Origin of the sequence: Thalassospira sp. CH_XMU1420-2, from assembly GCF_037029325.1 — a bacterium.
Classification (GTDB): domain Bacteria; phylum Pseudomonadota; class Alphaproteobacteria; order Rhodospirillales; family Thalassospiraceae; genus Thalassospira; species Thalassospira povalilytica.
This window is the reverse complement of sequence record NZ_JAYMEG010000007.1, coordinates 115,343-230,685: the sequence shown is the minus strand read 5'-3', so window position 1 is coordinate 230,685 and position 115,343 is coordinate 115,343. Positions and strand designations below refer to the sequence as shown.

Below are 115,343 nucleotides of genomic sequence, written 5' to 3'. Positions count from 1 at the left end.
CGCGCCCAGGAAGCCGTTCTTGCCGCTGCCCGCACCGCGCCAGATGTCCTGCGCCTGACCCGTGCTGCGGTTGAGCAACAGGCCAGCGGTACCGGCGTTGTCTATCGTGCGCGTCTTCTTGGTTTTGATGGCGAGAATGAAGCACGGGCAGCCTGTGCGGCCCTGCGTCGTGAAAACCTTGCCTGTATCCCGGTCAATTCCGGTGACGCGGGCTAAGCTCCGACCAAATCCCTGATACGAAAAAAGGCTGTCAGATTTACCTGACAGCCTTTTTCTTTTTGATCGTAGCCCCGAACATTCAGATCAGGGCTTGGTCGCATATTTGTTTGGATCAGACACCTAGTGCCCGGCACCCGGCGCAAAGAAATCATCCGATTTCAGTCCGCTTTTTACCAGCTGGTCGGTGACCTGGGCCTTAAGCCGTGCGAGACCGGCATCATCACCCGCTTCACAGCGCGCAACAATTGCCGGCTGGGTGTTGGACGCCCGCAGCAACCACCAGCCGTCGTCAGTGCTGACACGAACGCCGTCGATACCACTGACTTCGGCACCGGTTTCGGCCAGGCGTGCACGTACTTCTTCTATCAGGGCAAATTTGCGATCATCGGGGCATTCAATACGTGTTTCGGGCGTATTGACCGCAACCGGCATTGCTTCACGCCATTCGGCCAGGCTTTTGCCGCTTTGGACCAGAATGCGATACAGACGCACGGCGGCATAAGTTGCATCATCATAGCCGTAATAACGTTCGGCAAAGAAGATATGCCCGCTCATTTCACCGGCGATCGGTGCTTTTGCCTCGATCATCTTTGTCTTGATCAATGAATGACCGGTTTTCCACATGATGGCATTTCCGCCAAGGCGGTTGACCTCGTCAAACAGGGTCTGGCTGGCTTTGACATCGGCAATGATCGCCGCACCGGGTTTACGTTCCAGCACATCAGCCGCATAGATCTGCAACAGCTGATCGCCCCAAAGAACATTGCCCTTGCCATCAATCACGCCGATCCGGTCACCGTCACCATCAAAGGCAACACCCCAGTCCGCGTTATGCTTGGCAACGGCGGCCTTCAGATCAACCAGATTGGCTTCGACTGTCGGGTCCGGATGATGATTGGGGAAAGTACCATCGACCTCGTCAAACAGCAGATGATGAGTTCCCGGCAATTGTGCGGTCAATTTGCGCACAACATCACCAGCAGCACCATTGCCGCAATCCCAGACGATCGTCATCGGGTTGGGCACATCACAATCAAGCTCCGCCAAAAGACGCGTAACAAAACGGTCTTCGACGTCGATGTCACTTACCGTACCCTGCCCGGTTTCGAAATCACCGGCCGCGGCAATTTTGCCCAGCTCCTGGATGGCGTCACCAAAAACCGACTTCCCGGCATTGAGCATCTTGAACCCGTTATAGTTTGACGGGTTGTGAGACCCGGTCACCATGATGCCTGCATCGGTTTTTTCGTCATAAACCGTAAAATACAGCATCGGGGTCGGACCGCGACCAATACGCACAACATCGCATCCGGTCGAAAGCAGCCCTTCTGTCAGGGCCTCGGCAAGTTCCGGGGAACTCAACCGTCCATCCCGTCCCAGGGCGACGCGCTTGCCACCGGAACGGCGCACCATGGTTCCAAAGGCCTTGCCCAATGCATGCGCATCGGCAGCATGAAGGGTCTGTCCGACCACACCACGCACGTCGTATTCACGCAAAACGGAACTGTCAAACTTGTATCCGGCGGAATTCGTCATAGCTTGGATTAGCCTCCAACAGTTGCACGTCCGACACAGGAATAGCTGAAACCGTTTTCTGCCATTTCGGTCGGATCATAAACATTTCGAAGATCGACAACGATCGGGTGCGCAAGCGCATCCTTGATACGATCAAGGTCCATACCGCGGAATTCGTTCCACTCGGTTAGGACAACCATCGCGTCTGCGCCGTCGATCGCGTCATAAGCACCATCGCAATATTCGATCCCGTCCAGAAGCTTCTGCGCTTCTTCCATTGCTTCGGGATCGAATGCCTTGATCCTGGCACCAGCAGCCGTCAGCGCCGGGATGATATCAAGGCTCGGCGCGTCACGCATATCATCGGTATTGGGCTTGAACGCCAGACCAAGGATGCCAATCGTCTTGCCAGCAACCGAGCCGCCACATGCTGCAATCACACGATCTGCCATCGATTTTTTGCGTTTCGCATTCACATCGACCACAGTTTCAATAATGCGCAGCGGGCTGCCATGTTCCTGAGCGGTACGCACCAGCGCCAGCGTATCTTTCGGGAAGCAGGACCCGCCATAGCCCGGACCAGGATGCAGGAACTTCTTGCCGATACGGCCATCCAGACCGATGCCGCGCGCAACGTCATGCACATCTGCACCAACTTTTTCACACAGATCGGCGATCTCGTTGATGAAGGTGATCTTGGCTGCCAGGAAGGTGTTGGCGGCATATTTGATCATTTCCGATGTTTCACGTGTGGTGAAAACAATCGGCGTTTCAATCAGATACAGCGGACGATAAAGATCGGACATGACTTCGCGCGCCCGCTCGTCACTTGTACCGATGACAACGCGGTCCGGGCGCATGAAATCGCCAATCGCTGAGCCTTCACGCAGAAATTCCGGATTGGAAACCACGGCAAAATCGGCATCCGGGCGCTTTTCACGGATAATACGTTCCACTTCACGTCCGGTCCCGACCGGCACCGTCGATTTGGTAACGATCACGGTAAAGCCGTCCATTGCCTCAGCGATTTCTTCGGCCGCGGCATAAACATAGCTCAGATCGGCATGGCCATCGCCACGACGGGTCGGAGTCCCGACGGCGATGAACACCGCATCAGCATCCTTCACACCTTCTTTAAGATCGGTGGTAAAAGTCAGGCGCCCTGCTTTTACGTTATTTTCGACCAGAACATCCAGACCGGGCTCGTAGATTGGCATGATACCGTCTTCAAGACGGGCGATTTTTTCCACATCCTTGTCGACACAAACCACGTCTGTACCGAACTCGGAGAAACAGGCACCGGAAACAAGTCCAACATATCCGGTCCCGATCATTGCTACGCGCATGGATGTTTAATCCCAATTTAGAACGAACTGACCGAAACAGTTATTACCCGTTCCGGTCAGTTCTTGTTGAAATTCAATAATTATTCTGCTGCTTCGCCTTCGGCGAATTCATGAATGAGCTCGCGAACATCGTCGCGCATATCATCACGCGCAAGCGCAAATGCCATGGTCGCCTTAAGAAAGCCGATCTTGTTGCCGCAATCAAAGCGACGGCCTTCAAAACGGTATCCATAGAACGGAACGTGACCGATCATGGCTGCCAGTGCGTCGGTAAGCTGGATTTCATTGCCAGCCCCGCGCGGGATGTTTTCGAGAACTTCGAAAATACCCGGATCAAGGATATAGCGCCCGATTGCCGACAAGGTTGACGGCGCATCTTCGGGTTTCGGTTTTTCAACCATGCCGCATGCACTGACCAGACGGCCATTGGTGCCTTCGACTTCCAGAACGCCATAGCGCTGGGTTTCTTCGCGCGGCACGTCCATTACGGCAACCATGTTGCCACCGGTCCGGCCATAACTTTCGACCATTTGCTTCATGCATGGCGTTTTGGCCTGGATAAGGTCATCTGCCAGAAGAACCACAAACGGCTCGTCCCCGACCAGAGACTTGGCACACAGAACCGCATGACCAAGACCAAGCGGATTACCCTGACGGGTATAGGTCACACGACCGTTTTCCGGGATCATGGCAAGTGCTGTTTCCAGCGCGTCGGTTTTGCCGCGTTCGGTCAGGATGGCTTCAAGTTCGGCGGAACGGTCAAAATGGTCTTCAATTGCCGTTTTGCCGCGACCGGTTACAAAGATGAATTCTTCAATGCCTGCGGCGATGGCCTCTTCAACAGCGTATTGGATAAGGGGCTTATCAACAACCGGCAGCATTTCCTTGGGCATGGCCTTGGTTGCTGGCAAAAAACGGGTTCCCATACCTGCAACCGGGAAAACAGCCTTCTTGATCTTTCTCGACATTCACAACTTCCCTTTTCAACCGCTGCACGCCCCTTCGTTCAGAAAGTGCAGGCAAATATGCTTCTGCCACATTTCAAGAACATCTATCAAGCGAGCGCACCAATAATTCACGCTAATCTTTACATAGCCGTAACAAAAGGCTTCGCGCGGTGTTGATTTGTGCAGCCAGATAGTCTGATCCCCCATGATCTGGGTGGACCGCCTTGATCTGGATCTTGTAAGCCCGATTAATTTCCGCGCGGGTAGCACTGGCCCCCACACCAAGGATTCGTCGAGCTTCATCTGCAGTCATGTCCGCCGTGCTGGCACTTTCGTTATTGCCCTGGCTTCTTTTGCCATTGTTGCGGTCGTTTCCCCTGAAATGCGCATCGTGATCGCCATGATCTCTCTGTGGCCATTCACGCCAACCCGAACAATCGGGCCGACGATCAAAATAGGCTTCCAGAACCGTCCGGCTTTGGTCCGTTGCACGACAACAGTCAACAAAAAGCAACTGCAGGTCGTCAACCCCCAAGCTGTCTAAATCTTTTCCTGCAAAGGATCCGGTCAACACCGTTCCCTTCATTTGTCCGGTTTCAAGATCAAGCAGCATATGCAAAATTTCCGTGTGAATTTCAGATATTCCACCAACACCACCGGTGCTGGCAGATCCTCCGCCCATCTGTCCCGGACGCGCCCGGCGCCGGTAATGGGCAAAGACCCGACGAAACAATGGCCATAAAAAACCGAGTTTCATCATCCGCACCAAAAATGGCATTGTTACGGCCAAAGCTGCTGACATTGCGGCAATTTTACCGGTCAAAAGTAGCCAGATTGCAAGCAAGACCAGAAGCCCTACAATCAGGAACAGACCAATTTTGCGGACATCTTTCGGCTCGGCCTCAGCCAGCCAGCGGATCAGAAACCCGACAGCAACAAAGACCGCAATACCGATTAAAACCCACTGCATCAGGAACGCTTCCGCAATTGATGGCCAAGCATCAGGACATCATCAGACCCGGTTTTCTTCTGATACAAAGACAAACCGTCGTGCCCGCCGACCGCATAGCTCGCCACCGCGCCAAGCAATTTGCGAAGCTTTGCAGCAGAATGCGCATCAAACTGCATGAAGGCGCCACCCGTAATACGGGCAATTTCACCAAAGGCGAAACTGGCATCGCGGTCATTTCCTTCCTGGAACATGAAGGCCTTTACCCCCTTTAACGCCAGACGCCCGGCAATCGGCGCCAAATGGTCCGGGTTTTCTTCGATGCAGTCACCGACATAAATCAGGGCATTTATTTTGTGGGTGTCGGCTTCACGTTCGACATGGGCAAGAACACGCTCAATCTGGGTATGACCGGCATGGCAGTTGACCTTTGAAATGTAGTTGCGCAGTGTGCCGGCATTACGACACCACCCGCTTGCCTTGCATTCAGACAGACCGCGAAAGAACACAAGCTGAATATCAAGTGCGCCGATGCCATCCACCGCGTCAAACATTTCGGCCTGAATTTCCGCCGCCCGGTCCCAGCTTGGCTGGCGACTGGCAGTTGCATCCATGGCAAAGATCAGTCGCCCCTGCGACGGACCCGACGCCGGTGCATGCGCAGCAAGATCACGTGCATTCTTAAGGAAGTCATCGACTTCCCTTCTGCTTGACGTGTCAGGGATAATATCTTTGCGGCTCACGGTGACCTGCCTGCTTTATATGTCGTTTGGACTGTGTCGGGTCCATCAAGATATAGGCCGCAGGTGGTCAGATCGGCAACTCTTCGCCCTCTGCCGGTTTGAAGCCGATCACTTCGAGCAACGATCGCACTTCCTGACGGGCAGCCATATGGGACATGCTCATCGGGATACCGACACCTTTTTCCCGCAGGTCCAGCAATGTCAGCCCCTTGAGAAACAGCTCGCGGTAAATGACACGTTCCCCGAAGCCCGGCGCCTGACGGAACCGGATACGGTCGGCAAGCTTTTCGACAATTTCGGCGATATCGCGCTTGTTACGGGCGTCAAGATGGGACAACCGGTTGCGCATGACGATCCAGTCAATGGTCCCGCCATCAATCGCCGCCCGGCGTTTGCGTGCATCCCACACCATTTCGGCATAGATGCTGGGCCCCTTGATCGCCAGGCTGTCGGGATCAATCCGCGCAAGCATATCCAAATCGATGAAGCTGTCATTGATCGGTGTAATCAATGTGTCGGCACAGGCATGGGCAAGACGCGACAGATAATTGTCACTGCCCGGGCAATCCATGACCACGAAATTGCAGCTCAGAACCATTTCGCCCAACGCGGTCGTAAAGCGTTCGCGTTCGTCAAGCTTGGCCTCGTTGGCATCAGGAAGTTCGCTGCGATAGATCGGGCGATGATCGGGCACCGGAAGCTTCAGACGCTTTTTCTCGTTGAATGCCGTGCGGTTTTCGACATAACGCGTCAGGGTCCCCTGACGGGCATCGATATCAAGTGATCCGACCTTGAAGCCCATCTTCATCAGGGAAACAATCAGATGCATCGCCGTGGTCGACTTGCCTGATCCCCCTTTTTCGTTCCCGATCACGATCACATGGGCGCGGTTGGACTGCGGTTGTTTGTCCGTCGCAGTCTGTTGGCCTGCGCTGTCCCCGTTGGCGCTGGTCTCTTGCACCGTCATGAATGTCTGCTCCGTTATTCAGGCTTATTGGTTGTGTCCCCAATGACCAATCACCCCAATGAGCCACTTTATCAGTAAAAATCAAGGTAAAAGAAACTCATCTCGACAATGTCGAACGACTGACCACTAGCCAATCCTTATGCACAAAGGTAAAGATAAGGGTAGCACAGCGCAAAAATGCGCCTGAAAACAAAATGAAAGGACGCGATGTGAGGTATCGGGCGGCGGTGTTTGGCGCCATATTTGCCAACTTGGCGATTTCTGTGCCGCATATGGCATCAGCCCAACAGGCCGGTGCATTTGAACAGATTCCCGCCGATCAAAGCCCCATTAACTTCACAACACAGCTCGATGGCCAGACAGCCTTCCTGCGCCAGTATCGCGACAACAGCACGGTTTTTGTGGGTCGATGGTTCGCACCGCGCACCCCGAAGGAGCCGCAAACAGCCGCAAGCGACCTTTATCTCGAAACCGTTTACACGACATCCGCACCCGGTTTCCGGTTCAGCACCGCCATGGCACCGGACCGTCTGCTTGACATGTTTGACGCACTAAAGGACCGCACCGCCATCAATGGCAAGGGCTTTGTCCAGGATACGCGCTATGGTCCGGTTGCCCTGACGCCGTTTGTCCGTCAGGGGTCACAATGCGTGGCCTTTGTCGGTCAGTGGGATCCGCAAACCCAAACACAGCGTGGCAGCCGTATTCTTGGCTATTACTGCACCCCCGGCCTTGTCCAGGCCCAGGCAGGCGTGGTTTCGCCGCAAAATGCATTGCCGATGATCGACGCCCAGCAATTCGCCGCCGCGTTCTTTGGCAGGCTGATGATCGAACTTCCGGAAAATTCGCCAGCCACTGCCGAAGTGGCCCCGACCGTCGATACCGATCAGCCGGCCGGCACCACGACACCGCCACCGACAGATGGCATCCGGATCACAACCAACTGGCAAGGCGTTCGTGGCACAGGCATGCTGCGTTTTGATCAGCCTTCCGGCGAAGGCACCATGATCCTTGATGACGACCAGCGCCATTGCGAAGGTATCTGGCGCCACGAAGGCGGCGCATATCAGACCGGAACTTTGCCGTTCGGCAGCTGGTATGTTTACTGCAATGACAGCAGCTTTGCCCGCGGACATTACACCAGTGAAAGTGCAGCGACCGTTACCGGTGACGGACAGGACAACCAGGGACAGGCTGTCTATTTCCGTCAGGCAAACTGACCAGACACACCATCATTACACACCATCATTCAAATTTCCGCCCCAACGAAACGACAGAATATGACCGCAGATATCCAAACAATCGTCATTGGCGCCGGCGTCGTCGGACTGGCTTGCGCCCGTTCTCTTGCCAATACCGGCCGTGAAGTTCTGATCATTGAACAGCATGATGCAATCGGCACGGAAACAAGTGCACGCAACAGCGAAGTCATCCATGCCGGGATCTATTACCCGAAGGACAGCCTGAAAGCCAAACTGTGCATTTCCGGCAAGGAAATGCTGTATCGCTACTGCGCGGAAAATGGCATCGATCACAAACGCACAGGAAAACTGATCGTCGCCACCGCCAAGGACCAGCTTGATGCGCTTGGTGGAATTGAAAAAAAGGCCCGTGAAAATGGCGTGATGGACCTTGTCTGGCTTAGTCAGGAAGAAGCCCTTGAACGTGAACCCGCCCTGAATTGCGTCGGCGCCCTTCACAGCCCGTCCACCGGCATCGTTGATTCGCATCAGCTGATGGTGACGTTGCTGGGCGAAGCGGAAAACAACGGTGCCACACTAGCCCTCAATACAAAGGTCACATCAGTTGATCACGCAAACGGGCTTTACACGGTGACGACCCGTGATGCCGATGGCGAAGAAATGAGCCTGACCTGCGCCGAACTGGTGGTGGCGGGCGGATTGCACAGCCAGACGGTTGGTCGCAGCTTTGCCGGTTTGCCATCCGACACTGTTCCGCCACAACATTATGCGCGTGGATGCTACTTTACCCTGTCGGGCAAGGCCCCCTTTTCCACCCTGATCTATCCGGCACCTGAACAGGCCGGTCTTGGTATTCATCTGACACTTGATCTGGGTGGACAGGCGCGGTTTGGTCCGGATGTCACCTGGGTTGATCAGCCAAATTACGATGTCCCCGAGGAACGCCGGTCTGCCTTTGCCGAGGCCATCCGCAAATACTATCCTGATCTCAATGAAGATGCCCTTCAGACCGGTTATGCCGGGGTTCGCCCCAAAATTCAGGCCCCCGGCGAAGCCGCCCGCGACTTCATGATCGCCGATGAAAAGGCCCATGGTCTTAATGGACTTGTAATGCTCTATGGTATTGAATCACCCGGACTGACTGCGTCACTTGCGATCGGTGCCCGGGTAACCGACCTGATGACACAAAAAGGCGACCTCCAAGCGGCATCGTGAAGCCATTTTGGGTAACCAGCGACGGGTAAAGAATGGGAAAAGCACGCCAGAAAAATTCGGTTCGCACACAGGACAGGGCATTGCTGCCAGAGGGCCGGCATCCTTCATCCACCATGTCGCGACGCCGTTTTCTTGCAAAAGGCATGTTGGGACTTGGCAGCGCCTTGATGGCGTCAAGCCCGCTTGCCCTTCATGCCCAGCAACTTGAACCATTTACCATTGCGCCGAACAGTCTGAGTTCCGGCCGCGGATCCGGGATTGATACCGGAAAGCCGAAAGTCGAATTCACCGACGAGATGCGTGACTATGTGATCGCCATCAGTCGTTGGGCAAAAAGCTATCGCAGCGACTTTTCGATTGTCGCGATGAACGGGCTTGAGCTGACCGAATATCTGGAAACCACCCTGTTTGCCGCCCGCGGCACCGCAGAACCCGCACGCGATTATTTGCGCGCCCTTGACGGCATCCTGACCGAAGCACCGTTTTTCGGTTATGACAATTACGGCGAACCGACCGAGGACGAGGAAAGCAAATATATCCTCGGCTACCTGGAACGGCTGAAATATGAAGGCCTGAAATATCTGGTCGTTGATTATACCGACAAACTCGGTGATATGCAGACCGCACGCCAACGACTTTCGGGGCTGGACGCCCTTTATTATGCTGCCCCGCCACCGGGCATGCAGCTTTCAAGTCTTGCGAAGGTCCCAAGCACTCCGATCAATTCGAACCCGCATGTGGTCGACAATCTGCGTCAGGCCAAAAACTTTGCCATGGTTCTGGACAGTTCGCCATATGGCACCAAAGACGCCTATATCAATGCGCTGGCCCAGACCAATTACGATACGCTGATCATTGATCCGTTCCATCGGGGCACCATCCCGCTGACCTATGATGACATGAAGCGCCTGCGCTACAAAAAGACCGGCACACCGCGCACCATCATGGCCTATATCAATGTCGCGACGGCGGAAACATATCGCTATTACTGGCAAAGCAACTGGCGCGCCGGTTCCCCGGACTTTGTCGGCGAAGGCAACCTTCTGGCCCGCTGGGGCCAGGAGCATCACGTCTATTACTGGAAACGTGAATGGCAAAGCCTGATTTATGGCAGCGAGAACAGTTATCTTGGCGGCATCATGAAGCTGGGCTTTGACGGCGCCCTGCTTGGGGGTCTTGATGAATATGCCTGGTGGCTTGATTACTGATCCCGTTCTACCGAAAAACGACCTTCACGCATAAATGATCGTATCGTCATGCCTTCGCGACGACTGGCATTTGACGTCCTTGGCGGGCTTGGGCACTGTAGGGCATTGATAAAATATAATCTGCCTTGCAGAAACAGGAGGCCAACTTGTCCGAACCGATCATCCATTACTTTTTCGTCCAGTCGCCCTGGTCGTTTTTCGGCTTTCGCCGCGCCGTCGACATTGCCAAAAAACATGGTGTCGACATCATTCACAAGCCCTGCCGCGCGGCAGATGTCTGGGAACATGGTGGCAGCGTGCCCTTGGCAAAACGCCCGAAACCGCGTCAGGAATACCGCCTGGTAGAGCTTAAACGCTGGTCGGAATTTCTTGATCTTCCCATCAATCTGCACCCCAAATTCTTCCCGGTCGACGAAACCTTGGCCGCGCGGACCATCATTGCAGTCCAGGAAGACGGCAAGGATGTCACAGATCTGACCGAAACCCTTATGGGCGACATCTGGCTTCGTGAACGCGACATCACCGATCCGGCTGTTATTCGCGATGCGCTTTCGGCAAGCGGACTGTCGCTGGAATATCTTGAGAATGCAGACCTTCCGGAAATTGCCCGAATTTACGATGACAATTGCCAGACCGCGCGCGATCGCAACATCTTTGGTGTTCCGACCTATTTCGTGGGCAATGAAATGTTCTGGGGACAGGACCGGCTTGATTTCGTTGACCGCGCCCTTGGCTAAGTCCCGGGCTTGATCGCCTGCGAAAACATCATCCACAAACGAACGGGGCGGGAAATTTTCCCGCCCCGTTCGTTTGGTTTTTGATCAGATCAGCAACCAGATTTCTTGCCCCCTCAGACAAGGCGTTTGACGTGATCGACAACAAATCCGTCAGAGGACGGATAGGTGTTTTCGATCATGGCAAGGGCCTTCATCTCGTCGCAGGCTGCAACTTCACGGGTTTGCACATCCGCCCAGCGGTCATCAAAGATATCGTGGGAACGGTTTTCCTTGACGCATTCGCGAACGGCCTGGTTGTGCAATTCAACTTCGAAAACGGTCTGGCGATGGTCTGTGAATGCAGACATTTCCGCCGATCTCCTTACTTTTTTGTCCGGCAGCGCCGCCCAGACGCCGTCGTGTCCTGAACCGGGAATCTCAACCACAAGATACCCAACCATCAGCTTACGTTTCGTGCCTTAACGAGCCGTAAATTGTCCGGTTAATTCGTATTTCACGGTTAATTGCTCCGGTTTCAAGTGCGATTTTGTCATAGCTGCATCTCCCTCAAACGCCCGGCCAGCGGTGATCAGCGCGCATAGCACGCAAAAAATCGCGACTGGAAAATTGATTGCCACAAATGCAGCTACAATACCGACCGGATCGCGTTTTTTATGCGCGATTTCCGATCAAAAAGAATCATATCCCGCCCCCGAATGGATCACTTCCGCGCGCCGACAACATGCTGCAGCGCACAGGTCGCGAAATAATATTTCAAAGCAAATGCGCAATGATCATAAAATTCCAAGCCACCATCACGCCCCAACCGAAACGTTCTTTTTTGGCCGTTCGATGAATTTGAAATTGATCGGATCGGCAATGCATCAAACATAAAAGAATAAGCAGGCATCAGCCTGCACCAGAACAATGATGCTGCCAGGAGGCTGCAATAGGATGAACGTCTTTTCCGATACCGCATTTGATGGCCATGAACAGGTCGTGTTTGCCAGTGACGAAACCACTGGCCTGAAAACCATCATTGCCGTCCACAATACCAATCTTGGTCCGTCGCTTGGCGGTTGCCGCATGTGGCCCTATGCCAGCGAACAGGAAGCCATTCATGATGTGCTTCGCCTGTCGCGCGGCATGACTTACAAGTCAGCCCTTGCCAACCTTCCGCTTGGCGGCGGCAAATCCGTGATCATTGGCGACCCGCGCAGCCAGAAGACACCGGAACTGTTCCGCGCCATGGGCCGCGCTGTTGAACAGGTGGGCGGGCGTTATATCGTCGCCGAAGACGTCGGCACCAGCCCCGAAGACATGGAACAGATCGCAAGCCAGACCAAACATGTCGGCGGCATCAATGACGGCTCTGACCCGGCCCGCACCGGTGATCCATCCCCGTTCACGGCCTATGGCGTGTTCATCGGCCTTAAAGAAGCCGCGCGCTTCAAATTCGGCAGCGATGATCTGACCGGATTGCGGGTTGCCGTTCAGGGTCTTGGCCATGTCGGTTATCACCTGTGTCAGATGCTCCATGATGCGGGGGCCAAGCTGATTGTCGCAGACCTGAACAATAACAGCGTCACCGCCGCAGTTAATGCCTTTGGCGCCGCCGCCGTTTCGGTCGACGATATCCTTGCCACCGAAGCCGATATTCTTGCGCCCTGTGCGCTGGGCGGGGTGATCAATGACAAGACCATCGAAAAATTGCGGGTCGGTATCATTGCCGGTGCCGCGAACAATCAGCTCGAACATGACCGCCATGGCGACATGTTGCGCGAAGCCGGCATTCTTTATGCCCCTGATTACGTCATCAATGCCGGCGGCGTGGTAGAAGTCCACTATTGCCGCGAAGGCAAGCCGGTGGCCGAAACCAACAAACATATCGAAGGCATTGCGATCACGGTGCGTGAAATCTTTGAACGCGCCAAACAGCAAAACCTGTCGACCGGCTTTGTCGCCGACCGCCTGGCAGAAGAACGTTTTGGCCTGACCCGCAAGGCAGCCTGATCGTCAGAATCAGCAATCAAAAAGGCGGGGGAATATCCCCCGCCTTTTTTGTAACCATATGGCGTCGCTGTCGGCCCGTCATGAAGGCCCATGTTACTGCCCGAACAACGCGATCAGACCATCGGCAAGCGCCCCCCGCCAAACCAGATAATCATGCCCCCCGGCATATTCCCGATAGGTCACGTCATATTCTTTGGCCAGCAACACATCACGCAGATGTCTGTTGCTTTCGAGAATGCCCGCGACATCGCCACGTCCGGTTTCAAACAGCCCCGCCATCATGAAAATACGCACCGGACGTTTGTCGGTACGGGCAAGATGGCATGACACATATTCGTTCTGATCAGCCGGTGTTCCGTCTGGCGACCACCAGAATGATCCCGACATTGATAAAACATTTCCGAACAATTCAGGATGGCGCATTGCGATGGTCATGGACGCCAATCCACCATAACTTGAACCGCCAATGACGATGCGATTTGATGCAAAGTTTGTCCCGAACCGTTCAAAGACCACCGGCATCAGGTCATTTGTCAGCACATCGGCAAAAACAGGATTTCCCGGCAACTCGCGGCCGCGCGCATCCCCGTCGGGATTGGCAATGAAAGCAACCGAAACCGGGGGCAAAACGCCCTGTTCGATCAGATTGTCAAGAATTGCCGGTGTCGGAACGGTTTCCCGATATTCACGGGAATCAAAAAGCACAAGCAGCACATTCTTTTCATTGTCCGGATCAAACCCGTAGGGACGGTAAAGCGTGATCGTCCGCTTGTTGCCCAAAACCGGGCTATCAAATTCGAAATCCCACAAGGTGCCCTTGTTTGATGCGTTTCCGGCCATGCCGGGTTGCTCTGGCGCATGATCAAGTTCGATCACCGATTTCTGATTGTAGATGTCGGGTGCATCGTCCGGCCACACATTCGGATTAAGCGGATCTGCCTGTGCCGTGGCAAGGATCGCGACCCGGCGTGCGCGCGCATCAGCATCAAATTCCGGAATGTCGCGAGCGATCTTGTAGGAAAGCCTTGTACTGTTTGGCACCACAAAGCTTTTGAACCAGATGTCACTATCCCCCAAACGTTCAAGGAATTCGTGATCATTGCTTGGCGCACCGAGGATACGACCATTACGTTCAAGGCCACGGGCAACGAATGTCAGGACAACATTGCTATCCGTGCGGGGCTCGACAAGTGGTGCGCCCTGTTGCGAAACCAGCGCCCAGAAGGCGTCCGTCCCCGTGCCTGCCGCAACCGCCTTTGCGGCATTGGCAATCATCGGGCTTTGATACTGACGGGCGGGCGGGATCTGGTCTTTGCGTTCAACCAGATGGTCGAACGTCATTGTGAATGCGGCACCGCTGGTGCTCTCGGCAGTGATCCGCACTTTGGGATGATCGGTTGGTGCCACAAAGAAAAACCGTATCTGACCAGAAGCATTACGCGCCAGTTCACGCATAATCTTTTCATCGGCATCCAAAAGTTCGACCGTGACCGGATCATGATCACTGTCAACCAGCCCGGCCACATAACCGCCCGCACCAATCCGGACGGCGATGTCAGTAGCTTCACCACGAGAAGCAAGCTGTCCGTGCACAGACAGTTGTTTTTCGTCAGGACCGGCATGAAGCGCCCCGGAAAATGCAAGGGTCATCAATCCCATCCCCATCAAAAATTCAAATATCCGCACACGAACAGCATTCTTCATCGGACTTACCAATTATAGCGCAGTGTTGCAGTAACCGTACGGCCCGGACCATACCAACATGCCCAGGCAGCTCGCGTACAGGAAGCCACATAGGTGTCATCAAGCAGATTGTTGGCATTCAATTGCAATTCCATTCCGTCGAACCGGTGCGACAAGGCACCAAGATCATAGGACAGCATTGCGTCAAACAAGGTATAGTCAGGAACTTCTACCGCGTTCACAGAGTCCGTCGAGACACCGGTGTAACGAACACCACCGCCGACGGCAAGGCCATCAAACGTTCCACCATCGAAGCTGTATTTCGACCACAGGGTCGCCTGTTCTTCGGGCATGTTGGCGACCTTAAGACCGATATTCGCGGCCTTGGCATCGTCAGTGATTTTGGTGTTGTTGCGCGAATAGCTTGCCAGCACACTCAGTTGCGGGGTGACTTCCGCCTGGACTTCAAATTCAAAGCCGCGACCCCGAATTTCACCGATCTGACGTTTGGTACTGGAATCATCATAGGTCACGATGTTTTCCTGGGTCAGCTGGTAAACCGTTGCCGTGACCGAAATCCGTCCATCATCAGGGGCATATTTGATGCCGCCTTCATATTGTTCGGCCTCGACCGGATCAAATGCATTGCCATCACTGTCCGTACCCGATGCCGGTTCAAACGATGTGCTGTAACTGGCAAATGGCGAAATGCCATTGTCAAAGTTGTAAATGACACCGGCACGCCCGGTCAGGGCATGATCGCGCTGCTCTTCGGTGGTGTTGGTTTTGCGTTTGGAAATCGCACTTTCAGCCCAGTCGTGACGCAATCCCAGTACAACATTCAGACGATCAATCTTGATCTGGTCTTGCAGGTAAAGACCGGTTTGCGACGATTCAGTTTCCTGGTTGGTGCCGTCAGAAAGCGCCACATTGCCGATATAGCGCGTCAGATTACGCCAGTCCTCGTCACCAAGATTGTAGTTCCCGTAATATTCTTCATAGAGCTGATATTTGTAATCCAGACCACCGAGCACCTTGTGTTCAACGATGCCGGTGTCGAAATTGAATTCGGCCTGGTTATCAACGACATACTGATTAAGGTTGTCATCGGAATGGGTCGCAAGACGGTTGATCTGGGTGCCGCCGGCCTTGATCGAGTTCAGGATAACCTGATCAAGCGTGCTTTCGATGTCGTTATAGCGCGCATTCTGACGCAGGGTTACGACGTCATTGACCGCATGTTCAAGGCTGTAGCCAAATGAAAACTGGGTGCGTTCGTGTTTGTCGAAATCATATGCACCGGCCCAGAAATCACGCGGGAAATAGCCATATGGCGTCGGGTAAAGGGTCCCCTGCCCGGCAAGGAACGGCCGCAACCCGCCATCGGGATCGTTTTGATAGCTGGCATTGACCACAAGCATGGTGTCTTCGTTTGGTGTCCAGCTGACCGACGGTGCGATGGCGATGCGGTTCTGTTCCATTTCACCGCCGAATTCATCCTTGGTCAGACCCTTGGCGACCACGCGGTAATCAATTCCCTTATCTGCCAAAAGCACGCCGCTGATGTCGCCACCAACCGAATAAAGGTTGTCCGTACCGACCGAAACTTCGACTTCCCGCTTTGTCTCGCCAGTCGGGCGTTTGGTCGTCAGATTGACGACACCGCCCGGGTTTGCCTGCCCGAACAGGACAGAAGACGGCCCGCGCAGAAGTTCGACACGTTCAAGCAAATATGGATCGATTTGCCCCAATGATGTCAGACCGTAATTCAAGCCATCGACATAGCGCGGCACATAGGAAAAGCCGCGTACAAACATTTCGTCATGCAGGTTCGACGTCCCGCGATATTCGGTCAGCACGCCCGGGGTATAGCGCATTGCCTCGGCAACGGACCCGGCAGCCTGGTCTTCAATCTGGTCGGCTGTGACCACACTGATCGATTGTGGAATTTCCTTAAGCGCCGTGTTGGTTTTGGTTCCACTTATCGAGCGCTTGGCGACATATCCTTCGACCGGACCGGTCGCGCTTTCGATACGGGATTCAATAACCACCGGTGCTGTTTGCGTACCGTCACTGGCCCCGGTTGCCTGATCATAGATCGTGACACTACCATCTGCGCCGCGCTGATGGGCAAGGCCGGTACCCGCCAGCAACCGGGTCAGCGCATCATCAATCAGATACGTCCCGTTAAGGCCGCTTACGGTTTTGCCAGCGGTCAGCGCGCTGGGGTAAACAATTTCAAGATTGGCCTGTCTGCCAAATGTCAGCAATGCGTTTTCCAGCGCCCCCCCGGGCACCGCAAACGTTACTTTTTCCGCGTCTTGTGTTTGCGCAGTTGCATAGCCAATTGGCGCCGCCACCATCAAGGCTGTCATCGAGACGCCTGTAATCATCAATGCCGCCAGCCCCGACCGCGCGGCAGTTCCCACCTTAGAACGATGCATTCTATTCCCCACTTCAGGATTGTTTCTGTTCAGAGCGCATCTCGTTTTGGATGCGCCTGCCCTGTAAGAGCGGGAAATCGACAACCTCCTGATGTGCGAATGAGAATATTTTTCAATTAATTTTCATCAACAATGGTCAGAAGGCCGGTTGCGCGGGTAATTTTGATCGGCAATCTGGCCTCAAGCGATCGCAGCGCCTTATCCGGATCATTCAGATCAAAGATGCCGCTTACCTTTTGTTCGCCAGCCCGCTGGCTGATCAAAACAATGCTGCCGACCTGATATTGGTCGAGTGTTTCAAGAACCTGCCGCAATGGCTGATTTGAAAAAACAAGTTTGCCGTCACGCCAGGCGGTCTCCCTTCCTGTATCAACCTTGTGAATTGCAAGGGTGCCCTGTGCCGTTACCTTGGCGGCCTCCCCGGCCTGAAGTGTCGCAATATCATTGCCATTGCGCACCTCGACGGTGCCTTCTTCGACCTGGACATCGGGTTGATGTGAATCCGGATCAGTGTGCACGCCATAACGCGTGCCAAGCGCACGCGCACTTAACCCGTCATCCTTAACGATAAATGGGCGACCGGGATCGGGTGTGACTTCAAAAAATGCTTCGCCGCGCAAAAGTTCGATTTCACGGGCATCATCCCGATAGGAAACCCTGATCGCCGTATCGCTGTTAAGCGCCACAACCGATCCGTCAGACAGCGTGATCTGCGCAGTCTTGCCAGTCGGCGTATAATAATCTGCCTGCATCCGGTCGATTGCGCCAAGCTTCTGCGCCCCGGTCAGGCCCAGCCCAAGCAACCCGACAATCGCAATCGATACACGCCGGATCGTCCGTTTTCGGGCAATCTGCCGAAGCGTATCGTCGCCCAGCGGCACATCGCGCAAATCGGACCACAATTGATCAAACTCTGCATAGGCAACCGGATGCCTGGAATCCCGTTCAAGCCATCCTTCGAACCGTTTTTGATCATCTGTGGTGGCATCGGCCGACTGCATGCGCGCAGCCCAGCGGGCGGCTTCCCTGATCATGCTTTCCGGAAGCTGTTGCAAATCTGATTGGGCGCCCAACGTCATCGTGCTGCCCGTCCATCGACCGGGCCTGACAGCAATGCGGCATCCGGTTCTTCGACAGCCAGTTTCGCACGCACCGCACGACAGGTGATAAGCGCGCGCATGATGTGCTTTTCAACCATATTGCGGCTGATCCCCAGGCGTTGCGCAATGTCACCATTGGCAAGGCCATGCAAACGGCTGAAGATGAAAACTTCCTGGCATCTTGCCGGCAGGCTTTCGATTGCCCGGGCCATGATCATCAGATATTCCCGTGCCGCGACAATGCGTTCCTGACAAGGCGCATCTTCGGCGAACTGGTCAAGTTCGTGCTCGGTTGTCATCATCTGCCGGTCCGCCTGAAGACGCGCACCATTCCGGCAAGCAACAGAATTGGCAATTTTGAAAAGATATGCCTGCGGATTTTCAATTCTGGTCTTGGGTGAAAGACCAAGCCAGCGGGCAAAGGTTTCCTGGGTTGCATCCAGCGCGTCATCCTGATTGCGCAGACGTCTTGTGAAGAAGCGCTTCAAACGCCCCTCTTCCTGACGATGCAACTCTTCAAAAAGAACCTGCCTCATTGCTGCCCCGAACCGCACTACCCCAAAGGCTGTTTGGCTTCAGCCTTGCGCTTTCACACAGCAATATCGATATTGATAATGAATTGCAATATCAAAATGGAAATCATCCCGCGTCTCGCGGCTTGATCACGACATCAGCCAAACCCCGGAAAGCAGGCATGAAAAAAGGCGATGCCCAATGGTATCGCCTTGTCAGCCGTCATTGATGTTACAGCTTAACCGAACCGGATTACTCCGCCGCGATCGGTGCGACGTTCGCGGTTACGGCTGCTGCATCATCGCAATCACAATTGCCGCATGTTTTTGCCTGCAGCAATTCGGCGCGCATGTGACAGGCGCACTTGCCGCATTGTGGGGCACAGCCATGAAAACGGAAAACTTCTGCCGGACGCGAAGCACCGCCTTCTTCGGCGGCACGGCGGACGTCTTTTTCCCTTAGCGCGTTGCAGATGCAGACATACATAAGTGCGATTGCAATCAGTTATTAATTACGTGCACTCACATCTAAGGTAACTGCGAATAGTTTTCAAACACTTTCGCAAGTTTCAACGACAAAAAAATTCCCCGCAGGGTTTAATCTCTGCGGGGAATTTTCGAAAAACTGTTTACTTACAGTAAGATCAGGCAACGCTTACATGGCTGACCACGCGCGATACACCTTTGATCCGGCGCACGATCGAAAGCACCTTGTTGAGCTCCTCATCGGTCTGCGCTTCGCCCATGATATAGACGACATTCTGCACGGCCTGCCAACGATAGTTGACCGAACTCACGCCTTTTTCGGCCAATAACAATGCCTTAATCTGGCCTTCGATCCAGACGTCTGAAACGGACTGGGTGGCCGAATCCGCCGGCACGGCATTTTTGCCATACTGGTCTTCGGCGCGGTGATAGGCATCGATGGTTTCCTGATCGGCAATCACCAGATGATCATAGACCGTCTTGATGCGGTTATCCTGTTTGACCAGCGACATCACATCGTAATATTTGCCCTTTGAATCAACCATGCCCGTGACCATGACATTCTGTTTCCAGATGTCGATATTCACATCCATCAGATAGGTGTGATCCACTTTGGAAAACTCGCCAAGGATGCCTGACTTGATCTGGGTATCAAGCCACTGGTCGTTACCCGTGCGGTCTTCAAGCGGCATTTGAAGCGGTCCACAAGCAGCAAGCGGCGCTGCCAAAACTGCACAGACCGAAAGCGTCTTCATCACACTGCGCCAGCCTCGGTTAACCTTGATCATCAATGTTCTCCTTTTCATGCCTGCCCGGCATGGGTTCAAAAATATCGGGCGATCCGAATGTGTCGCGATCCGTCATCCATTCTGAACAAACGCGACAAATCCTGATCTGTTCCTGTTTTAAAAGCCTGCTGCATCAAATCTGGTTCACCTTGCCCGGCTTCAGACGGCCGGTTTTCCAGTGGTTCACACCACCGGTCCGGCCTTATCCCTGTTGGCCTTCGTTTGATTTCGAACTGGGGCCTATATCGTGCAAAGTGGATCAGAATTAACGCAACGTGCTTTTGGCTCTTTCATCTATTGCAGTGAATTTTGACAAAAAAAAGCCCGCCGCAAATGCGCAGGGCCGCATAGTACATAAAATAAAATGAATGAAAGAAAAATGGACCGGAATTTTCATCCCGGTCCATGCATCTGCCACCGTTGCAGGTGGATCAGTTTTCATCCATCGACATCAGCGACGCATTGCCACCGGCCGCCGTGGTATTGATGGTGATGGTCTTTTCCGTGGCAAAGCGATGCAGGAAGGCTTCATCAGGAAGCGCACCGTCATCTTCGGCACCGCTATCGGAAATCAGCGACAGGATCGCGCCATCGCGCTTTGCCAGAAGCTGTTTGAAGGCCGTAACCCGATCCAGCGGCGCAACACAGGACACACCGGCAATCGCCCCGTCATACATCGCGCCAAGGCCGGTATTGGTACCAACCGACTTGACCAGCTTGTCTGGCAAGCCGGCATCGACCACCAGGGCCGGAATATCGCCAAGCCACTTCTGATCACCGGCCAGAATAACCGCGTTACCAGCGGCGAGTGCGGCACCAAGATGGCGGATCACACGGGCGGGTTCGGCATTTTTGTCGACCTGCACCAGATAGACACCGCGACCAAGGCAATAAAGGTCGTTGGTTTCACCGGTCGGGCCGGGCATCCGTTTGGGTGCGACGAAACCGTTTTCGGAAACCGCCGCGAAATTGGCGATGTGATGCGCACCGTCGACAAGTTCGGCCTTACCCGAAGCCGTCAGCTTTGCCGCAAGCTTTTCAAGAATGCGTACCCGTTCGTTACCATCAACAGCCTGCCAGCTTTCCTGGGCGCCCAGCATGGCGGCATATTCGTCAGACGGAATGACATCCTTGACGATGATCGGTGAACGGTCATCAAAACCGGTTTCCTGATCGGCATTCCCGGTGACGGCAATCGGCTTGGCAAATCGTTCGACATAGTGCGGACCACCGGCCTTGGGCCCGGTTCCGGATTTGCCCTGCCCGCCGAACGGCTGAACACCGACAACCGCGCCGATCATGTTGCGGTTCACATAGCAGTTGCCAACCCGCAATTTCTGCGAAATCTGACGCACGGTGCCGTCAATACGGGAATGGATTCCCATGGTCAGGCCATAGCCCGATGCATTGATCTGATCGAGAACCTTGTCAAGATCACGCGCCTTGTATCGGATCACATGCACGACCGGACCAAAGACTTCGCGTTCAAGAACATCAAGCGACGGAATTTCAAAGCAATGCGGGGCAAAGAACGTGCCGTCCTTGCATTCCGGCAGAACATCACAGGCATGAAGCAGCTTGGCTTCCTTTTTCATGCGTTCGGCATGCGCTTCAAGGGTCTTGCGCGATTTTTCGTCAATCACCGGACCAACATCGATATCAAGGAATTTCGGATCGCCGACCCGCAATTCCTTCATCGCGCCAACCAGCATGTGGCAAAGCTTATCTGCGATATCTTCCTGAACAAACAGGACACGCAGGGCCGAGCAACGCTGCCCCGCCGACTGGAAGCCGGAAATGATCGCGTCCTGCACCACCTGTTCGGGCAAGGCCGTCGAATCAACGATCATGGCATTCTGACCACCGGTTTCCGCAATCAGCGGCAATGGAACGCCCGGACGTTTGGCAAGTGCCTGGTTGATCACCTGTGCGGTTTCGGTCGACCCGGTAAAGGCCACACCGGCAATACGCGGATCATTGATCAGCTGGTTACCAATGACACGTCCCGGCCCGGGAAGCAGGTTGAACGCAGCACCGGGAATACCGGCCGCAAGGATCAGCTCGGCGGCACGGGCCGCAACCAATGATGTCTGTTCGGCCGGCTTGGCAATAACAGCATTCCCCGCGGCAAGGGCCGCAGTCACCTGCCCAAGGAAGATCGCAAGCGGGAAGTTCCAGGGGCTGATACAGACGAACACGCCGCGTCCTTCAAGAACCGTTCCCTCGCGGAAAGTTTCCTCGGCCCGGTTTGCGTAATAGCGGCAGAAATCAACTGCTTCGCGCACTTCGGCAACGCCATCGGAATAAAGCTTTCCTGCTTCGCGCTGACACAGGGCGATGAACTCGTCCATATTGTCTTCAAGCAGATCCCCCAAACGACGCAGCGCATTCGCCCGCTCAGATGCCGGTGTCTTGTTCCAGATTTCATAGCCCTTGACCGCCGCCGCAACGGCGGCATCAACATCGGCTTCTGTGGCCTGAACAAGGTCACCGACCTTTTCGCCAAGTTTCGCCGGATTGACGACATCAATCGGCGTACCCGCAACCAGCTTGCCATCAATCAACGGCGCAGCCGACCAGGTCTTGCGCTGGAATTCTGCAAGCTTGGCATTCAGCGGAAGCAGCTTGTTGGTATCGGTCAGATCAATACCGCGCGAATTGACGCGGCCCGCCCCATATAGATCAACCGGTGCCGGGATCTTCGGATGGGTCTTGCGCGGAAGTGCTGCCATCTTTTCGATCGGATCGGCGATCATTTCCTCGATCGGAAGCTGCTCGTCCTGGATACGGTTCACGAAGCTTGTATTTGCACCGTTTTCAAGCAGACGACGCACCAGATAGGCCAGAAGGTCTTCATGGGTGCCGACCGGGGCATAAACGCGGCACGGGACGTTTTCGCCGTCCTTGTCGACGATCTGCTCATAAAGGGCTTCGCCCATGCCATGCAGGCGCTGGAATTCAAAGGTGCGGTCATTGCCCGCCATTTCAAGGATCGAGGCAACGGTATGGGCATTGTGGCTTGCGAACTGGCAATAGAATGCATCACGACGCGACAGCATCAGCTTTGCACAGGCCAGATAGGAAACGTCGGTTGATGCCTTGCGCGTGAAGCAGGGATAACCTTCAAACCCGTTTTCCTGACTGAATTTGACTTCGGTATCCCAATAGGCGCCCTTCACCAGGCGCACCATCATTTTGCGGCCCACCTTGACCGACAGATCAGCAAGCCATTCCAGAACGTAATAGGCCCGTTTCTGATAGGCCTGCACGGCAAGACCATATCCTTCCCAGCCATCAAGTTCCGGGTCGGCAAACACCGCCCCGATCACATCAAGCGACAGATCAAGACGGTTGGCTTCCTCGGCATCGACGGTAAAGCCGATGTCATATTTCTTGGCCAGCAACGCCAGTTGTTTCAGGCGCGGCGTCAATTCATTCATGACGCGGTCATAATTGGCAAAATCATAGCGCGGGTGGATCGCCGAAAGCTTTACCGAAATTCCCGGGCTGTCGATCGGGCCGCGCCCATTGGCAACCCGACCGATATCATTGATCGCGTCTTCATATGCCTTGTAATAGCGATCGGCGTCTTCCATGGTGCGGGCCGCTTCGCCCAGCATGTCATAGGAATAGCGATAGCCCTTTTCCTCGTTCGCCTTGGCACGTTCGGCGGCCTCATCAATGGTGCGGCCCATCACGAACTGGCGGCCCATGATGCGCATGGCCTGATTAAAGGCCTTGCGAATGACCGGCTCGCCCGATCGTGCGATCATGCGCTTAAGCAACCGGCCCGGATCGGCCTTTTCCGCCTTGCCGAATTTGATGACCTTCCCGGTCAGCATCAGCCCCCAGGTCGACGCATTGACAAAGAAACTGTCGGAATGGCCCAGATGGCTTTGCCAATCCGCATCAAACAGCTTGTCCTGAATAAGCTTATCGGCGGTAACAGCATCTGGCACGCGCAGCAATGCTTCGGCCAGACACATCAGAATGACGCCTTCCTTGCTCGACAATTCATATTCATGGAGCAACGCATCAATGCCGCTTTTGCCATTGTCGGCCTTGCGAACATTGGCAACCAGCTGATAGGCGCGTGACTGAACGCGCGCGGTCTGTTCGGGGGACAGGCGCGCCTTTTCAATCAGACGTTCGACGGCGGCTTCTTCGTCCGCGCGATACGCATCACGGATCTGCTGGCGGATATCGTTGGGTTGGGGCAATTCAGCGCGGAACATGTCGTTCGACCTCTCCCTGGTATTATTGACTTTGACGGGTCGCAAAACAGCACAAAGCACTGCTTTTTGAGCCTGATGGCACCTCTATGGCCTCAGACATTAGTATTTCACCCTAAAAATGTGCTGCCATTTTTCCGTAAAATACGATATATCATCCAAACAATTCGCCTTTGCGCAGTCACAAACACTGGTAAGACATTCGATATGCAGAAGAACCAAAAGAGTCTCGACAAGATCGACAAGCAGATCCTGCGTGAACTTCAAAATGACGGACGCATGTCCAATGTCGAGCTGTCCCGTCGCGTCAATCTTAGCCCGACGCCGTGTCTTGAACGCGTGCGCCGCCTTGAACAGCACGGGTTTATCACCGGCTATATGGCAACACTTGACCCGCGCAAGCTGAACCAGTCGCTGGTTGTGTTCGTCGAAATCACCCTGGACCGCACAACCCCGGATGTTTTTGATGTCTTTGCCGCAGCCATCCGCAAGCTGCCGGAAATCGAGGAATGCCACATGGTGGCGGGCGGATTTGATTATCTTGCCAAACTTCGGGTTGAAGACATGTATGCCTATCGCGAGTTCCTTGAACGGCTATCCTCGGTTCAGGGCGTCAGCCAGACTCATACATATGTCGTGATGGAAGAAGTAAAAGTCCGCCCGGGCATCACGATCCCCTGATCTGCTGTTTTTTGGTTGCTTTGCAATAGCTTAATGCCGCACTATCGAATAAAGACAAACAGGATGAAAACCTGTTTGGGTTGGTTATTGCCCAAAACAAAGCAAACAGATCAGGTGCAGGAATATGTCCGAAGTCAGCTTCTATTTCGATTTCTCCTCACCCTATGGTTACCTCGCTGCCGAGCGGATGGAAGAATTCGAATCGCGGGTTGGCGTTACGGTCATCTGGCGCCCCTTCATGATCGGTGCTGCGTTTAAGCAAACCGGGCAAAGTCCGCTTCTGAGCCAGCCGATTCGTGGCAAATATTTCCGCCATGACATGGAACGCTGTGCACGCCTGCAAGGCACACCGTTCAACATTCCGCAAAACTTCCCCTATTCCGCGCTCGTACCGACGCGTGCGTTTTATTGGCTTGAATCACGCTCACCATCACTGGCGCGCCGCTTTGCCAAGGATATCTATCGCGGCTATTTCGCCGACGGGCTTGATATGGCCAATCCGGAAAATGTCTTTGCGGCAGCCACCCGCCATTCAATTAATCCCGGTGAAATGCGCCAGGCCGTCGAATCGCCGCGCTGGAAACAGCGCACCCGCGAAATAACCGACGAAGCCATCGCCATGGGGGCGTTCGGATCCCCGTTCTTCTTCTATGAGGACGAGCCGTTCTTCGGGAACGATCGCCTCGATCAGCTTGAACAGTGGATTTCACTGCGCCGAAGCACGAGCGACAGTTAATTCAGCCCACCCGAATTTCCCGATTTAAAATTGGCCCCGTCACCACTGGATTTTGCAAAATCCGGGGCAACATTGATATGGCGGACCAAACTTCATCATTGCAGCGCAACGTAATGACAAACCAAAAACCCGCAGAAAACTGCGGATAACCGATGCGCGCATTGTATATATACAATTCCGGTACTAAAATACCGATTTAATATTGACGCTTACGTAAACTTACCCCATAACAACCTCATGAACGCCAACCCATCGGGCGACGGATTGCCCATAACAAACGGTGCAGACGGACAATGACGGTACTGAAATCTGCGGTGAATTCCCGCTCGGAAGAATTCCGCAACAATGCCGAACACATGGAAAAACTGGTGGCCGACCTGCGTGAACAGATCGCCGCAGTCAAACTTGGCGGCGGGGAACGCGCGCGCGAACGTCATACCAGCCGCGGAAAGCTTTTGCCGCGTGAGCGTATTCGCCAGCTTCTTGATATCGGATCGCCATTTCTTGAACTTTCCCAACTTGCCGCACATGGCATGTATGGGGACGAGGATGTGCCGGCTGCCGGCATCATTACCGGCATTGGCCGGGTGTCGGGTGTTGAATGCGTCATTGTCGCCAACGATGCGACGGTCAAGGGGGGCTCCTATTACCCGATGACCGTCAAAAAGCACCTTCGCGCCCAGGAAATCGCACTCGAAAACAATCTGCCCTGCATCTATCTGGTCGATAGCGGCGGTGCCAACCTGCCCCGTCAGGATGATGTATTCCCGGATCGCGACCATTTCGGACGCATCTTCTTTAACCAGGCCACCATGTCCTCCAAGGGCATCCCGCAGATCGCCGTTGTCATGGGGTCCTGCACGGCGGGCGGTGCCTATGTCCCGGCCATGTCCGATGAAAGCATCATCGTTCGCAAACAGGGCACAATTTTCCTGGGTGGTCCGCCGCTGGTAAAGGCCGCGACCGGCGAAGTCGTTTCGGCCGAAGACCTTGGCGGTGCAGACGTTCATTGCAAAACATCGGGTGTTACCGACCATTATGCACAGGATGACAATCACGCGCTGTCGATTGCGCGCGACATTGTCAAAAACCTGAACTGGACAAAGAACCCCGGCCTGACCCTGACCGAGCCGCGCGCGCCGGCCTACGACCCGCGCGAAATTTATGGCGTGGTGCCGACCGACACCAAGAAACCCTATGACGTGCGCGAAATCATTGCCCGTATCGTGGACAGTTCGGAATTTGATGAATTCAAGGCCCAGTACGGCACCACCCTTGTGACCGGCTTTGCCCGTATCTTTGGCTATCCGGTCGGCATCATTGCCAATAACGGCATCCTGTTTTCCGAAAGCGCCCTTAAGGGTGCGCATTTCATCGAACTGTGTGCACAGCGCGGCATTCCGCTGGTGTTCCTGCAAAACATCACCGGCTTTATGATCGGCCGCAAATATGAAAGCGGCGGCATTGCCAAGGATGGGGCAAAGCTTGTGACCGCGGTTGCCACCGCCAATGTGCCGAAATTCACCGTCCTGATCGGTGGATCGTTCGGGGCTGGCAACTATGGCATGTGCGGGCGCGCCTATAGCCCGCGTTTCCTGTGGATGTGGCCAAATGCCCGCATCTCGGTGATGGGCGGCGAACAGGCGGCAAATGTTCTGACCCAAATTCGTGCCGATGCCGCCGAAAAGCGCGGTGAAACCTGGCCCGAAGCAGAACAGGAAGCCTTCAAGGCCCCGATCCGCGACCAATACGAAGAACAGGGCCACCCCTATTACGCGTCGGCGCGTCTGTGGGATGATGGCGTGATTGATCCGGCTGATACCCGCATGGTTCTTGGCCTTGGCCTGTCGGCCGCCCTTAACAAACCGGTCGAAGAAACCCGGTTTGGCGTCTTCAGAATGTGAGGCCGTCATGACCAATGTAAACAGCAATAACATGACTGATGCCGCCATCTGCGAAATTGCGCCAAACGGTGTCGCAACCATCACGTTGAACCGCCCGGACATACACAATGCGTTTGATGATGTTCTGATCGCGGATCTGACCGGCAAAATCGAAGCCCTTGATGCCGATCCGCTTGTCCGCGTCATCATTCTGACTGGGGCTGGCAAAAGCTTTTCGGCGGGTGCGGACCTGAACTGGATGAAGCGCATGGCGGGATATAGCCACGGCGAAAACCTTGCCGATTCACGGGCACTTGCCAAACTGATGAAGGTTTTGAACTTTGCGTCAAAACCAACCATCGCGCTGGTCAACGGGGCTGCCTTTGGCGGCGGGGTTGGCCTTGCCGCGTGCTGTGACATCGTGATTGCATCTGATCGGGCAAGTTTCTGCCTGTCCGAGGTCAAGCTTGGCCTGATCCCGGCGGTTATTTCACCCTATGTGGTCGAGGCCATCGGGGTTAATCAGGCCCGCCGTTATTTCCTGAGTGCCGAACGGTTCAACGCCGAAACCGCCAAACAGATCGGACTGGTGCATGAAATCGTTGCGGGTGATGAACTGGCTGCGCGCGGTGATGAAATGGCAAATATTCTGCTGGCCAATGGCCCGGCAGCCATGCATGCCGCCAAGGACCTGATCTATGCGGTTGCCAACAAGCCGATTTCGGACGCAGTCATTGACGATACCGCGCACCGCATCGCCGATCAGCGTGCCAGCGATGAAGGCCGCGAAGGTGTGGGTGCCTTTCTCGAAAAACGTCCCGCGAACTGGAGCAAGAAATAATGCCGCGTAAATTACTGATCGCCAACCGCGGTGAAATTGCCTGCCGCGTGATCAAGACCGCCCGTCGCATGGGTATTGCAACCGTTGCCGTTTATTCCGACGCGGACGCCAATGCGTTGCATGTCAAACATGCTGACGAGGCCTATCACATCGGCGCGCCGGCCCCAAAGGACAGCTATCTGCGCACCGACCGTCTGCTTGAAGTCATTGCGCAATCAGGTGCCGATGCGGTTCATCCGGGCTATGGGTTCCTGTCGGAAAATGCCGGTTTTGCTGACGCGCTTGAAAAAGCCGGTTGTGTCTTTGTCGGACCACCGGCAAGTGCGATCCGGGCGATGGGCTCCAAATCCGAAGCCAAGAAAATCATGGACAAGGCCGGTGTGCCGCTTGTCCCCGGCTATCACGGTGAAGATCAGGACCCCGACCTTTTGGCCGCCGAGGCCGACAAAATCGGTTATCCGGTTCTGATCAAGGCATCGGCCGGTGGTGGCGGCAAGGGCATGCGCGCCGTTGAAAAGGCATCCGACTTCAAGGACGCCCTGATCAGTTGCAAACGCGAAGCCGCCAGCAGCTTTGGCGATGACCATTGCCTGATTGAAAAGCTGATTGTCAAACCGCGCCATGTCGAAATTCAGGTCTTTGCCGACAGCCACGGCAACGCGGTTTACCTGTTTGAACGTGACTGTTCGCTTCAGCGTCGCCACCAGAAAGTGATCGAAGAAGCCCCTGCCCCGGGCATGAGCCAGGAACTCCGCGCCCAGATGGGACAGGCCGCCGTCGATGCCGCCAAGGCCATCGGCTATCAGGGGGCCGGTACGGTTGAATTCCTTCTTGATGCGTCGGGCAGTTTCTATTTCATGGAAATGAATACCCGCCTTCAGGTCGAACATCCGGTGACCGAAAAAATCACCGGCGAGGATCTGGTGGAATGGCAGCTTCGCGTTGCTGATGGTGAAAAATTGCCCAAGGCGCAGGAAGAACTGTCGATCAACGGCCATTCGTTCGAAGTTCGCATCTATGCCGAAGACCCGCAGAACGATTTCCTGCCGGCCACCGGCAAGCTTGTGCATATGCGCATGCCGCGTGAAACCGACCATGTGCGCGTCGATACCGGCGTGTATGAAGGTGGCGAAGTTTCGATCCATTATGACCCGATGATCGCCAAGCTGATCACTTGGGATGTCGATCGCAAATCGGCGCTGCGCCGTATGGCATCCGCCCTTGATGATGTTCAGATCGTCGGGGTCACCACCAATACCGGTTTCCTTGGCAATATTGCCCGTCATCCGGCCTTTGAACGCGGCGAAGTCGAAACCGGCTTTATCCCGCATTATCAGGATGACCTGATCCCGGCACCGGCAACACCCGATAACGAGGCCCTGGCATTTACCGCCCTTGATATCCTGTTGACCCGCGATGCAGAGGCCGCAGCACATGCAGCCCAAAGCAACGATCCCTATTCGCCCTGGAACAGCACGGCCGGTTTCCGTCTGAATGACGATAACCACCATGACCTGATCCTGCGTCACGAAGGATCGGACATCGCGGTCAAAGTCCATTACCGCGACAGCGGCTATGTCATCGATATGCCCGATGGTAGCGCTATCATCGCGTCTGCCGATTATGATGAAAACGGCGCGATTGTTGCCAAACTTGATAATGTCCGCAAACGGGCCACGGTCCTGCGCGACGGCAATCGTATGACAATATTCCGCACCGGTCGCGTTGATCGTCTTGATATCTTTGATCCGCTGGCAGCAGCCGGTGGCAACGAAGGTGCCGGTGGCGGTCTGACCGCCCCGATGCCCGGTAAAATCATCGCCGTGATGGCCGAACCCGGCCAGACCGTAACCGCCGGGGACAAGCTTGTCGTCATGGAAGCGATGAAAATGGAACACACCATTTCCGCCCCCGTTTCGGGCACGGTCAAGGAAGTGTTCTTTACCGTCGGCGATCAGGTTGATGATGGCGCCGAACTGATCGCGATTGAGGAGGCCCAGTAATGGCCGCGATTTCCGATCTGCCAAACCAGGTTAAAATCGTTGAAGTCGGTCCGCGTGACGGGCTTCAGAACGAAAAGACGATGGTTGCGACCGCCACCAAGGTGGAATTGATCAACCGGCTGAATGATGCCGGACTATCCGTGATCGAGGCCACCGCCTTTGTCAGCCCGAAATGGGTGCCGCAAATGGCCGATGCGTCCGAGGTCATGGCACAGATCACCCGCAAGCATGGCGTGACCTATCCGGTGCTGGCCCCGAACCTTAAGGGGCTGGAAGCCGCCATCGCCAGCGGCGCGACCGAGGTTGCGGTGTTTGGCGCGGCATCGGAAAGTTTCTCGCAAAAGAATATCAATTGTTCGATTGCCGAAAGCCTCGATCGTTTTCGCCCGGTAACGGATGCCGCCCGCGCGGCCGGCCTTGCCGTCCGCGGCTATGTGTCCTGCGTTTTGGGTTGCCCGTATGAAGGCGATATCGCCCCTGCAAAAGTCGCCGAGGTTTCCAAGGCCCTTTATGACATGGGGTGCTATGAAATCAGTCTGGGCGACACCATTGGAACGGGCACTCCGACCAAGGCACAGGCGATGATTGATGCAGTTGCCAAACATGTCCCGGTCGAAAAACTGGCCGCGCATTTCCATGACACCTATGGTCAGGCACTGGCAAACTTGCTGGCGGTTCTTCAGATGGGCGTTGCCACCATCGACAGTTCGGTTGCGGGTCTTGGCGGCTGCCCCTATGCCAAAGGCGCCAGTGGCAATGTCGCGACCGAGGACGTTGTCTATATGCTGAACGGCCTTGGGATTGAGACCGGTATCGATCTTGAAAAGCTTGCCGAGACAGGAAGCTGGATTTGTGATCAGATAGGAAGATCAAGTGCTTCGAAGGTCAATCTGGCCTTTGCGGCAAAGCGGCAAACTTCCGGGGAATAATGAATGGGCCCGTCAAATTACAGCTTCCGACGGGCCACCCCAAATGATCTGCCACTGATTGGACGCTGGTTGCATGTGCCCGAAGTTATCCGCTGGTGGGGCGACCCGGCCGAACAGATTGAACTGATTTCCGAAGATGTCGAACTGGCCGAAATGGCAACGCTGATTGTGTCATACCGCAACCGGCCCTTTGCCTTTGCCCAGCATTACGATGCCCATCAATGGCCCCAGGCGCATTTTGATCCCCTGCCCGCCCAGACACGCTGTATGGATGCGTTTATCGGAGTGCCTGACATGATGGGATGCGGGCATGGGCAGATGTTTTTGAAAACACTGGCCCGCATGCTGTTTGAACGCGGTGCGCCAATGATCGGCATTGACCCGGATCCCGAAAACGAACGCGCCATCCGGTGTTATGAAACCATCGGTTTCAAGGCCGGGCGGGAATATGAAACGGCGAAGGGCCCCTGTCTTTTGATGACCCTTACGCCGTCTGATCTAGCCTAGGCTGCCCGTACAGAATTCAGGAACTGCTCGACCTTGCTGCGCAGGTTTTCAGACTCCTTGGACAATTCTGCTGCGGCGCTGAGAACCTGCTCGGCCGCGGTACCGGTTGAATCGGCTGCTTCATTCACGCTGACAATATTGGTGGTGACTTCGGATGTCCCGACCGATGCTTCCTGCACGTTTCGGGTGATCTCAAGAGTCGCCGCCCCCTGTTGTTCGACCGCACTTGCAATTGCTGCTGAAATTTCGCTGATCTCGGCAATCGTCGTCGAGATCGAGGCAATCGCATTCACCGCACCATTGGTTTCATTCTGAATGCCGGTGATCTGGGCTGTGATATCCTCGGTCGCGCGCGATGTAGCGGTCGCAAGGTTTTTGACCTCTGCGGCGACAACGGCAAAACCCTTGCCCGCATCGCCGGCACGGGCGGCCTCGATCGTGGCGTTCAGGGCCAGAAGATTGGTCTGTTCCGCGATGTCGCTGATCAGACCGACAACATCGCCGATCTTCTGGGCGGCTTCGGCAAGACCGCGGACCTGTGCGTTGGTTTTTTCCGCATCCTCGACCGCGCGATGGGCCACCGCCGTGGACTGATTGACCTGCTGATTGATTTCAGCAATCGACGCGCTGAGTTCTTCGGTGGCACTGGCCACGGTCTGAACATTGGTTGATGCCTGTTCGGCAGCCGCGGCAACAATACCCGACTGGCGACTGGTTTCTTCGGCCGTGCTGCTCATGCCGGTTGCGGTTGCCTGCATTTCGGTCGCAGCCGACGCCAGCGTTTTCAGAACCACCGAGATATCCGCATCAAAGCCGGTGGTCAATTCACTGATTTTCCGGGCACGCTGTTCGCGGACCTTGACGGCCTCGGCCTCCTGGGCGGCCAGTTCATCCGCCCGGATCATGTTCTGTTTAAAGACCAGAACCGCCTTGGACATATTGCCGATTTCGTCGCTGCGATCCTGACCGGGAATTTCAACCTGCTTGTTGCCACCGGCAAGATCATTCATCGCATCGGTGATCTTGCGGATCGGACCGGAGATGCCCGCACCGATGAACCATGCCGCTGCAATCCCGAGTATGATGGCAAATCCCGAAAGGACTTCGCTGATGATGACCGACTGTTCGGCGGCCGCAGTTGCACGCGGTCCGATTTCATCCTGTTCGGCTTTGACATCAAGTTTCAGTTCTTCAAGTTCCTTGGCGACAATCGGACCAATACGGTCAAGGGTATTGGTCACGATATCTGCGCGCGCCGGATCGCCTGCCGGCAATGCCACCAGCCTGTCAAACGCTTCGGAATAGATTTCAAGGTTCTCGCCCGCCAGACGCGCATCTTCCTTGCGGTCGTCTTCTGTCAAAAGCGCCGCCAACTCATCATTGAGTGCGGAAGTCGCGGCAAGGCGGTCCTTGACCCGCTGGGCGGACTGGGCATTTCCGGTCAGCAGGTAATCTTTTACAGCAACCCGTGCTTCGAGAAGGTTGGCCTGCACACGGCCGGCCTGGTTGGATTGCAATGCGACCTGTCGATAGCGCACAAAATCATCCCCCACACTGCCAATCGACAGCACCCCGATCATGGAGACGCCCGCCAAAAGGACAAGGATGGCCCCAAAGCCACCAAACACCTTTGCCGATATTTTCAGATTGTTAAATGCCGCGATCATGAAGCGCTCCTATCGCCAAGTCGCCCGACATAGACTGGGCTTATTTAAATATAAGAAAAGCAAAGGCTTGCGTCGGATTTTGTGTGAACAATGTCACATATTACAGGTTGTATCCGCATGGCAAGCTGCAATCGAACAAATGATCCGGCCACCTAACCAACAGACATAAAAGAACAAAAAGAAAGGGCACCCGATCGGGTGCCCTTGTGCCAGAACCACACGGCCCTGTCTGTTCGGTATGATTATCAGGCCACAGGGCCCGAAATCATGATGCTTTCTGATCCAGCGCAGCGCGACGGCGTTCGCGCAGGGACTGGGCCGTGACGCGACCGTCACCGGTCGGCTGATAATAGACCGTCATTTCCTTCAATGCGGCGCGAACCTTGGTCAAGGCGGTTTCGCCATCGACATTCAGTTCATAGGAATCAAAGCCGCAACGATGCATATAAAGGATCTGGTCACGCAGGACGTCGCCAATGGCGCGCAATTCGCCCTTGAACCCCATCCGTTCGCGCAGAACGCGGCCGTATGAATAGCCGCGACCGTCGGTATAGGCCGGGAAATTGACCGTAATGATCGACAGGCGGTCAAGATCATCCGCCAGATCTTCGGGCGCGTCACCGGGATTGAGCTGTACGCCCAAACCACCATTGCGCCCCAGAAGGCTGTCGCGTTCTTCCTTGAACCGTGCCAGCGGCACGATCAGGTTTTCATCGCTGGATGGCAGATCGCCTTCGGCATCAACGGTGATCCATTCCTGTTCGATCACGCTGTCATTCTTAACGATCGCCATAAAGCACCTCCTTGAACGGGTCCATGCCGACACGACGATAGGTGTCGATGAAACGTTCGCCGCTTTCGCGGATTTCGATATATTTGGTCACCAGACTTTCGATGGCATCGACAACCTCGGCCTCGGAGAAACCGGCACCGGCGATCTTGCCGATCGATGCATCCTGGCTGGCATCGCCGCCCAGGGTGATCTGATAGAATTCCTTGCCGCGCTTATCGAGACCAAGAATACCGATATGGCCGACATGGTGATGCCCGCAGGCATTGATGCAGCCGGAAATCTTGATCTTGAGTTCGCCAATGTCATGCTGGCGTTCCAGATCACCGAAACGTTCTGAAATGCGCTGCGACAGCGGGATCGAACGTGCGGTTGCCAGCGCGCAATAATCAAGCCCCGGGCAGGAAATGATATCGGTGACATAACCAAGGTTTGCCGTCCCCAGACCCGCCGCATCAAGGGAGGTCCAAAGGGCAAACAGATCGGCCTTTTTCACATGCGGCAGAACAAGGTTCTGTTCATGGGTCACACGGACATCGCCAAAGCTGTATTTTTCCGAAAGATCGGCAACCAGTTCCATCTGGCTATCGGTTGCATCGCCTGGAATGCCGCCAATCGGTTTGAGCGACACGTTGGCAATGGCATAGCCCGGCTGCTTGTGTGCGACCACGTTCGAACGCACCCAGTTGAAGAAGCCGCGATTTTCCGCCTTGTGGCGTTCAAAATCGGCATCGTCATCAGACAGGTCTTCGAATGCAGGCGGTGCGAATTGCGCAATGTAATGTGCAATTTCTTCATCGCCGACACGCAGGGAACCGTCCTTGATCTGTTCCCATTCTTCTTCGACAAGACGGCGGACTTCCTCGACACCAAGTTCATGAACCAGGATCTTGATACGGGCCTTGTACTTGTTATCGCGACGGCCAAAACGGTTATAAACACGCAGGATGGCCTCAAGATACGAAAACAGGTCATTCTTGCCGATGAAGTCACGGACGGTTTTGCCAACAAATGGCGTACGGCCAAGACCACCACCAACGATGACTTCAAAGCCGGTTTCACCTGCGTCGTTCTGATGCATGCGAAGGCCGATATCATGCACCTTGACCGCCGCACGGTCATTGGGAGAACCGGTCACTGCGATTTTGAACTTGCGCGGCAAGTAGGTGAATTCCGGGTGGAATGTCGACCACTGGCGGATCAGTTCGCAATAGGGACGCGGATCTTCGATTTCATCGGCCGCGGCACCGGCATACTGGTCGGTCGTGGTATTACGAATGCAGTTGCCAGACGTCTGGATGGCATGCATCTCGACATTGGCAAGATCAAGCAATGCGTCGGGAATTTCATCAAGCTTCGGCCAGTTATACTGGATATTCTGGCGCGTGGTGAAATGACCATAGCCCTTGTCATATTTGCGGGCAATCATGCCAAGCTGACGCAGCTGATCAGCGCGCAGCGTGCCATAGGGAATGGCAACGCGCAGCATATAGGCGTGCAACTGAAGATACACACCATTCATCAAACGCAGCGGACGGAACTGTTCTTCGGTAATGTCACCGGCCAGACGGCGTTTTACCTGTTCGCGGAACTGCTCGGTGCGTTCCTGAACAAGCTGGCGGTCAAAATCGTCGTAACGATACATCGGGTCTCTCCTTATACCGCCTGATAGCCAAGGTCTTCACGGACACTCGGGCCTTTGGTGCGCAGAACTTCGCGGTATTTTGTCGGAACCAGTCCACCGTCCTGCTGTTCGACATCAATCAGATACGGCCCGACGATAACCACGTCGAGTTCGGGGGCGCTTGCTTCGGCAAGCATCGCCTCGGCGGCATCTTTTCCGTCGGCAACGCGGGCGTCATTGATGTTTTCGCTCCAACCGCCTTGTGCGGTCAAAAACACCACCAACCCATCACCAAGACGGTTTGCCGTGACAACTTGCAGGGACATTCGGTTCTCTCAGCCTGTAAATCTCTCGGGTTTGGCCCATTGATCGGACCTTTTCTGCACAAGAATTTGTCTGATTAATCAAAATTGGTCAAGTTTTTTTGTGAAATAGACTTAAATACACTAATTTATGTGTTTTATTAATCCGTCCTTGACCCCTGATCGTAGGGGTTCTAGGTCAGAACGCGGAACATATCCCTGCGACAAAACGCCCCAAAAGAAGATCACGAAATGCCACTGCATATCATCAAACTCAGCGTCGGCACGGAAACCCCGGAAGGACTGCGGGAATGGCAGACATGGTTTCTGGAAAACTATGGCCGGATTTTCCACACCACGCGCATGACGCCCAAACGCCGCGACGAGATTCTGGATGGTGGTTCGATCTATTGGGTGATCAAAGGGGCCATTCGCTGTCGCCAGCGCGTCATTGATCTTGAAGAATTCGTCAATGAAGAAGGCACCAAATATTGCCGTATCGTTCTTGATCCCGAACTGATCGAAACCCGCCCCTATCCGCATCGTGCCTTTCAGGGATGGCGTTACCTGACCGAAGACAAATGCCCGCCCGATGACAAACAGGGCGGCGGTACTGAAACGCTGCCCGATGACATGGCCGATGAGTTACGCGATCTTGGCTTGATCTGATCCAGGAACCGGCCGGGGCAAATGCCCCGACGGCCTGATCAATCGGGTGCCATCGCACCATCTTCGTCAATTTCACGCAACGTCTGGGCAACCTCGCCCTTTAGCCAGTTCACAAACGCCTGCACCCGCGGCCGTCTGAGATGTTCTTCCGGGTAAACCAGGTAATAGGCCCCGTTTGACGCCACGGTTTGCGGAAAGGGCCGCACCAGGTTCCCGGCCTTGAGATCAAGGGCGGCAAGACTGGTGCGCGCCATGCCAAGCCCCTGCCCCATCAGGGCCGCCTGAATGACCATATCACCGGAATTGAATCGCAAACCGCGACTGACATCGACGCCGCTGACACCGACACCATCAAGCCAGAATTCCCAGTCCGCTGCATGGGGATGATCCATGATCGCAGTTGCATCATGAAGCAACTGGTGACCGGCAATATCCCTGGGCGTGTTCAGGGCCGGGCTGTTTGCCAGATATGCCGGACTGCACACCGGAAATGATTCGTCACGCATCAGCATTTCGCAATTCAGGTTGGGATATTTGCCACTGCCGAACCGCACGGCAAGATCGATCCCCTCGGTACGCAGATCAACCATGCGGTCATCTGCATGAATGCGCACATCAATGTCGGGATAGGCTTCCCGAAAATATCCCAGACGCGGCACCAGCCATTTAACCGCAAAGCTTTGCAGAACACTGACGGTGACAACACCGGCCTCCTCGACCAGCATCAGACGTTCTATTTCATCCGATATGCGGGAAAACCCCGCAGTGGTCGCATGGGCAAGCTGCGCCCCCTCCTCGGTCAGGTAAATCTGGCGCGGGAGCCGATGAAACAGCTTGAACCCAAGGTATTCTTCGAGCTGACGCACCTGCTGACTGATCGCCCCCTGGGTAACGAAAAGTTCCTCGGCCGCCTTGGTGAAACTCAGATGTCGGGCGGCGGCATCAAAGGCGCGCAAGGATTGCAGGGGTGGCAGCCGCATCGGGTTTCTCCCATTATGGATTAGATCAACTAATCCAATTGATCAGAAATAGTCGTTTATCGATCGTCAATCATAGCCACAATATGGGTTTCACAGCAAACATTGCATTAGCAATATTAACCCATGGAGAAGATCATGGCTTACACGGCTTGCCCTGCTCCGACATCCCAGGAGCCACAACAAACCGCCCGGCACACGTTTTCGACCATCACCATCACACGGCGTTTGCACCACATCCCGGGCCTGATCAACACATTGGCAGATCGTTATGCGCGTTTCGTTGCCATTCGTCGTCAACGCCGGACACTTTTGTCCCTGACGGATGCGCAACTCCTTGATATCGGCCTGACACGTGCCGATGCCGAAGAAGAATACCGGCGCTCTTTCAATCTGCTTTGATCACATCTGATCATTAAGGAACCTGTTTTGGTGCCGCCCCCACGGCTTTCAAAGCCAAAACAGGCTCCCCCTTCGCGTCACCTGCACAACTTGCAATCCGCCTGCCCGACCGATCCCCTATCGGTCGGGCATTTTCATCATCGGGTCGAATTGATCCAGTTCATTGCAAATGATTGATTAATCTCGCACTGTTTCCAACATACCCTTCATACAGTGTGAAAGTTTGACAATGAATGCGGGCAAAAAATCATCCGGAAAGAAAAAGAACGGCACGTCTGAACTGCTGACAAAGGCCACACGCCGCACAGGCAAGAGCCGGTCGGCAGCCAACAGGTCATCGGCGTTGTCACAACTTGATACCGAGACCAAGGACAGGTTCTTGCTGGATTCCGAAAACATGACCATGGACCGTCTGGATGACCAGCCATCGGATCGTAACGGGATCGCCAATGCCATCGCCGATGATTTACCGCCTGACATCAATCCCGATCCCGCGGCACGGGCAAAAAAGATGCGCGGGAAGCAATATCTTGAACTGATCGCGCCGCTTCATATCGAACTTTTGAAATTGCAAAACTGGATCAAGGCCGAAAATCTGAAATCACTGATCATTTTTGAAGGCCGCGATGCTGCGGGCAAAGGCGGCACCATCAAACGGTTTACCGAACATCTTAATCCGCGTGGTGCACGGATTGTTGCCTTGGGCAAACCCAATGATCGCGAACTGACCCAGTGGTATTTCCAGCGTTACATCGAACATCTGCCAAGCGGCGGTGAAATCGCGCTGTTTGACCGATCCTGGTATAACCGCGCCATGGTCGAACGGGTCATGGGCTTTTGCAGCATGTTCGAAGTCAGTGAATTTCTGCAATCGGTTCCCGAACTCGAAAGAATGCTGATCCGGTCAAACATCCACATGACCAAGTTCTATTTCTCGGTCAGTAAAAAGGAACAGGCAAGACGCTTTCAACAGCGCAAGAATGATCCGCTCAAACAATGGAAACTCAGCCCGGTCGATCTGGCATCCCAAAACCTTTGGGACTCCTATACCGAAGCCAAACGCGACATGTTTTTCCATACGTCAACCACCGACAGCCCATGGGTCATTGTTAAGTCCGATGACAAGAAACGCGCGCGCATCAACGCCATGCGTTTTTATCTGTCGCAGTTTGATTATCCCGGGAAACGGCCGGAAATTCTGATTTATGACCGCCGCATCATCCACAGCGTCGCCGAAGAACTCGACGAAGACTAACCCCGTAAAATGACGCTGGTCTTCCAGATCGTGAAAACATTGTCGTGGTGACATTTGCCTTCATTGACATTGCCCGTCCCGCAACCTTTACTGGTGTCCATCTGTATCTGGGAGGCAAACAATGGCCAAATGTGCATTTATCGGTCTCGGTGTCATGGGATACCCGATGGCCGGTCACCTGCAAAAAGCAGGTCACGACGTAACTGTTTATAACCGTACGGCTGCCAAGGCGGAAAAATGGGTTTCCGAATATGGCGGATCGTCTGCCCCGACCCCGGCCGAAGCGGCCAAGGGGGCGGAATTCGTATTTTCGTGCGTTGGCAATGATGATGATCTTCGCAGTGTCATGCTTGGCGATGGCGGCATGTTTGCCGGCATGGACAAGGGTGCGGTCCTGATCGACAACACCACCGCATCGGCAGATGTCGCACGCGAACTTTATGCTGCGGCCAAGGCACAAGGCATTTCCTTTATTGATGCGCCGGTATCTGGCGGTCAGGCCGGGGCCGAAAACGGCGTTCTTACCGTCATGTGTGGCGGCGATCAGGATGCATTTGATCGCGCAGCGCCGGTGATTGATGCCTTTGCACGCTCCTGCCAGCTGATGGGCGAAAGCGGTGCCGGTCAGCTGACCAAAATGGTCAACCAGATTTGCATCGCCGGTCTGGTCCAGGGTCTTTCCGAAGGTGTCAATTTCGGCGTCAAGGCCGGCCTTGATATGGAAAAGGTTCTTGATGTCATTTCCAAGGGTGCGGCTGGCAGCTGGCAGATGGAAAACCGTGGCAGCACGATGGTTCAGAACAAGTTTGATTTCGGCTTTGCTGTTGACTGGATGCGCAAGGATCTTGGCATTTGCCTTGAAGAATCCAAACGCAATGGCGCCCGCCTGCCGGTTACCGCACTTGTCGATCAGTTCTATGCCCAGGTGCAGGAACGCGGCGGCAATCGCTGGGATACTTCAAGCCTGATTGATCTGCTTGCCCGCGGGTAAACAGCATCCGACAAAACATGAAAAAAGCGCGACCGGCACCGGTCGCGCTTTTTTTGTTTTCTATACGGTATCTGGTCCTATAGACCGGCACGCAACAGCGGTTCGACCTGATTGCGATATGCGGCAAGCGGACCTTCATTGAAATATCCAACAGCACATTCCAGAACAGAATCCCGATAAGGATTGTCAGCGTCTTCTGTCTGGTCTTCGAGATTGTCCCGGCTGCTTTTGCCAAGGCGGGTTATTGCGATATCCTGTTCACAGCTTTTGGCATCAAGTTTTGCCAGCGACTGACGCGGGTCGCGTCGGCGCGCGGGCAAGGCATTGGCCAGATCGATTTCGCGTTCGAATTCTTCGGCATCGGCACGATTGACTTCGATGTCCGGGATAACGCCATTACCCTGAACAATATGGTTTTCCGGCGTGGTGTAATAGCCGGTGGTGATTTTAAGTCCACCACCCGACGTCAACGGCATGATCCGCTGCATCGATCCCTTTCCGAATGAACGTTCCCCGATAATTACACCGCGCCCGTTTTCACGAAGGGCAGCTGCCATCAGCTCTGCACCGGAAGCCGACCCGCGATCCAGCAGAATGGCCATCGGAACCTTGTCAAAGAAGTCCGCCCGGTCTGCTTCATAGCTGCGCAATTTGCGCTCTCCACGGCCTTCGGTGGCAACGATCAGCCCATCGGTCAGGAATTGATCGGCAATGTCCGCCGCACTATCAAGCAACCCGCCCGGGTTTCGTCGCAAATCAACAATTATGCCGCGCGGCTTGGCGATCTTGTCTTCCAGTTCAGACAGGTATTCCTGTGTCTGGTCCAAGGTGGTCGCATCAAACCGCGATACCCGGATGTAACCGATATCCTGGTCAATGATCGCGGCACTGACCGACGGGACTTCGATCCGTGCACGTTTGACAGTTACATCAAAACTGTCTTCGACGCGCATGATGGTCAGTGTAACCGGATCACCAACCCGTCCGCGCATTCTGCGCACGGCCTCGGAAATCGGTTCGCCTTTCATCTGATACCCGTCGATATGAGTGATGCGGTCATCGGGGCGCAAACCGGCGCGCGCGGCCGGCGTGTCATCGATCGGGGAAACAATCCGGATACGCTTGTCATCATCAAGGGCGATCACAATGCCGACACCGGCAAAACTTCCTTCGGTGCTTTCCTGAAGACGACGGAACATGTCATCTGTCATATAGGCGCTGTGCGGATCTAGGTTGTGCAAACTGTCATCAAGAACCGCCCCGACAATGCCGGTCGGCGATTTGTCTTCGGGGTCGATTTCATCAAGCATCGCGATGCTGTTTTCGACAAAGGCAGCACGGTCGATTTTCTCGACATAGGTTTCGGAAAGAACCTGAAGTGCTTCGACATACAGTTTGTCGGCATGGGCAAATTGTTCGTCAGTCGCACCAGCAGTCACGCTGTCACGATAAGCATCAAGGAATCTGCGTTCTTCGTCACTTGGCCAGGCGGGCCCGGCACAGGCGACCAACCTTGTTCCGGCAAACGAAATCAGCACCGCAAACAAAATTGGCAATAATCCTTTACGCAGCAAAAGCCCACTCCTGTCCTGTTAACTTGTCTTCCGGATACAATTCACATGCATGTCTGGCGACTATAGGTATTCCATATTGCCAATATTGCAATGCGAATGCGTCTCGACTGGGGCAAGTCTAGCCTGCCTTTATACGCTTGGCGACCCCTCGAGACCGAATTACCCGAGGATTCAGCTCACATCCCGATCAATCACGGTCAATATAGGGTGAATTCTCATATCGGAAGCATTTTGTCCATTTGCCAGTGGCAAACACATTTCGCCCTTAAACCAATGTCGAAGTCAGAAAACAGATAGCCGTGCTGAAACAGACTCGATCTTGGTGCAATGCACCGTTATGCTGTTCCAAACAATCAAAGTCGGCAAAAAGTCGACTGTTCCGAGCGGGCGGCTCACATTTCAGGGAGACGTCTTTTTTCATGAGCGATTTTACGCCACCGGTTTCCGATTTCCGGTTTCTTATCCACGATGTCATCGGTCTTGAAACCGTTGCCGGGTTACCGGCCTTTTCCGAAACAAGTGCCGATCTTGTTGACGCCATTCTCGAAGAAGCTGCCAAATTTGCGGCATCAGTACTCGCGCCATTAAATCGCATCGGCGATCAGGAAGGTGCCAAGCTTCTTGCCAATAGCAAAGTCCAAACCGCTTCTGGCTGGACGGATGCCTATACCCAGTTCTGTGAAGGCGGATGGCAAGGCATATCTGCCCCGGAATCAGAAGGTGGTATGGGGCTTCCGATCCTGCTCGGCGCGGCTGTCGCGGAGATGTGGCAGGCATCAAATATGGCATTTGCGCTTTGCCCGATGCTGACTGCCGGTGCGATCGAGGCACTTATTACGCACGGATCGGATGCCCAGCGATCGCTTTACCTGTCACGCATGATCAGCGGCGAATGGACCGGGACGATGAACCTGACCGAACCGCAGGCGGGGTCCGATCTTTCGAAAGTGCGCAGTATCGCCGTTCCCAATGACGACGGCAGTTATGCCATTAGCGGACAAAAGATTTTTATTACCTATGGCGATCACGAGATGACGGAAAATATCGTTCATCTTGTTCTGGCGCGCACCCCCGATGCCCCCGCCGGGGTCAAGGGCATCTCGCTTTTCATTGTTCCCAAGTTTCTGGTTAGCGAGACCGGTGAAATCGGCACGCGCAATGATGTTCATTGTGTGTCCCTTGAACACAAGCTTGGCATCCATGCCAGCCCGACGGCGGTTCTGTCATTTGGCGATAATGGTGGTGCAACCGGCTATCTTGTTGGCGAAGAAGGCAAGGGTCTTGCCTATATGTTCACGATGATGAACAACGCGCGTCTGGCAGTTGGACAGCAAGGTGTCGCGATCTCGGAACGAGCCTATCAGCAGGCACTTGATTATGCCCTTACCCGCAAACAGGGGCGCGATCCGAAAACCGGCGAAGATGCACCGATTATTGTTCATGGCGATGTCCAGCGCATGCTGATGCGCATGAGATCCTCGACCGAAGCAGCACGTGCATTGTCACTTTATGCCGCTGCCCAGCTTGATCTGGCCCATCACCTTGACGACCCGACAGCCAAAGCTGCCGCGCAGGCGCGGGCAGATCTGCTGATCCCGCTGGTCAAGGCATGGTCGACGGATCTTGGGGTCGATAATGCGTCGCTCGGCGTTCAGGTTCATGGCGGCATGGGTTTTATCGAGGAAACCGGTGCAGCCCAGCATCTACGTGATGCCCGCATCGCACCGATCTATGAAGGCACCAACGGCATTCAGGCACTCGATTTCATCGGGCGCAAGGTCTTGCGCGACAACGCGGCTGCACTTGCTGCGCTGATAACCGATATCCGGAAAACCATTTCTGAAACTCGCAATTCCGGCTCCGAAGGCGATCATGACGTTCGGGATGCGGCAAAGGCCCTTGAACATGCGATCAAGGCGCTTGAGCTCAGCACCGCAACAATCATTGAACGGTGCGGCACCGATGACCGGATGATGCAGGTTCTGGCGACCCCCTATTTGCGACAGGCGGCACTTTGCGTATCGGGCTGGCTGATGCTCAGATCCATGACGACCGCGGCCAAAGCAGATGTTTCTTCCGATTTTGGCGCACGCAAGATCGCTACATGCCGGTTCTTCTTTGAACAGTTGCTTCCTGAAGCGGCATTTATGGCAACCCAGATTGAAAATAGCCGCCGGGCAGAATTGCACGAAACCCAGCCACTATTTTGACAAACTCTTTGCCGAGATTGTGCTGCGCCATCGTTGCCATAAGACGACGATGGCGCAAACATTTCTAATACACGCCCTGCCCCACAGCTTCGATACTTCTGCAAACGCCAACATTCGGAAATTCCGTACGGTTTGTCCCAATTTGGCGATAATTTCCTGTTTCGGTTTTTGATTGCTTCTCTATAATCCGCCCGATGAATCGCTTAACCCGATATATGCTTAAACAGCAGCTGATTATGATGGTGTTTGTGACACTGGGGCTTCTCTGTGTCATTTGGCTGTCGCAAAGCCTGCGTTTTGTCGAAATGATTGTGAACCGGGGTCTGTCGATCTCGGTGTTTTTGCAGCTGACATCTTTGCTGCTGCCGAGCTTTTTGACGATCATCATTCCGATTTCGTTGTTTTTCGTTATTGTCTTTACCTACAACAAACTTATCCAGGATCGCGAACTGATCATTATGCGATCGGCCGGCCTTAACCAATGGGCGCTGGCAAAGCCGGCACTGATTGTTGCGCTGCTGTCGACGGGTGTTTGTTATTTCCTGACATTGTTTTACCTTCCCTACAGCTATCAGCAGTTCAAGGAACTGCAATTCTCAATCCGAAATGACTTTTCGTCGGTGTTGTTGCAGGAGGGAAGCTTTACCGATCTTGATGGGCTGACCGTTTATGTGCGCGAAGTTGGTCGCGACAACGAGTTGCTCGGTATTCTGGTCCACGATTCCCGCGACCCCGACCAGCAGACAACAATGATGGCAAAGCACGGCGCGCTGTTGCGAACCGATGAAGGGCCGCGCATTGTGCTGCTTGATGGCAACCGGCAGGAAGTCAACGCCGAAGACGGTACGATGTCGATCCTGTATTTTGACCGCTATGCCGTTGATATCGCCCATAGTGCAGAAGACCCGACATTGCGTTATCGCGAGGCCCGTGAACGTGGTGTTTTCAACCTTCTTACCGGAACGCCACCAGACATTGCTTCGAACGATATCGGGGCCTTCCGGGCCGAAGGGCATGACAGGTTGATTTCGCCTCTTAACGCGATCGCATTTGCAAGCATTGCGCTTGCGGTTCTGGTATCAAGCAGTTTCTCGCGGCGGGGCCAGACCGGTCGTCTGTTGATTGCGATTGGTGTCATGGTTCTTTGTCAGGCGCTTGGCATTGCGATGAAAAACCTTGCGGCCAAGAATTCCGCCTTGATCCCGCTGATGTATGCCAACGCGTTTCTGCCGATTATTTTGGGCTTGTACTGGACATTCCGCGGGCCTCAGATCCGTGCCAAACGCGCGATCGCTGAAGAGGCAGAAGCATGAGACTGTCACCGACCCTTACATGGTATTTCGGAAAGCATGTGCTGTTTTCTATTCTGGCCGTTCTGGCACTCTTGATCGGTCTGATCCTGATTGGTGATACGATCGAACTTCTCAGACGGGCTGGCGGAAAACCCGATGCCACTGTCGGCATTGTTGTTCAGATGGCGACCAGCAGAATTCCCTTTATGACGGAAAAGGTTCTGCCATTTGCGGTTTTGTTCGGATCAATGTTCTCGTTCTGGAAGCTGACGGGGAATCAGGAACTGGTCGTCACGCGCGCAGCCGGGGTTTCTGCCTGGCAATTTTTGCTGCCACCCATTCTTTGCGCACTGATCCTTGGCTCTATTCAGGTTGCGGCCCTCAATCCGTTATCTTCAATCCTGTTGCAGCGATACGAAATGCTCGAAGCGCGCTATTTGCAGAACAATGTCAGCGTGATGAATTTGTCTTCAAGCGGGCTTTGGTTGCGACAGGGCACACAGGATGGGCAGGCTGTCATTTATGCACGCGCGGTGCGCAGCCAGCAGGATGACCAGATTGACCTACGCAATGTAACAATCTTCCGCTTTCAGAATTCCGATGATTTCACCACCCGGATCGACGCTGCGCGTGCCGTTCTTGAACCGGGCACCTGGCATTTTTATGATGCCTGGACCTTTACACCCGGTCAGGCCAGCCAGTTTACCGAAAGCATGAAGCTTCCGACCAACCTGACGGCGCGCAAAATCCAGGACAGCTTTGCTTCACCTGAAACCATGTCGTTCTGGGATCTCAAGCCATTCATCAATTTGCTGGAACGTGCCGGTTTCAACGCCACACGCCACCGCATTCACTTCCATAGCCTGCTGTCGCGCCCGCTTTTGCTGTGTGCGATGGTTCTCATTGCTGCGGCGTTCTGTCTTAAATTTTCTCGACGCAGACGGGCATCCCTTGTTATCGGTGGTGGGGTGACAACCGGATTCATCTTGTATTTCTGTACCGACGTCATTTCAGCTTTGGGCGTTTCTGGGGGAATTCCACCAATTTTGTCAGCCTGGGCACCCGCCGGTATTTCTTTGTTACTCGGGGTTTCAACATTGCTACATCTTGAGGATGGCTAGTCAGATGGCCATTGCGGGGGGAATGATAAAAAGACTGGCAACCGGTACCATACTGGGATGTGGCATTGTGCTTTTTGGGGGCCTGTTCGGTATTCCGTCGGCACAAGCCCAGGATGTGAATGCACAACAATCGGATCAGGACGCACCTGCTATCCTGTTTAGCGCCGATGAAGTTGATTATAACCGCGAGCTGCAAACTGTTACTGCGCGCGGTAATGTCGAAATTTCACGCGAAGGCCGCATCCTTCTTGCCGATACGGTCAGTTATGATCGCAGTCAGGACGTTCTGACGGCATCTGGCAATGTCAGCATTACAGAGCCGACCGGTGAAGTAACCTTTGCCAGCTATGTTGAGCTCAGTGGCGATTTCAAGAACGGCATTGTCAAAGATATCTATGTTCTTCTTGATGAAAATACCCGCCTGGCTGGTACCGGTGCGCGACGCAGTGCCGGTAATTTTACGGAAATCGCCAAAGCGGTCTATTCCCCGTGCAAGGTTTGCGAGGATGATGACGGCACGGCAGGAACACCATTATGGCGTATCCGTGCGGCCCGTGTGCTTCACGATGCCGAAAACAAGACCGTTGAATACGAAGATGCCCGACTTGAATTCGCTGGCGTTCCAGTGTTTTACACCCCCTACCTGCAACATCCGGACCCTACTGTAAAACGGCAATCTGGTCTTCTGGCGCCATCCTTTGGCAGCACAAGCTATGTCGGATCCTATTTCAGTCAGCCCTATTACTGGGCGATAGACAAAAGCAAGGATATGACCTTCACACCGACCTACACACTGGATGAAGGGGCACTGCTCGCAACCGAGTATCGCCAACGCTTTGATGCAGGCGAACTCGAAGCAATCGGAAGCGTTACCCAGGACAGCAATGATGACTGGCAAGGTCACATTGACGCCGAAGGGCGTTTTGACATCGACCCGACCTGGCGCTGGGGCTTTGACGCCGAGCAGGCCAGTGAGAAAACTTACCTGTCGCGCTACGGGTTTGACTCACCTTCGGTGCTTACCTCGAACCTGTTTACAGAGGGTTTCCGGGGGGCAAGCTACACTCGTGTTGACGGATATTACTTCCAGGGTCTTAAGTCTGGTGATGACAGGGACACAACACCGATCGTCCTGCCGCACATGCAATTCCACGGGCAAACAGCGCCAGCCAAATATGGAAGCATTACGACGCTGGATGTTGACGGTCTTTCCCTGACACGCGAAGACGGGGCTGACTCGCACCGCGCTTCAGCAAAGGTCGGTTGGGAACTTCCGCATGTTGGCACATTGGGTGATGTGACAAAGCTCAGCCTGTCTGTGCGCGGCGACAGCTATATGGTCTATGACGTGGAACGTGACAACAAAGACGACTATAGCGGATACACAGGACGAGTGCTTCCATTGGCCGCGATTGACTGGCGCATGCCGTTTGTCAGCGATCAAGGTGCATATCATCAGGTCATCACGCCAGTTGCGATGGCGGCCTGGTCGCCGAATGGCGGCAACCCGGAAGAGATTCCCAACGAGGACTCCCAGTCCTTCGAGCTTGATGACATCAATTTGTTTGCCCATGACCGGTTTGGTGGCATTGACCGCGCCGAAGATGGCTTTCGCGCCAGTTATGGTCTCGAATGGGGGCTCTATGGGCCAACCGGTGGCTACACAAGTGCAATGTTCGGACAAAGTTACCGTGCAGCCGAAAATGATACATTCGCAGAAGGATCGGGACTTGATGAACAGCTCTCGGACTATGTTGGCCGCCTGACTGTTGCGCCAAACCGATATCTTGACCTGACCTATCGCTACCGCTTGGACAAGGACGACTTCTCCGCCCGTCGCAATCAGGTTGCATTAACTGCTGGTTCAGTTGATACGCTCCGCGTGAATACGACATATGTTCACTTCACAGATGATGCAGGTAGCGAAGAGTTCAGCGAGCGCGAAGAGTTATATTTCAGGGCCGACCGACAGTTTTCTGACTACTGGTCGGGGATGGCATATGGTCGCTACGACATAGATCAGTCGGACCCCTTGGAATATGGTGTCGGCTTTGTGTATGAAGATGAATGCTTTATCTTTGATGGACGGATACGTCGCACCTTCTATCAGGACCAGGATCTTGGTGAATCAGACGAATTCCTGTTCCGCCTGGTCTTCAAAACGCTGGGTGAAGTTGCCTCCGCAGCCGGATTGTAAGAAAACATGATTTCAAAAGTTTCGATTTTCAAAATATCAAATATCTGCGCTGTCGTTGGCGCGATTGCCCTGTTGGCAATGGCGGCCCCGTCAAAGGCGCAATCGCCGGTCGGCGTCGCTGCGGTAGTGAATGATGATCCGATTTCAATCATTGATCTGGTTGAACGTATCAAGCTTGTTGCGGTTTCATCCAACATCCGGATGACCCCGGAAAAAAGCAACGAGATCGCGCCGCAAATTCTGCAGCAGTTGATCAACGAAACCTTGCAGTTGCAGGAGGCAGAGCGCCGCGGCATCGAAGTGACCGAGGCTGATATCACCCGTGGCAAAACACTGATCGAGCAAAATGCAGGCCTGCCCGACGGGACGCTTGATGCATTTCTCGAGCAGCGCGGCATCGCGCCGGGCACAATTGAAAACCAGATCCGTCCGCAGGTTGCGTGGCAACGGCTGTTGGGTTCCATGCGCAGTCAGGTAGAGATTTCCGAAGCAGAAATTGACGAAAACCTTCAGCGCATCATCAACAACCAGGGAAAGCCGCGAAATCGCGTTCAGGAAATCTTTCTGCCCGTAGACAATCCGCAAGACAGTACACGCGTTTATCAAACCGCACAGGAAGTTCTTGGCGCGTTGCAGCAAGGAGCTGACTTCAGTGCCCTGGCACGTCAGTTTTCTGCAAGTGCAAGTGCGGCAAATGGTGGTGATCTTGGCTGGTTATATGCCGGCGAACTCGCAGGTGACTTGCAGCAAGCTGTAAATCAACTTGAACCGGGCAATGTCAGTGCTCCGATCCAGACCATTCGCGGATATTATATCATCAAGCTTCTCGACCGGCGTGTCGGCGATGCAGGGGCAATTACCGATGTAAGGCTTGACCTTTATCAGCTGTTTGTTCCCCTGTCTCAGTCCATGCCAAAAGAGCAGATTGACGCCAAAGTCGCGGTTCTGCGCAACACGCAGGAAACCGCAAACAGTTGTCAGGCATTGGCAAATGTCGCGGTAGACCTTGGCTCTGAGATGAGCGGCGAAATGAAGGGCATTTCCCCCAACGAACTGTCCGGACCAGTTGCCCAGGCGATCACCAATCTTCAACCTGGTCAGCCATCCAATATTGTTCAGGTCGATGGCGGTGCCCTGCTGGTGATGATTTGCAACAAAACCGAAGAAAGCAATCTGCCCGATCGCAAGGACATCGAAAACCGTCTCATGATGGAACGTCTTGACATCCTGGCACGCCGCAAGCTGCGTGAATTGCGTCGACAGGCCTTTATCGACATCCGTATGTGATCGTGCAAAGGCAGGAACAGAATGAGCAAAATCGCACCGATTGCACTAACCATCGGTGAGCCTGGTGGCATCGGGCCAGAGCTTTGCCTCAAGGCATGGCTGCGTCGCAAGGATGAAAACCTGTCACCATTCTGCGTCCTGTCACCGATCACGATTCTTGATCATGCGGTAAAGCAGCTTGGCGACAATGTTCCGATCAAAGTTGTTTCGGACATCTCGGAAGCAATCACCGTTTTTGACAATGCCCTGCCCGTTCTGGCACTTGATGAATGCGATGCCATGCCGATATCGGGTACTGCATCGGCAAATACCGCAACTGTGGTGATCGAGAGCATCACCCGCGCGGTAAAGCTGTGTGAAGATGGTTCGGCCTGTGGTGTTGTAACCAATCCCATTCAGAAAAGTGCGCTCTATGAAGCCGGGTTCAAACATCCCGGTCATACGGAATTCCTTGCCGAACTGGCAGGACCGGGAACCGTTCCGGTCATGATGCTGGCCAATTCGAAGCTTCGCGTTGTTCCACTGACCATCCATATCGCGCTGAGCGAGGTGCCCAAACAGCTGACGTCGGACAGCATCAATGAACAATGCGAAATTACAGCAACGGCCTTGCAACGGGATTTCGGCATTGCAATGCCGCGTCTGGCAATTGCCGGGCTTAACCCGCATGCCGGTGAAAACGGATCAATGGGCAGCGAAGAACAAACAATTATCGAGCCGGCCATCAACGCATTGCGCAAGAAGGGATTGGACGTTATTGGCCCCCTGCCCGCAGATACCATGTTCCATGATGAAGCCCGCGAGAATTATGACGTTGCATTGTGCCCCTACCATGACCAGGCCCTGATCCCGGTCAAGACACTGGATTTTCATGGTGGTGTAAATGTCACGCTGGGATTGCCATTTATCAGAACATCGCCAGACCACGGCACTGCGTTGGACATCGCCGGCAAAGGCACCGCCCGCCCCGATAGCCTGATAGCAGCCCTTAAAATGGCTGCGGACATGGCACATAAACGCCTGACAGGAGCCTGACCCACGTGTCAGAAGATAACGATACTACTGGAAAACTGGCCAATGACGGCCTGCCGCCGCTTCGTGAAGTCATTGCAACGCATGGCTTGTCGGCACAAAAGAAATTCGGGCAGAACTTCCTGTTTGACTTGAACCTGACCGGGCGTATTGCCCGTGCAGCGGCCCCGCTTGAGGACGCAACCGTCATTGAAATCGGTCCGGGGCCAGGTGGCCTGACACGTGCGTTGCTGTTCCATGGCGCAAAAAATCTGACCGTAATTGAACGCGATCCGCGTTGCCAACCGGTTCTGGAGCAAATCAGCAACCACTATCCCGGCGCCCTGCACGTCATTGATGGTGATGCACTGGACGTTGACGTCACCAAGCTTGGCCCGGCCCCGCGCAAAATTGTCGCCAACTTGCCATACAATGTCGGCACACAGCTTTTGCTGGGCTGGCTCATGCAGATCGACCAATTCGCCAGCCTGACCCTGATGTTCCAGAAGGAAGTCGCCGAACGCGTTGTCGCAGGGCCCAAAAGCAAGGCCTATGGCCGGTTGTCGGTCCTGTGCCAATATCTGTGTGACTGCGACATCCTGTTTGATGTTCATCGCAGTGCATTCACACCACCGCCCAAGGTTACATCCGCCGTCGTGCAACTGCGCCCGAAAGCCGACCGGGGGGCAGATATCAACCTTGCAAGTCTTGCCAAGATCACCCAGGCCGCATTTGGCCAGCGCCGTAAAATGCTGCGCGCCAGCCTGAAAACCCTGAACATCAATGTTGGTGAATTGCTCGACAAGGCCGGAATCACCGAAACTGCCCGGGCCGAAGAACTCAGCGTCGCGGACTTTGTCCGCCTGACACAGGTCCATGATGAAATGGCCGCTTCGTAAAGCGGCCATTTTTCATTTGCGATATCAGTCGATCAGTCGATCAGTCGATCAGTCGATCAGTCGATCAGTCGGTCAGAAGCTTTTTGACGAAGCTTGGCAAGCCGGTTTGACGGCCGCGTTTGATCCGCTCGGCACCGATAATATGCTGCACATCGGCAAGACAACGTTCCAGATCATCATTGATCAGGACATAGTCGAATTCTTCCCAATGACTGATTTCTGCGCCCGCCTTGGCCATGCGCTTCATGATGACGTCGTCGGCATCCTGTCCGCGATCACGCAACCGGCGTTCAAGCTCGGCCGAAGACGGCGGAAGGATAAAGACCGAAACCACGTCCTCACCGCCCTTGTCACGCAGCTGGCGCGCACCTTGCCAGTCGATATCAAACAGTACGTCATGCCCGTCAGAAAGAGCCTTTTCGACCGGGGCCTTCGGGGTACCGTAATAATTGCCGAACACTTCCGCCCATTCCAGCAATTCATCATCAGCAATCATATGCTTGAAGGCATCAACCGACTTGAAGAAATAATGCTTTCCTTCTTCTTCGCCCGGACGGGCGTCGCGCGTGGTTGCAGATACCGAAAGCGAGATCCGGTCATCTTTTTCAAGCAGCTGACGGGTAATGGTTGTCTTGCCCGCACCGGATGGGGCACAGAAAACCAGCATCACACCACGACGGTTATGTGGATCGGTCATTTTGAATTCCTTCCCTGCCCGCTTATTCGACGTTCTGGACCTGCTCGCGGAGCTGATCAATGATCACTTTCAGCTCCATGCCGCAATTGGTCAGTTCGATATCATTGGCTTTTGAGCAAAGCGTGTTGGCTTCGCGGTTGAATTCCTGACACAGGAAGTCAAGCTTGCGCCCGATAGAACCGCCTTTGGTCAGCATGTCACGTGCTGCCGAAATATGTGCTTTCAGACGATCGATCTCTTCGCGGATATCGGCCTTGGTCGCAAGCAGGGCTGCTTCCTGGTGCAGGCGTTCTGGTTCGAACTTGCCGGCATCGAGCAATTCTTCAACCTGTCGCTTGAGACGTTCACGAATGGCGTCCCCCCGTGCAGCTGCACAGCTTTCCGCCCGCGTCACTGTGGCTTCGATATTATCGACATGTCCGCGCAGCATGGCATCAAGCTTTTCGCCTTCTTCCGCACGATGGGCTGCCATCTGATCAATTGCATCGGCAAGGCTTGAAAGCACAGCATCGTCGCACGCGTCGCGGGTTGCCTCGTCTTCCTGTGGTTCGATTGCCTCAAGAACGCCACGCACATTCATCAGATCGGCGATGGTTCCGGCCGACAGGCTGCTGGTATTGTCGAACTCTTCGGCGATGGCAATCAATTCGGCAAGAAGTTCACGATTTACGGCATAGGACCCGCTATCCGATGCCCGAACGACATTAAGGGTCACACCGATATTGCCGCGCTTGAAACGTTTGGACACCGCATCGCGCACCTTGGCTTCAAGCCGTTCAAACCCGCCATTCAAACGGACACGTACATCAAGGCCCTTGCCATTGACGCTTCGCAATTCCCAGGTCCAGCCGAAACCTTCCGCTGCACCGTCGGTGCGGGCAAAGCCGGTCATGCTTGATACGGTCATATTCCCATCCAGTATGATTTCATGTTTGCGCGTTTATACCGTTTGCCCTTTACCGCGCCAAGGGCCAAGGTTTCAAGGCACGTTGATAACTGCAATATGGGATCAAAATGCCCGTATTTCATAATGCTGCCCTATTGCTGCATCATGGTCCGCAAAATTCGACAAACTGTATTTCAGAACCGCATACGAGCAACCATGTCCTTTCAGTATCACGCCATTCTGATTACCGGTGCCAGTTCCGGCATCGGTGCCGCACTTGCCAGACAATTTGCCCGCACCGGCGTAACCCTGTTTATCAGCGGTCGGGATGAAACGCGCTTGCGGCTTGTTGAAAACGAATGTCGCTCAGCCGGGGCCAATGTTTATGCCGATGTTCTTGATGTCACCAATCGCGAAACCATGACTGCTTATGTCACGCATTGTGATGAGCTGGCCCCGCTCAGCCTTGTCATCGCCAATGCCGGGATTTCAGCAGGGACCGGCGGTCTTGGCGAAAGCCCCGAACAGGTCAGAGACATCTTTGCCACCAATGTTGCCGGGGTTCTCAACACCATTGATCCGGCGATTGACGTCATGCGCGTTCGCGGACGCGGCCAGATCGCACTGGTCGCGTCCCAGGCGTCCTGGCGCGGGTTGCCATCCGCCCCGGCCTATTGCGCCAGCAAAGCCGCAATTCGTGTCTATGGCGAAGGATTGCGCGGCGCACTTGCACCAACCGGCATCAAGGTAAATGTCATTTGTCCGGGCTTTGTCAAAAGCCGCATCACCGACGCCAATGACTTTCCCATGCCGTTCTTCATGCAGGCCGACAAAGCCGCACGAAAGATCGCACGCGGGCTTGAACGAAACCGCGGGATGATTGCCTTCCCCTGGCAGATGAACATCATTATCGGCCTTCTGAAAATGACGCCGCAATGGCTGATGGACCTGGTGGCCAACCGTGTGCCGCGCAAGGCATCAGTACCAGATCAGAATGCAACCGGCGAATAACAGCTGCACCCCCACCGAAACACAAAAGGCTGCCAGTGATCTGGCAGCCTTTTCATTTGTCGATGATGTTTGACATCAAGCGCGGACACCTGCCCCTATTGGGCATCGCGGATACGCCGCCATTTCGCGACATTGCGATTATGCTCCTTAAGGGTATGGGCAAACGCATGCCCCCCGGTGCCATCGGCAACAAAGTAAAGTTCCTTTGTCTCTGCCGGGTGCAGGACCGCATAAAACGCTTCGCGTCCGGGATTGGTGATCGGTGATGGCGGCAGTCCCCCGGTAACATAGGTGTTATAGGGGCTTTCAAACCGAAGATCCTGACGCGTCAGGGCACGTTCCAGACGTTTGTCGGGGCTGATGGCATAGGCAACCGTCGGATCGGACTGCAACCGCATATTAATGCGCAACCGATTGACAAACACCCCCGCAACCCGGGCGCGTTCGGCGGCTACCCCGGTTTCCCGTTCAACAATGGATGCAAGAACCAGTGCCTCTTCGACCGTATCAAACGGCAAGTCGGGATCACGCCCCGGCCACAGTTGTTCGACCATTTCGTCATGAGCTGCGCGCATGCGATCAAGGATGCTTTGTTTGGAATCCCCGTACGAGAACTGATAGGTCTCGGGCAGAAGGGTACCGTCGCTGGGTATGTCGGTGATTTCGCCGGTCAGGCCATCCACAAGATTGATACGTTCAACAATCTCGCCGGACCGAAGGCCTTCGGGAATGGTCACAAACCGTTTGACGGTTTCACCCGAAGCAAGGATTTCGGCCGCCTGACGCGGACTGACCCGTTCGGGGAAATGATATTCGCCAGCACGTAGTGACCGGTCCAGCCCGCTAACGCGTACCCCCGCCAGAAAGATCAGCGGTTCATCAACAATATGTTCACGACGGAAAATTTCGGCGATACCGCGCACACCGGTCCCCTGCGGGATAATGATGTCGCGGCCTTGTGCCAGTTTGCTTGGCGATGTGTATTGCACATAAACATACACCGCCGCCCCACCAATGGTGAGCGCGGCGGTGATGATAAGCAAGCCAAGTAAAAGCAGAAAACGCTTCAAGGGAAAACTCCCGAGGCTCGGCTATTTAAATGCCTTGAAAACCAGCGAGGCATTGGTGCCACCAAAGCCGAACGAGTTCGACAGGGCAACATTGACCTTGCGCTGTTTGGCTTCAAGCGGAACCAGATCGATCCCCTTGCAGGCTTCGGACGGATTACGCAGGTTCAGGGTCGGCGGAACGACACCTTCATGGATCGCAAGGATCGAGAACACTGCTTCAATCGCACCCGCAGCCCCCAGAAGGTGGCCGGTTGCCGATTTGGTCGAAGACATGGACAGCTTGGTTGCATGATCACCAAACAGGCGCTTGACCGCACCCAGTTCGATTTCATCACCCAGCGGAGTCGACGTACCATGTGCGTTGACATAGTCGACGTCTTCCGGGTTCACACCAGCGTTGCGAAGCGCATTACGCATGGAGCGGAAACCACCATTGCCGTCTTCTGCCGGTGCAGTGATGTGATATGCATCGCCGGACATGCCATAGCCGCCAACTTCTGCATAAATCTTCGCACCACGTGCTTTGGCATGTTCGTATTCTTCAAGAACGACACAGCCTGCACCCTCGCCCATGACAAAACCGTCACGGCCTTCATCCCACGGACGGGATGCTTCGGTCGGGGTGTCGTTGTAACCGGTCGAAAGTGCACGGGCAGCAGCAAAGCCAGCCATACCAAGACGGCAAACAGCAGCTTCTGCACCACCGGCCACCATGACGTCGGCATCACCAAGCATGATCATGCGCGATGCATCGCCAATGGCGTGCGCACCGGTCGAACATGCGGTCACGACTGCATGGTTCGGGCCTTTAAGACCGTGTTTGATCGAAACCTGACCAGAAACCAGGTTGATCAGGCAGGACGGAATGAAGAACGGACTGACACGGCGGGTCTTGCCGTTATTCACAAGATCCGAAGCATCCGCAATTTTCGGCAGACCACCGATACCCGATCCAATCAGAACGCCTGTGGCTTCCTGATCTTCGTCGGTTTCCGGTTTCCAGCCCGAGTCAGCGAGTGCCTGATCTGCTGCGGCAATACCATAGACGATGAAATCGTCCATTTTCTTCATGTCTTTGATCGAGACATGATCTTCCGCGTTGAACAGTCCTTCACCCTCACCGCGCGGCACGAGGCCTGCGATTTTGGCAGGGATATCGGACACATCGAAAGTATCGATGCCCTTGATGCCGGATTGGCTGTTCAGCAGTTTCTGCCAAGTGATCTGAGCACCGCTAGCAAGCGGCGTTACAGCACCAAGTCCGGTAACAACTACGCGTCTCATCCCGCATTACGCCTTTATTTTATGAATCCAGCAAAGACGAAAAGGGCGCCTGAGGATGCCCTCCGGCGCCCATGTCTCACGGCAAGATTAGCCGTTCGCCTTTTCGATGAAGTCGATCGCGTCTTTGACGGTCAGAATCTTTTCAGCCGCGTCGTCCGGAATCTCGCAACCGAATTCTTCTTCAAACGCCATAACCAGCTCGACGGTGTCCAGGCTATCTGCGCCAAGATCGTCGATGAAGCTTGCGTTTTCAGTGACCTTGTCTTCTTCAACACCGAGGTGCTCGACAACGATCTTCTTCACGCGATCTGCGACATCACTCATAGCTCAAATCCTTCAATAGGTTTTCTGTCAGTTAGTGTTCACGTGGTGCCCGTTTACTCCCCCTATTGAAGGACCTCCCGGGAACCGGAAACCGACAACATACAATTGCCGATTTCAATATTTGGTATAGCGGCCCCTTTTAAACAGAAAAGAAGGCAACCCGCAACGGGTTAAATCATCGCCATTCCGCCGTTCACATGCAAGGTCTGTCCCGTGACATAAGCTGCTTCGTCACTTGCGAGATACAGAACCGCTGCTGCGATCTCTTTGCTGTCGCCCATGCGACCTGCCGGAATACCACCCAAAAGCTTCTCTTTCTGGGCGTCTCCGAGTTCTTCGGTCATTGCCGTGGTAATGAAACCAGGCGCAACACAGTTCACCGTGATCCCGCGCGCGGCAACTTCCTGTGCCAGCGACTTCGACCAGCCGATCATGCCGGCCTTGGCAGCGGCATAGTTGGTCTGCCCTGGGTTACCGGTAACACCGACAATCGAGGTGATGTTGATGATACGGCCGTGACGGCGTTTCATCATGCCGCGCAGCGAATTGCGCGCAAGCTTGAAAGCAGACGTCAAGTTGACATCAAGAACCGCCTGCCAGTCTTCGTCCTTCAGACGCATGGCAAGCTGGTCGCGCGTGATGCCCGCATTGTTGACCAGAATATCAAGCTGACCACCAAGGGCCTCTTCGGCATTCTTGATCAGACCATCAACAGATGCGGAATCCGAAAGGTTCGCCGGAACCACAACAGCATTGTCGCCGATCTCGGATGCGACTGCTTCGAGGCGTTCCTGACGGGTGCCCGACAAGGCAACTTTTGCACCGGCAGCTGCCAGAACCTTGGCGATTTCACCACCGATACCGCCGGTCGCACCGGTTACCAGTGCTGTTTTGCCTGCAAGATCAAACATTAACTTTCTTTCCCTTTTGGGTTCGTCTTTTCCCGGAACGCGATCAAAGCGCGCCGAGGAATGCTTCGATATCTGCCGGACCATTGACGGCGGTGCCGCTCAGATCACGATCAATACGACGGACCATGCCAGTCAGAACCTTGCCTGCGCCGATCTCGACCAGCTCGGTAATGCCCTGTTCTTTCATGTAAAGAACCGACTCACGCCAACGCACTGTGCCGCAAACCTGCTCCACAAGGAGTTTACGAATGGTTTCCGGATTGTCAGTTTTTTCTGCTGTGACGTTTGCAACAACCGGTTTTGCCGGTGCATTCATCGCCACAGTTCCAAGCGCCTCGGCCATACGATCCGCGGCGAGCTGCATCAGCGGGCAATGGAACGGTGCGGAAACCGGCAGCAGGACGGCGCGTTTCGCGCCCTTTTCCTTGGCGATTTCAATAGCGCGTTCAACCGCGGCCTTGTGGCCAGACACAACGACCTGACCATTTGCATTGTCGTTTGCCGCCGTGCAGACATCACCCTGTGCGGCTTCTTCGGCAACGGCAACCGCATCGGCATAATCAAGGCCCAGAAGGGCCGCCATCGCACCAACACCGACCGGCACGGCAGCCTGCATGGCCTGGCCACGGATTTTCAGAAGACGGGCCGCATCAGCAATGGCAAAGGTGCCCGCAGCAGCAAGGGCGGAATATTCACCAAGCGAATGACCTGCAACCAGATCGCACTTGTCGGTCAGCGTAAAACCGCCTTCCTTTTCAAGAACACGGGTAACGGCAAGGCTGACAGCCATCAGGGCCGGCTGCGCGTTCTCCGTCAGGGTCAGTTCGTTTTCCGGTCCTTCGAACATCAATGCGCTGAGCTTCTGTGAAAGCGCGTCATCAACTTCCTGGAAAACTTCGCGGGCAACCGGGAATGCATCTGCCAGTTCCTTGCCCATACCTACCGCTTGCGACCCCTGACCGGGGAAAACGAGTGCGCGTGTCATTATCTCAAATATACCTTTGTAAGCTTATGCGAAGGCTGCGCCGTATGTCGGCCCCTCAAAATCGAGCCACCCTTGATAGCGTGCCCGCCTCCACTGTCAAGAACAGATACGGTTTTTTACTCATCGCGTGCGAACCTCGCCAACAAGGTGGCACGGAAATTCATGATTTCAAGTCAAAAGGCAGCAACCATGTATGACATGTTTGCTGCCTTTCTTGAAGGATTGCCTATCATGCATTGCACAATCGCAACTGCGACCGCCATGGCCTAGCCGATATAGTGCTGCATGCTCGACACCACGCTATCGGCGATGTGGGATTTCGTGATCACGCCGCAAACATCATCCTGGCGTGGCACGCCACGACATGGTTTGACCACAACTGCGGCCCGGGCCTTGCGGCGTTCCATGCGCTTGATGACGTCATACATGTTCATGTCATCGACCACGACAACAAAGTCCTCGCCGATCAGTTCCTTGAGCGCCTTGTTACCCTTGTCACCGGCCACCGAAAACAGCGCGGTCACATCCGGGATCACACCGGCGATCCGGTCCCCTTCGATGACAATCATCGGGTTGGGTTCCGGCGACGGACCGACCTTGTCGATAACTTCCGAAACCCGAAGTGCGGCATCGGCATAAAGCTGTTTGGTGGTCATGACCTCGCGCACCGGATGGACCATGAACATGTTGCTGTGGCGTTCCTTGGGGATATGACGTCCGCGCAGCACCAGTTTCGACGTATAGATCGTCTCGCTGATGATCATGCGACGGAAACCGAGCGCGATCGCCACCGCCACAATCAGCGGCACTATTATATTATAGTCACGCGTCATCTCGAAAATCATGATGATCGCCGTCATCGCCGCACCGGTCCCCGCGGCGACAACACCGCCCATGCCAACCAGGGCAAACTCGACCGGGGTAATCCCGGCATCGGGGAAAATCATGTTGCCGACAACACCGCACGCCGCACCAAGGGTCGCGCCGACAAACAGGGACGGCGAAAACACCCCGCCCGATGCGCCGGAACCGATACTGACCGATGTCGCATACAGCTTGGCAAAGAACAGAACCACCAGCAGCGGCAAGGATGTCATTGTCCCGCGCAGGATATGCTGGATCGTGCCATAGCCCACACCGTCGATATAATAGTTGCCGCCCGTCAGCAGCAGCACATACATCAGAATGCCGACTGACAGCATTCCGACCGCATGACGGGTATAGTCATTGCCCGGCATCTTTTTAAAGAACGCCCCGGTAATCAGCATCGAACGGATCAGCATCCAGGCGGCAATGCCGCACAAGACACCAAGAATGACATAGACAACAAGTGCCTGAAGATCGATTGCCGAAACTTGCGGAACGGCGGCAAGCGGCACCTCAAAGGCCGGCGCCAACCCGAACGATATCCGCCCGATATAGGTCGCAGCCCCGGTCGCAATCACCACCGGAAGGAAGGTCCGCGTCGAGACTTCGGGCATCATCAGTTCAATCGCAAACAGCACCGCCCCAAGTGGCGTGTTAAAGGTTGCGGCAATCCCGGCCCCGGCCCCGGCAGCAAGAAGGGTGATGCGCTGCCCGGTCTGAAGCTTGAACATCTGCGCGATACTTGATCCAAGCGCCGAGCCGACCTGAATGATCGGACCTTCGCGCCCGACAGACGCCCCGGTCCCGATAGACAGCGAAGATGCAACCGACTTGACCAACGCCACCGTCGGGCGAATACGGCCCTGTTCGAAATAAATGGCGTTCATCACCTCGGGCACACCGTGGCCTTTGGCCTCGGGCGCGAAGTTATTCACAAGAAACACAACCAGCATACCGCCAAGAACCGGCACCAGAATGACCAACGGGCCCCAGTTGCTCGGCTCGGTCAGAAGGTTCGCGTCGTAATCGATCGAAAAGACACCGAAAAAGGCGATGTTATGGATCAGTGCTACCAGTGCACGAAAGGCAACAGCACCATATCCGGTGACAATTCCGACGCACAGCGCCAGCAAACATAAATTGAGCAACGATGCACGGCGTGAAGACGCCGCATCAATAGAAGGTTCTACCATCACTAACCACAAGTCTTGAGACAAGGTTCACGAACCGGCATTCAAGGAGTGCATCACGCGCCCCGAACAGATCGGACATCCCTGTGGTTGAACAGAAATGACCAACAGGTCGCGTGGGTTACCGGCCCGACATATGTCAAAAGGCCTACTCTCTTGAACTTTTTGTTTCAAGTGTGAACCAGTTCACGCATATCGGCCCTCAGGAAAGCGCAACACTGGCGCAACACCCCCGAACGGGTCCGGGCCAAGACAAATCAACGCGCCGCACCGATTTCGGCACCCATACGCCCGACTGTGGAAAACTTGCATTTGGCGTTGCACTAATGGGCGAAAAGTGTATATTCCGCCGTCTCACGGCTCCTTGCCGGGATTGCCCGGCTATGCCTGCATGACATGAGGTCATGTCAGGAAGAGATAAGCCACAAGGAGTGATTAGGAGTATTATGAGCAAGTACGAAAGCGTGTTTATCGCACGTCAGGACTTCTCGACTGCACAGGTCGAAAGCCTGAACGAAAAGCTGACCCAGACCATCGAAGGTCTCGGTGGCAAGATCGCTAAAACCGAATATTGGGGTCTGCGTTCCCTGGCATACCGTGTCAAAAAGAACCGCAAAGGCCACTATACTCTCTTCCAGATCGAAGCTGAAAAAGATGTGATCGCGGAATATGAGCGTCAGATGCGCCTGAACGAAGACGTTCTGCGTCAGATGACTGTCAAGGTTGACGAGTTCGAAGAAGAACAGTCTGCCATTCTGCGTAACCGCGACGAGCGCGGCGGTCGTGGCGGTAATCGCCGTGGCGGTCCCCGTCAGCACGGCTAACAGATAGCGAGGAGATATAATCATGGCTGGACGTCGTCTGTTTTTCCGTCGTCGCAAAACCTGCCCGTTCTCGGGTGATGATGCGCCGAAGATCGACTACAAAGATGTCAAACTGCTGCAGCGTTTCGTTTCCGAACGCGGCAAAATCGTTCCGAGCCGTATCACTGCGGTTTCGGCCAAGAAGCAGCGCGAACTGGCAAAAGCCATCAAACGTGCACGCTTCCTGGCGCTGCTGCCTTACGCAGACCAGGTCTGAGGCAGTCGGCAAGAGACCCTTTTGCGGTCTCGGCCGGGAGTAAATGATGCAACGTGATACCCTCATAGCAATTGGTTCAGGACTTGGCAGTGCCGTTCTGTTCCTGTTGGTCCTATCAGGAAATCCGCTTGCTCTTTTGCTCTCATATTTCGGGCATTTGCCTTTGTTCCTGACGGGACTTTGGCAGGGACCCAAACGCCTGCTGGTTGCGGCAATTGCCGCATGCAGTGCCCTTGTTCTTTTTGGGGGACTGCTGCCTTTCACGGTCTTTGTGATCGTGTTTGCCGGACCGGCGATGTTGTTGACCCGCATGGCGCTGGTCATCCGGAAAGATGAAAATGGCAATCTTGCCTTTCTGCCGTCCGGAATTGTCGTCAGTGCCATGGCCGTCATGGTCGCAACGGTAATGATCTTCATTACCGGGACCCTGTCGGCGGAAGGTCTGGACATTCAGGATCTTATCGCAAGATTCCTGAGCCAGATGTACTCGGAAATGGGTGTCCCTATGACATCCGATGTTCAGGGTCTGATTGGCATGTTCCAGGTTTACTTCCCGGCGATTGCTGCGGTGAGTTGGCTTTTGATGCTGTTCGCCAATGCTGCAATCGCACAGGCAATTCTGGTGCGCGCAGGCAAAAACCTGCGTCCGACACCGAAAATGGCGTCTTTCGCCTTGCCTGGCTGGTCACTGTTTGCGTTCGCCCTGGCCGGGTTTACGGTCGGCTTTGCCGATGGATCCCTGGCCTATGTGGCGCGAAACGTCGCGGTGGTGCTGGCAGTGCCGTTCCTGTTTCAGGGATTGGCGCTGGTGCATGGGCAGGCAGCCCGATGGCCGCAAAAACGTATGATACTGACGGTGTTTTACATCGTCGCGGTTCTGTCCAGCTGGTCGTTTATTGCGATCACCGGACTTGGAATTGTTGAGCATTTAATCAGGCTGCGGGGGAAAGAACCGATGACCCGTAGCAATGAGGAGGATCGGTGATGGAAGTTATTCTGCTCCAGCGGGTAGAAAAACTCGGTCAGATGGGTGACGTAGTCTCCGTCAAGCCGGGCCACGCCCGCAACCGCTTGCTGCCGCAGGGCATGGCCCTTCGTGCAACCAAAGCAAACCTTTCTGTGTTCGAAGCACAGAAAGCACAGCTCGAAGCTGACAACCTGGAACGCCGCAAAGAAGCCGAAGCGGTTGCCGAGAAGATGGGTGAACTTGCTGTTACCCTCGTTCGTCAGGCATCCGACGTCGGTCAGCTTTACGGTTCGGTTACCGCACGCGACATCGCGACAGCAGTTACCGAAGCTGGTTTCACTGTTGCCCGTACCCAGGTCGTTCTTGATCAGCCGATCAAGACCCTTGGTCTGCACCAGGTTAAAATCAACCTGCACCCGGAAGTTGCTATCGAAGTAACCGCCAACGTTGCACGTTCCGAAGAAGATGCAGAAGAGCAGCTCCGTAAAGGCGCCGCTGTTCTTGGCACCATCGAGGAAGCAGAAGCAGAAGAAGCTCTGGAAGCTGCAGAAGAACTCTTCGAAGAAGAAGTTCCGGCTGAGCTTGCTGACGAAGCTGCTGAAGGCGAAGAAGAAACCAACGCTTAATTGCGGGTTTTCTTCCAAGACCATTCGGGAAACGGCATGTCCGCAAGGACGTGCCGTTTTCTTTTGGTCCCCTTATGCCGCGACAGCGCCCGGACCGGATTTTGAGTGCACTTTCAAAAACCTGTCGGATGTGCGACCTCTGCGCTTGCGGAATACCGGCTATGAGTTATACCGATTAACTCTTTGCGACCAACCGGATGACTGATACCTTTTCCGCCCATGACAGATCCCAATCTTGATGCCCTTTTTGCTCCTCTGGATATGAACCACGGCGACGACGCCGATATGGTGCTCGAACGTATGGCTCCCCATAACTTCGAGGCAGAGGCCGCCCTTCTTGGCGCAATCCTGAACAACAACGCCGCCTATGAGCGCGTGTCGGATATCTTGCGCCCGGAACATTTCGCAGACGGGCGCCATGGCCGCATTTTCGAGGCCTGTGGCAAACTGATCGAACGTGGTCAGCTTGCCAACCCGGTTACGCTCAAGGCCTATTTCAAACAGGACGAGGAACTGGCAGAAATCGGCGGCGCGCAATATCTGGCCGAACTGTCAAACAACCTTGTTTCCGTGATCAATGCCGGGGATTACGGCAAACTGATCTATGACCTGTATCTGCGCCGCGAGCTGATCGAGCTTGGCGAAGATGTGGTCAACGAGGCCTATAAATACGAACTCGATACCGACGCCACCACCCAGATCGAAAAAGCCGAACAGAAACTGTTCTCGCTGGCGACTGCTGGGGCCGCGGAATCGGGCTTTGTTGCCTTCGGCCCGGCCCTTGCCAAGGCCTATGAGAATATCGATCACGCCTATAAGAACGCCGGGCGCGTTGTTGGCGTGACCACGGGCTTGCGCGACATTGACCGCAAGCTTGGCGGTTTGCACCCGTCCGACTTGCTGATCCTTGCCGGTCGTCCGTCCATGGGTAAAACCGCCCTTGCCATGAACGTGGCCTTCAACGCGGCGATTGCATCCCATCAGAACCGGCTGGCGGGCGAAGACACCCGCGATGAAACCCGTACCGGTGCGGTTGCCGTATTCTCCCTTGAGATGGCGGCAGAGCAGTTGGCCGGTCGTCTGCTGTCGCAGGCAGCCGAAGTCTCGGGCGATAACATGCGCCGTGGTGACCTTAACGAACAGGATTTCGAACGGCTGCTTCTGGCGACCCAGGAACTCAACACCGTTCCGCTTTATATCGACGATACGCCGGCCCTGCCGGTATCGACACTTAGAACCCGTTGCCGCCGCCTGAAGCGTCAGCACGGCCTTGCCATGATCGTCGTCGATTACCTTCAGCTTCTGGCACCGCCGACCAACTTCCGCGGCGATGGCCGTGTGCAGGAAGTCTCGGAAATTACCCGTATGCTCAAGGCCATTGCCAAGGAGCTTGAAGTTCCGGTCCTGGCCCTGTCACAGCTTTCGCGTGCGGTTGAGCAGCGTGACGACAAACGCCCGCAGCTTTCTGACTTGCGTGAATCCGGCTCGATCGAGCAGGACGCCGACGTCGTGATGTTCATTTACCGCGAACAATATTATCTCGAACGTGCCGAACCGGCCCAGCGCCCGGAAGAAGCCACCGACAAGTTCGGTGAACGCTATGCGCAGTGGCAGGAACGTTTGAACCATGTTTACAACACCGCAGAGGTAATCGTTGCCAAGCAGCGTCACGGCCCGGTGGGCAACGTGCGCCTGTTCTTTGACGGGAACTACACCAAGTTTGGCGATCTTGATCACACTGAAGAAGAATATGAATAGGGTTTGGGCCAGCGCCCATCCGTAAACGGATTCCACGGGGTATTACGAATGACCGTTCTTCCCGCCGTCGGCCGTGCTGCCGAGTGCGCGGAACTGCAGATCAATTTGAAAGCAGTTGCCGACAACTATCAACGTCTGACCAAACGCTATACCGGGCGCACCTGTGGTGCCGTGGTAAAGGCGGATGCCTATGGTCTTGGCGCCAACACCATCGTTCCGGTCCTGAAAAAGCAGGGATGCCGATTGTTCTTCGTGGCACAGGCCAACGAAGCAGCCGAACTGTTCCCGGTTCTGCGCGGCGGCGGACGGATTGCCGTTCTGAACGGTGTGTTGCCCGGTGACGAAGAATTCTTCATCGAAAATGACGTGATCCCGGTGCTTAATGATCTCGAACAGATCGAACGCTGGTCCAATCTGTGCCGTGAATATGAACGCCCGGCCCCGGCATTCATCCATCTTGATACCGGCATGAGCCGCCTTGGCCTGACGCCGCTTGATGTCAGCCATCTGGTCGATCGTTATTCATCGCTTCTGTACGGGTTTGAAAAAGCCGGTTACATGACCCATCCGGTCGCCGCCGACGAGGCCGGAAACCCGATCACCAAGGAACAGTATGACCTGTTCATGAAATGGTATCGTCGCCTGCCCCCGGCACCGCGCGGTTTCTGCAATTCATCGGCGATCTTCCGTGACAACGAATATCACCTTGAATTCTGCCGTCCGGGCTTTGCACTCTGGGGCGGCAACCCGACGCCGGAAACCACCAACCCGATGCGGTCTGTGGTCACCCTTAAGGCCAAGGTCTTGCAGGTGCGTGACATTGATGAACCGCAAACCGTCGGTTACGGCGCATCCTGGCAGGCAAAACGCAAAACCAAAATCGCCACCATTGCTGTCGGCTATGCCGATGGCTGGCTGCGGTCGCTTTCGAATTCCGGCAAACTTCTGATCAAGGGGCATGCCGTTCCCTATGTCGGGCGGGTTTCGATGGATGCGATCACGGTTGATATCACCGACCTTCCGGGCAAGCCGCTTAAGGCTGGCGACATGGTATCGCTTCTTGATGACAAGATGACGGTTGACGATGTCGCATCTGCTGCTGGTACAATCGGTTATGAAATTCTAACTTCGCTTGGACATCGCTATCGGCGGGTTTATACAGAAAGCTGATCCATAAAAACTGGCCGAACCACCGGACAATACAATCTTGGCGGGCCGATAACAGGGGACTTCGAAGTACAGATGCCGATCTTTGCGCCGGTTGGGCATATCTTTTTGACCTTTTTGGCCCTTGTTGGTCGCGTGACGGTGTTTGCAGGTCGGACAATTGGCCACATGGTCACCCCGCCGATCTATTTTCGCCTGATCTTCAAACAGATGCGCGAAATCGGCTATTTCTCGTTGCCGGTTGTCGCCATGACCACCCTGTTTGCCGGGATGGTTCTTGCCCTGCAATCCTATTCGGGGTTCTCGCGCTTTTCAGCCGAAAGTGCCGTTGCCACCGTGGTTGTCATTTCCATGACCCGCGAACTGGGACCGGTTCTGGCCGGTCTTATGGTTGCGGGCCGTGTCGGTGCGGCGATTGCGGCTGAAATCGGCACCATGCGCGTTACCGAACAGATCGACGCATTGGTCACGCTTTCGACCAATCCGTTCAAATATCTGGTGGTTCCGCGCGTTGTCGCGGGTCTGGTTACCCTGCCGGTGCTTGTTCTGATCGGCGATATCATCGGGGTGCTTGGCGGCTATCTGGTCGGGGTCAACAAGCTTGGCTTTAATGACGGGTCCTATATCCGCAATACGTTCCAGTATCTTGAACAGCTTGATGTGATTTCCGGTCTGGTGAAGGCCGCCGTATTCGGCTTTATCATCACGCTGATGGGCTGTTATCACGGCTATCATTCGCGTGGCGGTGCACAGGGTGTCGGTCAGGCGACGACCAATGCGGTTGTTTCAAGCTCCATCCTGATCCTGATTTCGAACTATATCGTCACCGAACTGTTCTTTACGCGTTAAGGGCCGGACCGCATCATGAGCAATCCCGCCAAGATATCACTGCGTAATGTCCACAAGGCATTCGGCCCGAAAAAGGTTCTTCAGGGCGTCGATCTTGACGTTGCCCCGGGGGAATCGGTTGCCATTATCGGCGGATCGGGCACCGGAAAGTCGGTAACGCTGAAATGTGTTCTGGGCCTTCTGACCCCGGACCAGGGATCGATCACGGTCGATGGCATTGATATGACCAATGCCAGTCAGGCCGAACGCGATGCTATGCTTGCCAAAACCGGGATGCTGTTTCAGGGCGCTGCCCTTTTTGATTCCCTGTCTGTCTGGGAAAATGTGGCCTTTGGCCTGATCGAAGGCCGTGGCATGAAGCCGCGCGATGCGCGCGATGTCGCCATTGCCCGCCTCGAAGATGTCGGGCTCGGATCGGACGTCGCCAATATGTCCCCGGCATCGCTTTCGGGCGGCATGCAAAAGCGCGTCGGACTGGCGCGCGCCATCGCAACAGAACCGGAAATCCTGTTCTTTGACGAACCCACGACCGGCATCGATCCGATCATGGGGGATGTGATCAATGATCTGATCGTCAAATGCACCCGCGAACTGGGGGCCAGTGCGATGACCATTACCCATGATATGGCAAGTGCGCGTAAAATTGCCGATCGGGTCGCGATGCTTTATCAGGGCAAGATCATCTGGGACGGCCCGGTTTCGGAAATCGACACTGCCGATAACCCCTATTTGCAACAATTCGTTGCCGGTGATATCGAAGGTCCGCTTGAACTTGATCTCAAGCATCTTTGATCCTGTCGCACGCGACGGCAATCGCCTTTACAGACATTTCTTTTCTTTGATCTGCGGAGCATTCTGTGGCCAAAACCCAAAGCCGTTTCATCTGTCAGAACTGTGGTGCGGAATACCGCAAATGGACCGGTCGTTGTGACGGATGCGGAGAATGGAACAGCATCGAAGAAGAACGCGTCGAAAGCGGCCCCAAGGCAGCAGGTGGCATTGCCGGCGGTGCCAAGGGCAAAACCATCGAATTCGTCGCCCTTGAAGGCGAAAGTGCCAGTCCCAAACGCATCATAAGCGGCATTGCCGAACTTGACCGCGCCTGTGGCGGGGGGCTTGTTCCGGGATCGGCCCTTTTGGTTGGCGGGGATCCGGGGATTGGCAAATCCACCATCCTGCTTCAGGCCGTCGGTGCGATGGCTGCCAAAAACAAATGCGCCTATATCTCGGGCGAGGAAGCGGTCGATCAGGTCCGCATGCGCGCAGCCCGTCTGGGACTTGAAAAATCCAAGGTCGATTTCGCGGCGGCCACCAGTCTGCGCGATATCATCACAACCCTTGAAGCCAGCAGCCATGACGTCGTGGTCATTGACTCAATCCAGACCATGTATGCCGACACCCTTGATAGTGCGCCCGGCACCGTGTCACAGGTTCGCGCCTGCGCGCTTGAACTGATCCGCCTTGCCAAGCGCAAGGGATTTGCGGTCCTTCTGGTGGGTCACGTCACCAAGGAAGGCCAGATCGCAGGCCCCCGTGTTCTTGAACATATGGTCGATACGGTTCTGTATTTCGAAGGCGAACGCGGCCATCAGTTCCGCATCCTGCGCGCGGTCAAAAACCGTTTTGGGGCGACCGATGAAATCGGCGTGTTTGAAATGGGCGATGCCGGCCTTGTCGAAGTGCCCAACCCGTCTGCGCTTTTCCTTGCCGACCGCGAAGCGCCGGTCAGTGGTACAGCGGTGTTTGCCGGGCTTGAAGGCACACGCCCGATGCTGGTCGAAATCCAGGCCCTTGTGGCCCAATCAGCCCTTGCGACACCGCGTCGTGCGGTTGTTGGCTGGGATTCTGCACGCATGAACATGATCCTTGCCGTGCTGGATGCGCGGTGCGGCCTGCCGCTTAGTCAGTTTGACGTCTATCTGAACGTTGCCGGTGGTTTGCGGGTTGGTGAACCTGCTGCTGACATGGCGGTTGCTGCCGCCCTGATTTCGGCTGTTGCCGATGCACCGGTTCCGGCCGAAACGGTTATTGTCGGGGAAATCGGGCTTTCGGGTGAAGTGCGCCCGGTCGGGCAACTCGAATCGCGATTGAAAGAAGCCACCAAACTTGGCTTTGGCAATGCCTATACCCCCAAGAACGGCACCCAGGGCAAGAAGAAGCTGTCGATCAAGGGTCTGAACCAGACTGAAATCGGTCATCTTCAGGATTTGGTAAACCTATTCGGCGACGATGTCCGCGACAAGGTGCGCCCGCGCGAAGGCATGTATTAAACGCACTTTGCGATATGTGACCTGATCCCGAACACACCCGGACCGACTGACTTACAAGGTTTACGAACTGATGGATTTCTCTGCCCTCCCCGATCTTGGCGCACGCGATGTGTTTGACCTGATTGTTGTCGGTATCCTGCTTGTGTCGGGGGTGTTTGCGTTTTTCCGTGGTTTCATCCACGAAATCCTGTCGATGATGGGATGGTTGGGTGCGGGTTTGTGCGCGCTTTATGGCTATCCAATTGCCCGGCCCTATGTCCGTGATCTGATCCCGTCTGAACTGATTGCCGATCTGGCGACCGGGGTTGGTCTTTTTCTGATTACGTTTCTGATTTTCTCGTTCCTGAGCGGCCGTATCGGACGGGCTGTTCAGAATTCCGGCCTTGATAGTCTTGATAGCACCCTTGGCTTTGTATTCGGTCTGTTGCGCGGCGCGTTGATCGTTTGTATCGGCTTTTTGGCCCTGTCCTGGCTGCTGCCCGCAGATTCGCAACCCGACTGGGTCCGCGATGCCCGGACCCGCCCGGTTCTGGAAGAAGGCGCGTTCCTTATTATGCGCATGGCTCCTGACGAAATTATCGATACCACCGCCCAAGAGCTTGAGCGCGCACAGCGTCGGGCCGATGCAAACGAGCAAACCTATCGTCAACTTCTTGGTCCGGAACCAAAAGGGACTGGACCCGCGCCCCTAAACGGGTATACAAGGCCCTCGCGCGATGATTTGGATCGCCTGATCGAGGCGACCACTAACGAGTGAGGCGTGTGGGTTTCGTAAAATTACGTTGTCCGTGCGCCACCGGCGAGAGAGCGGAACCCACTCATGCTGACCACCAATCCATTTGATGACGACAAGCTACGTGAAGAATGTGGCGTCTTTGGCGTTTTTGGTACCCCGGATGCTGCTGCACTGACGGCCCTTGGCCTTCATGCATTGCAACACCGCGGACAGGAAGCCGCCGGTATTGTTTCCTATGACGGCGAAGATTTTCCCGCTCATCGGGCCTCGGGCCAGGTTGGCGATATCTTTGGCTCCGAAGATGTGATCAAAAGCCTTCCCGGCCACCGTGCAGTTGGCCATGTCCGCTATTCGACAGCTGGCGGCAAGGGGCTTCGCAACGTGCAGCCGCTTTTTGCCGATTTCGAATTCGGTGGATTGGCGATTGCCCATAACGGCAACCTGACCAACTCGCTTGCGGTGCGTGATCGTCTGGTCAAGCGCGGTTCGATCTTCCAGTCGACCTCGGATACGGAAACCTTCATTCATCTGATTGCAACCAGCCTGTACGAGAAGATCGTCGATCGTCTGATCGATGCGGTTCGTCAGGTCGAAGGCGCCTATTCGCTGGTCGTCATGACCCAGAAGAAACTGATCGGTGTCCGTGATCCGCTTGGTGTGCGTCCGCTGGTTCTGGGCAAGCTCAATGATGCCTATATCCTGTCGTCGGAAACGGTCGGCCTTGATATCGTTGGCGCGGAATTCATCCGCGACGTCGAACCGGGCGAAATCGTTGAAATTACCGAAGACGGCCTGCGGTCGATCAAGCCGTTCAAACCGGTCAAATCGCGCTTCTGCATTTTCGAGCATGTCTATTTCGCCCGCCCCGACAGCATCGTCGAAGGCACAAGCGTCTATGACGTGCGCAAGAATATCGGTCGTGAACTGGCCCGTGAGTCCGCAATCGAAGCCGACGTTGTCGTGCCGATCCCTGATTCCGGCGTTCCGTCCGCATTGGGTTACGCCGAGGAAAGCGGTATTCCGTTCGAACTGGGCATCATTCGTAACCATTATGTCGGCCGTACCTTTATCGAACCGACCGATCAGATCCGCCATCTTGGCGTGAAGCTGAAACATAACGCCAACCCCGGCAAGCTTAAGGGCAAGCGCGTTATTCTGGTCGATGACTCGATCGTGCGTGGTACGACTTCGACCAAGATCGTTGATCTGGTCCGTCAGGCCGGTGCGGCAGAAGTGCATATGCGCATCACAAGCCCGCCCACGACCAACCCGTGCTTCTATGGTGTTGATACCCCGTCCAAAGACAAACTGATGGCGGCAAATCACGACATCGAAAGCATGGCCAAGATCATCGGTGTCGACAGCCTTGCCTTTGTCACCATTGATGGTCTGTATCGTGCGACCGGTCTTCCGGGCCGTGACAATGACAGCCCGGCATTCTGTGATGCGTGCTTTACCGGCGATTATCCGATCCGGCTTACCGATCACAATGCCGAAAACAAGGACCGCAAGCTGAGCCAGCTGGTCGAAAGGCAGTCTGCATGACCGATACAAAGCGCCTTGAAGGACGTGTGGCACTGATTACCGGTGCCTCGCACGGGATCGGCTACGCGGTTGCCAAACGTTTTGCTGCCGAAGGTGCACAGGTCATTGCGATTGGTCGCAATGTCGGCGCGCTTGAAGAACTCAGCGACGAAATCACCGATGCCGGTGGCAAGATCAGCTTGCTGCCGCTTGATCTGACCATGTTCGAAAAGGTCGATGCCATCGGCCCGACCATTTATGAACGGTTCGGCAAGCTTGATATCGTGGTTGGCAATGCGGGCCTTCTGGGCGAAATCGCCCCGGTTGGCCACATCGATACCCAGGTTTTCGACAATACGGTCGCAACCAACGTTACGTCGAATTTCCGCCTTATCCGCACGGTCGACAAGCTGTTACAGCTTTCTGATGCCGGGCGTGCGATTTTCGTGACCTCGAACGCCTCGGCCAAGGGTCGTGCCTTCTGGGGGCTTTATGCCGCCACCAAGGCCGCACTTGAAGCCCTTGTGCTGTCCTATGCCCAAGAGCTTGAGGAAAGCAAGGTCCGCGTCAATCTGATCAATCCCGGTCGTATCCGCACCAAAATGCGTGCAGAAGCCTATCCGGGCGAAGATCCCGAAACGCTGCCCACGCCCGACAGAATCACCGATGTGTTTGTCGATCTGGCAGAGGCCAGCTGCACCAAACATGGCGAAGTGGTCAACGCTTATTAGGCATTCCACATACCGCACCGACAAAGGGCCTCGAACAGGCCCTTTTTTGTGTTCCTGTTGCGGAATGCAGATTTTCAAAACAATTTTTATGTCCACGACATCAAGCCATTGCGCTTGAGTACCAAGGACCGATAGCATGTGCCCCCAGCAGACACTTATCTGACATAGGGACGCCGATGACACAGGCCTTGAATTTCCGCTTTATTCCATCCTTGGGCACTGTTGCGATTGCCGTTGCCATCGGGGCCGTCATCACCATCAGCACCGCCGATGTTGCGCGCGCAACCGACCATAATGGCGCGTCCATTACATTGCCTGAAATGAATGCGGCACGCGGCAAGGACCTGTTTGCCGAACGCGGCTGTGTTGTCTGTCATTCCGTCAACAGTGTCGGCGGGAATATCGGCCCCAGTCTTGATGCGTCGAACATGAATATCGCGCGTGAGCCGTTTGAATTTTTTGCCAGCATGTGGCGCGGGGCCGAGCAGATGCTCCATCTTCAACAGGCCGATCTCGGATATCAGATTGATTTTTCCGGTCAGGACATCGCCGATATTTTTGCCTTTGTTCAGGACGGCGAAATCCAGGAACGCTTTACCGAGGATGACCTGCCCGACCATATCCGTGACATCATTGATAACGGCCCGTCGATCCCGCAAAACTGATCTGACAGGGCAGATGCATCAAACCGCATGACGGCCGCCAAAAACGCAGCAAAAAGCCGCCCCTGATGATCAAGGGCGGCTTTGGTCGTTCTGGGACAAGAAATCAGGAAACTAGCGTTTCTTTTTCTTGTTGGCATAGGGGTTGTCACTGCTGCGCAGATAGATACGGATCGGAACGCCCGGCATATCGAAGTCTTCGCGCAGACCATTGATCAGATAACGCGTATAGCTTTCGGGCAGTTCGGCCGCCTTGGAGCAGTTGATAAAGAAGCTTGGCGGACGCGATTTCGCCTGGGTCATATAGCGCAGACGGATACGACGCCCGGAAATGACCGGCGGCAAATGGCGTTCGGTGGTTGCTTCAAGCCAGCGGTTCAGCTGTGATGTCGGGATGCGGCGGCTCCAGATATCGTGGATATCAAGAACTGTCGGCATCAGACGATCGGTACCACGCCCGGTCAGCGCCGAGAAGGTCAGGACCGGAATGCCTTTGGCCTGGGCAAAGGACACGTCAAGCTTGTCACGCAGTTCCTGCATGACGCCTGCCTTGTCCTTGATCGCATCCCACTTGTTGACCGCAATGATCAATGCACGGCCTTCTTCAAGCACCATGCGCGCAATCGTCAGGTCCTGCTTATCAAGCGTGTTGGTCGCATCAAGCATCAAAACAACGACCTGCGCATAGCGGATCACGCGAAGAGTATCGGCAACCGACAGCTTTTCAACACGGTCATCGATCTTCTTCTTGCGGCGCATCCCGGCGGTATCGACCAGACGGATCGGATGCCCTTCATAGGACCAGTCGACCGCGATCGAGTCACGGGTCAAACCTGCCTGCGGACCGGTCATGACGCGCTCTTCACCCAGCAACTGGTTCAGAAGGGTCGATTTACCGGCATTCGGGCGGCCGACGATGGCCAGCTGGATTTTGGAGTTATCGCGTGCCCCTTCGACGATCAGTTCGCCGTCTTCGTCTTCGTCATCTTCGCTGAATTCGATTTCATAGGACGGGAATACTTCGCCCTCGTCATCGGCAAAGCCATCGGGATCAATCAGATCATCGACATCGTCATCAGCTTCCTGTGCGGCATCTTCCAATGCCTCGATGGCAGCATCGCGGGCATGTTGCTTGGCAACGCGCTGACGGTGTTTCCATTCGTCCCAATGCGGTTCAAGAATGTCATACAGAAGCTCGATCCCGAGACCATGCTCGGCCGAGATCGGGGCGACATCGCCAAGACCAAGGCCATAGGCCTCGTAAAGGCCGGGATCCTGATCCTTGCCTTCATGTTTGTTGGCGATGACGTAAACCGGCTTGTGGCGTTTGCGCAGCCAGTCGGCAAAGTGGTTGTCAAGCGGGGTCAGTCCCGCACGCGCATCGATCAGGAACAGCGCAACATCGCATTCCTCGAACGCCTTTTCACTTTGCTGGCGCATCATGCCTTCGACGGAATCATCGAATGCTTCTTCCAGACCGGCGGTGTCGATCACGTCAAAAGACATATCGCCCAGACGTGCCTTGCCATAGCGGCGGTCACGGGTGACCCCGGGCTGATCGTCCACCAGGGCCAGCTTTTTGCCGACCAGACGGTTAAACAGGGTCGACTTCCCGACATTGGGGCGACCGATAATGGCAACTTTAAGCGACATCTGACTTTCAGACTCTCGTTATAAAAGGCGTTATGCGCCGACGGCTTTCACTGCCCTCGGCGCATCGCAAATCCTGCAAGGTAACCTTGCCTAATGTTCGAACTGACTGATCAGCGATATGCGATTAGATCGGCATCCGCAGTCAGGAAGTAAAGGCTGTCACCCGCAACCGAAGGCGGCAATGTGATCGGCCCGGAAAGTTCATCCTTGCCGAGAATGTCACCGCTATAAGGGGAAACAGTCATTACTTCGCCCTGCTCGTTACCTACGATCAACCTGTCACCGACCAGTACCGGACCTGTCCAGACAATCGGCTCTTCCTGGTCTTCGGGATCGACAAAACGTGGCAGAACCGTCACCCATTTAACCTGTCCGGTCTTCCGACGCAAGGCAATCAGATCATTTGTATTGGTTAGCAGGTATACGTAATCGCCGGCCACCCATGGTGACTGGATGCCACCGGCCTCAAGTTCCCAGACGCGATAGCCGGTACGAAGGTCAATCGCAACCGTCAGGCCCGAGTTGCTTGTGGCAATCACAAGGTCATTATCAATCACCGGAAGACCGCGGATATCAGCGATTGCCGAAACGGCATCGGTGCGCCCGGCCCCGGCAAGGGCATCAGACCAGATCACCTGACCGTTTTCCACACGCAGCGCATACATCTCACCGGTCGAATAGGCCGAAATCACAACGCCCTGATCCACCGCCGGGCTGGCACCACCGATAAAGGCCGCACCTTCGGCCGCACCGCGATGGTTCCAAAGCGTTTCCCCGGTCAAGGCATTGAGCGCGATGGTCTGGTTATCAACAGTGATGGCAAAGACACGACCACCACGGACGGTCGGCGCAGACCGCATCGGGGCGCTGACCTGGGTGCGCCACAGAACCGTGGCGCTTGGCGCATCAATGGCAATGATTTCGGCAAAGCCGGTGGTGGCATAGATAATGCCGCCCTCATAGGCCAGACCGCCGCCCAGAAGCGTGCTGTCTTCTTCGTCTTCCGGTGCCAGTTCAAGCGACCAGATTCGTTTTCCCGAATTGGCCGCAAAGGCGCGGACTTCCGCACTGGCATCAATGGTAAAGATCACGCCGCGTGCAATGATTGCCTGATTAAGCAGAAGGTTGTCATCCATCGACCCTTCGCCGATATCAATCGACCAGTCCTGCTTGAGAACATCATTATCCAGACCGACATGATGCAAGGCATGGCTTGGAATGCCGCCATTCTGAGGCCAGTCGACCATCGGTTCGGGTTCCGGAAGAACAACACGCTGATCAGACAGATCGATATCAGGTTGAACCGTGCTTTGCAGGGCCAGAACCGAAATGCGTTCCCCGGGCAATGGCGGTTCTTCGGTGCCGCCAAGCCAACCCGAACACCCGGCCAAAAGGCCCGTCATCCCCATAACGCACAGAAGTGACTTAATACCGCGTGTGGTCAAAACCGTTTCCCCTGATTCAAGCTGTCATCACGGTGGCCGGGAAACCCGGCCCACCTTGCTGGTCGCAGTTAGGCACCAACGGCCTTGAGAAGTTCACTTGCCCGTGCGCGCATGCCTGACGGTGCTTCGTTATCGTCGGCAATTTCGGTCAGAAGCGGCTTGGCCGCATCGATTTCACCCGCGGCAATATGCAGCAGCGCAATCATTTCGCGCGCCGAGTAATACCAGGTGTTTTCCGGAACCGCGATCGGCTCAAGCCGGGTGATAAGTTCCTGGGCATTGCTTTCATTGGCGCTGTTCATGGCAATCTGAACAACGGCCAGATCACGATAAACCTGATCGATGTCGGAATTGCCGGCAACCGCTTCAAGTTCGGTCACAGCCGACGGGGTCGCACCAGCGCGCAGATAAACAGCCGCTTTCTGGAAATGGCCCAATGCAACAAAACCGGCATTGCCTTCGGCGATGATCGCGTCAAGCGCCTCAAGGGCGGCATCCTGTTTGTCTTCACCGGCATTTGCCAGTTCAACAGCATTGGCAAGGCGGGTACCATTTTCGATGCTGGTGCTGTGTTCATAGGTTTTCCAGCCTTCACGCCCGGCAACACCCAAAACAATCACAGCAGCAGTGCCGATGACATATTTCCCGTATTTGCGCCACAGCTCTTCTGTGCGTTCGCGCTTCAGGTCTTCTTCGACTTCCTGGAAAATATCAACCACGAAAACGGCTCCAATCCGGTCACAATAAAGCGGGCAACCTGCCCGCTTATCTGAATTAATTCTGGCAAGGATTTAACGCGCCAGCACGCAAGGGGTCAAGTCTGCACAAAGCCAATCCGGGCATTCGGTCGATTATTTTGCCCCATTGCCGTTTTTCAACCCGATCCGGGCGTCTTTGTCAGCCCCGTGATCGGATAACAAAGACCGAATTTGCGGCAAAAACGCGGCGCGGTTTCAATTTCATTCCCCAAAGCGGTAAGAATTGCCTGCCAGCGCCATTATGCCCACGCATCGGCACGATATCGACGCTCTTGCGCCGATGTGAGCCAATGCTTGGCCGCGCGCCGGATCCGGCATATCGCGCGGCAATGCCGGCAAAAGCCCCTGAAAACAACCCCGCCACCGCCCATATGACAAAAATGATCCTTCCTTTGGGCAATTCGGCACAGTGATTGCTTTGATAAATCCAAGGGAACAGATTTCACACTGTCACCGGTCAAATTTGCCCGGTGGATGGACGGAGACACCATGAAACGTCGTCAAAAGGTTCAAAACCGACAGGATGCCAAGCGCGTCATTCGACAGCGCATACTGGCCGGGCTGTTTGCCACTTTGCTTGGAACCGGGGTATCAGGCTGTAGCACCACCATGTCCGATGTCGTCGGGACCAGCCTGTTTACCGGCGGGGAATGGTATCTTGCCTTTGACGTTGTCAGCATCATCAACACCGACAAAACCCTGATTGACCATATGGTTTCGCTTTCGACCGGTCAGGATTGCTCAACCATTCGCAAAATTGACGGCAAGTCCTATTGCAAAAAGGACCCGGTACCGGAAACGCCGCTTTATTGCTATCGCACCCTGGCCGCCGTCAGTTGCTATCGTACACCCGATCCCTATAACACCGGGGCACAAACCGTTGACTGGCCGCCGACCCGTTCGCGCAGCCTCTAGGGCATAATTCACTGAATTATCTGGGATAATCAAACCGGTCACAAATAGTGTGAACCGGTTTTTGTCCATTGCAACTTGAGACGCAGGGCAATCCACGCTACCGTGTCATATGGCTGTCATTTTCCGTTCCCGGATTGTAACAGCCAGACGACCACATTGCCGGAGAATCACATGGGAACACTGTTCGATTTGGCAAAATACCGCAAAGCCAAAAGCTTTGTGCATTTTGACCGGTCCGAACTGATGCGGCTCATGAATACCTATTCCCGTCAGGTTGCAAGCGGCGCCTGGCGCGATTATGCGATCGACCATCTGGACGGGATGGCAATGTTTTCGATCTTTCGTTCCACACACGAAACACCGCTTTTCACCGTGATCAAACTGGGCAGCGAACACAAGAATGCCGGCCAGTATCTCGCGCTTCACAGTGGCGAGCGGATCAAACAAAGTTCCGATATCAGCAACGTGCTAGAGGCCATCGAAAAGCGTGCGCGCAAGGTCGTCCCGCTGTTTAAAAACAATTCCTGACACCCTTCTTCATAACAGCGGACAAAGATAAGAACGTGCGTCCTTCTGCCTTGAAGCTGGTCAGACGGCTGATGATTGCGGCCCTGATCGGCGTAAGCTTTGCGGCAATCCCCCACCCCGGACAGGCGCGCCAAATGAGCCGCGACTACCAGACCGGCTATTATGCCTATCGGTCCGGTGATTTTGAACAGGCCCATGACTACTGGCGATCGGCCGCGCAAAAGGATGATCCCTATGCGCAATATGCGCTGGGATTGCTGTATTATCGCGGGGATCTGGGTCAACCCGACTATCAGAACGCGGCAAAGTGGTTCAAAAAGGCCGCACGCGCCAATCATGGGGGTGCGATCTATTATATCGGGCTTCTCTATTTTAACGGCCACGGCCTGCATTATGACCAGTTTCGTGCCACCGAATATTTCAAACGTGCGCTGAAAACCGACCCGGGAAACGGCAATGCGGCCTATTTGATCGGCACACAATATTTCCATGGGCGCGGCGCACGGCAAAACTTCATCGAAGCCGCCCACTATTTTGAAATCGGCGCCAAGGCCAATAATCACGCTGCCCAGTTCATGTATGGTGCATTGCTTGAACGTGGCTGGGGTGTGCCACAAAATCTTGCCGATGCCTATTACTGGCTGCGCCGTTCCGCAAACGGGCCGATGACCTTTCCCGAAGGTGCCAACGAGACCGAACCACTTGATCCCCAGTCGGCCATAGACGCACTGGAACCAAGATTAAGCATCGACGAAATTCAGCAGGTCGAAAAACGCCTTGCCGGTGAAGTGCCCTGGTAAGTGATCAGCTTGGACTTGCCGGCACGACTGACGACACATAAGAAACGGGCACCTGCAAAACAGGTGCCCGTGTGATCCTATTTCGGAAGCTTGTAGGCAATCACATAATCGCCCGGCTTGGTGCCAATCGAACCGTGACCACCGGCAACGATCAGCACATATTGCGTGCCATCATCGGTTTCATAGGTCATCGGTGTTGACTGACCGCCCGCCGGAAGACGGGCTTCCCAAAGCTGATTGCCATTGGTGGCGTCATAGGCACGGAAATAGTTGTCAACCGCGGCCCCAAGGAAGGCAACACCACCCTTGGTCAGGATCGGACCACCAATCCCCGGCACACCGACTTCGAACGGCAAGGGTAGCGGGGTCATGTCTTCGACCGTGCCGTTTTTGTGCTTATAGGCGATCTCGCCCGTGCGCAGATCAGCACCGGCCACATAGCCCCACGGTGGTGCCTGACACGGGATACCAAGCGGTGACAGGAACGGTCCCATTTCCACGGCATAAGGGGCACCTTCATTTCGGTTAATGCCCATTTCACTGGCCTTTTCGCTGCCGCGGGGCGGAACGGCATCACGCGGGATCAGGCGCGATGTAAAGGCAAGATAGGTCGGCATACCGAACATGATCTGGCGTTCGGGATCAACGGCGACACTGCCCCAGTTGAATGTTCCGAAATTGCCGGGATAGACAAGCGTCCCTTCCAGCGACGGCGGCGTATAGCGCCCTTCATATTTCAAACCATGGAACGCAATACGGCATGCCAGCTGATCAAACAGGGTAATGCCCCACATATCCTTGCCCGTAAGCGGTTCGGGCATGAATGTCAGCCCCGATACCGGTTGGGTCGGTGCTGTGTGATCTTCGGGAATGGCCCCGCCCGGTGCCGGCACCTCGGTTATCGGAATGATCGGATCGCCGGTACGACGATCAAGAACATAGATATCGCCCTGTTTGGTCGGACCGACCAGTGCGGGAACGGTTTCCCCGTCTGGTGTCGTGATATCAAGCAAGGTTATATGACATTACTAACATTGTTCACATACACAAACTTCCTTGCTAACATGGCTGTTTAGCTGCCACTGTGCCTACAGACCTTACCTGCACCGCCAGCATGCTGGCGGTGCAGGTAAGGTCTGATATCACAGCCTCAAGATGACAAACAAAACCCGGTGCCCGACATTTGGAATGAGGGAAGCATGCTGACAGTTCCCTACTACACGGTTGCCAAAACAGCGGATGTCGTTCGACCTGCAACGATCATCCGCGATACCGAGTGGGATCAAGTGAAGAGCCACAGTCTCCCTACCGGTTTCCACTATCTTGTCTATGACGGATGCAGAATTGTTGAGCCGGTCTTATTCTATCTCCATGACAAATGCGTCCGGTCCTCGAGAATTCCCTCGGTAGGAAACACACAAACAGCTTTAACCTATGACCTGTATGAGTGGTTCACATATCTAGGCTTGATTCATAGGGATTGGGACGCTGCTTGTTTCGATGACATCGAACTATATCGCGACAAGCTTTTATGCAGCAAATCACCTAAAACCGGTAAACGATATGCTGTTGCAACAGTACGCCGCAGGCTTGGCACCATCGTTGACTTCTATGAATGGGCGTCCAGACAAGGCTTGATTGAATTTGATGCGAAAGAGTTTTACGAAGAACGTATCAAACCCCGAAATTATGCAATTACCCGGATGGCGCATGTTCAATCCGGCGACAATACGGTCAAAACGAGTAAACTGCTTCCGAGAACCTATAACAGTGAAACGGCTGAGGCATTTTCTCCCGAAGCTCTTCAACGAGTGCTCGCCGAACTTGGTTCGATCCCCGGAGACAAAGCTGATCGTCGTCCATGCAGAGACCGGCTCATTGCCAGCCTTGCTGTCGCCACAGGAATGCGACTTGACGAATGCGCCAACCTCACTCTGTCGCAATACAAGAATCTCAAGAAAGATGGTAGCTACAGCAACGTCGCATTGCCTCTTTACAAAACCAAAGGCCTGAAGCCGCGCACAGTTGTCGTACCGGGCATAATCCATGATGATCTGCGACATTACGTAAAAACAGAACGGGCCCGTGCGGTTCGACGCGCGAAAACATCTGTCGAGGCTCTTTTTGTCAATCACGCCCATGCCAAAAGAAATCCGGGTGAAGCAATGACAGCTCATTCCATCTGGCGCCACTTTCAGCGCGCGGTTCTGAAAGCCGGTCTTGTATGCCCTTCCCATAAAAACGGCACAACCAGCCCCTTAGACAGACCTGAAGCCCTGCACAGCTTTCATCACCTCCGTCATACCTTTGCGGTTACCATGTATTTTGAACTGGTTCGCGCGGGCAAAGCAGAACCCTGGCTCAGCCTGCGAACATTGCTTGGCCATAGTCACATAACGACAACAATCAATACATATTTGCGGAGTGTACAAATTCGGGAAGCACTCATGACAGATACCCTGAATACGTATCTCAAGGCCCTACGCGATGGCTAGAAAGCGCATGGACAGATCTTTTCTCACGTATCGCCCGGGTGCGGCACCTGCCTTCGACAGGAACAACCTGGCCCGTCCGGAAAAGGAAGAGAGAGAATACGGGGTTATCCAAAAGCTGTCACCTGACGGAAAACTGTGTCAACTCACGCTAAACTGTCCCCGTACCGCAAAATCCAACCGCGGCAGTGCCCAGATCAATGTCAGCGACGATTGGCTGAAAGCCGAACATCTGTCTGTTCCGTTTGCTACGGCCATTTTCTCGCATATTCGCAAGTTTGGTCCCTCTACCCAGGTCAACAAGGTTCAAGCTCTCAATCGCTTCTTTGCTTTTATGTGCGAACAGGGAAAAGCACATTTTAAACTGTCGGATCTGACCACAACTCTTTTTAATGAGTACATTTTCTGGCTCGACACCCAACAGCTTACAAGCAAAACGAAAGCCGGGTTAATCTCCCCACTCCGTGTTGTATTGCACTATCTTAAACAAAATCCACAATATACAAGCGAAGTCCCTGGGGATGCTTATATCCAGCCAAATCCCTGGCCTGGAATAAACGAGCAAATTGCTCATCGACCAATTTTGGCTATCACCGATCTTGTAACGATTGAGCGCGCCTGCATCAAAGAAATGCAGACATGGATGCGCAAATGGGAAGAAGGAAACGACTTTATTAAATCAGGTAGAGAACGCCTGCAGGCGGGTGCTTCACCCACCGAGCATAGACTTGAAACATTGCTGGCAATCATTGAAGACCGCTATGGTGGCTATGTGACGAACAGCAAACAATTCTTTGCTGACGGCGATGGCCGGCGACGACAAATCGAGTTTTTCGGAGGGATCAAGGGTATTGCTCCGTGGCTGTATGCAACAAAGCGCTCTCTGGTCCCGTTTGTCGTGATGATGGCAATCAGGACGGCCTTCAATCCGGAAACCATACTGGCTTTACGAAAATCCGCCCTTCGGGAGAGCTCGTTACTTAAAGGAAGTGCCGAACTGGCGCCGAGATATCGGGTGGTCGGCGGGAAGAAACGCGCGCGAGGCGATCAGGTTCGAACCTATCCTCAGGATAGCACAGAGATTGATAGCCCGATTTCCATTTTCAACAATGTCGGAAAGCTGACCCGTCGCCTCCCAAATGCCGAGCACGATCCCGACCATGATATGCTCTTCATATTTCAGGGCAGAAATTACGGAAGGGCTCATCATTATCTCAATGCAACCTGCACCTTCCCTAACGCACTTTCTGCTTTCAGAAAAGATAATCAACTCCCTGATTTCAGCTTGTCGAACATTCGCCCCACCATCTCGGAGATTGTCAATCAACTGAGTAACGGGGATATCAAGGCACAACAGGCAATTCTCAATCATTGGCACACAGAGACAACGGAAACGCATTATGTGTCGGAAGCGGCCCGGCACCGCAGACGGGAAACATTGGGCAATCTTTTGAACCGACGGGAACGATATATCCGGACATCTGGAAAGTCCGATGACCGTATCAATCTTCCAAACAATACAGGTCGCGCCGCAACGCCGGGGTTTGAATGCACCGACCCCTATGATTCTCCTCTCGCATCCCAGTCCACAGGACAACTCTGCACCGCCTGGGGAGAGTGTCCGCTATGTCCTCGCGCCGCCGTGATCCCCGACAATTCACACGCTTTGGCACAACTGCTTCATCTCCACAATGCCATTGAGAAAGCACGTCACGATTTACCGCCAGGTCGCTGGCTATATTGGTCAACGGTACAAAAGGCCCTGAACAATTGGCTCAGCAAGTTCCCGGCCAAGAGTGTTTGGCATGAGGCCAAAAACATTCAAAGAACCCACGCCATTCTGATCGAATGACATGAACCCTATACAAACCGCTACAGCATATCATCTCATGGCAGCGGAAGATCTGCGGGAAACGAGGATCAACCGCCATTCCCGCTGGTCTGATGACAGATGGTTCTTCGACAATCTGACGCCAGGTCACGACGCTGCAGCCAGCACCATACGCTGGGATTTCATCATGCCGGACGGCAGTAAATTCGTTGATCCTAAATGGGCGATATTGCTCGACGCGCATCGTCGACTGGTCTGGTCATTGATTGTCGACCCAAGACAGCGACATAGATACAAGCCGGGCTCAATGGGCAAGCTCTCCCGGCGGGTTCATTATCTTGCCCGCTGGATGGGCAAATCCGGCTACGCTCATTTCGGCGCGCTTGATACCAACGCATTCGCCCAATATCTTGATGACCTGCTGATTGATAAACGCGATAAAGCCAATCTCAATGCCCTGTATCTTATGGAACATCTCGCATTACCTGTTTCTTTGGGATATCAGGCCCCTGTTCTGGCAAAAGCCGGAATTCCTGTACCGGGCAGCGCCCCCTGGCATGGCATGACGGCGTTCGAGGTCGCGAAACAGCTGGCAGGCAGGGAACAGGGATCCGTCCCGCCCGTCCCGGACCCCATATTTTTACACATAATGACCAGTGCCTTGCGCATGCTTGATGAAGCAGAGGATATCATTTTACAGGCTCGGCATTTCGCGGACACCAAAGACCTGCTGGTTGCCGAAAAATATGCACCAGACAGGCAGCATTTACGGGATCGCATCAACTCTCTGACTGACGCGTGCCTGATCCTCATCCAGGGATTGACGGGTATCAGAGTGAGTGAATTGCTGGGACTGCAAGCCTCTGATACGCCACTGGCACAAAATACCTTGCCCGATTGCATAAAAATTGAACCGTCGGCCAGCGGTCTTCATGAGATATTTTATCTTTCCGGTCATATCTACAAGACGACGAAAACGCCTCGCCCGGTCACCTGGGTCACCGGACTGCGCCCGGTCGGGAGTGATCACCTTCCTGTTCCGGTCAAGGCAATATCTGTCATCGAAAGGTTGTACGCCCCCTGGCGCACTCGAAGAAACATCAACGAACTGATTGTCGGTTTTAGCCGAACAAAAAGCCTGACCAAAGATGTGAAAGCCCATACTTTAAGTTGGGTCAATCGCTGCCAGAGAAGGTTCTTTGTCAGAAGCGGTGTTAAGGATTGGACTGTTACTTCTCATCAATGGCGCAAATCCTTCGCCCAATATGTCATCCGAAGCGACAGCTGCATGCTCCCGGTGCTTCGGGAGCATTTCAAACACATCAGTATGGCGATGACGGAACAGGGATATATAAATGCGGATCCAGAACTGAAACAGATCCTTGATGATGCTGCGGTTCAGTCAACGGTCTCTCTCATTGGCGAAATGATTGCCGGCAGAAAAAACGTCTCGGGGGCCCTCAGTGGAAAACTGAAAGAGACTGCGAATCAACTCGGAAAATCTCTGGACAACCGTCCCGAAGATGACCGCCCACGCGATATTGAAGAACTGGTTCGTACCTCGGGTATACGGGCACATGATATTCGCTGGGGAAAGACATCCCTCGGAACCTGCCTGTTTCGACAGGGAACCGGGAATTGTACCATCGGTTGCTCTGCCCGATGGGTGATCAGTGCGCCGCTATGGTCGGCCGCACGCCCGGATTTATGTTGGGAATGTCAAAACCTTGTCCTTGACGAGACTCATTTGCCCTTCTGGAAAGACCGCCGGGCCAAATTGCAAGATGATCTGAAAACGGCAACAACCAATGATGACTTTGCTCTCGCACAACTCTGCAAACAACGCCTCGAACAATGTATTATGGTGCTAAACAAGCTTGAAACCACCGAAGCTGCAGCTGCAGAAAACAACAATCCCGGGTAATGAAACCATGTCACCCACATCTGTTGAAGCCGCATTCATGATGGCGATTGATCGGCTCCTCGCGCGTCATGCTCTGAAAGCCAATTCCAGCAATACACCCAAAATCAACAAAAGTATGGTTGCGCGCGAAGCCGGGCATAGCCGGACAACACTGTACAAATATCCCAAAGTGCTTGAGAGACTGAAATCATTTGAGGCAACAGCAAAATCATCAAAACAAAATGAGATCATGAGTCTGCGTCAGGAAATCGCCAAATTAAAACAGGAAACCGGGACGGCGAGAGACCTGATGGCAGCAATGCTGCTTCAAATGCGCGAGATGGAACGACAAACGGCTTCAAGAATTCGCCAGGCAGTACGTATGACACAAGCAGAAGGTTCTGATACGTAATGGGCCTTCCACGACACAGGAAGACTCTTAACAAGCCTTTTACATCAATCGTGGTGTCTACGCCAAGCCTCTCCTAATGCACATGTCTCCCATCTTCCATAAATCATCCCACTTACGACAGATCACTTCCGCAGATCAGCAGAGAGGCGCCTCCCCAAGTTCATGCCTTTGCCCAGTCTGCCAGATTGACAAATAGCCCGAACCAGATTGACCATAGGCCAAGGGCGACGAAAACAAAGCCGGTCAACCAGCGGCGCGGACGCATCCAGTCTGCAAGTCCGACAAGAAGCGAAGTAAGTTGCGGCACGACCGAAAACGGTACCAATGGAAGTGACAACGACAGCGCAAAGACCGCCATCAGAATGAAACCCTTTGCGGCGGAGCCTGTTGCGGTTGCGGCCCCCATCAGGCCGAAAAGGATCGGCGCGGCGCAGGCGGGAATATTCAGGCCAAACGCAACGCCCTGAACCCATGGGTTTTTCGTGATCCGCCATCCGACTGGCGCAATCCGGATACGCCGCCGAAACCGTCCCCCTGCACCGAACAGGAAGACAATTCCGATGACCATATAGAGTGCCCCAAAGATCAGCCATGCCCCGGTCTGAACCCCGATCATGCGTTGTCCCAGCATGACGATCACGCCGCCGAAACCGCCCATGACCAGAAGGCGTGCGAGCATGAATGCAGCTAGAGCCCCAACCCGCATGCGCAGTGAACGGTCACACTGGCTGTTGAGAAACAGCATATGCGCGCCAATCGTGCAGGGCTCGATAAATCCCAAAAATCCCAAGCCCAGCGCAAGAAAGATCAGGTTGAACAGGTCCGGTGTCACGTTTGTAAATTCCTTATCATCGTCGCATGGTGTTACCCGGCACAACAGGACAGTCTGGCGACATCTCTCGCAAAGCCCTGAGCGGCAAGTTTCAGGCCCTCGACTGTGGTCAGATAGGGAAAAATCGTGTCGCCAAGTTCTTGGGCGGTCATCCCAAACCGTATGGCCAGCGCCATTGTCTGAATGCTGTCACAGCCCTCGGGTGCCAATATCTGAGCGCCCAGCAAGCGGTCAGTTGCTTCATCTGCAATGAGTTTTATCAAACCGCGTGTATCACGGGCGGCAAGTGATCTGGGCACCAGATCAAGCGGCACGACAGATGTCTTGACCACAAAGCCCCGTTTCTGTGCCTGAACCTCGGAGAGACCTACGCCAGCAACTTGTGGATCAGTGAAGACAACCCAGGGCATCGTTGTGTTGTCATATGTCTGTTCGTCACGGTTATAGGCATTTATTGCCGCAAGTTTGGCGCCATAAGCTGCCATATAAACGAACTGGTCGCGCCCGGTCACATCGCCCGCAGCATATACATCAGGACGCGTCGTCCGCATGTACGCGTCCACAACAATTCCGCCATTCGAATTTACTTCAATTCCGGCCGTTTCGAGGCCTAATCCGTTTGTATTCGGCTTACGGCCTGTCGTTACCAGGATATGTTCAGCAAAAAGAACCTCGGCCTGGCCATCAACGTTAATGGTCAGTTCCGTTTTATCATTCTTCCGTTCAACCCTCTCGTAGGTGAGGCCCGTGCGAACGGATACCCCTTCATTCCTTAACTCCTGAGTGAGCGATGCAGCAATTTCCGGTTCTGCTTCGGGAAGAAGCCGTGACCGTGTCACCAGCGTAACCGAGCTGCCGAGCCGTGCAAACATCTGAGCCAGTTCACAACCGATATATCCGCCGCCAATCACGAGAAGTGATCGTGGCTGCTGATCAAGTTCAAGTGCCGTTGTACTGGTCAGACAGGGGACATTCTCAATGCCTGGAATATCGGGAAATGACGGGGATGTGCCGGTTGCAATGATTGTCTTTCTTGCAACAAGCTTTTTGCCGTCAAGCAGAAGACCGGTGTCATTAAATATAACGTCCCCTTCGAGATAATCGATACCATCATATTCGGGCAGCAGATCGATATATTTCTTCTGACGCAAACCGGAAACCAGATCCTCTTTAGCCTTGATCAGGGACTGCCAGTCAGCGACATGAGCGTTTCCGGAGAGGCCGGGAAAACGCGCAGCGGCCCCCGCACCATGCACGGCCTCTGCGGCACGGATCATGGTTTTGGAGGGAACACACCCGACATTGACGCATGTGCCGCCAATCATTCCCTTGCCGATAAGTGCGACCCTTGCGCCCTGTTCAGCGGCCGTAATCGCCGCCGAAAAACCGGCCGAACCCGCGCCGATGACAGCAAGGTCATATTCCTGTTTGTCGGTCGAACAACAATTGTTCATATTATTTTCCTTTCCGGGTGGTTGGTTGTGTATCGGTCTCGCAGCAAGCGCGCGCACGGGCTCGTTGTCGGTAGCCGTACAGTGCCAGGGCAATGAACAGGAGTAATCCGGGTATGAGGACATAGTCTATCCAGCCCAGCCATGCCGAGAGTCCAAGGGCCCCGAACGAGACAACAAGGATTGGTGTGAAACAGCAGATCACAGCAAAAATTGTTCCGACGATCCCGGTTTTGAAAATGGTGTTGCCACGCATTATTTAATCCCGCGCCTTGGCCGGATAACCGGCATTTGTCGAAGCGATCCCGATGGTTTCCACATTGGCGACTGACGGGTCGAAGGTGACAGTTGCGGTTTTTTTATCGAAGTTGACGTCTACGGCCTCTACGCCGGTGACGGCTTCCATCGCGGTTTTGACCGTCACCGGACACAGGGCGCAGGTCATGTTTTCGATGTCGAAAACGGTTGTTTGTTCATCCTGCGCTGTGGCGCTGGCAGCAAGCGCCGCAGTTGGGAGGTAGCCTCCCGGATATATGACAGCCAGTCCCAGGGCAAATGCCCCGGCCAGAATAATGCCTGTTCGTTTCATCTCGATTACTCCTAATAGAACAGCGGTGCCCACCAGTTGATTGTCAGGGCCAATCCCACCAGCACGGTTGAGAACCACAGGGCGGCTTTGGTGATCAGTGCGGATTCCGGACGGGCGCAGTAAGACCCGTCGTCACAAGCTGGCTTGGTCTTGAAATAGACCTGCCAGAACCCCAGCCCGATAAATATCAGAGCCACCGTCGCGAAGAGTGGTTTGTAAGGTTCAAGAGCCGTCAGATTGCCGATCCAGGCCCCCGACACCCCCAGCATCAGAAGCAGGAGTGGTGCGACACAGCAGGCGGATGCAAGAATGGCTCCGACCACTCCACCAGTTGCAAGCAGACCTCTTTTTGTCTGCTTCCCGTCATCCGACAACAGGTCGTCCGATTTGATATCGTTCATGTGGTTTACCTCGAATTCGATTCGCAGTTAAGATACAGTCTGTAGCTGCTACAGATTAAAGAAGGTTTTGATCACATGGACGATCACAATTCCGGGAGGCGACTAAAGCGAGCAGAATTGTCGAAGGTGACAGGCTGTCATCTTGAAACGATCCGCTATTATGAAAAGACCGGCATGATGCCCGATCCGCGGCGCAGCAAAACGGGTTACAGGCTGTATGACGAAACACATGTTTCCCGGTTGCGGTTTATCCTGCGCGCCCGTGATCTGGGTTTTTCGATTGAAGATATCCGGGGGTTGCTGACTCTTATAGATGGTCAGTTGCAAACATGTTCGGAGGTCAAACAGCGTACGGAAAGCCATCTTGCTGACGTGCGCACAAAAATTGATGACCTGAAACGGATCGAACAGGTTTTGGCGGAAACGGCAGCTCAATGTTCAGGAAAAGATGTGCCTGAGTGCCCTGTTCTGGAAGCCTTGTTCCACGTTTGAAGTAGTAGCTTGTGAGTTCGGCTTCATCAAAAGGACAAAGAGGCCAGTTATCAATTTTTACAACATTGTCAGCATGCCAACAAATGAAGTAAATTTCAATTATTCCCAAATCCTTGAGCTAAATATCAACAAAAACTTATGATGGAATGCCAGATTACAAAAAAGGATACGCCCCAAGTAATATATAAAATAGGAAGTATTTAGCAAGATAAACCAAAAAAGTTTCTGTTTATATAATTAAATCGGCAAGAGTAAAATATTGGTTTTTCGGTTTGTTCCACAGTAAAACCCCTCTACCTCTTATGCGTCTCTTTATCATTGATCCCAGAAAGAACGCCACATTCCTCTACATCCCGTCCATCTTTGCAACTTTCTCTTAGTGAAACGAGTTGTATTTCTAGCGCTTGTAGAGTGGCAATCTGTGATTGCACATGAGATATGTGATCATCAAGTAAAACGTTGACCGCATTACAAGGCTGATGAGGCTCATCCTGATGCTGCTGTAGTTCGGAAATCTCCGCCAGAGATAGACCCAGAATTCTGCAGCGACGGATAAATCTCAACCGTTGACCATGCTTTTTGGTATAGACGCGGTAGCCGTTTTCTCTCCGCCCTACCGACGGCAATAGGCCCTGCTGTTCATAGAAGCGGATTGTTTGTGTGTCGATCTCTACTAACCGTGCCAACTGACCAATGCGCATTTGTCCTCTCCACCCTATTGACCTTATAGTTACTATATAGTTTTGAATGGTAACACTGTAATTTAAAGTGGAACCATGTCATGAGTATATTCTGTGATAGCCTTTCTGGTAGTGATGCACCTCCGCCATCGAATACCGATGAACCGAACGCCTTCGAAGCATCAGAGCAATGGATCAGTATTTATGCAGTGCCAAAAATGGACTGCCCGTCAGAAGAACGAATAATCCGCCTCGCCCTGAATGGCCTTAAGGAGATTCAGACCTTGTCCTTCGACTTGTCGAACCACCAGTTGGAGGTCGTACACAATGGCGAAGTTGCCGCTATCACTACAAAGTTGGAGACCTTGGGGCTAGGCGCTACGCTTCAGGAAAGCACCGCAGCCGATCCAGAGACCATCAAGACCGCCGAAGCCTCAACTACCTCTATCAAACAAGAAGCAGGCACCCTGCGCTGGTTGCTTGGCATCAATGCACTCCTATTTCTAATAGAAATGATTTCCGGCCTGGCAGCCCAGTCCACTGGCCTAATTAGTGAGTCTCTTGATAATTTCGCAGATGCGGCGGTATACGGGCTCGCCCTTTATGCTGTTGGGCATAGCATAAGAATGCAGGTGCGTGCCGCGCATCTTGCTGGTGTTCTGCAGCTAATTCTGGCTGTTGGAGCACTAGCGGAGGTGGTGAGACGCTTTGTATTTGGCAGTGAGCCTGAATCGTTGGTGATGATGGCTATCGCATTCGTCGCATTGATTGCCAATGCCAGTTGTCTGCTGCTCATATCCAAACATCGGGAGGGCGGGGCGCACATGAAGGCAAGCTGGATATTCTCGGCCAATGACGTGGTGATCAATCTGGGGGTCATCACCGCCGGCGTTTTGGTCGCGTGGACCGGGTCCAATTATCCCGACCTGATCATCGGCACCATCGCCGGGGTCATTGTACTGAACGGCGCCAAACGCATTCTGGCTATCAAGGGTTAAGAGCAGTGTCCGTTGCGGGCAAAAATCGCTCACGGCATGACCTATTGCCCATTTCTGGCGTACTTCCTGCGTCGGATCAGGCGATAAAATGTCTGGGGCAACAATCAATGGCCTATGGCGAGTCTGTTTCTGTACCCCGTTCTTTAATTGGGTGCAGACATGGAACACCTGTGCTGCATTCAGTTGCCAATTGAGAAAACCACCAACTCTTCTTCACACGAATCAAGCCGTGCCATGTGAAACTCGGTTTGCTGAAAGATGAAGGATACTTTGAAATGTTAATTCAAGTGTTCCAATTGACCTTACCACCCCAGCTATCAATTATTGTGATGCTGTGAGCTTGCCGTCAAATCACGATACGCATCCATCAATGGACGATCCACGGTGTCATGTTCCGTTCGCTCCTGATCAAGCTTTTCAAGGGCTCTTAGCATAAATTCGGCAATATCAAGCCTTTCGCAGCTGCAGGCATGTTTGAAAGCATGCAAAACTACATACTCCAATTGTTCATCACTTGAGGTCGTCATTTAATCGCTCCTTAATCCGGTATTGGGTAAGAGAGGTTCTTGCCGAGAAGAACTTCTCCTACCGGTACTTTGACGCACTCACGATCTAATAGAACTTTTCAGTTCTTTCTCAATCCAATCACGCGATCACAACATACGCATTACCGGCACAATTTTACGGAGCCGCAATGCATTTGTTAAAACAAAGACCATCGCCACACGTCCATTAATATCCGCGCCGGTTCTCGTATAGGGATCACCAAGACTATCGAGCCATTCTGCAGCGTCGTCAGGTTGATCCTTATAGTTCAGGCCATGCAGTGGGACGGTGCCGTCGCGAGCCAGTTTCATAAACACGGGATGCTCTTCGCGACACGCAACACACCAGGAGGCAAAAACATTGACCAGCGACACCTCACCTCTGATATCTGTACTCGACAAACCTTGTGTTCGACCTTTTACCGGTGGAAGGTCAAATTCCGGGACCTGTCTACCCAACAGGGCAGAGGGGAGTGTGTTGGGATCAAGAGTTAATCCCTTCGCTAGGGCCACACCCAATATCAATGCTATGCCAAGCGGTAAGAAATAGATCAGCCGGTTGAACCGTTTCTGCGGGCGATGTTCTTTGGGGACTGCAATCATCTCGCCCTCCCGTCTTTAAGATTGAGATTGTGCTGGAATTCGCGTTCTTCGTCCGACCAGACACTCTTGATATAACCGAGTACCGCGATGATCTCCTCATCACTCAGCACATCCTCAAATGCAGGCATATCGCTCTCATACCCCGGCACGACAGCGCCAACCCCGAACTTGGTGATCGCAAACAGTTCCTGATCGCTATGGCGCCATGTGTGGCCACTGGCATCGTGTGGCGGCGCGGGCATCCGCCCGGTGTCAAGGCGGCGCTTCCAGCTTTTCTGCCCCTCAAGATTTGAGCCATGACACGATGCGCAAAATTCAACATAGTCATCCTTGCCCAGTGCTATCTGTTCCGGAGTGAGCGGCTTTTCGAGAAAAGTCAGATTCTCGGGCTTCGCGCTGGCATCCATCACGCCGAACAACAAAGCCATGCCGACGCCAGCCATTAATCCGGTGACCATTGATCCGGGCGATACCGCACTCATTTCCCGCCCCGAAGATATTTAAACAACGCGAGAACGCTCATGATCAGGATCGCAAGGATCAGAAGAAACACAAGACCGCCTCCTGCCATCATCAGCATCATCATCGGGCCACCCATCATCGAACCATCCATCATCTGTCCAAAACACTCATTCATTGGCGTAAACGGCAATGCCGTCCTCTCCGAACGCATAGGTTTTCAGCGTCCCGGTTTTTTCACGTGCCATGCCCGGCGCATTTGGTGGCATGCCGGGCAGCGTGATACCCGTTATATCCGGGCGTTCATCAAGCATCCGTTCAATGATCTCGGCGGGAACCAGCCCGCTTACGACATATCCGTCAATCTCGGCCAAATGGCAGCCCAGCCCTTGCTCCGGGACACCGGCGGCAACGGATCGCTTGTCGAAATCGCGATCATCGACACGGGTAACCTGATATCCATTGGTCTCAAGATATTCGCCATAGGCATCACAGCATCCGCAGTTCGGGTCCCGATAGATTGTGATCGATTTGCTTCTCTCACCAGCTACTGTCACGTTCGTTTGCGCCTCTCCTTTTCCCGGAGCAAACATTGTAAATGCAGCACTTCCGGCAACAGCCAGAATCGCAACACCTGTCACAATCACTAATTTTCTCATCTGTTTCTCCATCATCATATGTTCGCAATGGCGGTCCACGTCCTGCCACCGTCTGGGCTTTGTAAAACCCCGTCGTTATTCACAATTACGAGATCATCAGCGCGTAGCGGATGAACCGCGAGTGCTGTTGCGATAACTTCTGAACGCTTTAACCAGGTGACACCCGCATCCTGCGATTGCCAAATTCCGGATGGCAATCCGGCATAAAGTGTGGCCGGTCGCGATACCGCACTGACCAGCGCACTCACAGGTTCACCCTCAGGTAAGGGTACTTTGGGAGTTGCCTGCTTTCCGGACGCAAGAGCATCCATGGCATCGCCCGGCTGAACATCCTGCCAACGGCAGAAACAATCCGGCACACGCGTTACACCGGTATCGGTTCCGGCATATAGCCAGATCCCACCCATTCCGGTTGCCAGATCGACTGAAGACAGTGCTGTCAGATCTCGCTCGGCATTCGCTAACCATGGCCGGTCCATGACAAACACCCATGACTGACCAGCATCATCGCTCTGCCATAAGCCGTCACCGCGAATGGTGGCATATATGGTATCTGGGTTTGTCGCCGCAGTTGTGATGGCAGTGACTGCCGCTTTTGGCAGTCCTTGCCCACGTACGTCCCAACTTTTCCCGCCATCTACAGACAGAACAATCCTGCCGGTATCCAGACCACCAATAACTCGGCCCGGCCGTTCCGGATGTGTTGCAAGTGTGAGAATGGAACCTGCCGACATCTCCGGCAATGTTATCCAGTTTCGATCCCTATCGCGATACAGAAGCAATGACCCGCGTGCAATAATCAGCGCATTGCTATCAAAAGCAATTGCACTGTTTGAGCTTTCACTAACCGCGGCAAGGGTTGTTGCTGGCAACAGGTAGAGGCCAGCACATGTCACGAGACCGCGAAGCAGCGCACGTCTGGAAACAGAGCCCGCGACTATGGTATTTCTTTTCATATGCAAGTTTCTCAAGGAGTTGGAGCATCAGAACGTAATCCGAATCCCGCTCACAATGATCCTATAAGGTTTGATCTTCAGAGGCCGGGCACCAGTAAAAGCGGGACGCTCAAGGCCGGGGCGGATTGCCGCCTGCTCGTTGAGTGAAGCTGAAGCTATGCTTTGGTGCATGTCGCGACTGCGCCAAGAAATACCGACCAAAGCCGACATTTTGGCACCCGTAGATCGGAAAACATGATTTCCAACCTTGTCTGAAGAAGCTGTAAGGCCCACAACAAAAATTGCGGGCACGAAGCATGTCATGAGAAATCGCGGTGATGCCCCATGACACTGATATCCTCAAACCAAAACGGATTAAGGAGATATCAGTTCAGAGTGTTGGTTCTGGGAGGGAATGGATCGGGAGAGTTTGAGCGGCCGGTAAGGCTGCCTGTCGGCCCGAAATGCTCGACTGAGGCGAGTGCAGGTATTGCAACTTGTACAGGCGAAATTGCGATAGTTGATACCTGAGGGCACGCAATATCGCAGTCCGGCATGATGTCGCCGCTGCCAGAACAATCCTGACAATTGTCCATTGCCAATTCCGCCATCGGCATCCCGACCTCCATAACAGCAGCATTGACCGTCTGGAAACTTGTCCCGACGGCAAAAGCAGCTATCAAAAGTATGGTCAAAAACCTGATGCGATTGAGCATGGTTTACTTCTATCCCAAGGATGCGATGCTGTCTATATCGAACTACAGTAAATCCTATTGCTGCACCTCTGTGCCCATATCCAGAGACTAGGAGAATTGTTGGGTTACGCAGCATTTAATAGGATTTGATTGTGCTTCATCTATAAATTGATTGTTAGCAAGTCATACCCGCAGATTAGTGAATAACTCAGCACAACAGGTTGTTCATCTGTAGCGCATAACGTGATTTCATGGCGACGAATGCAGTAATCTATTGTTTTCACCTTGCTGATGGCTCAAGCAGCAGATGTAAATTCGTGAAATAGTCTGTCTTTGCCACAATATTGCCACTTGACGAAACCGGGGGAGCCCGATATTGCGTATGTTGCAATGCATCACTAAGGAACGTTCCGTGCGCATTCTTTCCTGCTTTCTTGCAATCGCGATAGCCATGACAGTTCTGCTGTCGGGGGTTGAGGGTGTGCAAGCAGGTTCGGGACATGGCCATGACAATCATCACGGCGTCATGATCGATGTTTCTGATAGCTCGCAACATGATCGACGTGACATGCATGCGGATCTTTGCGGTATGGCGGTTTGCGGCCCGTTCGTTAAAGAAGTAGAAGGTGTTCTGTCTTCCAGCCCAACGGTGCTTGCGGTAACATACTGGTATCAGGACCTGACTTTGACTTCCGCAGGTTTGGACGTTAGAGGCAAGCCTCCGCGTTCCTGAGATATTTCAGGTTTTCCGAACATCCCTTTGCCTGGTTCAATCACTGTTCCTCGAATGAAACAGCGTTTTGCCTGAATTACAGCAGCGCAGACTGTTGTCGTGATTGAACATGGGACAAGGGCCTTCTTACTGAATATCTATTAGGAGCATGTATATGCCCAACTTCAAGAATTCCCTTATGCGTCGTGTTAGCGTTTCAACCTTTATTCTTGGCGCGCTTGTCGGTCTTCAATCACCTGCCTTTGCGGGTGCGGGTCATAGTGGCGGTCATAAAGATGGCGTCGAAATCGGAGCGCCTGGCGATATCTCTGATGTTCGCCGGACAATTCGGATCACGATGGAAGACAATTTCTATGACAAGGAAAAGATTGTTGTTCGCGGCGGCGAAACCGTTCGTTTTCTAGTCGAAAACAAGGGTGAATTCGTTCACGAGTTCAACATTGGCACCGCAGCCATGCACGCGGACCATCAAAAAGAAATGATGATGATGATGGAACATGGGGCCCTTGAAGCAGACAAAATCAACATGGACATGATGGAAATGGACATGGGGAACGGCGAAACCATGAAGCACAACGATCCGAACAGCGTGCTTCTGGAGCCGGGTGATTCTGCCGAGGTGATCTGGACCTTCCCGAAAGACGCAGAACTTGAATTTGCGTGCAATGTACCAGGCCACTACGAGAGCGGCATGGTCGGTAAAGTTCGCCTGCAGTAACCACTGCGCAGGGTCTCGCGCCAGAGGGAATCCCTCCCTGTTGCCTCTGGCGCACCTCAACCATCGGAGATCATGAGAATGAGAAAACTTCTTGGGCGTGCCCTTTTGGGGGCGCTAAGCACTATTGCTGTGTCAACAGCAGGGTATGCGGCAACCTATAATCTGTCTGTCGATTACGTTACCATCGACACAGGTGATATGAAAACCAAAGCAATTGGCTATAACGGGTCCTCGCCCGGTCCGACCTTGCGCCTCAAAGAAGGCGAAGATGCCGTCATCAACGTGACGAACAACCTGGACGAGACTACATCTATCCATTGGCATGGGTTGATCCTTCCCTACCAGATGGACGGTGTGCCGGGCATCAGCTTCACCGGGATCGAACCGGGCGAGACTTTTACCTATCGCTTTCCTGTCAAACAGAGCGGGACCTATTGGTTTCACAGCCACTCTGGCTTCCAGGAACCAGATGGCGCTTACGGCTCAATTGTTATCGAACCCGAAAAACGCGAGCCATTCAAGTTCGACCGTGAATATGTCGTTGTTCTGAAAGACAAGCACCCTCATTCCGGGGCGCGTATTCTGCGCAACCTAAAGATGATGCCGGACTACTACAACCGTAACCAACGCACGCTCGGAGACTTCATCTCCGACGTTTCGGAAAACGGATTGGGAGAAACTCTCTCTGAACGTGGAGACTGGGGCAGCATGCGCATGATGCCAACAGATATTGAAGACGTTCAGGGCTTCGTCGGCCTCATCAATGGTAAATCACCGGAACAAAACTGGACCGGACTATTTGAGCCAAACGAACGTGTGCGCCTGCGCTTCATCAATGCATCGGCCATGACTTACTTCGACGTCCGCATTCCGGGACTTGAAATGACTGTTGTCCAGGCCGACGGCAACAATGTTCAACCGGTCAAGGTTGATGAATTCCGCATTTCGGTTGCAGAAACATACGACGTGATTGTTCAGCCGACAGCTGAAAAGCCGTATGCAATCATGGCCGAATCAATGGGACGCTCGGGTTATGCATTCGGATCGTTGTCGCCGCAAGAAGGGTTGAAAGCTGAAATGCCAGCCAGACGCATGGACGCTCCGTTGCTGACAATGGCGGACATGGGAATGGATCACGGTAGCATGGCCGGAATGGATCATTCTTCGATGGGCAGTGGTAACGAGAACGGTATGGCTGGAATGGACCATTCGAATATGGCCGGAATGGATCATTCTCAGATGGGAATGTCCAAAGATGACCCCTTCTATGCCGCTGGAAGTGGTTTGACACCAAAAGCAGCCAATGGCGGAAAGTTCCTCTCCTATGCCGACCTGAAGGCACAGAAGCCTTTGTACCCTGAACGGCCTGCAACGCGTGAAATTGAACTGCGCCTTACCGGAAACATGGAACGCTATACGTGGTCAATCAATGGCGTCAAATATGAAGATGCAGAACCTATCCGCTTGAAATATGGCGAACGGGTGCGCTTCAAGTTCGTCAATGAGACCATGATGTCACACCCGATGCATTTGCACGGGATGTGGTCAATCCTCGATACCGGCAACGGTAAATGGGATCCGGTTAAACACACCATCAATATCAACCCTGGCATGACCGTTTATTCGGAAACCGAAGTTGATGAACCTGGGCAATGGGCTTTCCACTGTCACCTTAGCTATCACATGGCTTCTGGCATGTTCCGAAAAGTGGTTGTAGAGGGCGGTCCAGCCGTCGCGGCACTTGAGAATGGAGTTCAATAACAATGAAAACACTAACTTTGGCCGCGATTGGTGGTGGTGTTCTTGCCACGATCCTGTCCTTCTCGTTCACTGCCAAAGCAGACAATCACATCTTTTATGGCATTCAAATGGAGCAGTTTGAATACCGCTCTGGTGACGAAGGGGAAAATCTTTTCGTTTGGGATGGTGATGCATTTGTTGGCACCGATGAACTGAAGTTACGTTGGCAAGGCGAAGGCGAGCGTGATCTCAAAAACGACCTTTACGAAAACTTCGAGAACAGACTGGTCCTGCAAACACCAATCAGCGACTTTTTCGATGCCAAAGCCGGTATTCGTCTGGATACGCCAAGCACAACAGATCGTTGGTATGGAACCGTTGGAATCATGGGGCTTGCTCCTCAATGGTTTGAAGTCGACGCTGATCTGTTTGTCAGCGAGACCGGAGACGGCAGTGCGCGGCTTGATGTTGAGTATGAAGGCTTGCTGACCAATCGTTTAATCCTCACACCTTCGCTTGAGCTGAATGCTGCGTTCTCTGACGATCGCGAGATTGAGGTCGGACGCGGGTTTTCAAGCGCAGAGATCGGACTGCGGCTTAGCTATGACCTCATCGACCGTGCCGTTGCACCGTATATCGGGGTTGCCTATGAGCGGAAACTCGGCAAAACCGCAGACTTTGCAAAAGATGACGGCGAAGATTACGAGGCAACTTACCTCGTAACCGGTCTCCGCCTTCTTTTCTAAGCATCACACGACAGGGAGGACTTTCCTCCCTGTCTGTTTTGCCGAACCTTCTCAAGGAACCTAACTACAATGATGGAAATCGTCCACGATATGGGGCATCGCTTGACGCACTACATATCAAGCGATGCACACTGGTGGGTTCATCTTGTATTCCATTTGGTGGTGTTTGGGGTGCCGGTTGCGCTAATTATTATTCTCAGCGCGACGGGATACAGGGCTTTAAGACGCCGCAGATCTGTTCTTGCGCAACAGGCTCAAAAGCCCTCGTCAAAGAGCGGAACAGCGCTCCTGCAGTACATATTCAGAGCTTCATGGAAACGGCAGATAAAACTGGGGCTACTGGCGACGGCCTCTTTGCCGGCTCTTTACATGAGCCTCGAGCTTCCGAAGTTGATCATCAACAACGCCATTGAGTCAGGACATTTTCCAGTTACCTATTTAGGAATGGAGTTCTCTCAAACGACGGCTTTACTTACTCTCTGTCTGCTTTTTTTATTGGCGATTGGCGTGCATGGCTGGCTGAAATATCAGGTTAATTTGCAATCCGGTGCGCTGGCAGAACACATGTCACGCCGCCTACGGCTTGATATTTCAAAATTCAGCTTTCGAAAGCCATCCCCCAAAGGAGGGGAATTGATTCCGGTTATTGTGCAGGAGGTAGAGCCCGTAGCTGGATATGCTGCAGAGTCGATTGTGCTGCCTTTGTTACAAGGCGGTACATTCCTGACGATTCTGACTTTCATGCTCGTGCAAGATTTGGTTTTGGGCATCGCCGCAACCGCACTGTTGCCGCTTCAGATTTTTGTCATCCCCAGATTCCAGAAGAAAATTAATGCTTTGTCTCGAACGCGGCTGAAGGAAGTCAGAGTTCTCGGCGAGAAGATAGGGAACATCTCAAACGATAACCAGCCAGGTGCCCGGGATATTTACGGGTCATACAAGCGACTTCACGACCTTCGTCTCTCTATCCACAAGAACAAGTTCGCCATGAAGTCTTTAAACAATTTCATATCACAGATGACGCCCTTCTTCTTTTACACAATTGGAGGGTATCTGGTGATAAAAGGCGATCTCACGCTCGGGGCTCTAATCGCAGTATTAACTGCATACAAAGACATGGGCGCTCCGCTAAAAGAGCTCTTTCGCTACTATCAGGCGCAAGCCGATGCTCACGTCAGATACTCCGAAATCAAACCTTACATCTCAAAGGAAATCAACAGTACGGACAACCGGCTTGCAGATGTAACGGTTCTGTCTGAAGTCGGTTAAAAAAAACGTCCCCTTAATTGAGGTAGGTCAACGTAACTCGATATTTAAGGGCATAAGTGTTACGTTACTGCCCAAAGGAAGTTTGATCAATGAATGCACAGCAAGCACTAATACGCGCCGTACTGATCCTGCTCGTCGGGATTAGCGCTATAATGCTTGCTCCCCATATTGCAGTCGCGTCGACTGGATCTTTTCCTGCGCATTCTGCAGAACTCAATGGTTTTGACGTTGAACACCAGCATGACCTGGCTTCGTGCTGCCCTCAGGTTTCTTGTCACTCCACATCAGCGGTCCTTACCGAGATTATCCTACCGGTTTCCGAGTTTTCCCATGTACAGAACGGGATAGAAGAAGTGTCCCTTCAGCCGGTATCTCGGTCATGGATTTTCCAGCCTCCCATATCCTGATCCTCCCGAACAAATAGCGAATAACTGTTCTGGGTTCTGCACCTGCCGATGGCATGCGTACAGATCGAGCCTTGGTGTTCTGCACCATGCTGCTTTCAGACGGAACAGTCATACCTAAAGGTATTTATGGGATGGCGAAGAGAAATGGAAAATATTCTCAGTTGGTTGCTTTGGGGAGCCTTCATCATATTGATGATGCGCTTTGGTTGCGGTGCTCACATGTTTGGGCACAAAAAGCACACCCACAATAAGAAACAAGCGGACGGTCAGGCTGAGGCAATCCGATGGGAGCACCCTCAGTCCGCCGTTGACCCGGTTTGTCATAAAACTGTCGATCCGCGCATCGCCAAAACAGCCATTTATGGCGGTGAAGTATTCTACTTCTGTTCAGACACCTGTCGTTCGAAATTTGAAGTGTCGCCAGATACCTATGTCGATGGCAGCGCAATTAGCCGACAAACTCACGTATCGCCAAGCTAGTTCAGCGAAATCAATAGGCGGCAGCAACAGGACCAGGGTTGACTAGTTCCCTTGGTCTCACGTGTCTTCGAATATTTGATACATACGCATAAAACAAAGGCCCGAAGAAAATGAAAAAACAAATCAATTGGCCAAAGTATTTGGTTATCGGTTTTTTCGCAGTAGGGATCATCGCCATGACCCTGAATTCGTTTCTGCCCGGGAAAGATGACATCAAAGATCTTGAACTGACCGATAGCGGAATTGCGCTCCCCAGTTTCAGCAAGGAAGCCATGGTAGGAAACCAGCTTTTCGATATGAACTGTGTTGCTTGTCACGGAGGCAATGCAACAGGCACAGAGCAAGGCCCGCCGCTGATGCACAGAATCTACAATCCGGGACATCATTCAGATCGCGCATTCTATCTAGCTGTTCAAAACGGGGCAAAACAACATCACTGGCCCTTTGGCGATATGCCAGCCCAGCCTCAGGTCAGTTCGGAACAGGTAGCACGGATCATTCGTTATATACGCGAGCTGCAAGAAGCAAACGGCATCGCGTACCAAAAACACCAAATGTGAGGCAGGAATGGATCATCAGGCAGAATACAAGAAAAACAGTATCTCGCTCCTTGGCGCCATATCCATGGGCACCGGTGTTATGATCGGAGCAGGAATTTTTGCTTTGACCGGACAAATTGCCGAACTTGCAGGAAAGTGGTTCCCGTTGTCGTTCCTGTTTGGCGCACTTGTCACTGCTTTTAGTGCTTATACCTACATCAAGATGTCCAATGCTTTCCCGTCTGCAGGCGGGATCGGAATGATCCTCCAAAAAGCATACGGGCCGGGAGCCATAGCAGGCGGCGCAGCATTGCTGATGGCCTTTTCGATGGTCATCAACGAGAGTTTGGTCGCAAGAACATTTGGAACCTATGTTTTGCGCGCGTTTGACCTGACAGAGCTTGAAGTTCTTATACCGGTATTGGGTGTTTGCCTGATAATTTTTGCATATGCTGTTAACAGAGCTGGCAACAAATCGGTTGGCCTGTTTTCAATGGTCATGGCCGCGTTGAAGATCGGCGGCATTGCATTGTTTGCAATTGCAGCGCTGTGGGCTGGTGGATACTCGTTCGAGCCGTCATCACCCGACGGCGCGAGCTTTCCATTGGCCGGTTTTGTCGCATCAATTGCTCTTTCAATTCTGGCCTTCAAAGGGTTCACAACGATCACAAACAGTGGTGCTGAAATCGTGAGCCCTCATAAGAATGTGGGTCGTGCGATTACGTTCTCAATCCTGATTTGCGTTGTCGTATATATTCTCGTGGCGCTTGCTGTTGGTTCAAGCCTTGACTTGGACGAACTGATAAAAGCCAAAGACTATGCCCTCGCCCAAGCTGCACAGCCAGCATTGGGGCCCATCGGATTTTATCTGACTGTGCTGCTCGCAGTCGTTGCGACGGCGTCCGGTTTGCTAGCAAGCGTGTTTGCGGTGTCAAGAATGCTCGCGATGCTGACCGATATGGAGATGATCCCGCATAGTCATTTTGGAATGTCGGGTTCAATCAAAGACCACACACTTGTTTACACGGTTGTCGTGGCAGCGCTGTTGACAATCTTTTTTGATTTAAGCCGGATCGCTTCACTTGGCGTGTTTTTCTATCTGGTCATGGATGTGCTCATCCACTGGGGATGCTTTAAGTACCTACGACAAGAAATAGGAGCACGCGGCTTTGTAATGATTACAGCAATTGTCTTTGACATCATCGTGCTGCTCGTTTTCGCCGGCATGAAATTGCAAAGCGACCCATCCATTGTTCTCATTGCAACTTTGATGATCGTTGCTGTGTTCATTTTTGAACGTTGGTTCCTGTCAAACTGGATAAACCAATCGGCCAAGGCGCACAGTCACGATCACTCAGAACATTGATTATCCGCAGTGACATTGCAGCATAACAGCAGGAAGCAGACCATGTCTGATCATCATCATAAGAAGCACCAGGATAATCACAAAATGTCTGATCAATCAGGACAGTCGACGGATCCTGTTTGCGGTATGTCGGTCACGGTGGATGCCGATACACCACGCTCTCGGTACGGCAGTGAGACATATTATTTCTGTTCGCAGAAATGTAAGGGCAAGTTCGATAGCTCTCCTGAGAGCGTATTGTCCTCAGAGGAAGAGACATCTGCTGCAAACAGCGCTTCGTCATCGACTTCGGGTCGCTACACCTGCCCGATGCATCCAGAGATCATACGATCCGAACCTGGTTCCTGTCCGATCTGCGGAATGGCACTGGAACCGATGGATATGCCAACAGAAAATGACGCACCAAACCCCGAGATTCGGGATTTCAAAAAGAGATTCTGGTTAGGCGCAGCTCTTACGGTGCCGCTGATTGTCCTAACGATGGGGCCGTTTGTTGGTTTGGGTTTCATCCGGGAAATGATTGGAGAACGCGTTACTCTTTGGGTGGAGTTGGTTCTCGGAACGCCTGTTGTCCTGTGGTCCGGCTTCCCATTCATGGTTCGTGGATGGCATTCTGTGGTGAACCGTTCTCTCAACATGTTCACCTTGATCGGGATGGGCGTTAGCGCAGCTTATATATTTAGCGTCGTCGCAGTGATTTCTCCGGGTATTTTTCCTGATGGCTTCAGAGACGCACAGGGACATGTCGGTGTGTATTTCGAAGCTGCAGCTGTCATCGTTGTCCTTGTGCTTCTTGGCCAACTAATGGAATTGGGGGCTCGGGAACGAACCGGCTCGGCAATCAAAGCGTTATTGGGTCTTGCTGCGAAAACAGCCCGCATTATTGAAGATGATGGTTCTGAACGAGAAGTTCCTCTTGAGGATGTAACCGTCGGAATGCGTTTGAGGGTTCGCCCAGGTGACAAGATACCTGTCGATGGCGTTGTCGTTGAAGGACGGTCGTCAGTTGATGAATCCATGATTTCGGGTGAACCCGTTCCAATTGAAAAAAATCCAGATGACGATGTCACCGGAGCAACAATCAACGGAAATGGCAGCCTGATCATCCTGGCCAAACGGGTTGGCAAAGATACTGTCTTGAGCCAAATCGTTGATATGGTCTCCCATGCTCAGCGAAGCAAAGCGCCAATCCAAAAGGTTGCAGACACGGTTGCAGGCAAGTTTGTGCCTGCTGTTATCCTGGTTGCTTTGATCGCCTTCGTCGCTTGGGCCATCTGGGGGCCCGATCCGTCATTGTCATACGGGCTTGTCGCAGCGGTTGCTGTTCTGATCATTGCGTGTCCCTGCGCCCTTGGTTTGGCAACGCCGATGTCAATCATGACAGCGACCGGCCGTGGTGCACAAATTGGTGTGCTCATTAAAAATGCAGAGGCCTTGGAGCGATTTGCGAAGATCGATGTGCTCATTGTCGATAAAACCGGGACTTTGACAGAGGGTAAACCAAAACTTGCAGGTGTAATCGCCCAACCGGATTTTCAGGAGGAGGAAGTTCTTTCTGTCGCTGCGGCGCTGGAAAAGGGATCCGAACATCCATTGGCTGACGCCATTGTCAGTGCTGCTCAGGAGCGCGGATTGTCCCTTGATAAGGCAGAGGAATTTGAAGCTGTAACCGGTCAGGGCGTCACCGGAAAGGTGGGTGGCAAGTCGGTTGCCCTAGGTAATAGCAAACTCCTTCAGACTCTCAATATCGATCATTCTGCTGTTGATAAAACAGCAAATGATCGGCGAGATATGGGGGAGACGGTAATGCATGTCGTTATTGATGGAAGAATTGCCGGGCTCATTTCCGTAGCCGATCCGATCAAGGACACGACGTTGGAGGCTTTAAAGGCGCTCAAGAAGCAAGGCTTCAGAATCGTCATGGCAACCGGTGACAACCAACGAACAGCAAAATCCGTTGGCAATAAACTTTCCATTGACGAGATTCGGGCCGATGTCTCCCCAGAAGACAAAGCCAATTTAATTATGGAACTCAAGGCTGAAGGCCATCAGGTAGCCATGGCAGGTGATGGCGTCAACGACGCCCCTGCTCTTGCTCAGGCTGATGTCGGAATTGCGATGGGTACGGGCGCTGATGTTGCAATTGAAAGTGCTGGTTTCACCCTCGTCAAAGGTGACTTGAGCGGGATTGTTAGAGCCCGAGAACTCTCGGAAGCAACGATGCGCAATATCCGGCAAAACCTCTTCTTTGCGATGGTCTATAACGCAGCCGGTGTGCCTGTTGCTGCGGGTCTGCTCTATCCGTTCTTTGGCATTCTCATCTCACCAATGTTTGCAGCTGCAGCCATGAGCTTATCCTCGGTATCAGTCATTGCGAATGCACTGAGGTTACGTCGAGCAAGTTACTAGCATCCCAATATTGACTGATTGGGCGAGGGGTGAACCAGACAAGGCTGACTTTAATACAAGACAGTTCACCCCTCGCCCATTTTAAATGACATACCAGCCAGCACTCAGAACTTTAAATCTCTTCTGATCCGTTCCCAAAATTCATCTGTCGGCTTTTTACACTTGGTAGCCAGAAATCTATTTTCACCTTGATAATTTCGAGTTTACGCACCGATAGATGCAATCCTGTATATTTACATTGTAGGGTTACATACATGCGATCATCATCAATTGGCCAATCTATTTTCATCGAGTCAGTGTTGATGCATTTATCTTCTAACCGCCTATACAATTTGACTGAACAGTTTTTGTATGAACAAAAATAATAATATACTTGTATTTACTCTTTTAAATCAGAGCTCTGAATAATAACGAACTATATTAAATGTAATATAAACAATGCCGGCTGTGCTGGCACATCCATGTCCCAAAGATCATGATGCACCGTCTGGCGCACCCACTGCACCTGCCCGGTTTCAAGGCTTAGCGCCACAATCGACGATGAATAGGTTTCCACATTTTCATCGCGGTTCATGCCCAACTGATCGGGAACCTTGTTCCCCAGCGGCACATAGATCATGCCAAGTTTCTCGTCCGCACTTGAAACAGACCAGCTGTTGGGTGAATTGGCGGTATAGGTCTGATCATCCGGGATTGGTTCGGTTTGTTCCGGGTTTCCGGAATCCCAGTTCCAGACCAACGCGCCGGTATTGATGTCATATGCGCGAATGACGCCCGATTGCGATTTTGTCGAATAATTGTCATTCACAGCCCCGCCAATGATGATTTTGCCATCAGCAGCAACCGGCGGCGACGTCGAATAATAATACCCCGCCGGGTTGTAGGGCATATTGGTTTCCAGATGCACGGTCCCTTCATCGCCAAATGACGGGCAAACCTCGCCCGACCGGGCATCAAGCGCAATCAGACGCGCATCCGATGTCGGCAGGAACACCCGTTCGGTACAGGGGCCGGTTTCGGTAGTTGCCGGATCCTTGTAATAGGTCACCCCGCGACAGGTCTGATGCTGGCGATCGGGATTTTCCGGAACACCCGGATCAAATTTCCATTTTTCCTGTCCGGTTTTGGCGTCAATCGCAATCGCCCAGCTATGCGGGGTGCAAAGATAAAGCGTCTCGCCCACCTTAAGCGGGGTCACCTGATAGGTTGTTTCAGGCACATCACTTTCGCGTTTGAGATCGCCGGTCTGATAAACCCATGCCTGTTCGAGTGATGCAACATTGTCGGTCGTGATCTGATCAAGCGGCGAATAACGCTGCCCATACGGGGTACGGCCATATTGATGCCAGTCACCATCGGGGACCGTCCCACCAAATTGCGGATTTTCCGCCACCACATCTGACGGAAGATTGCCTTCGATTTCGTTGGGATTGTTCAGCATGGAATAGACAGCAACGATGACGGCGATCACGATGCTGCCTTCAAGCACAAAGGAACGCTTCGCATTTGTTTCCGGCGATCCATTGTCCTTTGGCGCAGCAACAAGTGTTTTGCGAAACACTGGCGTTATCAGCCAAAGACCAATCACGACAATCAGCCCGCCACGCGGGGCCAGTTGCCACCAGTCAAACCCGGTCTCCCAAACAGCCCAGGCCAGACTTGCCAATAAAAACGCACCATAAAACGGCAACAGAACCGGTTTACGCGCAAAGGACAAATACGCTGCCAACAGGAATGCCAACCCGGCAAGCGCGTAATACCAACTCCCTCCGACTGCAATCAGCCAGGCACCACCAACGGAAAGTGCCAGACCGATCAGAGCCAGAAGGCCTGATGTCAGAAGATTAATCATGAGATAGCCCTCGGCTGAATGAGTTCGCCAACTGCCACAACAGACAGTGGCCGGACTGCGGGGTTTAAAAGGGGTTTAGGGATAAACGCCTGCGAACCTTACAAGTTCCTTCGCATGACAAAATGCCCGCCATCAGCCGAGAAACGGCGGGTTTGCTTTCATAACGCTGCGGTCAGAATTTTAGTGATGGGTCTCGATGATCGTACCGGTCTTGACGACTTCAGTGATCGTCACGCCCAGGTTTTCATCAACCACGACAAGTTCGCCGCGCGCAACAAGCCGGTTATTGACATAGATATCAACCGGCTCCCCGACCCTGCGATCAAGTTCAAGCACCGCACCACGGGTCAGACGCATCAATTGCGCAACCTGGATCTGGCTTTTGCCGATCACGGTCGAAACGCGCACCGGCACGTCATAGGCCGCACCGATTTCAGATGCACCATGTCGTGTGGAAAACGGATCTTTGTCGTCATCAGCCATGATTTTCGGGCCATCCAGTCAGGTCGGAAGAATCGGGAACCTTGTATCCTAGAGGTTAGCTTTGAAAAAAGTGTTAGCAAGCCCAATCTCCTAAAAAACAGGTGATTGCAGAAATGTATCGACACAATTTCACTGTAGTTTTTTGTATTATAATCTCCTACACAGATGCCCATTGCCGATCCGCACAGGTCGAAACCACGTGATCCAACAGATGTCAGGAACCAACATGACATATGACCGCCAATGGGTGGCAGACGCCATCAGCATGATCGAAGCTGATTTCAATCGTTCTGCCGACACACATCTGATCCGTCTTGAGTTGCCAAAACTTGATGGCATCGGGCTGTATCTGAAAGATGAATCGACCCACCCGTCGGGCAGCCTGAAACATCGTCTGGCGCGGTCGCTGTTTCTGTATGGATTGTGCAATGGCTGGATCACTCGGGACACCCCGATTATCGAGGCATCAAGCGGGTCAACCGCCGTATCAGAGGCCTATTTTGCCCGTCTGCTTGGCTTGCGCTTCATTGCCGTGATGCCGAAATCGACCTCGCAGCAAAAGATCGATCAGATCGCCTTTTATGGTGGCGAAAGTCATCTGGTTGATCACAGCGGCCAGATTTACGAAGAGTCCCAGCGTCTGGCCCGTGAACTTGACGGTCACTACATGGATCAGTTCACCTTTGCCGAACGGGCAACCGACTGGCGCGGCAATAACAACATCGCCGAAAGCATCTTTGACCAGCTCAAACGCGAACCTCATCCGGTACCGCGATGGGTTGTGGTCGGGGCCGGCACGGGCGGCACATCGTCGACCATCGGGCGTTATATCCGGTATGGGCGCACATTGGGCCAGGGGTGCGAGCTCTGCGTCGCCGATCCTGAAAACTCGGTCTTTTATGATGCGTATGAAACGGGTGACTGCTCGGTCACCGGAACGACAGGGTCACGGGTCGAAGGCATTGGCCGCCCGCGCGTCGAACCCAGCTTCAACCCGACCGTGGTTGACCGGATGTATCGCATCCCTGATGCCGCAAGTTTTGCCGCACTTTATTATCTCGAACGGCATCTTGGCCGACGCTGCGGCGGATCGACCGGCACCAACCTGATTGCGACCCTGTCACTGATCACTGAAATGAAAAAGGCCGGGCAAACCGGATCGGTTGTGACCTTGCTGTGCGATGGCGGGGATCGTTATCGCGACACCTACTACAACCCGGACTGGATCAAGGCGCAGAATATCGATCTCGCCCCATGGATATCGGCCCTTGAACAGTTTGATACGACCGGACTTTTTGAAATGCCGCTCGATCACAAGATCGGTTATAGCAAAACCGGATAAGCATGCGCTTACAAGCGACATCACATTTCCAAGGCCGGGTTGATCACGAACCCGGCCTTTTGCTTTTGCCCGAACCGGTTCGCCGGTTTCTCACAGTTTCATTGTCTCTCCGTCGGAATGCATCGCACTGAATCAAACGAGGCATGTCATGACAACAGAGAAAATTGGCGGCATAGAGCTTTATATCGAGAATGTGGACCTCGAAAATTCCGGGCGGACACAAAAGGTTTACGGGACGAATTGCGCGGATGATTTCTGGGCTTTGCTGTCAAATGAACGCTCTGCATTTGCCTATGTCGACTATCTTTGGGTGCCGCCGGACCTCAAACGCAACACATCCCAAAGCAACCGGGCCCTGTATGCATGGCGTGGAGATACACGAAGCCCCGACGAGATTTTTGGTCATGGCTTTTCACGCCGCGGCACATCCCCGGCAACGCCCGCCATTGTCTATCGCAAAGGCGATCAGGACCTTGCGCATTACACGGCCGTATGCCTTTCGGGGACGCATGAAATCGGCGCCCTTTTCCCGCCCAAGGTTCCCGGTCAGCCGGAACCGGCTGCCGAAACATGGGTTTATTGTGTACGATTACAGGGATACTGGTGCCCGACCTATTCGATCCAGCAGAACGTCTTTAACAATGCCGCCAGGTTCGGGGCGACCGAACGCCAGATGGCGCGACAGAACCTTTATGCCCGTGAACTTGCGGTTCTTAATGTCCCCTATAAGGACGTCGTTGCCGCCATACGGGTTCGCCGTGATTGGGCTGGTGCGGGATATGATGCGGGCGGAACTTTTACCTATCTCGAACTCAGAAAGAACCAGTGGGCAACAACGGAAAACAAAGCCTTTGCCGACCGCATCGGGAACTGGTTGACGAACAACCACCTGATCAACACCCAAAGGGCGCTGCCTACCCCGTAACTAAAAACATGGCGGGTCCGGGCAATGCTGTCCGGACCCGCCAGAAAGAACGTGACACCGGATCAGGATGCGACCAGCGCACCAGATGCAAGGGTATCTTCAAATCCTTCGACCGATTGCTCATAACCGCTATCGGTCTTGTTTGTACCGACCAGCTTTCCCGATAGGTCTTTGAGACTGGATAAAAGTGTCTGATCACGTGCCTGCTGTTCTTCGGCCTTCTTGCGCAACTCTGTCTGATTGACAGCAGCCTGCCGTGCGATCCAGGCAGCATCATCCTTGGCAAGCTTTTTAGCCGTCGCCTCGCCGATGATGATCGCGCCGGAAATTTCGCTTTGCGCGACGGACACTTCTTTGCCACCTGTTTCGACTGCGGTGCAGCTTTGTGCGACACGACTGGCAATGGCGCAAAGCTGATCGGTCTGGGTTTCGGTTCGAAAAGATGCAAGATCGGCCCTATACGCCGTCGCATAATCATTGGCCAGATCGCCAAGTGTGCTGCTCATCTCAGGGTCTCCTTTGATAGTGTGGATACACCAGAAGACGGGCAGCCCGGTCACCATGTGAGGAGCCGGATAAAAAAAGACGGGCGGTAAAAACCGCCCGTCAGGCAACACAGGGAAAGCTTCTCAGGGAGGAGAGACAACACTTAGCCGCTGACAGTAATCTTGCGCGGCTCGGGTTTCTGTTCCGCTACTTTGGGGAGAGTAAGGACCAGAACACCGTTCTTGAATGATGCGGTAATGTTATCAACATCAATCGTATCATTCAGGCGGAACGACCGTTTGAAGCTGCCATAGCTGCGTTCGATGACGCGGGCACCTTCGTTTGACTCACGGGTGGATTTCTTTTCACCTGTGATGGTCAGAACACCTTCAAGGACCGACACATCAACATCATCCTGTTCCACACCGGGAAGTTCGGCAGACAGTTCGATATGATCGTCGGTTTCGTGAACATCGATACGCGGGTTCAAAAGGGTTTTCGCGGCTTCCTTGTCATCGGCAAAAGCCTGTGACGCAGTTACGCGGTCCCCAAAGATCGAACCGATCATGCGATCAAAATCACGGGAAATAAGCGAGAAAGGATCACCATAGGTCGGTGCAGATGCAAGGCGACGTGCGGATCCATTAAGAGTCTGAAGACCAGTCATAATTACCCTCCGTTACAGACGAGTATTCTTGCGCCATCGGCCCAGACCAGGCTGCAACCTTGACGCGTATCGGGGCACCATGCCCCTTTGCAAACTTGAGATAGAGCACAGGAAATTTTCCGCAAGTGGGCCTGCGCATTTTTTTGATATTTTTTGCAACCCGCCCTGATCGCGTCCCCGGTCGCATCCCTGATCGCATCCACCTAACCCGTTAAACGGCCTGTCATTTTTGACAAAATCCAAAACAGAGACTGGCACTCCCGTGCTTGGCGGATTAGCTTCTTTGCATTGTTTGTCGGTCCGAAGATCGACCTCCCTGATAAGGATGATCCATGAGTACTCTTTTTTCACCGCTGTCACTTGGCAAGCTTGCCCTTGATAACCGCGTAATCATCGCACCGATGTGCCAGTATTCCGCAGATAACGGCAAAACCACCGACTGGCACCCGATGCATCTGGGCAACCTTGCCCAGTCCGGTGCGGGATTGCTGATCATTGAAGCAACTGCCGTCGAACCGGAAGGCCGGATTACCTATGGCGATGTCGGACTTTGGGATGACGAAACCGAAGCCGCCCTTGCCAAAACCATTTCCGCAGTGCGCAGCCATTCCGACATGCCGATTGCCATTCAGCTGGCCCATGCCGGGCGCAAGGCATCCTGTGAAAAGCCGTGGCTTGGTGGACATGCCATTGATCCCGACCATGCCAATGGCTGGCAGGTTTGTGCACCGTCGGCTGTTCCGTTCCGTGATGGCGACCCGATCCCCGAAGCCCTGAGCAAATCGCGGATTTCCGAAATCGTGCAGGCCTTTGTCGAAAGTGCCAAGCGCGCTATTCGCATCGGCTTTGACGCGATTGAAATTCACGCGGCACACGGATATCTGCTGCATCAGTTTTTGTCACCGCACGCCAACAAGCGTGACGACGAATATGGCGGATCGTTTGAAAACCGCACCCGTCTTGTTCTTGAAGTCTATGACGCCCTTCGCGCCGAAGTCGGTACCGACTATCCGCTTGGCATCCGTATTTCGGCAACCGACTGGGTTGATGGTGGCTGGGATATCGATCAAAGCGTCGAACTGGCAAAGCTTCTTGAAGCACGCGGATGCGACTTTATCGATGTGTCTTCCGGTGGCCTGCATATTGATCAGAAAATCCCGCTTGGCCCGAACTATCAGGTCCCGTTTGCGGCCCGCATCAAGGCCGAAACCGGCATGACCACCATTGCTGTCGGCCTGATTACCGAAGCAGAACAGGCCGAAGCCATCACCTTTACCGGTCAGGCCGATGCCATCGCCCTTGCGCGCGGCATTCTCTATGATCCGCGCTGGCCATGGCATGCAGCGGCAACCCTTGGCGCCGAAGTCAAAGCAGCCCCGCAATATCTGCGCTGCCAGCCACGCAGCCTGAAGAAACTGTTCGGCTGATCCCCGTCGGGTAAAGCCCCATCCGCAAAAACTAGACGATCGGATAGGTTTTCTTGATGTAGGTCAAGGCTACCTATCCGACCTTTCCCCTACTTTGGCAACATTCTGAAATCATTCAAAACAGCGCGCCTGTTACATGGTGCCTGCCAATTTCTGCCAAGGACCGGGAACGTGAAATCTGTATTGCGCGCACTTGTTATCGCCTGTTGCATGACGCTGACTGTTACTGGCGCGCGCAGTGCCGAAATCCTGATTTCGACCGAAAACACCGCCGATCATTTCCAGACCATTTTCCTTCAGAAATTTGCCGCAACCCTGAATGCCGAGATATCCGAACACAAGTTTCGGGTCATTCATTCGGCCCAGGCCTTCAAGGACCGCGATGTCGCCGAGGCATTATCGACCGGACGGATCGCAATGGCCGCCCCTGGCATCTGGCACCTTGGTCGATTTTCAGCCGACCTCAATGCGCTTTTATTACCCAGTTTCATGGGGCTTGGCTCTGCCGATGTGCGCAAGATTGTCGATGGCGATTTCGGAACGCGATTGAACCAGTCCCTTGAAAAGAACCTTAATGTCCGGGTTCTGGGACGCTGGCTTGATCTGGGACCGGCCCATATTTTTACCCGCAACATTGCGGTCAATCATTTCGGGGACCTTCGCGGATTGCGCATCCGCTATGCCGGGGGCGAAGGCAATGCCTTGCGGCTTAAGGCCATGGGAGCCATTCCTGTGTTGATCCCCTGGCCCAACGTTCCCGACGCCCTTGATCGCAAGGAAATAGACGGTCTTCTGACCACCACCAGCACCGTGGTCAGTGCCGCCCTTTGGAAGCACGGCATTGCCCATGCGTTTCTGAGCTATTCCTATTATCCGTTTTATGTGCCGCTGATTTCCCATGATGTCTGGGCGCGGCTGAAACCGGCAACGCGTGAAATCATCACGCGGGTCTGGGAAGATATGATTGATGGCGGCCGGAAACTGGCGGTCACGCACCAACAGGCATCCCTGATTACCGCGGCACAAAACAATATCGACATTGCCGACCCGGGTATGACCGAACGCCAGAAGCAGCGCCTTGTGCTGCTTGCCCATCAGGGGGAGCTCGCCGCGACAGCAGGCATATCGCAATCTGCCGTTAGCACCCTGACCCAGATCGCGGGACAACCGTAATGCCGGTAAAAACCACATATCCCGGCTGGCGGCGCATCCTTGACGAACAGTTCCTGAGCGTCTTTTTGTCGATCGGATTGCTCCTTGGCGTGTTGTTCCTGATGGCCTGGCAAACGGTCTCAGAACGGCAAACCGCCCGTCAGCGTGCGATCGATACCACCGGCTTTGCTATCACCACCTATGGCGACAATCTTTCAAGCATCCTGATCAAGGCTGACAACACCGCCCTGATGGCGGCACGCGAAGCGGTGATTGTTCCCGATTTTGATCTTGAACGTCATCTGTCAACCATGATCAAGGATGACAACAATCTGGTCGGGTATATCCTGCTTGATGCGGCGGGCAGGATTGCCCATGACTTCACATTTTTTGATTTTGATAAAACCGTCCTTCCGGTTTCGGAAATCATTGCACGCCATCGCGATGACTGGATCGAACCGGCCTTTCGCGCCACATCGACCCTTGGCCTGAAATCTGGATATCTTGCCGTTGAACGCGGCATCTGGTCGCCGAACGGCACGTTTCTTGGCGTGATCATGATCTTTCTGGCGATTGAAAACCCGTATGAGGACACGCCGCTTGAACGGTTCCTTGCCGGATCACGGATGCGGGTTGCGACCCTCAATACCGATGATCTTCTGGCCGAAGTCCAGTCGCCCCATATCGGAGTCACCGACTGGTTCTCCGCCCGTCAGGAAGAAGCTTTCTGGGATCTGAATGCTGACAGCGACAAGATCGATATGGGGGGTGTTGCCCTGTTTGGGGATTTTGTGCTGG

110 protein-coding genes (2 of these 110 running past the window's edge) are annotated in these 115,343 nt (G+C 53.9%); 61 read left to right on the top strand and 49 right to left on the bottom strand.

All coding sequences use genetic code 11. The features are described from left to right. A protein-coding gene (locus WA429_RS19380; RefSeq protein ID WP_228196562.1) for a D-alanyl-D-alanine carboxypeptidase family protein crosses the window boundary here: on the top strand, positions 1-216 show its end. 975 nt of this gene lie to the left of the window's left edge; only the last 216 of its 1,191 coding nucleotides appear in the window; its start codon lies off the left edge, out of view; its stop codon occupies positions 214-216. A gap of 123 nt (positions 217-339) precedes the next feature. On the opposite strand, the gene pgmG is transcribed toward WA429_RS19380, so the two are convergent. The 6 genes from pgmG to WA429_RS19350 form a co-directional block, all read right to left on the bottom strand. Beyond that, positions 340-1,755, bottom strand: coding sequence for a phosphoglucomutase/phosphomannomutase PgmG (gene pgmG, locus WA429_RS19375; protein WP_101247679.1), 1,416 nt, complete (start codon positions 1,753-1,755; stop codon positions 340-342). A gap of 8 nt (positions 1,756-1,763) precedes the next feature. Next, the gene (locus WA429_RS19370; protein ID WP_206928450.1) at positions 1,764-3,080 is read right to left on the bottom strand and encodes a UDP-glucose dehydrogenase family protein; all 1,317 of its coding nucleotides are present in this window, start codon (positions 3,078-3,080) and stop codon (positions 1,764-1,766) included. An 80-nt stretch (positions 3,081-3,160) separates the two neighbouring features. Beyond that, a complete protein-coding gene (gene galU / locus WA429_RS19365; protein ID WP_287466555.1) occupies positions 3,161-4,048 on the bottom strand; it encodes a UTP--glucose-1-phosphate uridylyltransferase GalU in 888 nt (295 codons plus the stop codon). A 112-nt stretch (positions 4,049-4,160) separates the two neighbouring features. Then, a complete protein-coding gene (locus WA429_RS19360; protein WP_287466554.1) occupies positions 4,161-4,871 on the bottom strand; it encodes a molecular chaperone DnaJ in 711 nt (236 codons plus the stop codon). A 125-nt stretch (positions 4,872-4,996) separates the two neighbouring features. Then, the gene (locus WA429_RS19355; RefSeq protein WP_287466553.1) at positions 4,997-5,719 is read right to left on the bottom strand and encodes a VWA domain-containing protein; all 723 of its coding nucleotides are present in this window, start codon (positions 5,717-5,719) and stop codon (positions 4,997-4,999) included. A 67-nt stretch (positions 5,720-5,786) separates the two neighbouring features. Next, positions 5,787-6,686, bottom strand: a complete 900-nt coding sequence (locus tag WA429_RS19350) for a division plane positioning ATPase MipZ (protein WP_068518573.1) — start codon at positions 6,684-6,686, stop codon at positions 5,787-5,789. Positions 6,687-6,880: 194 nt separating this feature from the next. On the opposite strand from WA429_RS19350, the gene WA429_RS19345 reads away from it, so the two are divergent. The 4 genes from WA429_RS19345 (at position 6,881) to WA429_RS19330 (ending at position 11,048) form a co-directional block, all read left to right on the top strand. Continuing rightward, on the top strand, positions 6,881-7,906 hold the full coding sequence (locus WA429_RS19345; RefSeq protein ID WP_287466552.1) for a hypothetical protein: 1,026 nt from the start codon (positions 6,881-6,883) through the stop codon (positions 7,904-7,906). Positions 7,907-7,966: 60 nt separating this feature from the next. Beyond that, positions 7,967-9,103 (top strand): NAD(P)/FAD-dependent oxidoreductase, encoded by a 1,137-nt coding sequence (locus WA429_RS19340; protein WP_287466551.1) that lies wholly within the window; start codon positions 7,967-7,969, stop codon positions 9,101-9,103. A 113-nt stretch (positions 9,104-9,216) separates the two neighbouring features. After that, positions 9,217-10,311 (top strand): hypothetical protein, encoded by a 1,095-nt coding sequence (locus WA429_RS19335; RefSeq protein ID WP_287466550.1) that lies wholly within the window; start codon positions 9,217-9,219, stop codon positions 10,309-10,311. Positions 10,312-10,457: 146 nt separating this feature from the next. Next, the gene (locus WA429_RS19330; RefSeq protein ID WP_287466549.1) at positions 10,458-11,048 is read left to right on the top strand and encodes a 2-hydroxychromene-2-carboxylate isomerase; all 591 of its coding nucleotides are present in this window, start codon (positions 10,458-10,460) and stop codon (positions 11,046-11,048) included. Positions 11,049-11,161: 113 nt separating this feature from the next. Here the strand turns inward: WA429_RS19330 and WA429_RS19325 are convergent, their stop codons facing one another. Next, complete coding sequence (locus WA429_RS19325) at positions 11,162-11,395, bottom strand: hypothetical protein (protein ID WP_068518736.1); 234 nt, start codon at positions 11,393-11,395, stop codon at positions 11,162-11,164. A 586-nt stretch (positions 11,396-11,981) separates the two neighbouring features. Between WA429_RS19325 and WA429_RS19320 the strand changes: the two genes are divergently transcribed. After that, positions 11,982-13,040: a Glu/Leu/Phe/Val dehydrogenase dimerization domain-containing protein gene (locus tag WA429_RS19320; protein WP_287466548.1), complete on the top strand. Its 1,059-nt coding sequence runs from the start codon at positions 11,982-11,984 to the stop codon at positions 13,038-13,040. Positions 13,041-13,133: 93 nt separating this feature from the next. Here WA429_RS19320 and WA429_RS19315 read toward each other — a convergent pair whose 3' ends face one another. The 7 genes from WA429_RS19315 to putA all read right to left on the bottom strand — a co-directional run bounded on the left by WA429_RS19315 (position 13,134) and on the right by putA (position 24,288). After that, positions 13,134-14,690, bottom strand: coding sequence for an alpha/beta hydrolase-fold protein (locus WA429_RS19315; RefSeq protein ID WP_287466547.1), 1,557 nt, complete (start codon positions 14,688-14,690; stop codon positions 13,134-13,136). A gap of 59 nt (positions 14,691-14,749) precedes the next feature. After that, the gene (locus tag WA429_RS19310; RefSeq protein ID WP_287466546.1) at positions 14,750-17,167 is read right to left on the bottom strand and encodes a TonB-dependent siderophore receptor; all 2,418 of its coding nucleotides are present in this window, start codon (positions 17,165-17,167) and stop codon (positions 14,750-14,752) included. Positions 17,168-17,283: 116 nt separating this feature from the next. Then, positions 17,284-18,246: a FecR family protein gene (locus WA429_RS19305; RefSeq protein WP_287466545.1), complete on the bottom strand. Its 963-nt coding sequence runs from the start codon at positions 18,244-18,246 to the stop codon at positions 17,284-17,286. After that, a complete protein-coding gene (locus WA429_RS19300; RefSeq protein WP_228196574.1) occupies positions 18,243-18,803 on the bottom strand; it encodes an RNA polymerase sigma factor in 561 nt (186 codons plus the stop codon). Before WA429_RS19300 ends, WA429_RS19305 begins: the two co-directional genes overlap by 4 nt. A 229-nt stretch (positions 18,804-19,032) precedes the next feature. Continuing rightward, a complete protein-coding gene (locus tag WA429_RS19295; protein ID WP_068518577.1) occupies positions 19,033-19,266 on the bottom strand; it encodes a (2Fe-2S)-binding protein in 234 nt (77 codons plus the stop codon). Positions 19,267-19,423: 157 nt separating this feature from the next. Further along, positions 19,424-20,053, bottom strand: a complete 630-nt coding sequence (locus WA429_RS19290) for a BON domain-containing protein (protein ID WP_068518578.1) — start codon at positions 20,051-20,053, stop codon at positions 19,424-19,426. Between the two features lie 431 nt (positions 20,054-20,484). Then, positions 20,485-24,288: a bifunctional proline dehydrogenase/L-glutamate gamma-semialdehyde dehydrogenase PutA gene (putA, locus tag WA429_RS19285; RefSeq protein WP_287466544.1), complete on the bottom strand. Its 3,804-nt coding sequence runs from the start codon at positions 24,286-24,288 to the stop codon at positions 20,485-20,487. Between the two features lie 204 nt (positions 24,289-24,492). Between putA and WA429_RS19280 the strand changes: the two genes are divergently transcribed. The 7 genes from WA429_RS19280 (at position 24,493) to WA429_RS19250 (ending at position 31,865) form a co-directional block, all read left to right on the top strand. Beyond that, the gene (locus tag WA429_RS19280) at positions 24,493-24,966 is read left to right on the top strand and encodes an Lrp/AsnC ligand binding domain-containing protein (RefSeq protein ID WP_068518581.1); all 474 of its coding nucleotides are present in this window, start codon (positions 24,493-24,495) and stop codon (positions 24,964-24,966) included. 124 nt (positions 24,967-25,090) lie between these two features. Further along, positions 25,091-25,702, top strand: coding sequence for a 2-hydroxychromene-2-carboxylate isomerase (locus WA429_RS19275; protein ID WP_068518582.1), 612 nt, complete (start codon positions 25,091-25,093; stop codon positions 25,700-25,702). A 293-nt stretch (positions 25,703-25,995) separates the two neighbouring features. Beyond that, positions 25,996-27,606, top strand: coding sequence for a carboxyl transferase domain-containing protein (locus WA429_RS19270; protein WP_287466543.1), 1,611 nt, complete (start codon positions 25,996-25,998; stop codon positions 27,604-27,606). A 7-nt stretch (positions 27,607-27,613) separates the two neighbouring features. After that, a complete protein-coding gene (locus WA429_RS19265; protein WP_287466542.1) occupies positions 27,614-28,426 on the top strand; it encodes an enoyl-CoA hydratase/isomerase family protein in 813 nt (270 codons plus the stop codon). Then, positions 28,426-30,429, top strand: coding sequence for an acetyl/propionyl/methylcrotonyl-CoA carboxylase subunit alpha (locus tag WA429_RS19260; protein ID WP_287466541.1), 2,004 nt, complete (start codon positions 28,426-28,428; stop codon positions 30,427-30,429). Before WA429_RS19265 ends, WA429_RS19260 begins: the two co-directional genes overlap by 1 nt. Next, complete coding sequence (locus WA429_RS19255; RefSeq protein ID WP_287466540.1) at positions 30,429-31,358, top strand: hydroxymethylglutaryl-CoA lyase; 930 nt, start codon at positions 30,429-30,431, stop codon at positions 31,356-31,358. Before WA429_RS19260 ends, WA429_RS19255 begins: the two co-directional genes overlap by 1 nt. Before the next feature lie 3 nt (positions 31,359-31,361). Beyond that, positions 31,362-31,865: a GNAT family N-acetyltransferase gene (locus WA429_RS19250; protein WP_287466539.1), complete on the top strand. Its 504-nt coding sequence runs from the start codon at positions 31,362-31,364 to the stop codon at positions 31,863-31,865. On the opposite strand, the gene WA429_RS19245 is transcribed toward WA429_RS19250, so the two are convergent. From WA429_RS19245 to WA429_RS19230, 4 genes are all read right to left on the bottom strand, one after another. Continuing rightward, positions 31,862-33,532 carry a methyl-accepting chemotaxis protein gene (locus WA429_RS19245; RefSeq protein ID WP_287466538.1) on the bottom strand — a complete coding sequence of 557 codons (1,671 nt, stop codon included), beginning with the start codon at positions 33,530-33,532 and terminating at the stop codon, positions 31,862-31,864. The two genes, WA429_RS19250 and WA429_RS19245, sit on opposite strands and share 4 nt — an antisense overlap. A gap of 265 nt (positions 33,533-33,797) precedes the next feature. Further along, positions 33,798-34,325 carry a DUF934 domain-containing protein gene (locus WA429_RS19240; RefSeq protein WP_068518589.1) on the bottom strand — a complete coding sequence of 176 codons (528 nt, stop codon included), beginning with the start codon at positions 34,323-34,325 and terminating at the stop codon, positions 33,798-33,800. Then, positions 34,312-35,967, bottom strand: a complete 1,656-nt coding sequence (locus tag WA429_RS19235) for a nitrite/sulfite reductase (protein ID WP_287466537.1) — start codon at positions 35,965-35,967, stop codon at positions 34,312-34,314. The genes WA429_RS19240 and WA429_RS19235 overlap by 14 nt, the downstream gene beginning before the upstream one ends. Before the next feature lie 11 nt (positions 35,968-35,978). Then, positions 35,979-36,272, bottom strand: coding sequence for a DUF2849 domain-containing protein (locus WA429_RS19230; protein ID WP_068518591.1), 294 nt, complete (start codon positions 36,270-36,272; stop codon positions 35,979-35,981). Between the two features lie 228 nt (positions 36,273-36,500). Between WA429_RS19230 and WA429_RS19225 the strand changes: the two genes are divergently transcribed. Continuing rightward, a complete protein-coding gene (locus WA429_RS19225) occupies positions 36,501-36,917 on the top strand; it encodes a DUF1489 family protein (RefSeq protein WP_287466536.1) in 417 nt (138 codons plus the stop codon). 38 nt (positions 36,918-36,955) lie between these two features. Here the strand turns inward: WA429_RS19225 and gcvA are convergent, their stop codons facing one another. Further along, a complete protein-coding gene (gcvA, locus tag WA429_RS19220; RefSeq protein WP_068518593.1) occupies positions 36,956-37,897 on the bottom strand; it encodes a transcriptional regulator GcvA in 942 nt (313 codons plus the stop codon). A 135-nt stretch (positions 37,898-38,032) separates the two neighbouring features. On the opposite strand from gcvA, the gene WA429_RS19215 reads away from it, so the two are divergent. The 3 genes from WA429_RS19215 (at position 38,033) to WA429_RS19205 (ending at position 40,542) form a co-directional block, all read left to right on the top strand. Continuing rightward, positions 38,033-38,296, top strand: a complete 264-nt coding sequence (locus WA429_RS19215; RefSeq protein WP_287466535.1) for a DUF1127 domain-containing protein — start codon at positions 38,033-38,035, stop codon at positions 38,294-38,296. Positions 38,297-38,639: 343 nt separating this feature from the next. After that, complete coding sequence (gene ppk2 / locus WA429_RS19210; RefSeq protein WP_258548222.1) at positions 38,640-39,551, top strand: polyphosphate kinase 2; 912 nt, start codon at positions 38,640-38,642, stop codon at positions 39,549-39,551. 121 nt (positions 39,552-39,672) lie between these two features. After that, a complete protein-coding gene (locus WA429_RS19205; RefSeq protein ID WP_114113591.1) occupies positions 39,673-40,542 on the top strand; it encodes an NAD(P)-dependent oxidoreductase in 870 nt (289 codons plus the stop codon). Positions 40,543-40,619: 77 nt separating this feature from the next. Here the strand turns inward: WA429_RS19205 and WA429_RS19200 are convergent, their stop codons facing one another. Continuing rightward, positions 40,620-42,116 (bottom strand): S41 family peptidase, encoded by a 1,497-nt coding sequence (locus WA429_RS19200; protein WP_287466534.1) that lies wholly within the window; start codon positions 42,114-42,116, stop codon positions 40,620-40,622. A gap of 419 nt (positions 42,117-42,535) precedes the next feature. Between WA429_RS19200 and WA429_RS19195 the strand changes: the two genes are divergently transcribed. The 7 genes from WA429_RS19195 to rsmA all read left to right on the top strand — a co-directional run bounded on the left by WA429_RS19195 (position 42,536) and on the right by rsmA (position 52,133). Then, entirely contained in the window at positions 42,536-44,326 is a 1,791-nt protein-coding gene (locus WA429_RS19195) for an acyl-CoA dehydrogenase (RefSeq protein WP_287466533.1), read from the top strand. A gap of 194 nt (positions 44,327-44,520) precedes the next feature. Then, on the top strand, positions 44,521-45,639 hold the full coding sequence (gene lptF, locus WA429_RS19190) for an LPS export ABC transporter permease LptF (protein ID WP_228196595.1): 1,119 nt from the start codon (positions 44,521-44,523) through the stop codon (positions 45,637-45,639). Further along, positions 45,636-46,739 (top strand): LPS export ABC transporter permease LptG, encoded by a 1,104-nt coding sequence (gene lptG, locus WA429_RS19185; RefSeq protein ID WP_101247701.1) that lies wholly within the window; start codon positions 45,636-45,638, stop codon positions 46,737-46,739. The genes lptF and lptG overlap by 4 nt, the downstream gene beginning before the upstream one ends. A 67-nt stretch (positions 46,740-46,806) precedes the next feature. After that, positions 46,807-48,936, top strand: a complete 2,130-nt coding sequence (locus WA429_RS19180) for an LPS-assembly protein LptD (RefSeq protein ID WP_287466532.1) — start codon at positions 46,807-46,809, stop codon at positions 48,934-48,936. Between the two features lie 6 nt (positions 48,937-48,942). Beyond that, entirely contained in the window at positions 48,943-50,223 is a 1,281-nt protein-coding gene (locus WA429_RS19175) for a peptidylprolyl isomerase (protein WP_101247703.1), read from the top strand. A gap of 21 nt (positions 50,224-50,244) precedes the next feature. Then, on the top strand, positions 50,245-51,258 hold the full coding sequence (gene pdxA / locus WA429_RS19170; RefSeq protein ID WP_287466531.1) for a 4-hydroxythreonine-4-phosphate dehydrogenase PdxA: 1,014 nt from the start codon (positions 50,245-50,247) through the stop codon (positions 51,256-51,258). A 5-nt stretch (positions 51,259-51,263) separates the two neighbouring features. After that, on the top strand, positions 51,264-52,133 hold the full coding sequence (rsmA, locus tag WA429_RS19165) for a 16S rRNA (adenine(1518)-N(6)/adenine(1519)-N(6))-dimethyltransferase RsmA (RefSeq protein WP_101247705.1): 870 nt from the start codon (positions 51,264-51,266) through the stop codon (positions 52,131-52,133). Positions 52,134-52,197: 64 nt separating this feature from the next. Here rsmA and gmk read toward each other — a convergent pair whose 3' ends face one another. Together gmk and WA429_RS19155 are read right to left on the bottom strand one after the other, a co-directional pair. Continuing rightward, on the bottom strand, positions 52,198-52,830 hold the full coding sequence (gmk, locus tag WA429_RS19160) for a guanylate kinase (RefSeq protein ID WP_287466530.1): 633 nt from the start codon (positions 52,828-52,830) through the stop codon (positions 52,198-52,200). A 22-nt stretch (positions 52,831-52,852) separates the two neighbouring features. Then, entirely contained in the window at positions 52,853-53,737 is an 885-nt protein-coding gene (locus tag WA429_RS19155) for a YicC/YloC family endoribonuclease (RefSeq protein ID WP_287466529.1), read from the bottom strand. Between the two features lie 195 nt (positions 53,738-53,932). Between WA429_RS19155 and WA429_RS19150 the strand changes: the two genes are divergently transcribed. Next, complete coding sequence (locus WA429_RS19150; RefSeq protein WP_287466528.1) at positions 53,933-54,727, top strand: SDR family NAD(P)-dependent oxidoreductase; 795 nt, start codon at positions 53,933-53,935, stop codon at positions 54,725-54,727. Positions 54,728-54,822: 95 nt separating this feature from the next. On the opposite strand, the gene mltG is transcribed toward WA429_RS19150, so the two are convergent. The 6 genes from mltG to WA429_RS19120 form a co-directional block, all read right to left on the bottom strand. Then, a complete protein-coding gene (gene mltG, locus WA429_RS19145; protein ID WP_206928427.1) occupies positions 54,823-55,797 on the bottom strand; it encodes an endolytic transglycosylase MltG in 975 nt (324 codons plus the stop codon). Between the two features lie 21 nt (positions 55,798-55,818). After that, positions 55,819-57,081 (bottom strand): beta-ketoacyl-ACP synthase II, encoded by a 1,263-nt coding sequence (gene fabF, locus WA429_RS19140; protein WP_068518607.1) that lies wholly within the window; start codon positions 57,079-57,081, stop codon positions 55,819-55,821. A gap of 87 nt (positions 57,082-57,168) precedes the next feature. Then, positions 57,169-57,405 (bottom strand): acyl carrier protein, encoded by a 237-nt coding sequence (locus WA429_RS19135; protein ID WP_007090351.1) that lies wholly within the window; start codon positions 57,403-57,405, stop codon positions 57,169-57,171. 170 nt (positions 57,406-57,575) lie between these two features. After that, positions 57,576-58,316 (bottom strand): 3-oxoacyl-[acyl-carrier-protein] reductase, encoded by a 741-nt coding sequence (gene fabG, locus WA429_RS19130; protein ID WP_101247709.1) that lies wholly within the window; start codon positions 58,314-58,316, stop codon positions 57,576-57,578. Positions 58,317-58,359: 43 nt separating this feature from the next. Then, complete coding sequence (gene fabD / locus WA429_RS19125) at positions 58,360-59,301, bottom strand: ACP S-malonyltransferase (RefSeq protein WP_287466527.1); 942 nt, start codon at positions 59,299-59,301, stop codon at positions 58,360-58,362. A gap of 266 nt (positions 59,302-59,567) precedes the next feature. Then, complete coding sequence (locus WA429_RS19120; protein WP_068518610.1) at positions 59,568-61,361, bottom strand: chloride channel protein; 1,794 nt, start codon at positions 61,359-61,361, stop codon at positions 59,568-59,570. A gap of 443 nt (positions 61,362-61,804) precedes the next feature. Between WA429_RS19120 and rpsF the strand changes: the two genes are divergently transcribed. From rpsF to WA429_RS19055, 13 genes are all read left to right on the top strand, one after another. Beyond that, complete coding sequence (gene rpsF, locus WA429_RS19115; RefSeq protein WP_068518611.1) at positions 61,805-62,182, top strand: 30S ribosomal protein S6; 378 nt, start codon at positions 61,805-61,807, stop codon at positions 62,180-62,182. A gap of 16 nt (positions 62,183-62,198) precedes the next feature. Further along, positions 62,199-62,438, top strand: coding sequence for a 30S ribosomal protein S18 (gene rpsR / locus WA429_RS19110; protein WP_197460813.1), 240 nt, complete (start codon positions 62,199-62,201; stop codon positions 62,436-62,438). Positions 62,439-62,484: 46 nt separating this feature from the next. Further along, a complete protein-coding gene (locus tag WA429_RS19105; protein WP_068518739.1) occupies positions 62,485-63,423 on the top strand; it encodes a DUF2232 domain-containing protein in 939 nt (312 codons plus the stop codon). Then, positions 63,423-64,031: a 50S ribosomal protein L9 gene (rplI, locus tag WA429_RS19100; RefSeq protein WP_068518612.1), complete on the top strand. Its 609-nt coding sequence runs from the start codon at positions 63,423-63,425 to the stop codon at positions 64,029-64,031. The genes WA429_RS19105 and rplI overlap by 1 nt, the downstream gene beginning before the upstream one ends. Positions 64,032-64,250: 219 nt before the next feature. Then, positions 64,251-65,789, top strand: a complete 1,539-nt coding sequence (locus WA429_RS19095) for a replicative DNA helicase (protein WP_068518613.1) — start codon at positions 64,251-64,253, stop codon at positions 65,787-65,789. A gap of 48 nt (positions 65,790-65,837) precedes the next feature. Next, entirely contained in the window at positions 65,838-66,959 is a 1,122-nt protein-coding gene (gene alr / locus WA429_RS19090) for an alanine racemase (protein ID WP_068518614.1), read from the top strand. A 72-nt stretch (positions 66,960-67,031) separates the two neighbouring features. Beyond that, on the top strand, positions 67,032-67,805 hold the full coding sequence (locus WA429_RS19085) for an MlaE family ABC transporter permease (protein WP_068518615.1): 774 nt from the start codon (positions 67,032-67,034) through the stop codon (positions 67,803-67,805). A 15-nt stretch (positions 67,806-67,820) separates the two neighbouring features. Beyond that, positions 67,821-68,597: an ABC transporter ATP-binding protein gene (locus WA429_RS19080; RefSeq protein ID WP_068518616.1), complete on the top strand. Its 777-nt coding sequence runs from the start codon at positions 67,821-67,823 to the stop codon at positions 68,595-68,597. Positions 68,598-68,662: 65 nt separating this feature from the next. Next, a complete protein-coding gene (radA, locus tag WA429_RS19075) occupies positions 68,663-70,075 on the top strand; it encodes a DNA repair protein RadA (protein ID WP_068518617.1) in 1,413 nt (470 codons plus the stop codon). Between the two features lie 70 nt (positions 70,076-70,145). Beyond that, on the top strand, positions 70,146-70,832 hold the full coding sequence (locus tag WA429_RS19070; protein ID WP_287466526.1) for a CvpA family protein: 687 nt from the start codon (positions 70,146-70,148) through the stop codon (positions 70,830-70,832). A gap of 63 nt (positions 70,833-70,895) precedes the next feature. Then, a complete protein-coding gene (gene purF, locus WA429_RS19065; RefSeq protein WP_068518619.1) occupies positions 70,896-72,356 on the top strand; it encodes an amidophosphoribosyltransferase in 1,461 nt (486 codons plus the stop codon). Beyond that, complete coding sequence (locus WA429_RS19060; RefSeq protein WP_287466525.1) at positions 72,353-73,066, top strand: SDR family NAD(P)-dependent oxidoreductase; 714 nt, start codon at positions 72,353-72,355, stop codon at positions 73,064-73,066. Before purF ends, WA429_RS19060 begins: the two co-directional genes overlap by 4 nt. A gap of 176 nt (positions 73,067-73,242) precedes the next feature. Beyond that, the gene (locus WA429_RS19055) at positions 73,243-73,731 is read left to right on the top strand and encodes a c-type cytochrome (RefSeq protein WP_287466524.1); all 489 of its coding nucleotides are present in this window, start codon (positions 73,243-73,245) and stop codon (positions 73,729-73,731) included. A gap of 111 nt (positions 73,732-73,842) precedes the next feature. Here the strand turns inward: WA429_RS19055 and der are convergent, their stop codons facing one another. The 3 genes from der to WA429_RS19040 form a co-directional block, all read right to left on the bottom strand. Then, on the bottom strand, positions 73,843-75,381 hold the full coding sequence (gene der, locus WA429_RS19050; protein WP_287466523.1) for a ribosome biogenesis GTPase Der: 1,539 nt from the start codon (positions 75,379-75,381) through the stop codon (positions 73,843-73,845). A gap of 110 nt (positions 75,382-75,491) precedes the next feature. After that, entirely contained in the window at positions 75,492-76,826 is a 1,335-nt protein-coding gene (locus WA429_RS19045) for a PQQ-like beta-propeller repeat protein (protein ID WP_228196610.1), read from the bottom strand. A 68-nt stretch (positions 76,827-76,894) separates the two neighbouring features. Then, a complete protein-coding gene (locus tag WA429_RS19040; RefSeq protein ID WP_068518623.1) occupies positions 76,895-77,545 on the bottom strand; it encodes a DUF2659 family protein in 651 nt (216 codons plus the stop codon). A gap of 528 nt (positions 77,546-78,073) precedes the next feature. On the opposite strand from WA429_RS19040, the gene WA429_RS19035 reads away from it, so the two are divergent. The 3 genes from WA429_RS19035 to WA429_RS19025 all read left to right on the top strand — a co-directional run bounded on the left by WA429_RS19035 (position 78,074) and on the right by WA429_RS19025 (position 79,827). Further along, entirely contained in the window at positions 78,074-78,499 is a 426-nt protein-coding gene (locus WA429_RS19035; RefSeq protein ID WP_068518624.1) for a hypothetical protein, read from the top strand. Positions 78,500-78,670: 171 nt separating this feature from the next. Then, entirely contained in the window at positions 78,671-79,027 is a 357-nt protein-coding gene (locus WA429_RS19030) for a DUF2794 domain-containing protein (protein WP_068518625.1), read from the top strand. A gap of 35 nt (positions 79,028-79,062) precedes the next feature. Continuing rightward, on the top strand, positions 79,063-79,827 hold the full coding sequence (locus WA429_RS19025; RefSeq protein ID WP_287466522.1) for a tetratricopeptide repeat protein: 765 nt from the start codon (positions 79,063-79,065) through the stop codon (positions 79,825-79,827). Between the two features lie 77 nt (positions 79,828-79,904). On the opposite strand, the gene WA429_RS19020 is transcribed toward WA429_RS19025, so the two are convergent. After that, positions 79,905-80,840, bottom strand: a complete 936-nt coding sequence (locus WA429_RS19020; RefSeq protein WP_287466521.1) for a hypothetical protein — start codon at positions 80,838-80,840, stop codon at positions 79,905-79,907. Positions 80,841-81,026: 186 nt separating this feature from the next. Here WA429_RS19020 and WA429_RS19015 point away from each other — a divergent pair, with 186 nt between their 5' ends. The 4 genes from WA429_RS19015 to WA429_RS19000 are packed head-to-tail and all read left to right on the top strand — an operon-like array spanning position 81,027 to position 86,465. Continuing rightward, entirely contained in the window at positions 81,027-82,322 is a 1,296-nt protein-coding gene (locus WA429_RS19015; protein ID WP_063093908.1) for a tyrosine-type recombinase/integrase, read from the top strand. Continuing rightward, the gene (locus tag WA429_RS19010; protein ID WP_064781629.1) at positions 82,315-84,171 is read left to right on the top strand and encodes a phage integrase SAM-like domain-containing protein; all 1,857 of its coding nucleotides are present in this window, start codon (positions 82,315-82,317) and stop codon (positions 84,169-84,171) included. Before WA429_RS19015 ends, WA429_RS19010 begins: the two co-directional genes overlap by 8 nt. Positions 84,172-84,208: 37 nt before the next feature. After that, positions 84,209-86,074, top strand: coding sequence for a hypothetical protein (locus tag WA429_RS19005; RefSeq protein WP_157097758.1), 1,866 nt, complete (start codon positions 84,209-84,211; stop codon positions 86,072-86,074). Between the two features lie 7 nt (positions 86,075-86,081). Further along, on the top strand, positions 86,082-86,465 hold the full coding sequence (locus WA429_RS19000) for a hypothetical protein (protein ID WP_063093914.1): 384 nt from the start codon (positions 86,082-86,084) through the stop codon (positions 86,463-86,465). Positions 86,466-86,625: 160 nt separating this feature from the next. On the opposite strand, the gene WA429_RS18995 is transcribed toward WA429_RS19000, so the two are convergent. Genes WA429_RS18995 through WA429_RS18975 form a run of 5 tightly spaced genes read right to left on the bottom strand, consistent with a single transcriptional unit; the run spans position 86,626 to position 89,738 of the window. Then, complete coding sequence (locus WA429_RS18995) at positions 86,626-87,297, bottom strand: cytochrome c biogenesis protein CcdA (RefSeq protein ID WP_063093916.1); 672 nt, start codon at positions 87,295-87,297, stop codon at positions 86,626-86,628. 32 nt (positions 87,298-87,329) lie between these two features. Next, entirely contained in the window at positions 87,330-88,808 is a 1,479-nt protein-coding gene (gene merA / locus WA429_RS18990) for a mercury(II) reductase (protein ID WP_443082688.1), read from the bottom strand. Then, a complete protein-coding gene (gene merF, locus WA429_RS18985) occupies positions 88,753-89,004 on the bottom strand; it encodes a mercury resistance system transport protein MerF (RefSeq protein ID WP_063093920.1) in 252 nt (83 codons plus the stop codon). Before merF ends, merA begins: the two co-directional genes overlap by 56 nt. 3 nt (positions 89,005-89,007) lie before the next feature. After that, positions 89,008-89,337: a heavy-metal-associated domain-containing protein gene (locus WA429_RS18980; protein WP_062956565.1), complete on the bottom strand. Its 330-nt coding sequence runs from the start codon at positions 89,335-89,337 to the stop codon at positions 89,008-89,010. 11 nt (positions 89,338-89,348) lie between these two features. After that, entirely contained in the window at positions 89,349-89,738 is a 390-nt protein-coding gene (locus WA429_RS18975; RefSeq protein ID WP_062956566.1) for a mercuric transporter MerT family protein, read from the bottom strand. Between the two features lie 75 nt (positions 89,739-89,813). Here WA429_RS18975 and WA429_RS18970 point away from each other — a divergent pair, with 75 nt between their 5' ends. Further along, positions 89,814-90,230: a MerR family transcriptional regulator gene (locus WA429_RS18970; protein ID WP_062956567.1), complete on the top strand. Its 417-nt coding sequence runs from the start codon at positions 89,814-89,816 to the stop codon at positions 90,228-90,230. A 293-nt stretch (positions 90,231-90,523) separates the two neighbouring features. Here WA429_RS18970 and cadR read toward each other — a convergent pair whose 3' ends face one another. Then, positions 90,524-90,931 carry a Cd(II)/Pb(II)-responsive transcriptional regulator gene (gene cadR / locus WA429_RS18965; protein ID WP_063093925.1) on the bottom strand — a complete coding sequence of 136 codons (408 nt, stop codon included), beginning with the start codon at positions 90,929-90,931 and terminating at the stop codon, positions 90,524-90,526. Positions 90,932-91,011: 80 nt separating this feature from the next. Between cadR and WA429_RS18960 the strand changes: the two genes are divergently transcribed. Continuing rightward, positions 91,012-91,908: a cation transporter gene (locus WA429_RS18960; protein ID WP_062956568.1), complete on the top strand. Its 897-nt coding sequence runs from the start codon at positions 91,012-91,014 to the stop codon at positions 91,906-91,908. Positions 91,909-92,225: 317 nt separating this feature from the next. Here WA429_RS18960 and WA429_RS18950 read toward each other — a convergent pair whose 3' ends face one another. From WA429_RS18950 to WA429_RS18920, 7 genes are all read right to left on the bottom strand, one after another. Next, a complete protein-coding gene (locus WA429_RS18950) occupies positions 92,226-92,435 on the bottom strand; it encodes a hypothetical protein (protein ID WP_062956569.1) in 210 nt (69 codons plus the stop codon). A 126-nt stretch (positions 92,436-92,561) separates the two neighbouring features. Beyond that, complete coding sequence (locus tag WA429_RS18945; RefSeq protein WP_287466520.1) at positions 92,562-93,056, bottom strand: redoxin domain-containing protein; 495 nt, start codon at positions 93,054-93,056, stop codon at positions 92,562-92,564. Beyond that, positions 93,053-93,538 (bottom strand): c-type cytochrome, encoded by a 486-nt coding sequence (locus tag WA429_RS18940; RefSeq protein ID WP_287466519.1) that lies wholly within the window; start codon positions 93,536-93,538, stop codon positions 93,053-93,055. The genes WA429_RS18945 and WA429_RS18940 overlap by 4 nt, the downstream gene beginning before the upstream one ends. Beyond that, positions 93,535-93,693 (bottom strand): hypothetical protein, encoded by a 159-nt coding sequence (locus WA429_RS18935; RefSeq protein ID WP_022733241.1) that lies wholly within the window; start codon positions 93,691-93,693, stop codon positions 93,535-93,537. The genes WA429_RS18940 and WA429_RS18935 overlap by 4 nt, the downstream gene beginning before the upstream one ends. Next, positions 93,686-94,192, bottom strand: coding sequence for a DUF411 domain-containing protein (locus WA429_RS18930; RefSeq protein ID WP_336107752.1), 507 nt, complete (start codon positions 94,190-94,192; stop codon positions 93,686-93,688). The genes WA429_RS18935 and WA429_RS18930 overlap by 8 nt, the downstream gene beginning before the upstream one ends. After that, on the bottom strand, positions 94,189-95,130 hold the full coding sequence (locus tag WA429_RS18925; protein WP_287466517.1) for a WD40/YVTN/BNR-like repeat-containing protein: 942 nt from the start codon (positions 95,128-95,130) through the stop codon (positions 94,189-94,191). Before WA429_RS18925 ends, WA429_RS18930 begins: the two co-directional genes overlap by 4 nt. Before the next feature lie 365 nt (positions 95,131-95,495). Beyond that, positions 95,496-95,825 carry a hypothetical protein gene (locus WA429_RS18920; protein ID WP_063089330.1) on the bottom strand — a complete coding sequence of 110 codons (330 nt, stop codon included), beginning with the start codon at positions 95,823-95,825 and terminating at the stop codon, positions 95,496-95,498. 391 nt (positions 95,826-96,216) lie between these two features. Here WA429_RS18920 and WA429_RS18915 point away from each other — a divergent pair, with 391 nt between their 5' ends. The 9 genes from WA429_RS18915 to WA429_RS18875 all read left to right on the top strand — a co-directional run bounded on the left by WA429_RS18915 (position 96,217) and on the right by WA429_RS18875 (position 106,211). Further along, positions 96,217-96,537, top strand: coding sequence for a hypothetical protein (locus WA429_RS18915; RefSeq protein ID WP_287466516.1), 321 nt, complete (start codon positions 96,217-96,219; stop codon positions 96,535-96,537). 154 nt (positions 96,538-96,691) lie between these two features. Then, positions 96,692-97,255, top strand: coding sequence for a cupredoxin domain-containing protein (locus WA429_RS18910; protein ID WP_101270329.1), 564 nt, complete (start codon positions 96,692-96,694; stop codon positions 97,253-97,255). Between the two features lie 78 nt (positions 97,256-97,333). After that, entirely contained in the window at positions 97,334-99,016 is a 1,683-nt protein-coding gene (locus WA429_RS18905) for a copper resistance system multicopper oxidase (RefSeq protein ID WP_064781635.1), read from the top strand. A gap of 2 nt (positions 99,017-99,018) precedes the next feature. Further along, positions 99,019-99,741 (top strand): copper resistance protein B, encoded by a 723-nt coding sequence (locus WA429_RS18900; RefSeq protein ID WP_287466514.1) that lies wholly within the window; start codon positions 99,019-99,021, stop codon positions 99,739-99,741. Between the two features lie 69 nt (positions 99,742-99,810). Next, the gene (locus WA429_RS18895; protein WP_287466513.1) at positions 99,811-101,010 is read left to right on the top strand and encodes a hypothetical protein; all 1,200 of its coding nucleotides are present in this window, start codon (positions 99,811-99,813) and stop codon (positions 101,008-101,010) included. Between the two features lie 551 nt (positions 101,011-101,561). Beyond that, the gene (locus WA429_RS18890) at positions 101,562-101,897 is read left to right on the top strand and encodes a YHS domain-containing protein (protein WP_064781637.1); all 336 of its coding nucleotides are present in this window, start codon (positions 101,562-101,564) and stop codon (positions 101,895-101,897) included. A 110-nt stretch (positions 101,898-102,007) separates the two neighbouring features. Then, positions 102,008-102,457 (top strand): c-type cytochrome, encoded by a 450-nt coding sequence (locus WA429_RS18885; RefSeq protein ID WP_068518363.1) that lies wholly within the window; start codon positions 102,008-102,010, stop codon positions 102,455-102,457. Positions 102,458-102,464: 7 nt separating this feature from the next. Beyond that, positions 102,465-103,802: an APC family permease gene (locus WA429_RS18880; protein WP_068518364.1), complete on the top strand. Its 1,338-nt coding sequence runs from the start codon at positions 102,465-102,467 to the stop codon at positions 103,800-103,802. A gap of 42 nt (positions 103,803-103,844) precedes the next feature. Next, the gene (locus WA429_RS18875) at positions 103,845-106,211 is read left to right on the top strand and encodes a heavy metal translocating P-type ATPase (protein WP_287466512.1); all 2,367 of its coding nucleotides are present in this window, start codon (positions 103,845-103,847) and stop codon (positions 106,209-106,211) included. 415 nt (positions 106,212-106,626) lie between these two features. On the opposite strand, the gene WA429_RS18870 is transcribed toward WA429_RS18875, so the two are convergent. Together WA429_RS18870 and fliN are read right to left on the bottom strand one after the other, a co-directional pair. Further along, complete coding sequence (locus WA429_RS18870) at positions 106,627-108,063, bottom strand: PQQ-binding-like beta-propeller repeat protein (RefSeq protein ID WP_287466511.1); 1,437 nt, start codon at positions 108,061-108,063, stop codon at positions 106,627-106,629. A gap of 180 nt (positions 108,064-108,243) precedes the next feature. Next, complete coding sequence (gene fliN, locus WA429_RS18865; protein ID WP_068518627.1) at positions 108,244-108,546, bottom strand: flagellar motor switch protein FliN; 303 nt, start codon at positions 108,544-108,546, stop codon at positions 108,244-108,246. A gap of 226 nt (positions 108,547-108,772) precedes the next feature. Between fliN and WA429_RS18860 the strand changes: the two genes are divergently transcribed. Together WA429_RS18860 and WA429_RS18855 are read left to right on the top strand one after the other, a co-directional pair. Then, positions 108,773-109,888 carry a PLP-dependent cysteine synthase family protein gene (locus tag WA429_RS18860; protein WP_287466510.1) on the top strand — a complete coding sequence of 372 codons (1,116 nt, stop codon included), beginning with the start codon at positions 108,773-108,775 and terminating at the stop codon, positions 109,886-109,888. 148 nt (positions 109,889-110,036) lie between these two features. After that, positions 110,037-110,813: a hypothetical protein gene (locus tag WA429_RS18855; RefSeq protein ID WP_101247717.1), complete on the top strand. Its 777-nt coding sequence runs from the start codon at positions 110,037-110,039 to the stop codon at positions 110,811-110,813. Positions 110,814-110,875: 62 nt separating this feature from the next. On the opposite strand, the gene WA429_RS18850 is transcribed toward WA429_RS18855, so the two are convergent. Both WA429_RS18850 and WA429_RS18845 read right to left on the bottom strand, forming a co-directional pair. After that, positions 110,876-111,319, bottom strand: a complete 444-nt coding sequence (locus tag WA429_RS18850) for a hypothetical protein (RefSeq protein ID WP_101247718.1) — start codon at positions 111,317-111,319, stop codon at positions 110,876-110,878. A gap of 143 nt (positions 111,320-111,462) precedes the next feature. Then, positions 111,463-111,966 carry an Hsp20/alpha crystallin family protein gene (locus tag WA429_RS18845; protein ID WP_206928422.1) on the bottom strand — a complete coding sequence of 168 codons (504 nt, stop codon included), beginning with the start codon at positions 111,964-111,966 and terminating at the stop codon, positions 111,463-111,465. Positions 111,967-112,298: 332 nt separating this feature from the next. Here WA429_RS18845 and WA429_RS18840 point away from each other — a divergent pair, with 332 nt between their 5' ends. The 3 genes from WA429_RS18840 to WA429_RS18830 all read left to right on the top strand — a co-directional run. Then, positions 112,299-113,393, top strand: coding sequence for an NADH:flavin oxidoreductase/NADH oxidase (locus WA429_RS18840; RefSeq protein ID WP_068518632.1), 1,095 nt, complete (start codon positions 112,299-112,301; stop codon positions 113,391-113,393). A gap of 171 nt (positions 113,394-113,564) precedes the next feature. Continuing rightward, on the top strand, positions 113,565-114,566 hold the full coding sequence (gene dctP / locus WA429_RS18835) for a TRAP transporter substrate-binding protein DctP (RefSeq protein ID WP_287466509.1): 1,002 nt from the start codon (positions 113,565-113,567) through the stop codon (positions 114,564-114,566). After that, a protein-coding gene (locus tag WA429_RS18830) for a GGDEF domain-containing protein (RefSeq protein ID WP_287466508.1) crosses the window boundary here: on the top strand, positions 114,566-115,343 show its beginning. 1,142 nt of this gene lie beyond the right edge of the window; the window shows 778 of its 1,920 coding nt (coding positions 1-778); its start codon is at positions 114,566-114,568; its stop codon lies beyond the right edge, outside the window. Before dctP ends, WA429_RS18830 begins: the two co-directional genes overlap by 1 nt.

What these genes read in the sequence shown, in the direction of transcription:
- pgmG (WP_101247679.1), bottom strand. Translation starts at nt 1,755, where the DNA reads ATGACGAATTCCGCCGGATACAAGTTTGACAGTTCCGTTTTGCGTGAA.
- WA429_RS19370 (WP_206928450.1), bottom strand. Translation starts at nt 3,080, where the DNA reads ATGCGCGTAGCAATGATCGGGACCGGATATGTTGGACTTGTTTCCGGT.
- galU (WP_287466555.1), bottom strand. Translation starts at nt 4,048, where the DNA reads ATGTCGAGAAAGATCAAGAAGGCTGTTTTCCCGGTTGCAGGTATGGGA.
- WA429_RS19350 (WP_068518573.1), bottom strand. Translation starts at nt 6,686, where the DNA reads ATGACGGTGCAAGAGACCAGCGCCAACGGGGACAGCGCAGGCCAACAG.
- WA429_RS19345 (WP_287466552.1), top strand. Translation starts at nt 6,881, where the DNA reads ATGAAAGGACGCGATGTGAGGTATCGGGCGGCGGTGTTTGGCGCCATA.
- WA429_RS19340 (WP_287466551.1), top strand. Translation starts at nt 7,967, where the DNA reads ATGACCGCAGATATCCAAACAATCGTCATTGGCGCCGGCGTCGTCGGA.
- WA429_RS19335 (WP_287466550.1), top strand. Translation starts at nt 9,217, where the DNA reads ATGTCGCGACGCCGTTTTCTTGCAAAAGGCATGTTGGGACTTGGCAGC.
- WA429_RS19325 (WP_068518736.1), bottom strand. Translation starts at nt 11,395, where the DNA reads ATGTCTGCATTCACAGACCATCGCCAGACCGTTTTCGAAGTTGAATTG.
- WA429_RS19320 (WP_287466548.1), top strand. Translation starts at nt 11,982, where the DNA reads ATGAACGTCTTTTCCGATACCGCATTTGATGGCCATGAACAGGTCGTG.
- WA429_RS19315 (WP_287466547.1), bottom strand. Translation starts at nt 14,690, where the DNA reads ATGACCCTTGCATTTTCCGGGGCGCTTCATGCCGGTCCTGACGAAAAA.
- WA429_RS19310 (WP_287466546.1), bottom strand. Translation starts at nt 17,167, where the DNA reads ATGCATCGTTCTAAGGTGGGAACTGCCGCGCGGTCGGGGCTGGCGGCA.
- WA429_RS19305 (WP_287466545.1), bottom strand. Translation starts at nt 18,246, where the DNA reads ATGACGTTGGGCGCCCAATCAGATTTGCAACAGCTTCCGGAAAGCATG.
- WA429_RS19300 (WP_228196574.1), bottom strand. Translation starts at nt 18,803, where the DNA reads ATGAGGCAGGTTCTTTTTGAAGAGTTGCATCGTCAGGAAGAGGGGCGT.
- WA429_RS19295 (WP_068518577.1), bottom strand. Translation starts at nt 19,266, where the DNA reads ATGTATGTCTGCATCTGCAACGCGCTAAGGGAAAAAGACGTCCGCCGT.
- WA429_RS19290 (WP_068518578.1), bottom strand. Translation starts at nt 20,053, where the DNA reads ATGATCAAGGTTAACCGAGGCTGGCGCAGTGTGATGAAGACGCTTTCG.
- putA (WP_287466544.1), bottom strand. Translation starts at nt 24,288, where the DNA reads ATGTTCCGCGCTGAATTGCCCCAACCCAACGATATCCGCCAGCAGATC.
- WA429_RS19280 (WP_068518581.1), top strand. Translation starts at nt 24,493, where the DNA reads ATGCAGAAGAACCAAAAGAGTCTCGACAAGATCGACAAGCAGATCCTG.
- WA429_RS19275 (WP_068518582.1), top strand. Translation starts at nt 25,091, where the DNA reads ATGTCCGAAGTCAGCTTCTATTTCGATTTCTCCTCACCCTATGGTTAC.
- WA429_RS19270 (WP_287466543.1), top strand. Translation starts at nt 25,996, where the DNA reads ATGACGGTACTGAAATCTGCGGTGAATTCCCGCTCGGAAGAATTCCGC.
- WA429_RS19265 (WP_287466542.1), top strand. Translation starts at nt 27,614, where the DNA reads ATGACCAATGTAAACAGCAATAACATGACTGATGCCGCCATCTGCGAA.
- WA429_RS19260 (WP_287466541.1), top strand. Translation starts at nt 28,426, where the DNA reads ATGCCGCGTAAATTACTGATCGCCAACCGCGGTGAAATTGCCTGCCGC.
- WA429_RS19255 (WP_287466540.1), top strand. Translation starts at nt 30,429, where the DNA reads ATGGCCGCGATTTCCGATCTGCCAAACCAGGTTAAAATCGTTGAAGTC.
- WA429_RS19250 (WP_287466539.1), top strand. Translation starts at nt 31,362, where the DNA reads ATGGGCCCGTCAAATTACAGCTTCCGACGGGCCACCCCAAATGATCTG.
- WA429_RS19245 (WP_287466538.1), bottom strand. Translation starts at nt 33,532, where the DNA reads ATGATCGCGGCATTTAACAATCTGAAAATATCGGCAAAGGTGTTTGGT.
- WA429_RS19240 (WP_068518589.1), bottom strand. Translation starts at nt 34,325, where the DNA reads ATGGCGATCGTTAAGAATGACAGCGTGATCGAACAGGAATGGATCACC.
- WA429_RS19235 (WP_287466537.1), bottom strand. Translation starts at nt 35,967, where the DNA reads ATGTATCGTTACGACGATTTTGACCGCCAGCTTGTTCAGGAACGCACC.
- WA429_RS19230 (WP_068518591.1), bottom strand. Translation starts at nt 36,272, where the DNA reads ATGTCCCTGCAAGTTGTCACGGCAAACCGTCTTGGTGATGGGTTGGTG.
- WA429_RS19225 (WP_287466536.1), top strand. Translation starts at nt 36,501, where the DNA reads ATGCCACTGCATATCATCAAACTCAGCGTCGGCACGGAAACCCCGGAA.
- gcvA (WP_068518593.1), bottom strand. Translation starts at nt 37,897, where the DNA reads ATGCGGCTGCCACCCCTGCAATCCTTGCGCGCCTTTGATGCCGCCGCC.
- WA429_RS19215 (WP_287466535.1), top strand. Translation starts at nt 38,033, where the DNA reads ATGGCTTACACGGCTTGCCCTGCTCCGACATCCCAGGAGCCACAACAA.
- WA429_RS19205 (WP_114113591.1), top strand. Translation starts at nt 39,673, where the DNA reads ATGGCCAAATGTGCATTTATCGGTCTCGGTGTCATGGGATACCCGATG.
- WA429_RS19195 (WP_287466533.1), top strand. Translation starts at nt 42,536, where the DNA reads ATGAGCGATTTTACGCCACCGGTTTCCGATTTCCGGTTTCTTATCCAC.
- lptF (WP_228196595.1), top strand. Translation starts at nt 44,521, where the DNA reads ATGAATCGCTTAACCCGATATATGCTTAAACAGCAGCTGATTATGATG.
- lptG (WP_101247701.1), top strand. Translation starts at nt 45,636, where the DNA reads ATGAGACTGTCACCGACCCTTACATGGTATTTCGGAAAGCATGTGCTG.
- WA429_RS19175 (WP_101247703.1), top strand. Translation starts at nt 48,943, where the DNA reads ATGATTTCAAAAGTTTCGATTTTCAAAATATCAAATATCTGCGCTGTC.
- pdxA (WP_287466531.1), top strand. Translation starts at nt 50,245, where the DNA reads ATGAGCAAAATCGCACCGATTGCACTAACCATCGGTGAGCCTGGTGGC.
- gmk (WP_287466530.1), bottom strand. Translation starts at nt 52,830, where the DNA reads ATGACCGATCCACATAACCGTCGTGGTGTGATGCTGGTTTTCTGTGCC.
- WA429_RS19155 (WP_287466529.1), bottom strand. Translation starts at nt 53,737, where the DNA reads ATGACCGTATCAAGCATGACCGGCTTTGCCCGCACCGACGGTGCAGCG.
- WA429_RS19150 (WP_287466528.1), top strand. Translation starts at nt 53,933, where the DNA reads ATGTCCTTTCAGTATCACGCCATTCTGATTACCGGTGCCAGTTCCGGC.
- fabF (WP_068518607.1), bottom strand. Translation starts at nt 57,081, where the DNA reads ATGAGACGCGTAGTTGTTACCGGACTTGGTGCTGTAACGCCGCTTGCT.
- WA429_RS19135 (WP_007090351.1), bottom strand. Translation starts at nt 57,405, where the DNA reads ATGAGTGATGTCGCAGATCGCGTGAAGAAGATCGTTGTCGAGCACCTC.
- fabG (WP_101247709.1), bottom strand. Translation starts at nt 58,316, where the DNA reads ATGTTTGATCTTGCAGGCAAAACAGCACTGGTAACCGGTGCGACCGGC.
- fabD (WP_287466527.1), bottom strand. Translation starts at nt 59,301, where the DNA reads ATGACACGCGCACTCGTTTTCCCCGGTCAGGGGTCGCAAGCGGTAGGT.
- WA429_RS19120 (WP_068518610.1), bottom strand. Translation starts at nt 61,361, where the DNA reads ATGGTAGAACCTTCTATTGATGCGGCGTCTTCACGCCGTGCATCGTTG.
- rpsF (WP_068518611.1), top strand. Translation starts at nt 61,805, where the DNA reads ATGAGCAAGTACGAAAGCGTGTTTATCGCACGTCAGGACTTCTCGACT.
- WA429_RS19105 (WP_068518739.1), top strand. Translation starts at nt 62,485, where the DNA reads ATGCAACGTGATACCCTCATAGCAATTGGTTCAGGACTTGGCAGTGCC.
- rplI (WP_068518612.1), top strand. Translation starts at nt 63,423, where the DNA reads ATGGAAGTTATTCTGCTCCAGCGGGTAGAAAAACTCGGTCAGATGGGT.
- WA429_RS19095 (WP_068518613.1), top strand. Translation starts at nt 64,251, where the DNA reads ATGACAGATCCCAATCTTGATGCCCTTTTTGCTCCTCTGGATATGAAC.
- alr (WP_068518614.1), top strand. Translation starts at nt 65,838, where the DNA reads ATGACCGTTCTTCCCGCCGTCGGCCGTGCTGCCGAGTGCGCGGAACTG.
- WA429_RS19085 (WP_068518615.1), top strand. Translation starts at nt 67,032, where the DNA reads ATGCCGATCTTTGCGCCGGTTGGGCATATCTTTTTGACCTTTTTGGCC.
- WA429_RS19080 (WP_068518616.1), top strand. Translation starts at nt 67,821, where the DNA reads ATGAGCAATCCCGCCAAGATATCACTGCGTAATGTCCACAAGGCATTC.
- WA429_RS19070 (WP_287466526.1), top strand. Translation starts at nt 70,146, where the DNA reads ATGGATTTCTCTGCCCTCCCCGATCTTGGCGCACGCGATGTGTTTGAC.
- purF (WP_068518619.1), top strand. Translation starts at nt 70,896, where the DNA reads ATGCTGACCACCAATCCATTTGATGACGACAAGCTACGTGAAGAATGT.
- WA429_RS19060 (WP_287466525.1), top strand. Translation starts at nt 72,353, where the DNA reads ATGACCGATACAAAGCGCCTTGAAGGACGTGTGGCACTGATTACCGGT.
- WA429_RS19055 (WP_287466524.1), top strand. Translation starts at nt 73,243, where the DNA reads ATGACACAGGCCTTGAATTTCCGCTTTATTCCATCCTTGGGCACTGTT.
- der (WP_287466523.1), bottom strand. Translation starts at nt 75,381, where the DNA reads ATGTCGCTTAAAGTTGCCATTATCGGTCGCCCCAATGTCGGGAAGTCG.
- WA429_RS19035 (WP_068518624.1), top strand. Translation starts at nt 78,074, where the DNA reads ATGAAACGTCGTCAAAAGGTTCAAAACCGACAGGATGCCAAGCGCGTC.
- WA429_RS19030 (WP_068518625.1), top strand. Translation starts at nt 78,671, where the DNA reads ATGGGAACACTGTTCGATTTGGCAAAATACCGCAAAGCCAAAAGCTTT.
- WA429_RS19015 (WP_063093908.1), top strand. Translation starts at nt 81,027, where the DNA reads ATGCTGACAGTTCCCTACTACACGGTTGCCAAAACAGCGGATGTCGTT.
- WA429_RS19010 (WP_064781629.1), top strand. Translation starts at nt 82,315, where the DNA reads ATGGCTAGAAAGCGCATGGACAGATCTTTTCTCACGTATCGCCCGGGT.
- WA429_RS19005 (WP_157097758.1), top strand. Translation starts at nt 84,209, where the DNA reads ATGGCAGCGGAAGATCTGCGGGAAACGAGGATCAACCGCCATTCCCGC.
- WA429_RS19000 (WP_063093914.1), top strand. Translation starts at nt 86,082, where the DNA reads ATGTCACCCACATCTGTTGAAGCCGCATTCATGATGGCGATTGATCGG.
- merF (WP_063093920.1), bottom strand. Translation starts at nt 89,004, where the DNA reads ATGCGTGGCAACACCATTTTCAAAACCGGGATCGTCGGAACAATTTTT.
- WA429_RS18980 (WP_062956565.1), bottom strand. Translation starts at nt 89,337, where the DNA reads ATGAAACGAACAGGCATTATTCTGGCCGGGGCATTTGCCCTGGGACTG.
- WA429_RS18975 (WP_062956566.1), bottom strand. Translation starts at nt 89,738, where the DNA reads ATGAACGATATCAAATCGGACGACCTGTTGTCGGATGACGGGAAGCAG.
- WA429_RS18970 (WP_062956567.1), top strand. Translation starts at nt 89,814, where the DNA reads ATGGACGATCACAATTCCGGGAGGCGACTAAAGCGAGCAGAATTGTCG.
- cadR (WP_063093925.1), bottom strand. Translation starts at nt 90,931, where the DNA reads ATGCGCATTGGTCAGTTGGCACGGTTAGTAGAGATCGACACACAAACA.
- WA429_RS18960 (WP_062956568.1), top strand. Translation starts at nt 91,012, where the DNA reads ATGAGTATATTCTGTGATAGCCTTTCTGGTAGTGATGCACCTCCGCCA.
- WA429_RS18950 (WP_062956569.1), bottom strand. Translation starts at nt 92,435, where the DNA reads ATGACGACCTCAAGTGATGAACAATTGGAGTATGTAGTTTTGCATGCT.
- WA429_RS18945 (WP_287466520.1), bottom strand. Translation starts at nt 93,056, where the DNA reads ATGATTGCAGTCCCCAAAGAACATCGCCCGCAGAAACGGTTCAACCGG.
- WA429_RS18940 (WP_287466519.1), bottom strand. Translation starts at nt 93,538, where the DNA reads ATGAGTGCGGTATCGCCCGGATCAATGGTCACCGGATTAATGGCTGGC.
- WA429_RS18935 (WP_022733241.1), bottom strand. Translation starts at nt 93,693, where the DNA reads ATGAATGAGTGTTTTGGACAGATGATGGATGGTTCGATGATGGGTGGC.
- WA429_RS18930 (WP_336107752.1), bottom strand. Translation starts at nt 94,192, where the DNA reads ATGATGATGGAGAAACAGATGAGAAAATTAGTGATTGTGACAGGTGTT.
- WA429_RS18925 (WP_287466517.1), bottom strand. Translation starts at nt 95,130, where the DNA reads ATGAAAAGAAATACCATAGTCGCGGGCTCTGTTTCCAGACGTGCGCTG.
- WA429_RS18920 (WP_063089330.1), bottom strand. Translation starts at nt 95,825, where the DNA reads ATGCTCAATCGCATCAGGTTTTTGACCATACTTTTGATAGCTGCTTTT.
- WA429_RS18910 (WP_101270329.1), top strand. Translation starts at nt 96,692, where the DNA reads ATGCCCAACTTCAAGAATTCCCTTATGCGTCGTGTTAGCGTTTCAACC.
- WA429_RS18905 (WP_064781635.1), top strand. Translation starts at nt 97,334, where the DNA reads ATGAGAAAACTTCTTGGGCGTGCCCTTTTGGGGGCGCTAAGCACTATT.
- WA429_RS18900 (WP_287466514.1), top strand. Translation starts at nt 99,019, where the DNA reads ATGAAAACACTAACTTTGGCCGCGATTGGTGGTGGTGTTCTTGCCACG.
- WA429_RS18895 (WP_287466513.1), top strand. Translation starts at nt 99,811, where the DNA reads ATGATGGAAATCGTCCACGATATGGGGCATCGCTTGACGCACTACATA.
- WA429_RS18890 (WP_064781637.1), top strand. Translation starts at nt 101,562, where the DNA reads ATGGAAAATATTCTCAGTTGGTTGCTTTGGGGAGCCTTCATCATATTG.
- WA429_RS18885 (WP_068518363.1), top strand. Translation starts at nt 102,008, where the DNA reads ATGAAAAAACAAATCAATTGGCCAAAGTATTTGGTTATCGGTTTTTTC.
- WA429_RS18880 (WP_068518364.1), top strand. Translation starts at nt 102,465, where the DNA reads ATGGATCATCAGGCAGAATACAAGAAAAACAGTATCTCGCTCCTTGGC.
- WA429_RS18875 (WP_287466512.1), top strand. Translation starts at nt 103,845, where the DNA reads ATGTCTGATCATCATCATAAGAAGCACCAGGATAATCACAAAATGTCT.
- WA429_RS18870 (WP_287466511.1), bottom strand. Translation starts at nt 108,063, where the DNA reads ATGATTAATCTTCTGACATCAGGCCTTCTGGCTCTGATCGGTCTGGCA.
- fliN (WP_068518627.1), bottom strand. Translation starts at nt 108,546, where the DNA reads ATGGCTGATGACGACAAAGATCCGTTTTCCACACGACATGGTGCATCT.
- WA429_RS18860 (WP_287466510.1), top strand. Translation starts at nt 108,773, where the DNA reads ATGACATATGACCGCCAATGGGTGGCAGACGCCATCAGCATGATCGAA.
- WA429_RS18855 (WP_101247717.1), top strand. Translation starts at nt 110,037, where the DNA reads ATGACAACAGAGAAAATTGGCGGCATAGAGCTTTATATCGAGAATGTG.
- WA429_RS18850 (WP_101247718.1), bottom strand. Translation starts at nt 111,319, where the DNA reads ATGAGCAGCACACTTGGCGATCTGGCCAATGATTATGCGACGGCGTAT.
- WA429_RS18845 (WP_206928422.1), bottom strand. Translation starts at nt 111,966, where the DNA reads ATGACTGGTCTTCAGACTCTTAATGGATCCGCACGTCGCCTTGCATCT.
- WA429_RS18840 (WP_068518632.1), top strand. Translation starts at nt 112,299, where the DNA reads ATGAGTACTCTTTTTTCACCGCTGTCACTTGGCAAGCTTGCCCTTGAT.